We start from the raw sequence: 102,766 nt of genomic DNA, 5'->3' as shown, positions 1-102,766 counted from the left end.
TGTTGGGTGTTGGGTGTTGGGTGTTGGGTGTTGGGTGTTGGGTGTTGGGTGTTGGGTGTTGGGTGTTGGGTGTTGGGGTATATTTGAAGCTTGTTTATTTTTTTGACGTCTTGCGTTTTGAGGTATGCATCGGCCAATGGAAGAACTGGCGGTATTCGCTCGCTTTGAGGAAGTATCCGACCGAATGTGGGAAATTGTGCAGGGCTGGCGAATGCTGGCGCAGGACACGATTGGCAAGCAGGTTATTCGGTCGGCCGACAGCGTTGGAGCGAATCTGGTAGAAGGGGATGGGCGCTACAGCAAGGCCGATGCGTTGCACTTCTTCATCATCGCCCGGGGCTCGGCCCGCGAAACGACGTTGTGGGTGAAGCGGGCACATAAGCGAAAACTCATCACTACTGTGGAAGCCACAGAATTGCTGCGGCTGCTAACCGAAGGTTGTCAGATGCTCAATAACCTCATCACCTATCGGAGAAACCTGCCAAATTCCAACCCGCAACCATCCAAGTAGTCGTACGCCACCTAACACCTAACACCTAACACCTAACACCTAACACCTAACACCTAACACCTAACACCTAACACCTAACACCAAAAACCTACTTCACCACTCCCAACCCCACATAAGGAAAAAACACCCGCCTCAACAAAGTGAAACCCCAATCCTGCATCGCCCCCGTGACAAGGATAATTAGTTGTATTGCAACCACCCCATCCAGATGCAGATACCGGTTCTGCTTATACAGCAGCAGCCCAATCCCGCCCTCGCCCTGGTACAGCGTTTCCACCAGCGTAATCATCGTCCAGATGATGGCGAAGTTCTGGCGCACCACTTCGAGCATGGCGGCCAGCTTGCCGCGCACCACCACTTCCCAGAAGCTGCGCCACTCGCCCAGGCCCAGGCTGCGGGCGTGGTCCATTTCCTCCTGCGTGGTGCCCAGCATCACGCTGGTCATGCCCGTCACGAGGTACACTGTGGCCCCGAACACCAGCACCGACAGCTTCACCTGCTGTCCCGAGCTGGCCAGCAGCGCCATAAAAAACGTGAGCCCGGTGAGCGTGAGGTAGCGCATCTTGGAGGCCGCGTAGGCCAGCGGCCGGAAGAACGGCAGCGCCGTGAGGTAGGAGATGAGTAAGGCTAGCACCGTGGCCGCGCCTAGGGCCTGCAGGGCGGTGGTCATGCTGGCCCACAGCTCCTGGATGAGATTTTGGCTGGTGATGAGTTCGCGCAGGGCGATGAGCACGTTGCCGAGGCTGGGGAAGATTTGGAGGGGGTAGAATAACCAGAGCATCAGCAGCACCAGGGCCTGGGCGGCGATTAGGAATAGGAGGGTGGCGCGGGGTGGCTGGGCGTTGGGGGTGAAGAGAGAGGTCATGGTGAATGGGAGGAAAAGGTGTAAATCAGAACGTCATCCTGAGGCGAACGCAGTGAGCCGAAAGGACCTCGCCCGCTTCGTTGTGGTGGTAATTCCAATCGTTCGCGCCGGAAGAAATTACTGCTGCGACCGGCGCGGGCGAGGTCCTTTCGGCTCACTGCGTTCGCCTCAGGATGACGTTCTTTCATTCATGACGTTCTTCTAATTCCCCAGCACAATCCGCCGGCTCACAGGAATAGCGGGCCGCCTTTCGCAAGCAGCGGGATGCCCTACACAAGCAGTCGGACACCTTACTCGCGCAGCTGGGTATCCGACTCGTGCAGCGTGGCATCCGACTCGTGCAGCGTGGCATCCGACTCGTGCAGCGCGGTATCCGACTCGTGCAGCGCGACACCTGACTCGTGCAGCGCGATGCCTGACTCGTGCAGCTCGACGCCCGACTCGTGCAGCGGAGCGTCCGCCCCCAATCCTAATTCCCCAGCACAACCTCCACCCGCCGATTCTGCGCCCGGCCGGCATCCGTCGCATTGGAAGCCACCGGCTCCGCCGCGCCGTGGGCGTACACCTGCACCCGGCCGGCCGGGAAGGCGCTGGCCCCGTGTCCTTCCAGCCAGTGCTGCACGGCCAGGGCGCGGTCTTCGGAGAGCTGCTCGTTGAGCTGCGGGGCGCCGTGGTTGTCAGTATGCCCGTGGATGGCCACCTTCAGCCGGCCCGCCACCACCAGGTCGTCAAACAGCTGGCGGAGCTGGCGCTGGGCGGCCGGCGTGAAGCTGCTCTGGCCGGTGTTGAACTCAATATTCCAGGCCCGGCGGCTCACGCTTTGGCGGATTTCATCATCGGCCGCGAATTGCGGGGCTTCGGCCGGGGCCAGGGTTTTGCCCCGGTATTTTTCCTGCAGCTGGCGCAGGGGCGTCAGGTCGAGCATGTCGGTGAGGGGTACGTAGCTGGGTAGCTCCTTGGGGTAAAGGCGGCTCTGCACGTCGCCGAAGGTCTTGTACACGGCGGCATAGATGTTGGTGCCGCCGGGGTTGAGGCCGAAGAGGGTGAGGTTGTCGCTGAAGTTAAAGGCCTTGCTGCCGCCCAGCTCCACCACTTCGCCGCGGCGGTCGGCCTCGCTCACGCCTTTGTAGTAGCGCAGCCAGTAGGCGCCGGGCTTGTCGGCGTCGCCATACACCTGGGCCGAAATGTCGGCGGCGCGCTGCAGAGCCTCGGGGTGGGCCTTCACTTGGTCGCCGGCCACGGCCAGGGCGGTTATCAGGCCCTCAATTTCTTTCGGGTGGGCATCGTACCAGCGTTTGGTCGTCACCATGATGTTGGGCATCTGGTTGGAATAGTCCCTGGTCGATACAATGTTGACCAGCCCGCCTTTCTGCTTGGCGATGTTCACGTCGCCGGGCGTCCAAGTGGCCACGGCGTCGGCCAGCACATCCACTTTTACGCCGGTATTCTGGCCCTTCACCACCTTCACCCGACTCTCAGGCTTGCCGAGGATGTACTTTTCAGCCGCCACCAAAAAGTCGCTGGCGGCCATGAAATTCACCGCTTCGGGGTCGTAGGTGGTTTCGTCAGGGTTCACCTTCAGGCCGTTGTCGGCGCACCATTTCAGGGCGATATTCTGGTCACCGTCGCGCAGGTAGCAGGCAATGGTGTGGCCGAGGGCGGCTTTGGGATTGTCGAGCCATTCCTTCGGTCCCATCAACTTGTCTTCGCCAAACGATTTGCCGCAGCTGTAAGGAATAATTTGCAGCCCCGTGCCCGCCTTGCGCAATTGCTCCTGCACCGCCGAGAAGCCCGGCAGCCCGTCACCCATAATGCTGACGATGAGCCCCGGGGTGGCCGGATTATTCTGCAGGTCAAGGGCGTTTTTGACGAGGTCGGCCTGCATTTTAGCCACGTCGTCCTGCCGCACGATTTGCAGGTCGAGACCGTTGGCGGCCATGCTGGAACCCTGGGTGCTGCGCGGGCCGCCATTGGCCAGCATGCCGGCCATCTGGCTGTTCCAGGCCATCACCTCCCACACCACGGCCGTGCCGGTTTCGGCGGGCTCGGCGCCGGGCAGCGGAGCCAGCGGCACGGCCAGGGTGGTGCGGGCGCCGGCAGCCGGGGCGGGAAGCTCGATGGAATTGAGCAGGATGGATTCGGTAGCGGCTTTTTTGAAGAGCAGGCCGCTGGCAATTAATTTGTTGATGCCGAAGTAGAGCACGGCTGCCAAGAAGGCAGCGATGACGATTTTACCGCGAGTTGTCATGGTTGAAAAATGGTTTTGAAGATGGCGCGGGACTCTGCCCCGTGCCGGTTATTTGCCGGCCTCTGGCCGGCGCGGGACCGCGCCGCTTGGGTTTATTTCTGGGTATCGCTCTGGCGTTGCGGGCCAGAGGTCCGCGAATAGTCGGCCCGGGGCTGGAGCCCCGCGCCATCAGCCTTTAGTCCAGCAAACTGGCATAAGCGTCATTCGCCGTGCAGGCCGCCACCGGCCCCGGCACCGACTGCAACACCGCATTAAAATCGCCCTGCTGGTATTTCTCAAGCAGCCGCTGCCCCTGCTCGCTCATCACCCCGTTCTGGATGTCCATCTCCTTCACGAACGCCTGTGAGTAGCGCATCGCCTGCTTAATCTGGCCGAGCTGGCGGGCCATTTCTTCGGCCACGCGGTCAGTAGCGAGGTCGAAGAAATACTTCTTGTCGGGGTCGCCACGCAGGATGTTCATGGCGGCCCGCATGCCCGAGCTGGTGCGTTTCACCAGCTCGTACTCGTCTTTCAGCAAGTTGACTTTGAACTTGCTGCCGTCAATCTGGCGTAGGGCGGCTTTCAGAATCTGGCGCATGACCAGCGTCACGTTGGCCGTGGTGGTGGCCATGGGCTGCAGGCGCTGGCTGTAGTCCTGCAGCTGGGCGGCGCGGCTGGCGTAGCTGTCGGCGGCTTCCTTCTCGCCCAGGCGCAGGGCCGAGTCGGCCAGGGCCAGGTACTCCTTCATCTGGGCGGTGTTGGCGGCCAGCTTGCGCTTCAGCAGCTCGTGCGCGCCCTCGATGTGGCCCACTTCGGCGTCCATCTGCCGGGCTTCCTTTTCGGTGTTATGGATGTAGTCTTCCATGATACCGATGGGGTCGGTGTTGACGAAAATGCCCGCCGCCGTGCGCAGAATGCGCTGGCTGGCATACCATAATCCGGCCTTGAGGCGCTTATTGGTCGCCAGCAAAAACAGCGTGAACAACCCGCCCAGGCCGATGCCCAGTTTCACGGTGTCGAACACAATATCAACGAGGTAAGGCACGATTTGCCCCCAGAAGTAGATGCCCGTGCCAACGGAGCCAGCCAGCAGCAGCCAGGCGGCTACTTTCTCGGGCTGCTGCCACTTGGGCAACGTGGTTTCCGAAGACGGAGGTAATAAGGTTTGCATGGCTTAGTGAGTTGAAGGATTGGTAGCAAGGAATGACTGCGCGGCCTGCCGGTGCGCCTGCAGCTCGCCCAGCGCGGCGGCGTGGGCCAGCTCGTAGGAAGCCAGCGAAGCGTCGGCCCGCTGCCGCTCGGCGTGCAACTGTTGCTGCGTGGTTTGGAGCAGCTGGCTTTTGTCAGCCAGCTGCTGGCTGAGTTCGGCGAGGTCGGCCTGCAGCTGCTTTTCCTGACTCAGCAGCTCCATGATGGCGCTGGGCGGGCCAGCGGGGGCGGGGGCTTCGCCCAGCTTCTCGCGGTGGCGCTGCTGCACGCGGGCGCGGTCGGTGGCCAGGGTGTCGGTCAGCTGCTCGGCCGAGGCCAGCAGGGCGGGCAGGTCCTGGCCGGTGAGGGCGGCGAAGGCGTTGAAGGCCGTTTGGTAGAGCAAGGGGCCGGCCATGCCGCTGCCGGCCATGCTGCGCACCATCTTGGTGTAGGCGGCGAAGTCGTGGCCGTCGCCGGCCAGCAGGCTGGCAATGTGGTCGAGGTGGCGCTGCTCGGGCTGGGCGAGGGCTGGCGCGCCCGGCGCGAAGGCCGGCACCGCCGCGAGGGGCAGGGGAGTGGCCCCGGCGGGCACCGGCGAGTGCTCGTCGTCGATAAAAAAGTCCTTCGCCGCTTTGGCGAGGTTGTCCAGAATAGGCATGGCGGCAGCGGTGGTTTTGATGATGGCTGCCTAAGGCCAATACCGGTGCCGAAGCGGAAATAAAAATGATTGTTTTCGTTTAACTGATTTTAAGACAGTCAGTAAAAATTATTTTCCTGACCTTTGTCCTGACTGGCAAATGGCTGTTTTTTTCAAAATGAAAAGCGCTGTTTTTCATTCCGGTAATTTCGAGCCGAAGTAGTGTGCTCATTGCTTCCCTGTTTCCCCTTCGCGCCCTCATTTTTATGAAATCCCTGCTGCTGATGAGCCTGCTCCTGACTGCCACGGCCTGCGTCAGCTCGCGCCCGCCCAAGGGCCTGCCCGACTACGACTCATACCCCACCTACAATGGCCCCGACCTCGGCCTGACCTTCGCCCCGAACGGCGAAGCCACGCTCCGGGTATGGGCGCCCACCGCCAGCGAACTGCGCCTGCGTCTCTACGCCGAGGGTACCGGCGGCATCCCCGTAGCTACCCACGCCATGAAAGCCAGCGACGGCGGCACCTGGACCTACACGCTGCCCACCAGCACACCCGGCCGCTTCTATACCGTGCAGGCCACCATTGGCGGCAAGCAGCTGGCCGAAGTAGCTGACCCCTACGCCCACGCCGTGGGCCTCAACGGCCAGCGCGGGGCCCTGCTCGACCCGCGCAGCGCCAGCCCGGCCGGCTGGAAAGAAGACCTCCGCCCCAAGTTCAAGCTGCCCACGGCCGCCATTATCGGCGAAGTACACGTGCGCGACCTCACGGTGCACCCCGAGTCGGGTGTGCGGCACAAAGGGAAGTACCTGGGCGTGGCCGAAGGCGGCACCCGCGGCCCCAAAGGCGTGCGCACCGGCTTCGACCACTTGCAGGACCTGGGCCTGACCCACGTGCACCTGCTGCCTACCAACGACTTCGCTTCCATTGACGAAGCCCATTCCGAGGGCCGCTACAACTGGGGCTACGACCCCTTGTACTACACCGTGCCCGAGGGCACTTACGCCACCGATGCCGCCGACCCCGCCGTGCGTATCCGCGAGTTTCGGCAGATGGTCCACGGCTTCCACGAGCGCGGCCTGCGGCTGGTGCTCGACGTGGTGTATAACCACACCGCCGACGCGGGCCGCAGCGCCTTCGAGCAGCTGGTACCCGGCTACTATTACCGCCACAACGCCGATGGCAGCCTCTCGAACTCCACCGCCTGCGGCAACGAAGTGGCTTCCGAGCGCAAGATGGTGCGCAAGCTTATCGTGGAATCGGTGGCCTACTGGGCCCGCGAATACCACGTCGACGGCTTCCGCTTCGACCTCATGGGCGTGCTCGACCTTCGCACCATGCGCGAAGTGCGTCAGATACTTGACCAAGTCGACCACACCATCCTGGTGTACGGCGAGGGCTGGACGGCCGGGGCCAGCCCCCTGCCCGAGGCCGAGCGCGCCGTGAAGGCCAACGTGGGCCAGCTCGACCGCATCGCCGCTTTTGGCGACGAGCTGCGCGACGGCGTGAAAGGACACTTTGCCCACCAGCGCGAGCCTGGCTTCGCCAGCGGCCAGCCAGGGCTGGAGGAGAGCGTGAAATTCGGCATCGTGGCCGCCACCCGGCACCCGCAGCTCGACTACGCCAAGGTAAATTACAGCAAAGCCCCCTGGGCCAAATCGCCGGACCAGGCCATCAATTACGTGGCCTGCCACGACGACCGGGTGCTCTGGGACAAGCTGATGGCCTCGGTGCCCGGCGCCACCGAAGACGAGCTGATAAAAATGGACTTGCTCAGCAACACCATCGTTTTCACCTCGCAGGGCATCCCATTTCTGCCCGTCGGCGATGATTTTTTGCGCAGCAAGGACGGCTCCAGCAATTCCTACAACCAGCCCGACAGCGTCAACCAGCTCGACTGGGCCCGCAAGGCGCAGTACCTGCGCATTCACCGCTTCTACCAGCGGCTCATTGCGTTGCGGCGCGGGCACCCGGCCTTCCGGCTCGTCAGCCAGGAGCTGATTGCCAAACACCTGGAATTCCTGCCCGGCCTGCCCGCCAACACCATCGGCTACCAGCTGAAAGAGCACGCCGGCGGCGACCCCTGGCAGAATATCATCCTGCTGTTCAACGGCAACCGCACGCCCACGACGGTGCCGCTGCCCGCCGGGCGCTACCGCGTCGTGCTGCGCGGCGAGCAGATTAACGACCAGGGAATCGAGCAATTAGACCACCCCGCCGGGGCTACGCTCACCCTGCCCGCCAGCACCGCCCTCATCCTCGTGCAGCCCTGAGTCGAACCGAAACGACCTTAGCGCGGTTTGTGGGGAGTTAAAAGTTGAAAGGCAGACCAGCCAGCGTTTTAACTCGCAACTCTTAACTTTCCTCCGTACAACCTTTTCTATTTCCCGCGCGCCATTACATTTGCCCAATGGAAGTATCTAGCCACACCTTCGCCGAAGCCACCCGCAGCGCCCCGTACCTGGACTACGCCATCTGCGTAGACGCCGGCAACCGTCCGTATAACCACGTGGGCGACTGGCCCGAAGAAGGCCAGGTGTACGCCGTGCGCGTGGTCGAAAGCCGTCTCGAAGGTATGCCGCTGCTGCACGTGCTGGCCTTCAATGGCGAGGCCCCGTACTTCAATGCCTTCGCCCCGCACCGGTTCGAGATTGTGCACCGGCTGTACCTGAACTAAATCCTTGTTGCTGAAAGTAGCGCGGACTTTGTAGTCCGCGAGTCAGAACGTTCTGACTCGCGGACTACAAAGTCCGCGCTACTTGTTTTCTTACCTTCGTGCATGCAGAAACGTGAGCAGGAAATAATGCTGAAAGCCGCCGGGCGGCGGCTTTTTCTTTTTTTGATTGTACTGACGGGTGGGTGGTTCGGCTCGATGGCCCAGACCCGCCCCGTTGCCACCGCGCTCGACTCGGTGCAGGAAGAAGACGCTTCCCACCGTATCGAGGGTGCTTACCTGAAAATCGGGCAGATAAACGCCGACATGCGCCGCGTGGCCGACACCGGCGACACCGAAGACGAACTGCCCACGGTGGAGGAAAACCTGGCCGTGGTGGAAGAAAACCTGACGCGGTTCGGCACAGTGGTGAACGTGAAGCAGCTGCAGACCTTCCAGGTGCTGCTGGACGACATGCAGGACCAGCTGAAAATCTGGCGCACCGACCTCGCCCAATCGGAAAAAGGGCTGGGCCAGATGGCCGGGCAGCTCAAACAGCTAGGCCAGAATCTCGCGCTACCCACCGATTCGACGGAGGCCGCGCTGGAGGAAACTATGCAGAAGCTCAATACCAAGCAGCAGCGCATTGCCCGCCGCCTGGCCAAAAACCAGAACAAAATCAACGCCCTCCAAACGCGGGTTTCCAACGGCATCATCCTGAGCTTGGAGCTGCAGGACGAGGTACGAAGCAAGCTGCGCCGCCTAGGCCGCAACGGCTTGGCCGCTGAGCGCAGCGCCCTCTGGGAGGCGCCCGATACCCTGGTGCAGCAATCGGAGAAAGCCCGCGAGCTGGTGCGGCAGTCCTACGCCGGGCAGCGCAAAATAGTGCGCTACTACCTGAGTGAGAACTGGGAACATTGGGTGTGGCTGGCGCTTATCGGGCTCAGCTACTTTGGCTGGGTGTTCTGGAACTATCGTCAGGTGAATGCCGCACCCGAACGCGCCGAGCAGCCGTTCTTCTACCTCAACCCGGCCCCCGTGCTGGGTGCCCTGCTGGTGATGCTCAACCTGGCCCCGTTGTTCGACCTGCAGCCGCCTGCCGCCTACCTCGACCTGCAGCAGCTGGTGCTGATACTGGCCCTCACGGCCATCATCTGGCGCCGCTGGACCAGCGACATGCGACTGTATTGGCTGGGCTTTTTCGTCTTGTTCGTGGCGCTGGCGCTCACCAATGCCGTGAGCGGGCCAGGGCCAATGGTGCGCTGGTGGATGCTGGTGCTCAACCTGGGGGCAGCGGGGTTCGGCTGGCTATTCTGGCAGCGCATCAAGGGGCACCGCTCACTGTCGGCGTTTGTGCGGCCGGTCACGCTGATTTTTGTGTTGCTCAATGTGCTGGCGGCGCTGCTCAATTTTAGCGGTCGGGTAGCAATGAGTAAATTATGCAGCACGACGGCCATTTTCGGCATCACCCAGATTATCGGGCTGTCGGTCTTCATCCGTCTCATCACCGAAGCCTTTCACCTCCAGATGCAGCGTAGCCGGCTGGCGGGCGGGGCGGGGGCGCGGTTCAATTTCCGCGAAATTGAGGTGGAGCTGCGCCGGGTGCTGTCGGTGCTGGTGGCCGGGCTGTGGCTCATGGTCTTCACTTCCAATCTGGGTTGGTACGACCGGCTCTTTCACAGCCTGGGCGAGTTCCTGACCCGGCCGCGGCTGGTGGGCAGCACGGCCTTCACGGTGGGTAATATCCTGCTGTTTTTCGGCATCCTCTACGCCTCCAATCAATTGCAGAAATACGTGGGCTATTTCTTCGGTGAAACCGACGACGACTTCAGCTCCGATTTCAACAAGCGCAGCTCGCGCATGGTGGCCATCCGGCTGGTGGTGCTGGTCACGGGCTTCCTGCTGGCGGTGGCAGCCCTAGGCTTGCCGCTCGATAAAATTGCCCTGGTATTCGGAGCCTTGAGCGTGGGCATTGGCCTGGGTTTGCAAAATGTGGTCAACAACTTGGTTTCGGGCATTATCCTGATTTTTGAGCGGCCGTTTCACGTCGGCGACTTCATTGAAGTGGCCGGTAAGTCGGGCCGCGTCAAGGACATCGGCATTCGTTCCAGCAAGCTTATCACCCTGGCCGGCTCCGAAGTCATCGTGCCCAACGGCGACCTGCTGTCCGGCCACGTCATCAACTGGACCTTGAGCAACAACCATATCCGCGTCGAGTTGACACTGAAAGTGGACCCCGGTGCCGACCTGAGCGCGGTGCGTCAGCTTATCGAGCAGGAAATTAAAGCCAGCACCAATACCTTGCACAATTCACCGCCCGAAATTCTGCTCAACTCCGTCAATACCAAAGTGTACGAGCTGAAAGTGCTGTTCTGGATTACCAACATCCGGCAGGAGCAGATGGTGAAAAGCGAAATCCTGGCCGGCATTCACCAGCGCTTCACGCAGCAGGGCATCGAGCTGCAGTAAGTAGCTGCGATACTGATGACTGTCATCCTTAATTCGTGGTTCCGAAGGCAAGGATGACAGTTCTTTTGTAATCTTACGTCGCTAAACCTTGCTTTTGCATTTTATGAAACACGCCTGTTACTCCCTGCTGGCGGCTGCGCTATTCCTAGCCAGCTGCGGCCAAAATACTGCCACCGAGCAGCCTGCCGCAGCCATTACCCCGGCTCCCGAAGCCCCCGTTGAGCAGCCCGCTGCCCCCGCCGACTCGGCCGCCGCGCCGGCCGACGCCACCGCCACCGAGCCCACGCTGGAGGTTGCCGCTCCGGCCCAAACCATCACCGCAGCGTTCGATTTCAAGCCAGTGAAGGACGCGGACAACCCCAGCGCCAAGCGCAGCAGTGCCCACCTCTTGCTGAGCGGCAAAAAGCCCCAGGACATCGACCTGGGCCGTTTCAACGGCAAGCCCGACGTGGTGAATGCCGAAAAAGCCAAGCTCGCCAACTTCCCGGCCGATATGCTGCTGGGCTTCCGCGCCTACGATGCTAATTCCGGCGTGAGCTCCGACCTGGCGGTGCTCAACGTGGGCGGCCACCACCTGCGCATCGTGCAGCGCCGGGTAAATGAAGAGGCGGTTACGCCCGGCCAGTTCGAAACGGCGCGGGAAATACCAATTCCGGCAGGCACGGCGGTGACCGTGAAGAAGTAAGTATGGAGGTATGAATTAAGAGTTTTGACCTAAAGCCCAAAACTCTTAATTCATACCTAATAATACAACCCGTGAAAACTCCACTTGCCGCGCCCGCTCAGCTCCAGCGCCGGCGCTGGTAAGTGTATGATGCTAAGTATATAAAAGGATGTTTTCAGGAACTTGCTGCGCGTGGGAATGCGCCGCAAATCCACGTCGAACGACAAATAATACTGCCGGTACGGCCGCAGGCCCTGCGCGGCATTCACGCCAGCGTCGTTGTACACAATTTCCTCCGCCCCGTAGCCCACGGCCGGTTGTAGCCAGCGCGGCCAGCGGTTGCCGGGCTTCAGGAAGGCACCTACGTCGGTACACAGCCAGTAGGTCTGGCCGTTATAGTCTTTTAATAAACGCTCGGGGAAATTGCTGCCCAAGGCATTGGGCCGCCGCCGGGCGTAGGGCGAGAGGTGAAACGACACCTTGGGCATGATGCGCACGTCGTGCCAGGCCAGCTGCTGCGCCAGTACCCCGGCCGAGCCTACAAAATTGGCGGCTAAGTCGGTAGCCGAGGCGCCATAAGCCGGGTCGAAGCCGTCAAACAGCTCGATGGGGCTTTGTACCACGAACCCGACGAAGGAGCCGTACCAGATGGACTTTTTCTCGCTCAGGCCGGTCCAGCGGAGCAGGTCTACGGCAGCTCGGCTTTCGTGGAAGGCACCCCAGGCGTGGCCGGCCTTGTCCATCTGTTTCCACTCGGGCCAGTCGTTGAACCAGTGCAGCGGCGCACGCGGACCGGTGTACCAGGCCGTAGCCAGACCAGTGTAAATGAGGCCGTAGCCCAGCGCTGAACCGCCCACCAGCAACCGCAGGCGGTTGGGGCGAAGCAGCGTGTCGGCGAGGGCAGGGGAGGCGGTTGCTGCTGCCGGGCTATTGAGCGGTTGCGCGGCCGCCAGCCGCAGCCCGCAGCTCAGGCCCAAAGCCAAACCCCAGCGGGGAACCAAAAGGGGGAAACGGCGCGTCATGAAACCCGAATAGAACCCCAAAGATACGCCGGGCGCAGGGCCTGCAATCGAATGTGACGGGCGGTAAATTCGTATCTTGCATCCTCAAAATCACTGCAAACGATTGCAGGTAACTGATTCATTTTTTGAATTTAATCGACTTTTAATTTCCCACTTACCCGTTCCCTTCTTACATGAAGCACTTACACTTATTTGCGGCGCTGCTGGCGCTATTGCTGCCGGCCTGGGCGCAGGCGCAGGTGGTGACCACCAACCCGGTTTTCTTCACCGAAAACAGCACGGGCGTTACCATCACCTACAACGCCGCCCTGGGCAACGGCGCGCTCAACAACTTCACCGGTGACGTATACATCTGGACGGGCACCGTTACCAACCTCAGCACCAGCAACACCAACTGGCGCAACGTGAAAAGCCCCAATTTCGGCGCGGCCGACCCGGCGGCCCTGATGACGCGCGTGTCTCCTAATATCTACACCATCACCCTCAGCCCAACGGTGCGCGGATTCTACCCCGTGCCCGCCAACGAAACGGTGCTGCGCCTGGGCATGCTTTTCAAGAACGCTGCGGGTACCGTGGTGGGCCGGGCGGCCAATGGTGGCGATATTTTCGTCGATGTGAACCAGGCCACGCAGGCCGTGCGCATCACGCAGCCGGGCAGCACGGGGGCACCGCAGTTTGTGACGGCCGGCACGTCGGTGGCCATCACGGGCACCAGCGCCCTGGCCGCCAACCTGACCCTGACGCTGAATGGCACCACCGTGACCACGGCCGCCAACGCCACCACCGTCTCGGGCAACGTGACGCCCGTGGCGGGCTACAACCTGGTGAAAGTGACGGCTGGCAGCGGTGCCACCGCCGTTTCCGACTCGCTGGCGCTGGTGGTGCGCCCCGCCGTGACTACGGCCGCCCTACCCGCCGGCGCCAAGCAAGGCATCACCTACCTGGCCGGCGGCACCTCGGTTATCCTGGCCCTCACGGCGCCCAACAAGCAGTTTGTGTACGCCCTGGGCGAGTTTAACAACTTCCAGCCCTTGAACTCGGCTTACATGAACAAAACCCCCGATGGCAACATGTGGTGGGTGCAGCTCAATGGCCTCACGCCGGGCCGCGAGTATGCCTATCAGTACTTTGTGGATGGTACGCTGCACGTGGCCGACCCCTACACCGAGAAAATCCTCGACCCCGGCAACGACCAGTATATTCCGGCCGTCACTTACCCGGGACGCCTGAGCTACCCGGCTGGCCAGTCGGGCATTATGTCCACTTTTCAGACCAACCAGACGCCTTATAACTGGCAGACGACCACCTTTACCCGTCCGGCCAAGAGCAGCCTGGTAGTGTATGAGTTGCACCTGCGCGACTTTATTCAGCGCCACGATTTCCAGACCTTGCAGGACTCGCTGAACTACCTGCAGCGCCTGGGCGTGAACTGCATCGAACTGATGCCGGTGAACGAGTTTGAGGGCAACGACAGCTGGGGCTACAACCCAAGCTTCTACTTCGCCGTCGATAAATACTACGGCACCAAAGATGCGCTGAAAGCGCTCATCGACGAATGCCACCGCCGTGGCATGGCCGTGGTGCTCGACATGGTGCTCAACCACTCCTGCGGCCAGAGCCCGATGGTGCAGCTGTACTTCGACAACGGCAACCCCGCCACCAACAGCCCTTGGTACAACCGCACGGCCACGCACCCCTTCAACGTGTGCTACGACTTTAACCACGAAAGCCAGTTCACCAGAACCTTCTCGAAGAACGTGATGGATTTCTGGGTGAACGAGTTCCGCATCGATGGCTACCGCTTCGACCTCAGCAAGGGCTTTACGCAGCGCAATACCCCGAACGACGTGGGCGCCTGGGGGGCTTACGACCAGTCGCGCATCAATATCTGGAACGACTACAACAACCACATGCAGGCCACCCGCCCCGGCACGTATGTCATTCTGGAGCATTTCGCCGATAACACGGAAGAAATTGCCCTCTCAAACGCCGGCATGATGCTGTGGGGCAACATCCACAGCGCCTACGACCAGCTGAGCCAGGGCCGCAATGCCAACCCCAGCTACGCCTACCATGCCAATCGCAACTGGCAGCAGCCTAACCTGGTGAGCTACATGGAAAGCCACGATGAGGAGCGCAACATGTACGCCGCCCTCACTTACGGCCTTAGTGGCGCGGGGGGCTACAACACTCGTAACCTTGGCACCGCCCTGGCGCGCATGGAAATGAACGCGGCCTTCTTCTTCACCATCCCCGGCCCCAAAATGGTGTGGCAGTTTGGCGAGCTGGGCTACGATGTCAACATCGACTTTAATGGCCGCACCGGTTCCAAGCCCATTCGCTGGAATTACTACCAGGACCCCGCCCGCCGCAAGCTGTACGCCACCTACGCCAACCTTATTGCCCTGCACAAGCAGCCGGCGTTCAGCACGGGCGCCTTCACCTATCAGCTGGGCTCGCAGTCGAAGGTCGTGCACCTCACCGACCCCTCGCTCAATGTGACGGCCGTGGGCAACTTCGGCGTATTTGGCGACCAGATTAACCCGAATTTCCAAAGCACCGGCCGCTGGTACAACTACCTCACCGGTGACAGCATCACGGTAACCAACACCCAGGCGCTACTCACCCTCAACGCTGGTGAGTACGCCGTATATACCAACCGCCGCCTGACCCGCACCGTGCTGGGCACCCGCGCCGCCCAGGCCACCAACGCCTTCCGCCTGGTGGCCGCGCCCAACCCTGCCAGCACCAGCGCTACGCTTCACTACGAGCTGCCGCAGGCGGCCAGTGTGCAGGTATCGGTAAGCAACGTGCTGGGCCAGGCCATCCTGAGCCTGCCCGCCACCCGCGAAAGCCTCGGCCAGCACACCCTCGAGCTGCCGCTCGATAAGTTGGCCGCCGGTGTGTACATGGTGCGCCTGCAATCGGGCAACCTACAGCAAACGACCCGCTTGGTGGTGAGCAAGTAAACGCCCACCACCCGCTAAAACAGAAATCCCCGCCGTGCTACACGGCGGGGATTTCTGTTTCTGGAGCTTTGAATTGGAGTTGAGCCTAGTCAGTGAGAATACCGCCAGCAACTCAAAACTCTTAACTCATACTTCAAAACTAAAGAGCTTTGGCCTGCTCATGGTACGTCACCAGGTCATCGATAGGAGAGCGGATGATTTTACCCACCTGCATGCCGTGGCTGTTGGCCACCTGCGTCAGAATATCACGGAAGTTGTAGCCCACCGAGCCGATGCAGTTGAAGCTGTAATCCTGGTATTTGGGATAGTGCAGCACCAGGTTTTGGAAGAAGGCCTCGAAGCCGATTTGCACGATGTCGCGGCAGTAGCTCACGTTGTTGTGGTCGTAGGCAAACTTGGCGAAGCTGGCCAGGAAGCGGTTGGGCAGCGGGCCGTTGTTGAGGCGGTCCAGAATGTCGTTGCGCGAGCCCAGCGAGTAGGTTTCCTTGAAAATTTCCTGCAGGCCATCGGGCAGCAGGCCGCGCAGGTAGTCCCGCAGCAGGCGCTTGCCGATGAAGGAGCCCGAGCCCTCGTCGCCCAGGAAATAGCCCAGCGAATCGACGTTGTAAGTGATTTGCTGGCCGTCGTAGATGCACGAGTTGGTGCCCGTGCCCAGGATGGCGGCAAAGCCCGGCTCGCGGCCGAGCAGCGCCCGGGCGGCCGCCAGCAGGTCTTCAGTCACCTCTACCTTGGCGTTCGGAAACAGCTGTTTCATGGCATTGCCAATCACGTCGGCCTTGGCCTGCGACGACACGCCCGCGCCGTAAAAATGCACTTCCGTTACCTCATTGCGGGGCAGGGTATCGGGTAGATTCTGCGTCAGCGACGCCACGATGCCAGTCGTGTCGATAAAGTCCGGGTTATACCCTTCGGTATTAAAATAGACGCGACGGTTCGCGTCGTCGAGCTGGCACCAGTTACACTTCGTGGAGCCGCCGTCGGCAATGAGCATCATAAGGCGAGGAAAAATTCGTTTAGAACAGCGAATGTAGGGCGCGGCCGCCAGAAGCGCCACCTCACCGGGCCGCTAATGCTTGCGGTTGCCACCTCAAAGCCAGGGTGCGGCTTGGTTAGCAGTCTGCTAGCCAAAAAACGTTTGTGGACAGGCCCGATTCCAATCTGAAACGTTTGAATTGCGTACGGCGTAAGGTCTTTTTGTGGGAATGGACCCGTCGCAATGACAAGACCATTTTAATCAAATCAATAAATCCCACACCCTTTTTCAAATTCCATGAAAAAAATATCTACCCTTGCTGCCGCCAGCGTACTGGCGGTTGGCAGCCTTAGCGCTCATGCCCAAGTAGTTGTTGATGGTCAGCTCACTACCTCCGAGCTTACAGCCGGCAACTATGTGTTGCTGGGCAAAAGCAACACTTTCACGGGGGACCCAAACACGGGACGTCCTTTTGGTGCGCGGGGACTACTGAGCCTCTACGCGGCCAGCACCGTCGATAAAGTATATCTGTTTCTGGGAGGTACCGTAGACCCAGGTAGCAATGCGTTTCAGATTTTTCTGAATATTCCTGGGGCAGCTGGTGTGCCAGCCGGTACCTTTCTGCCTGCTGGCGCGGGCGGTACCTCATTCGAGAAAATCACGCGTATCAAGCTAGACCAACCTACTAATCTGGCTTTTGCTTTGCGTGGTAATAGTGGTACTACCCCCCAAACCTACCTTGCGGAGGCGGCCTTCTTTACTTCAGCCACGGCAATCGATAGCCGTCAAATTACGACTACCGGGGGCGCAATTGTTGGTGATGGTACCGCCCTCACTATTAGCCCAGCTGTTGCTACAGGTGCGTACGCTCAACTCGCAAATGCCCGCATGGCCTATCGCAACACCACAAATGGTGAAATCGGTACCAATCCTGGCAACACTGTCCCAACTACGGGCGCTACTTACGGAGCAGCAGGTTCTTATGGTTGGGAAATCGAGCTAGACCGGGCAGCCCTGGGGGCAACTGCAGTGGGTGCCGGATTCCTGGTTTTTGCTATCTATAATAACGGCAATGGGGGCTATGCATCTGGTGAATTTATTCCGCAGGCAGAAGGAGCATTTCCAGCTGGCTTACCCAGTCCAAACCTGGGCGGCTTAGATAACGGGGCTACCGGCAACGACGTTGACTTCGCTGCAATTCCGGGCTTGCAAACGGCAAGTTTTGCTCTGGGCGCCAACGGCGTACTAAGTACCAAAGCAACCGCTGCTGCGGCCGCCATGGGCCTCATCGTAGCCCCCAACCCCGTGGCTGGCCGCGCCACCATCAGTTACAGCGTAGCCGCTGGCTCAGAGCAGGTGCGCATCGCCCTCACCGACCTGCTGGGCCGCGAAGTGCGCGTGCTGGAAAACGGCCCCAAAGCCGCCGGCACCCAAACACTAGACCTGAACGCCGCTAACCTGGCCGCTGGCACCTACCTCGTGAAAGTGCAGCAGGGAGCCCGCACCGCTACCCGCAAAGTAGTGCTGCTGTAAGCATGCCGCTTTAGAGTGATGAAAAAGCCCCGGCGCATTACGCGCCGGGGCTTTTTCATTGCCTGATAAGTTTGCACGGTGCCATTGAGCGCGTCACTGACATATCGGCATTAGCCTTCGACAACATGCCGGCAGCGTAGAAATGCCTCTTCTTTCATTTGTTGCGGAGGTGGGTGTCGGGCCTGGTCTGATTCAGCGAAGCCATAATATAAACCCATCGACGGAGTCGGAGTTATACCCTTCGGTGGTGAAGTAGACGCGGTGGTATGCGTTATCGAGCTGGCACTAGTGCCAGCTCGTAGAGCCACCGTTGGAAGAATCATAGACAGAAAAAAAGTTGCGATGAAAAAACGAAAGTAGGGCGTAGTGGGGCGCCGCATGTGGGTAGCTGTTCAATCGCCGGAAGCCGAAAAAGGTATTACCCCCTTCGTCTTAAACAAGAAAGCCCGGTCAATTGACCGGGCTTTCTTGTTCGATTAGCTGCAAAGCTTACTTGATTGTGTATTTATAGGCGTTGGGGGTGTTCAGGTCCAGCGAAACCGTATAAGTTCCGGGGCTGCTGAGGTTGATGTTATCACCATCCTGTTCCAGCAGGTCTGCCGCATCGGTTGCCTTCTTGGTCAAGCCCAGGTTGATGGCCCAAGCGTCATTGGCCCGGAACTTAAACTGATTGTTGCTCCCTGCACCAGGAATGTTACCAGTAAAGGTCCACATTTTGGTCGTATCGTTGTACGTCATCCGCTTCGAAGCATCCCAGCCGGCACCGCTGTTGGTGGTAGCCGAGCCAACCAGGCCCCACACGGTATGCACGGTATCAAGAGCGCCCGTAGCCAGGTTCAGACGCACGCGGTACATACCCTTCTGGCGGAAGGTGATATCGTTGGTACCTCCGCTCACTACGCGGTTGGTAGCATCGGTCCCGAACACAGTGCCCGAAGACGTTTGCGTATTCGAAAGCTTAACGGTAGCACCTGCTTGCGGGAAATAAACGTAACCCTCATACTGCTGTGCCAGGCCGTCGCGCTCCTGAATGTAAGGAGCCGAAGCCAGCGCAAACGCACTGCCGAACAGATACAGCTCGCGCGAGTAAGGCGTAGCCTTTATGGTGGTTACGTTGGAATACAGCGACGCGCTGTTGGCCGCGTATACGGTGCGCAGTCGCACATCTACCGTTCCCTCCACATCAGGAGTCAGACCAGCTTTGATGAGCGCCGTGTTCAAGTCACCAATTGTCAGCGTTTTCCGACCAACCGTGTCAACGGCGATGGTGGTAGGAGCGGCAAAGTTGGTGCCCGTTTTAGCCACCTGCAGCTCGTACTGCATAGGCATTGCTACGGCGGGGCCTGAGGTAGTGCTCGTGAAAGCCGGGAAGGTGTACTTCACAATAGGTTTAGCGGCGTTGGCGCTGGTCAGCACACCGGCTACTGCCGTGCTTGCTGCGAGAGCCGGCGAGTCACCGGGCTGCACTGTTACACGGGTTTCGTCCTTCTCGCACGAGGCCAGCATCGTGACTGCTGCTAAGCCCGCCACTGCTTGGGTAAGCCAGTTTTTCATTGGATAAAGTTGAATTGAATGAGAGGAATAGGGTTCTGGGCAGCAAACTTAACTGACGATTAAAAAGTGCTGTTTTTTTAGAAAAACAAGTACAGCTTAACTTGTCAGCTCAGCTACAGTGCCCATCAGAAGCTTATAGCAACCGTGCGTTAGCAGTGCCAACGCACGGTTGCTGCAAATCTTACAGATACCCGGGGTTCTGAATGAGATTGGAGTTGGCCGTGATGTCCGAGTTCGGAATGGGGAACAGCTTGAAGCGGGCATCAACCCCGCGGCCAGCAGCCGAACCACCTTTCCAGGGCCAAAGGTAGGTATTCTCAGTGAACCTGTTGTAGCGGATGAGGTCGCTGCGGCGCAGGCCCTCCCAGTGCAGCTCACGCGCCCGTTCATCAAGGATGAAGTCCGACGTCATCTGGGCATCGGAAATATCCGACGGCACGTAGGCAGCAGTCAGGTCGGTGCGGCCGAAGGCACGGCGACGAATCTGATTGACGTAGTCCAGGGCCGTGGCGCGGTTGGCGTTGCCGCGGGTAGCAGCTTCGGCGTAGATGAGCATCATGTCGGCCACGCGCAGCATCGGGAAGTCGACGCTGGAGAAGTTGTTCGAGCCTTCTACTACCGAGCCGTCCGAGTTGATGTTGCGGTATTTAAATACGCCCAAGCCTTGGGTAAACTGTAGCTGGTCCGCGATTTCGAGCGACTGGCCCGGCTTCCAGAAGCGGCCCCGACGGTCAACCGCCGTGTCGCCCAGGATGAAGAACTTGTCGACTAAGGCGCGGGTAGCGCGCATGCCGCCCCAGCCAGTCGACTGCCCGACGGCTTTCTGCCAGTTGGCATCGGCGCCGTTAACGGCACCATTCACGAGGAAGGTAGTGCCACCGTAGGTCTGGGCGCGCGTGCCGTCAAACAGTACCGGCCAGATAATCTCGTCTTTTGCCGGGCTCGTATTGTTGTCGGCCAGGAAGAGACGTCCGTAGCTCGATACAATGGTGCGGCCGGCGGCGTTGGTGCTGGGGTCTTTAGCCAGCGCGTAGCCATTGATGGCCAGCTGCGCCTGCTCAGCAGCTTTGTTGTACTGGTCGGTGCCAGTGTACACGCCAGCGTTCAGATACAGACGGGCCAGCATGCCGTGGGCGGCCGACTGGTCCACCCGGCCGTACTCATTTTCGCGAGATTTTTTCAGGCCGGCGTCGGTAGCCAGTTCCAGCAGTTCCTTCTCTACAAAAGTGAAAAGCTGCTGACGAGTGTTATAGGGCGGTTTCGCTACCCCAACCTCATTGGCTTCGGTCACAAACGGACCGCCTCCGAACAGGTCGATAACGTGCATATACGATACGGCCCGCAGGAAACGCGCCTCGGCACGGAAGCGCTGGGCTTCGGCCACATCGGTAGCCGGCAGGCGGCGGGTCAGCCGGTCTTCCGACGACTCCCGGATGAACTCGTTGCAGATGCTGATTTCGTAGTACGCCCGGTTGTAGAGGCCGCGCAACAGAGGGTTGTTGGCGTCCCAGTTCATGTTGTGCCAGTCCTGAATGCCAGGGTCGTTCCAGGCCACCACGGCCTCATCGGTGGTCAGCTCCTGGGCGCTCCACAGCTGGCGCAGGTAGTTGCCCGTGCCGCCGTCAATGCCCTTGATGTCGCTGTCGCCGCCGGCACCGCCCAGGCTGGTGAGGGCAAAGCCTCCGTAAATCTTGCCCAGCACGCCTTTGTAGGCGGCCAGACTGGTATATACCCGGTCAGGCGTAGGCTCATACTTGGGCGCCTGGTCGAGGTCTTTGTTACAGGAAGTAGTCAGGCTAGCCAGGGCCGTACCCAGCGCCAGCGCGGCTACCCCATTGAAGAGAGTCTTTTTCATGGAAGGGGGAGGGAATTAAATGCCAAGAGTGATGCCCAGCGTGTAGGTGCGGGCCACGGGATAGAAGTTGCGGTCGATACCACCAAAGATTTCGGGCTCCACACCTTTGTATTTGGTGATGAGGAAGGGGTTCTGCACGTTGCCGGTGATGCGCAGCGTCGAAACGCCCATTACCTTGCCCACGTTGTAGCCCAGCGAGATGTTCTGGCAGCGCAGGAACGAGGCGTTCTGCACGTAGTAGTCCGAGAAAAGCTGTTGGGCGGTGAAACCCGTATTGCGCACGTCGGGCGAGAGGTTGTTTACAAACAGCGTCGAGCCTTTGGCGTTGGCGTAGTTGCCGCGGTCGGCATCGTTGGCATTGTACACGTAGTTGCCGAGGTTGCTACGCAGCGTGAAGGCAAAAAACAGCTTCTTGTAGCTCAGGTTCGAGCTGAAGCCCAGCGTCACGAGCGGGGCCGGCTGCTTGTAGCGGTAATAGTCGTCGGTCGACGAGCCATTGCCGTTGCGGTCCACATAAGCACCCTGCAGCGGGCGGCCGTCGGGGCCGTAGGCTTGCTGGAACACGTAGAAAGAGCTGGGAGCGTAACCCACGCTGTTGATTTGAATCTGGTTGCCGGTGCCGCCGCCAATGTCGCCAAGCTGCTGGCCGGGGAAGCCGGCGTCCTGCAGGCCCAGGTCGGTGATTTCGTTAACATTGTAGGCGCCGTTCACGTTCACATCCCAGTTCAAATCGGTTGAACGCAGTACGCCGTAGTTGAGGCCCAGCTCAATACCGCGGTTGCGCAGCGAGCCCACATTGGCGTTGAGGCGGTTCACGAGGTTCGAGCCAGCCGGCACGTTCACTTCCTGCAGCAGGTCGCTGGCCGTGCGCTGGTACACATCGATAGTGGCCGTGAGGCGGTTGTCGGCGAAGCCTAGGTCCAGGCCGGCGTTGTAGGTGCTGGTCGTTTCCCAGGTCAGGGCTGCGTTGTAGCCCAGCGGGCCGGTGATGAAGCCGGTACCATTATTCCCGAACAGGTATTGCGACTGGGCATTGCCGTAAGCGTAGCGCGGCTGCGTGTCGTAGGCGCCCCCGATGTCCTGCTGGCCAGTGCGGCCGTAGCCGACGCGCAGCTTCAGTTCCGAGATGGTGGTGTTGTCTTTCAGGAAGTCTTCCCCTTTGATGCGCCAGGCCAGACCCAGGGCCGGGAACCAGCCGCTGTTGTAGCCGTCGCGGAAGCGCGAAGTGCGGTCGTTACGCAGCGTAGCCGTCAGCAGGTATTTGTCGCTCACGTTCACGGTAGCCCGGCCGAAGTACGACAGCAGCACGTACTGGCTGTAGAAGCCCGGCACCGTCAGGGTGTCGTCGGGGTTGATTTGCGTGGTACGGTCTGAGCGATAAGTCAGGAAGTTCGGGCCCTGGTCTTTAAACGTCTGGTAGGCATAGCCCGCCTGCACATCGAGCTTGGCGGCGCCCAGCTGCTTGCCATACGCCATGTAGGCTTCCAGCAGGTTCATGTCCTTGTCCTGGGAATACTGGTTGTAAGAGCCGTTTTTGCCCGGGTCATTGGGAAAGTCCTTGTTGTAGTTGCCGAAGTCGCCGGGAGCATAGCTTTTGGAGCCTCTGCCGCGGGCAATGTCGAGGCCCAGGTTGAGGTTAGCCCGCAGGCCTTCCACGCCGTGCACTTTGTAATCGAATTGCACGTTACCGATGAGGCGCTTCACCGTACTCACGTCCTCCAGGTTGTTGATGGCTGCTACCGGGTTGCCGGGCGCATTGCCCAGCGGCGCAAAGGTGGGGCCGGACGACAGGAACTGGTAGTAGCCACCGTAGCGGCCATACTGCCCTTCGGTAGAGCGAACAGGCTGCGTGGGGTCGTAGAATGCCGCGCCAGCAATCTGGCCGTAGTCAGCAAACCGGTTGTCGATAACGCTGCCTTTCGCGTTGACATCAATGCGCAGATGCTCATCGAGCAGGGTGGGGCTCAGGCTAATCGAACCCGAATTACGCTTCAGCTTGTTGGTGATGACGATACCCTCCTGGTAGAGGTTGCCGTACGACACGCGGAAGGGCACTTTCTTGGCAATGCTGCCAATCAGACTCACCGTGTTGTCGTAGGTAGCGCCCGTGCGGAATATTTCATTCTGCCAGTCGGTGTTGGCGGTACCCAGCGTGGCCACCTGCGTAGCCGGCGCATTGGCCGTCACCAGTTCCCGGAACTCACCAGCCGACAGCGTTTCGTAGCGACGCGCCACCGTGGAGATGCCGGTTTGCGAGTTCAGCTCCACGCGCAGCTTTTCGCCTTGCAAGCCTTTCTTGGTCGTGATGAGGATTACCCCACCCGAAGCCCGGTTGCCATAAATGGCTGTGGCGGAGGCATCCTTCAGCACCGTGAAGGTTTCGATGTCGCTGGGGTTGATGAGCGAGAGCGGGTTGGAAGCACCGTTGATGCCGCCTTTATCCACGGGCACCCCGTCGATAACGTACAGCGGGTCGCTGTTGGCATTCAGCGACGAGTTGCCGCGAATACGGATGGTGGAAGGAGCACCTGGGGCCCCACCGCCCGTCGTGATGCTCACGCCGGCCACTTTGCCCTGAATCAACTGCTCGGGGTTGGTTACCTGACCTTGCACAAACTGCTTGGAATCGACCTGCGCTACGGCGCCGGTGATGTCCTGCCGGCGCTGCGTGCCGTAGCCGATAACTACGGCCTCGCTCAGCGCGGTCGCGTTTTCAGTTAGGCCCGCCGACACTTCAGTGTTGGCACCGGCCACTACCGTCACCGGGCGGCGCACGGTGTTGTAGCCTACGTACGAAATAACCAGCGTTTGCGGGCCAGCAGGCACATTCTGAATGCTGTACGTGCCATCCATGTTGGAAGAGCCGCCGAACGTGGTGCCGTCGATGATGACGGTAGCGCCCGGAACGCCTTCATTTTTTTCATCCGTGATGCGTCCGCTCACGGAACCAGTGGTCTGTGCCCAGGCACCCGTGACGGCGCCAAAGCTTAGGAATAGTAGCAGAAACAAGAGTTTCGCTAGGTAGGGGTGTTTCATAAAGGAAACAGGGGTTAGTTAAAAAAAAAGTGAATGGTGGGAAACAGAAAAACGCCGGATAGGCGAAAAAAACATGTGTGGTAAGCGACGGAAACCGAAAAATTCCCCGCTCGGACAGTAACTGATTGTCTTGTCGTTTAGAAGTGAAAAACGTTCCCGCAAACGATGCCGAATTGTGAATTAACCGCGCAATTTACCGCTTTTAAATGGGTGTGGCCGACTAAACACCGGCCAGTGAAGCCTTTTCCTCGGTCAATGATGTGTCTCGTTCGACCAGTCTGCGCTGCTAGTTCTCCTCTCGGCCTTCAACATAGTTGGGTTTCTGTGGGACGAATGTATCGGTTTTTCTCAACAATCAAGAGGCCGGACAAATGACTTTTTCCGGGAATCCCGTTTTCGGCATTTTGTCCATTATCGGACAAAAAAGCCGCTTCTTTTTGGGACAGAAACACTAGCGCATCATAAAGCGCTGCAATCGTTTGCAGGCAATATTGGCCCGAAATTGGCCTTCGCTGGCTGTTGTACCCGAATCATGTCCGCAAATTGGACCGCTACAAGGCTAGGAACACTTGTTTTTTGCCGTGAAACTCCTAAAATTGCAGGCCTGTACTGTATTTAATAAGGGGAGCGGGGTGGCGGGCTGGGTTCTACTGCCTAATTTTGACTTTTCGCATGTTCATGAAAAAGCACCTACTGCTCGTAGCGCTGTTCTTCGCAGCTTCTTTCTCTGAAGTCCTGGCCCAGGACCAGCCTGGCTTTACGATGCCTTCGAAATCGAAAACCAAATCGAAAACGGCGGCCGGCGCGAAATCAAAAAGCAAGACCAACGCCCCCATCGTCATCAAGAAGGGTGACCCCGACGACGACGTGCCGCCCATCATCGTGAGCCGGCTACGGATGAAAAATCCTATCATCGTGTACTATGAGCAGGCGCCTCCCGGCAAGGCCGTGCAGCAGCTCATCATGGAGGAAGACCATCTGGCCCTGCTACGCTACCTCTCGCCCGACCAGCTGGTGTCGCGCCGCGAAGTTTACGTGGATGGCGTGGGCAACCTGGGCCTGCCCGGCACCGACGAAAAAAAGTACCGCCTGCTCGGCACCAACCTCATTGCCGACCCCGAGCGCAAGCCCGCCGGCGACGGCCGTAGCACCTATTCAAAGCTGAAAATTCCGTCCCCCGGCGAGCTGTTTGTGGTGCGCGAGTCGGCCGAGGAATACCGGCATTTCGTGAAAGGCCCGCAGAAACAAGGCGCTTTGCTTGATTTTCAAGTGAATGCACTGCCCGGTGTCGATTCGGTGCGGGCCGTTTACACCCTGCGCCGGATGGATTCGGCCGAGCGGGGCGCCGGCAGCGGCTCCACCATTCGCTAACGCTTCAGGTTGATGTGGTGCCACCCGTTGCGGAAAGGCCGCTGGCTGCTGGCAGTGCTCACCCTTGGGTGCGCGCTACCCAGCCCGGCGCAGGTGGTGCTGAAAATAACCCGCCTGCCCGCCGACACGCCGCCAACCGATACGGTATTCGTAGCCGGCTCCTTTAATAGCTGGAACCCCCACAACCTGGCCTACGCCCTGCGCCGCAATGCCGATGGCTCCCTTCAGCTGGCCTTGCCGGCCGGTCTGGGGGCGCTGGAGTACAAATTCACGCTGGGCAGCTGGGGCCGGGCCGAGCTGGATGCCCAGCGCCAGCCCGTGGCTAACCGGCAGGCCCCGGCCGGGCAGCGCGGTGAACTGCTGCACGAAGTGCTGAACTGGGACAACCAAGCTTCTATTGCACCTCCGAAGTCCACCGCCTCGCCCCAGGTGCGGGTGCTGGCCGAAAATTTCACGATGCCGCAGCTGGGCAACCGGCAGCGCCGGGTCTGGATTTACCTGCCCGCCGACTACGCCCGGCAGCCCCGGCGGCGCTATCCCGTGCTCTACCTGCACGACGGCCAGAACATGTTCGACGCCGCCATCAGCTTCAGCGGCGAATGGGGCGTGGATGAAACCCTCGACCGCCTGCGCGCCACCGGGCAGGACCCCGCTGGCTGCATCGTGGTAGCCGTGGACAACGGCGGCGAGCTACGTACCGACGAATACATCCCCTGGCCCAACGCTGAGCTGAAAAGAGGCGGCCAGGGTGGCGCCTACGTCGATTTCCTGGCCCAGACGCTGAAGCCATACATCGATGCATACTACCGCACGCGACCCGAGGCTGCCAGCACGGGCGTGGCGGGTTCCAGCCTGGGCGGGCTCATTTCGTTTTATGCGGCCCTGCGGTATCCCAAAGCATTCGGGCGGGTAGGGGTATTTTCACCGGCCTTCTGGGTTTGCAACGACTCGCTGAAAACGTATTTCGCCGCGCACCCGGCTGCGCCGACTACGCGATTCTACTTTGTGTGCGGCCCTCAGGAATCGGAAACGATGCTGCCGCTGATGGCAGCCTGGCGCGATGCGCTGCGTGCCGGGGGGGTGCCGGCTAGGCACCTGCGGTTGCAGGCGCCCGCCGACGGGCAGCACCGTGAATGGTTTTGGAAGCGGGAATTTCCGGCGGCTTACCAATGGCTGTTTCGAGTAAAGTAAGCTATTGCTTAAGTTTTTGAGAGCGGAAAAGGCAGCGTTGCCAAGAGCGGTGCGCAAAAATAATTTGCTGGAAAACTTGCTTTTCCAAAAAATAGGCTGATATTCGCTTCGTCATGCGCCAGCTATACGTCAATTGCCAAGCCACCGCCACCCGCTTTAAACATAGCGGGGTCGGGCCGCGTTTGGCATTACGGAAGCAGAAAGCATGAAAACTCTCTTTCGCTAATTCTCCAAGCAAAAGCCCGATTCCTTTCAGGAAGTCGGGCTTTTTTTTCGCCCTGTTGCTATGTTCAAACTGCCCCACAACCCCGCCACCGCCTACTCGGCCCAGGACCAGTTGGTCTGGAAAATTCTGTTCGACCGCCAGACGGCGCTGCTGCACCGGCGGGCCGCCCCGGTGTTCAGCGAGGGGCTGGCCCGGCTGGGGCTCCGGCGCGACGCAATACCGGAAATCCGGGCGCTGAGCGAACAGGTGCAGGTTCTGAGCGGCTGGCAGTTGGTGCCATTCGGGCAGCAGGTCGATTTGACGACCTTCTTCGGGCTGCTGGCCGAACGCAAGTTTCCGGTAGTGACGCGCTTGCGCCTCATGCGCGACTTCGACTTCACTTCCGCTCCCGATTTGTTCCACGACCTGTTCGGGCATGTCCCCATGCTGCTCGATGCGGCCTTTGCCAACTTCCTGCACGAGTTGGGGCAGGCCGCCCAGGTGCTGCCCGCCGCCGACACCGTTACGCGCCGCCAGCTGTGGGCGCTGTATTTCTTCACGGCCGAGTTTGGCCTGGTGCGGCACGATAACAAGCTGCGCCTCTACGGCGCGGGCCTGCTGTCGTCGGCCGGTGAAATTCACCACTGCATGGATGAGGAAACGCCGCGCTCGGACTTCGACCTGAGCACGGTCCTCAGCACGCCCGTACTCGACACGCGCTTTCAAAACCAATACTTTGTGCTGCCCGACTGGGAGCAGCTGGCCAGCTACGCCGCCGAACTGACCGGCCTGCTGGCCACCGACTGGCGGCAGGCTGCCTAGAGTGATTCTGAGCTGGAAAACAAGCAGAAAGGGGCTGCCGGAAGTTTTTCCGGCAGCCCCTTTCTGCTTATTAATTGTCAACTCAACTTTTGAGCTTGAAGCGCCCGCGCAGATAAGCCAGTGATTTGGCGTGCGCCTGGGCGGCAAACTCCTTGTTAAACTTAGGGTTGGACGGGTTGGCAAAGGCGTGGTCGGCGGCGTAGCTGTATACGGTGAGCTTTTTGCCGGCGGCGGCCATGTCTTTTTTAAACTGGGCCACTACTGCGGGGCTGATGTGCTTGTCCTGGTCGGCAAAGATGCCCAGCACGTCGGTGCGAAGGGTTTTGAGGCGGGCCACGTCTTTTTCGGGCATGCCGTAATACATAACGCAGCCAGTGGTTTGCTTACTGCCGAGCAGGGCGGCTTGCAGGCTCCAGCCGCCGCCGAAGCACCAGCCGATGGTGGCTAGCTGCGCTTTGGGGCCGGCGTAGGCGATGGCGCCTTTGATGATGGCCTGGGCGCGCTCGGTTTTTACGGCCTGCATGAGCTGGCTGGCTTCGTCGGCGGTGGTGGCCACTTTGCCGTCGTAGAGGTCGAGGGCCAGCACGTTTACGCCGGGCATTTCGGCGGCGTAGGTGGCGGCTTCTTTCTTGATGTAATCGTTGAGGCCCCACCACTCCTGGAATACCAGCAGGTATTTAGTGGACGGCGTGGCGCTTTTGATTTCGAAGCCGCGGCCGCTGCTGCCGTCGGGCGTTTTGAATTCGATTTCCTGGCCCGCGCCCTGGTATTCGTAGGGCAGCGGCGCATCGTGGCCACTCACAAATTCGGGGTTAGTAGCCAGCATGGCAAATACTTCGGTAGCAGCGGGGCGGCTGCAGCAGCTGGCTACGTGTTGGGCCTGGGCCGATGAGAAACCGGCCAGTAGCAGGCCAAGAAGGAAGAGCTTTTTCATTTGAAATGTTGGAGAATAAGGGAGAGTTTAATGAGCATTTGCTTGGGCAAGCTGTTGCAGAACAGGTATTGAAGCCGCCGCCCGCGACCGCAGCGCCGGCGAAGCATAAGGTAGCTGCGGCTCCAGTACCATCAGCACTTCGGTAGCCAGGTCGGGGTGCAAGCGGGCCAGGTTAGTGAGCACCGTCAGCAGAGAGGCTTTTACGGCAACCGCTTCGGAAGCGCTGCCCAGCAACTCCAGGCTGCGGTCGAATGTTTCGGCCTGTAAGTCATTCGGCACGGGCACGAACTGTAGCGCTCGCGCAATGCCCCGGCGCACGGCTACGTGATGGCCGGTAGGGCCTAACAATAGCAATAGCCGAGGCAGATGCGGCAGTAGCCGCTTCGGCTGCTGCTCGGCGCACCAGCCCAGTATTTCAGCGGCCAGCTGGCTCACCCGGCCGGGCGGCCCCGTCACGAGGTCAACCAGTTCGACCAGATGGCTGGTTCGGGCATTTGCGTAACGCACGAGGCGCTGAGTCTGGCGGGCGGAGTGCTCGCGCAGCAGTTCGGCAGCTAAATCCATGCCCCAAGAACGGGAAAAACGACAGCTTTTCAGGCAGCGGTTTGCACTTCGGCCCCCAACTCCGTGAGCAGGGCAAACAGCCCGACGTAGGTGCGGTTGAGGTAAATGAAGTGCTCGGAGCCGCGCGGCTCGCGCTGGCGACGCAGCTCGGGGTCTTGCATGAGGTTGTCGCCCAGTTGATAGAGCTCCTGCATGTAAGCCGGGTCGCCGAAGTTGAAGTGCGGCTGGCGGAAAGGGCGGCCCACCAGCTCCAGCGAGTGGCGCATGGTGCGCAGGTACAGCGCTCGCAGGGCGGGTGGGTCGTCGGGGCGCAGTACGCCGGCCTGGGTGAGTAGCTCACTCAGGCGGGTTTCGTCGGCATAGGTTTCAGGCGCCAGCAGGGCCGTGAACAACGTGTACACCTCAGCCGGCACCGTTTTCACGCAGCCGAAATCGAGCACGCCCACGGTGCCGCCCTGCGTGGCTTGCAGCAGGAAATTGCCGGGGTGCGGGTCGGCATGCACCTGGTGTAAGGTGTTGAGCTGAAATTGGTAAAAATCCCACAGCGCCTGCCCCAGCTGATTACGCACCGCCTGCGAGGGCTGGGTAGCCAGGAACTCCTTGAGATGCTGGCCCGACAGCCAGTCCATAGTCAGGATGCGGGCACCCGACATGTCGGGGTAGTAGCGCGGAAACTCCAGATGCGGCAGGTGGGCGCAAGCGGCCGCAATTTCCTGGCCCCGGCGCAGCTCCAGCGCGTAGTCGGTTTCTTCGAGCAGGCGGGTTTCGACTTCGGCCAGATAGGGGCGCACTTGCGCCTCATTAAAACCTAATACCCGCAGAGCCACCGGTTTCACCAGCCGGATATCGGACTGAATGCTGGCCGCCACGCCGGGATATTGCACCTTCACCGCCAGAGCTTTACCATCCTTGCGGGCGCGATGCACCTGCCCGATGCTCGCCGCCTGCCGGGCCGTGGGCTCAAACTCATCAAACACCTCAAACGGCGACTTACCGAAAGCATCCCGGAACGCTTTCACCACCAGCGGCCCCGACAGCGGCGGCGTCTGGTACTGCGCTTGGGCAAACTGCTCGGCGTAGGCCGTGGGCAGCAGGTTTTTCTCCATCGCCAGCATCTGGGCCACTTTCAGCACCGAACCCTTCATCTCGCTCAGGGTGCCGTAGAGCTCGGCGGCGTTGGCGGCGTGCAGCGCTTCGGTCGAGGTTTCGGCACCTACGGCTTTTTTGGCATAGTGCTTTATGTAGTTGGTGCCCACGTTGAAGCCAGTTTTGGCGAAGCGGGCGGCGCGGGCTACCTTGCTGGTAGGCAGCGACTCCTGGGGTTGGTCGGCCATGAGACTACTTGCCTACCAGAAATCGCACGAAATCAACGGCCGAATCCAGCGTATTGCGGCCCACCAGGTCGAAGCTCAGCGTCACGGCTTTTTCCACGGCGGCGTCGGTGCGCTCGAAGTTCACGGTGTCGTCTTTGGCAAAAAAGCCCAGCACGAACAGTGCCTGCTGCCAGAACAGGCGCGGGTAGCTGTCCTGCACCAGCGCTCGGCTGGCTATTTCGCCGCTGCTACGACCATCGTGCAGCAAGCCAGCCACAAACTCCTCAAACTCCTGCCGGAAATCATCGAGTACCCGGGGCGTAAAGCTCGGCACTTTCGACAGCGAGCGGCGCAGGCTTTGCAGGGCGTAGCTGCGGTTTTGCTTCAGAATTTCGAGCAGCGTGTAGTAGAACGCCAGCAGCTTTTCGCGGCTGCCGTAGTCGGCCCACACGGGCTCGGTGGCGGCCGTCTGCCGCGCCTGGCGGCCAAAATCAGCCCACAACTTCCGGTCGATGGCCTCGAAATTGGCATAGTGGCGGTAGAATTCGGCCTCAGGCAGTTCCAGCTGCTGCATCAGCTTATACACGGAGGCGGGGGGCTGGCCTTCGTTGCGCACGAAGTCGAGGTAGGCTTGTTTGATGCGGTCCTTTTCCATGTGATAATAACCGGTTTGATAGGGGTAGGGTTCGGCTGCGGCCGGTTATTTCAGTCGGCCCAGGCCACCATCCACGGCGATTACCTGCCCGGTGGTAAACGAACTGTGGCTGGACAGCAGGAAGGCGGCGGTATAAGCCAAATCCTCGGGCTGGCCGATGCGCTGCAGCGGGTGCCGCCGGGCGCCGGCCTCCGCCTTTTCAGGCGAATTGAGCAGGGCCGCCGCCAAGGGCGTATTGGTGAGCGACGGCGCAATGCAGTTGACGCGTACGCCGCTGGCCGCGTACTCGGCCGCCAGCGCCCGCGTGAGGCCTTCCACCGCCGCCTTGGCCGTGGCAATGCTGGTGTGGAAGCTCATCCCCGTGTCGGCCGCTACCGTGCTGAATAAGACGACCGAAGCGCCGCCCTCCGCCTTTTTCAGCCGCTTCATCACGGCTTGCAGCACTCGCACGGCCCCCAGTACATTCAGGTCGAAATCAGCCTGAAAATCCTCGGCCGGAATGCGCTCGAAGGGGCGCAGCTTGATGCTGCCGGGGCAGTACACCACGCCGTGCAGCACCTCGGGTAACTGGTCGAAGGCCGCGCCTACGGGCTGCGTGGCATCGTAGGGCAGATAATTGGTTTGCAGGGCTTCCAGCTCAGGGGAGAGATGCCGGGAAGCCGTGAATAAAGTGGCCCCGAGCCCATGCAGCAGCGTGGCCGTGGCCAGGCCGATACCCGATGAAGCCCCGATTAGCAGAATGTTTTTGCCGGTAAATTGCATTGCCTGTGAGTTGAAAGCAGCGTGAGGTTGTGCAGCCCTAACGTATAAGGCAGCGCGGTTGGCTGAAACGTACGGGAATAGGTACGCAATTATCAAACTCCCATCCGGCTGACGCTTTATATTGCGCAGCGCAGCAGCCAAAAGCCCAAAAGCTGCGTATTCGGGGCTGTGCCGGGGCATTTCCTGCTGTCGATTTATGAAAATAACCAAACTCCTTGTCGCCAACCGGGGCGAAATTGCCATTCGCGTATTGCGCGCGGCCACCGAAATGGCCATCCCCACGGTGGCCGTGTACACCTACGAAGACCGTTACTCGCTGCACCGCTACAAGGCCGATGAGGCCTACCAGATTGGCCGCGACGACGAGCCCCTCAAGCCCTACCTCGACATCGAAGGCCTGCTGCGCGTGGCTAAAGAAAACCGGGTCAACGCTATCCACCCCGGCTACGGCTTCCTGAGTGAAAACGCCCAGCTGGCCCGCCGCTGCCGCGAGGAAGGCCTCATCTTCGTCGGCCCCCGGCCCGAGGTGATGGAAGCCCTCGGCGACAAAGTGCGGGCCAAGCAGGTGGCCCGCGAGCAGCAGGTCCCCCAGATTGAAAGCAGCGAGGCCGACCTCGTTGATTTTGAAACGGCCAAAACCGAAGCCAACCGTATCGGCTACCCCGTGATGCTAAAGGCAGCTTCGGGTGGCGGCGGCCGCGGCATGCGCATTATCCGCGACGATGAGCAACTGGAGAAAGGCTTTTTCGAGGCCCGCAACGAGGCGCTGAATGCTTTCGGCGACGACACTGTGTTCCTGGAAAAATTCGTGGAGCGCCCCAAACACATTGAGGTGCAGCTGGTGGGCGACCAGCACGGCAACCTTGTACACCTCTACGAGCGCGACTGCTCGGTGCAGCGCCGCTTCCAGAAAGTGGTGGAAGTGGCGCCGTCCGTGGGCTTGGCCGATGAGTTGCGCGAGCAGCTTTACGACTATGCCTTGCGCATCGGCCGGGCCGTGGGCTACGACAACGTGGGCACGGTGGAATTTCTGGTAAACCCCGAGCACAACCGGATTTACTTCATCGAAGTCAACCCGCGCATCCAGGTCGAACACACCGTCACCGAGATGATTACGGGTGTGGACTTGATTAAGACCCAGCTCTACATCGCCGCTGGCTACAAGCTCGGCGACCCCGAAATCGGCCTCGGCGCCGATGTAACGCCGCTGAAAGTGGGCTTCGCCATGCAGTGCCGCATCACCACCGAAGACCCCGCCAACGACTTTAAGCCGGACTACGGCACCGTGGTGGCCTATCGCTCGGCCGGCGGCTTCGGCATCCGGCTCGACCAGGGCTCGGTGTACCAGGGCGCAATCGTGTCGCCGTTTTTCGATTCGCTGTTGGTGAAAGTATCGGCCCAGGCGCCCACGCTCACCGCAGCGGCCCAGAAAATGCGCCGGGCCCTAGCTGAATTCCGCATCCGCGGCGTCAAAACCAACATTCCCTTCCTCGACAACATCGTGGCCAATCCCGAATTCCGGGCCGGCCACGCCACTGTCGATTTCATCAAGGACCATCCCGAACTCTTTGAGTTCAAGCTGCGTCAGGACCGCGCCACGCGCCTGCTGGCCTACGTCGGCGATGTGGTGGTGAACGGCAACCCCGACGTCAAGGACCACCTTGACCCGCGCCGCCAGCCCCGCCGCCCGCACCTGCCGGCCTTCGACGCTACCGCTACGCCCGCCCCCGGCACCAAACAAAAGCTGCAGGAGCTGGGCCCCGAAGGCTTTGCCCAATGGCTGCGCGACGAGCCGCTTATTCACTACACCGACACTACCCTGCGCGACGCCCACCAAAGCCTGCTGGCCACCCGCATGCGCAGCTGGGACATGCTGAAAGTGGCCGGCGCCTACGCCCAGCAGCACCCGCAAACCTTCTCCCTCGAAGTGTGGGGCGGTGCCACCTTCGACGTAGCCCTGCGCTTTCTGCATGAAGACCCCTGGGAGCGGCTGGCCAAGCTGCGCGCTGCCGTGCCCAACATTCTGTTGCAGATGCTTATCCGCGGCGCCAACGGCGTGGGCTACAAAGCTTATCCCGACAACCTCATTGAAAAATTCGTGGAGCAGGCTGGCGAAACCGGCATTGACGTGTTCCGCATTTTCGACTCGCTGAACTGGCTCAAGGGCATGGAGTCCTGCATCGGTTTTGTGCGCAACAAAACCCAGAGCCTGGCCGAAGCCTGCATCTGCTACACCGGCGACATCATGGACCCGAAACGCAGTAAGTATAGCCTCGACTACTACCTCCGGCTGGCCAAGCAGCTCGAAGATGCCGGCGCCCACATTCTCTGCATCAAGGATATGGCCGGGCTGCTCAAACCCTACGCCGCCGGCGAACTCATTGCCGGCCTGCGCGACGCGGTGAAACTGCCCATTCACCTGCACACCCACGACACTTCTTCGCTGCAGGCTGCCACTTATATGAAGGCCGTAGAAGCCGGCGCCAACGTCATCGACGTGGCCATCGGGTCGCTGTCGGGTCTCACCTCACAGCCCAACTTCAACTCGGTGGTGGAAATGCTGCGCCACACCCCGCGCCACCACGAGTTCGACCAGCACTCGCTCAACGAGTTCAGTAATTACTGGGAAGCCGTGCGCGAAATGTATTATCCCTTCGAGTCGGGCCTGCTGGCGGGCACTTCGGAGGTTTTTCAGCACGAAATTCCCGGCGGGCAGTACTCCAACCTGCGCCCGCAGGCGGCCTCGCTGGGCTTGCTCGATAAGTTTGAGGAAGTCAAGCAACGCTTTGCCGACGTCAACCAATTATTTGGTGACATCGTGAAGGTGACACCCAGCAGCAAAGTGGTGGGCGACATGGCCTTGTTCATGGTGTCGAACAGCCTCACACCGCAGGACGTGCTGGACAAGGGCGAAACCCTGAGCTTCCCCGAGTCGGTGCGCGAGCTGTTTCGCGGCGACATCGGCCAGCCCGAGGGCGGCTGGCCCGCCGAGCTGCAAAAGCTGATTCTCAAAAACGAGGAGCCCTTCACCACCCGGCCCGGTGAGCATTTGCCACCCATTGATTTCGAGCAGGACTGGCCTGCGTTCCAGGAGAAATTCCCCGGCGGCAAGTTCACTGATTTGCTTTCGTATCTGCTTTACCCCAAGGTATTCGAGGACTACTGGAAATTCCGCCAGCAGTTCGGCGAAGTCAGCCAGATTCCCACCAAAGTATTCTTTTACGGCCTCGAAGAAGGGGAGGAGACGCTCATCGAAATTGCCCGCGGCAAGTCGGTCATCGTGCGGCTGCAGTCCGTCGGCCATGTCAATGAAGAGGGCTGCCGCACCGTCTTTTTCACCCTCAACGGCCAAACCCGCAATCTTGACGTGCGCGACAACTCCGTGGCCGTCACCAAAACCAGCAACGCCAAGGCCGATAAGGCCAACTCCCAGCACGTAGCCGCGCCGCTGCAAGGCATGCTCAGCAAAGTGCTGGTGCAGCCCGGCCAGCAGGTCACGAAAAACACCCCGCTGTTCGTCATCGAGGCCATGAAGATGGAAACCACCATCACCGCCCCGCAAGACTTGACGATTGACGCTGTGAGCCTAACGGAAGGTACCCGCGTGCAAGCAGACGACTTGGTGCTGACCACTAAGTAGCACAGCAGGAAGCTAAAAAACGGAGGATTAAAAATCAGCGCCGAATAACCTGGTGCTGATTTCTAACCCTCCGTTTTTTAGCCTCTATTTTGACCTGCGTTTGCTACTGCAGGTACACCGCCTCCAGCCGCGTCAGAAGCCCGTTGCTGGCATCGTAGAGCCGCAGCGTGTCGCCGCTGATGCGGTAGTGGCGCGTTTGCTCCAGTGCTTTGGTGAATGCGGTTTCGGTGGCCAGGGCGGGGCAGGCCATGCGGGTAGTCAGCAGCGCCCCAAAGCGTAAGCCATCGCCGCCTTCGGCCGTGGCCTCGCCGCGAAAGCGGTTGCAGCCGGCATTGCCCTCGGCCGAGCCTTCGGGGCGTAGCAGCAGGTAGGGCTCTTGGGTATTGTCAGGAATTGAAACCGGCTGGCTGCCAATCTCACGCGGCACCCAGCGGGTGTTGCGGAGCGGCGCAGCGGGCCAGGCGGGCACAGTGGAGGCTTCTTGAGTGGGCTTGGTCTGGCAGGCCGTTGCGGCCAGGGCCAGCAGCAGGAAATAGCGCATGAGCAGGAGTGAGGAGAAAAAGAAAAATGGCCCGTAGCGCAAGCTACGGGCCATTTTATACGAGCCGCAGGGCTCAAAGACTATTCGCGCACCAGTTTCAGCAGGGTGTGCTGCTTGCCTTGGTTCACTTTCAGGAAGTAAGCGCCGGTAGCCAGCTTGGCAGCTTCGGCCAGTTTCACTTCGTTGAGGCCTACCAGGAGTTGGGTTTTGACGCCCATCAGCAGGCGGCCGGTGGCATCGTACACGGCCAGCTCGGCGGGGCCGGCTTCGGCGGTGCGAATTTGCACCGTGGTGCCGTTTTGGGCCATCGGGTTGGGGAAGGCAAAGGCCGTGAAGCCGGCCACTTCCACGCGCAGGACGCGCACCGGCGAGAACGACTCTTTGCCGTCCTTATCCACCTGCTTCAGGCGGTAGTACACCTGGTCGACGTGGTAGCTGAGCAGCTTGGGGTCGGTGGTGGTATAATCGGTTGGCATTGCTTTCGTGCCTTGGCCGGCCACTACGGCAAACTTCGTGAAGCTGCGACCGTCGGTGCTCACTTCCACATCGAAGTGGTCGTTGTTTTTTTCCGAAGCCGTGCGCCAGTTCAGCAGGGCGCCGTCGCCTTCGCGCACGGCCGTGAAGCTGAGCAGCTCCACCGGTAGCGGGGCCGCTTCGTTGCTCACCGTGAAACGCGACAGCGAGTTGGCTGCGCCCGAGATGCTGCGGCTGTTGGCGTTTACGTAGGGCCCCACGGCAATCCAGGAGCTAGCCCCCGAGCTTTGCCAGATGCGCGCCTGCGTAAAGCTGGCTAGGCCGTTGTCGTTGTCCGACAGCCAGCTGAAGGCCACCGTGGCGGGTGAGCCACCGGCCGGCTGCGTTGCCGGCGCAATGGTCCAAATCTGGTCGATGCCTTTTTTGTTGTTGTCGGTCGGGTTTACGCCGTAGCTCACGTTGGCCGTGTTCAGGCCGGCGGTGCGGGTTACTACCACGTTGCCCAGGTTGTTGTTCGGGGTGATGCTGGCGCCGTTGGCAAAGCTGACCGGCGAGGCACCGCTCACCGAGTTGCGGGTCACCTCCAGGTTGCCGGCTACGTAGCGGCCGCTTTGCTCGCCCGTGACGGTGGCGCCATTGGGCAGGGCTACTTTGGTGGCGGCGGTGGTGCGTACCATGCCATTGGTAAGGGTCAGCTGGTTGTTTACCGTCACGTTGGTGGTCACGTTTACCGCCGTTGGCGTGGCCGAGTTGTTCACCGTAAGGTTATACAACTGGCCGTTGTTGGTGCTCAGGGTCTGGGCGGCGGTGCCGGTGAGCTGCAGCGTGCCGGTGCCGGGCGTGATGGTGGCCGTGTTGGTCACGTTGCCTTTCACTTCCCAGGTGCCGGCGGCGCCCAGGTTCATGTTGGCCGAGTTCTGATTTACGACGTTGCCGCCCACCTGAATGGTACTGCCATTCGTGGTGATGTTGCCGCTGTTGTCGTTGGTCAGGTTGCCCGGAATGTAGATGGAAGCTCCGCCGGTCAGCGTGATAGCGGCGCCGTTATTGTAAAAGTCCTGGGCCTGGACTTTGTAGCCGCCCAGCAGCAGGCCCAGCAGGGCCATCGCAGAGGAAAGGTGTTTCATAACTGGAGTCGAAAAAATGACGGGCGAAGCAGGTTAAATGAAGAATCGTACAAAAGTACGGCGGGCAAACGGGGGATGGTATAGCATAAACATGTCATATTCGACGGCCCCGGCCACGCGACATAACACAAACATACAAAAAAGCAAAGTCTGAGTGGCGTAAAAAGTACGCCAACGGCAGAAAAAGAAGGGCCAACGACCAAAAAACGGCTACCGGAAACCTTCTGACAGCATTGCCAGCTCCAAAAATAATGTGCGAAAAAGAGCGGCCATGCACAAAGGCACGGCCGCTCTTCAACACTCAGGACACGAAAATAAGCGGGCGGCAACAGGGAGCGATTTAGTGATTCCCCGGCGGGCTACTGCTTGCTAGTATTGCCCCGCAGCCACTACTTGCCTATTTTGAATACCAGCCCGGCTCCCACGGTGCTGCTGCCGGCGGCGGGGCCGCCGAGCACGCGGCCGGCATTCACGTCGAGGCGCACGGCGGGCACGGGGCGGAAGTACAGGCCGGCGGTAGTACCAGTGGTGAGGTCGGTGCGGCCCGCGCCGTAGGCCTCCACGAAGAAGCCGGTTTTCTGGCCGATAGCGCCGTTGAGGGCCAGGGAACCGAGGTACTGGCCCTTCTTAATGTCAGCAGTAGTGAGGCCGCGCTGGCCGAAGCCGAAGTTGCCTTCGAGCCCGAACCGCTCGCCAAGCTGCTGGCTGAGCAGCAGGCGGGCGCTGGGGGTGAAAGTGCCAGCCCGCAGGGCCGGGCTGCCGGTGCCCGGTACCTCCGTTTCGGCCAGAATAGCGGCCTGGAAACGGGTGTCGTAATTGGATGAAATCATGAACTTGGCGCCCACGATGGCCGGGGCCCAGCCGCCGACTTGCTGGAGCGCCCCTTCGGCGGTCGTGACCGTACGGCGGCTGAAGTAAGGTTGCGACACGCGCAGCTCCATACTGTTGAAAAAGCCAATTCGGAGCAGCGCGCCGCTGCTGCTGATGCCCGCGCCGCTGGCGGGCGAGAGGCGTTGCGTGCCCAGCTCCAGCTGCAGGCGGCCGGGGCGCAGCACCTGCGCCGTAATGGTCTGCCCGGGGCGGTCAGCGCGGATACTGCGCACGAACGGAGCCTCAACGTTGGGATTGTTTTCTTCCGGCGTGTTCTGAGCCAGGGTGGTGCCGGTGCTGCCAACGAAGGCGGCGAGGGCAATCAGAGTGGTCATTCGCATGACTAACCAGACGCCAGCTGGTGCGGAATAGTTCAATTTTGGGAGTGCTGGGATAATAGGGCTGGCCCTATGGATGCACGGGGGCGGGAGTCAGTAGTTTAGCGCCCGACTTGCGAGGTTAATTGTGAAGATGGCGCCGGCCTGGGGTTAAAATTAATAGGATTATCGCTGGAATTAATCCGAAGGAACGGGTTTGGCCTACGTGCTTCGCTGGTGGGGCTAGTAGCTTTGTCGTCTTCACCTCAAGATTAGCTTTATGCAAACCCTGCTCATTGCCTTCGGCCTGCTGGCGATGCTGGCCGGCCCGGCGCTGGCCCAGGCGCCGGAGGTGCCGCTCTATCCCGGCCCGGTCCCTAATTCCAAGCCCAATAAGGTGGTGGAAACCCGATTGCCGCAGCCGGGTGGCCGGGTGCACCTGTCGCAGGTGACGAAGCCCACGCTCACCATCTACCAAGCGCCAAAGGCTACGGCTACCGGCACGGCTGTCGTCATCTGCCCTGGCGGGGGCTACGGCATTCTGGCGATGGACCACGAGGGGCACGACGTGGCCCGGCGCTTCAACGAGATGGGCGTGACGGCCTTCGTGCTGAAGTACCGCCTGCCCAACCCCGCCGCCCAGCCCGACCCCAGCACCGCCCCGCTGCGCGATGCCCAGCAGGCCCTGCGCCTGGTGCGCCAGCGCGCCGCCGAGTGGGGTGTGAACCCCGAGCGTATCGGCATCATGGGCTTCTCGGCCGGGGGGCACCTGGCGGCCACGGCGGGCACCTTGTTTGCCCAGCCGGTGGGGGAGCAGCCGGGGGCCGAGTCGGTGCGGCCGGCGTTTCTGATGCTCATTTACCCGGTTATCAGCTTTGCAGATAGCATTACGCACACCGGCTCGCGCCAGAACCTGCTGGGCGACCAGCGCACGGCGGCGCAGGAAATCCGCTACTCGGCCGACCGCCAGGTGAGCCGCCAGACGCCGCCCACCTTCCTCGTGCATACCCAGGACGACGACCTCGTGCCGGTACAAAACAGTCTGGCCTTTTACCAGGCCTGCCTCCAGCACAAGGTGCCCGCCGAGATGCACCTTTACCCGAAAGGCGGCCACGGTTTCGGGATGAATAACCCCAGCACGAAAGACCTCTGGATGGACCGCCTGCAAAACTGGCTGGCCGTCAACGGCTGGCTCACGAAATAGCCCAGGCCCTACGCGCAAACAAGCCCCACCGGCACTGTGCCGACGGGGCTTGTTACTACGCTAAACTACCAACTCAATAACTCACTTTCCGAAAGCCCCAGGCCCGCAGCTCGGCGGCGTAGATGTCCGGGAAATTGGCGCGCAGGGCATACACTACCGCCTGCAGCACCCGGCGCAACTCCTTCTTCGCTTCGTCTTTTTTACTCACCGATTTCGTCACCGTGCCGGCCAGGCCGTCGGCGTTTTCGAGCAGGGTTTTGTATTCGTCGTAGCGGGTTTGCCAGAAATCGGTGCCGTAGGGGCGGTTTTTGAAGGCCGCCTTTTTCACGGCCGGCAGCAGCAGGTCGCGCAGGGCATCGCGGCGCTCGTCGCGGTCAATGTCGAGCCCCAGGCCGCCGCCTTTGCGCGGCACCAGCCCGAAGCCGGGCAGGCGGGCATCGGTTTTGGCTTTGTTGTAGCCGTTTTCTTCCTCCACATACTTCTTCAAAAACCGCAGGCCCTCGTCCATCTCATCGTCCAGCTCCTGCAGGCGCTGGCTTTGCGGGGTGCGCGAGGTAGCGGCGCTGCGCTTGTCGGTGATGCTTTGCGCCAGCGTAGTGTAGAGGGCGGCAAATTCGGCCTGCGTTTTCCAGCGCAGGGTAAACCACGTTTCCAGCCCCCAGGTCTCCATCACGAGGCGGGCCACTTCGAGCAGGGCGCCGTCGTTTTTGGGAATTAGCAGCTTTGGATTGATGGGTTTTTCGTCGCTGCCATCGGTGGCAGCCGGGGTGGAATTAGGCTGGTCGGCCATGTGATAAAGGGTTAAGGGTGAAGATGCCATCTACCACTTGGGAGCGGCAGCGCCAAGTTGCACAAAAAATAGCAAATAGCCAAATTCCCCCGTACTGCAACCGCCCAATACAGCACTCCCCGCATTAGACTCTAATGTGGCCTCGGCACGAGGTGACACGAGCACATTAGGGTCTAATGTGTACCCGGCATGAGGTGACACGAGCACATTAGAGCCTAATGTGCTCCCGGCGCGAGGTGACACGAGCACATTAGACTCTAAGGTGGCCCCGGCGCGAGGTGACACGAGCACCTTAGACTTTTATGGCTCGGCGCCACCGGTCATCATCCGCACCCTACCAGTGCTGGCGCCAAGTTAGCGGTTGCTCCTAAAAAAGCGAACCCTCGACGCTGTGGCGACATCGAGGGGGTTCAGAAGCAGGGTTTGTTGTAAAATCTTACTTCAATTCAATAAAACAGGAGCACGCGAATAATTAGACTACAGGTGGAATCGGATAAGTATCCCAAATATACCTTAGACATTCTTCCACATCAGCTAAAAATAAAGGTGCGGGGAATTCTGGAGGATGCATGAGAAGCAGCACACTCCTAAGCCCATCACTGACTCCACAGAATAAGGGATTATTCTCTCGGTTTTTAGATTCATTATGAAGCATTAAAAGCTCATTGCCAAATACGTTAAATGCTTCCCAGTCCTGGCAGTTGAAGATTATATACGTAAGCTCGCTAGCCCGTCCATTGTGGTACAGTTCCATGATTTCTGCCATGTCTACCAACTCGTAATAGCCGCTGATTGCAACAACTGCTGTATTGCCGGCAATAGTAATGTTTACACTCATTACGCAGGGATTATTTATAAAATAAACTGCTTATCACACCTCCACCACCTCATCCGAGCCGAAATAATAAATAATTCCGCGCACCTCGGCATACCCTAATTGCTCAAACAGCGTGGCATAATTGCGTAGTTGGCGGCGGTGCTGCTCCTGCGGCGGGGGCAATTTAAAATCTAATAGCGTCACGCGGCCGCCCATGCGGTGGTGTTCTTCGAGGGAGGGTTCGAGCACGATGCGGTCAGGCTTGTAGGTGCGCAGGCGCACGCCACCCACCAGGATTTCGCGCTCCGTTTCCACGCTCAGGTGCTCGGCAAAGTAGGGCGCCAGGCGCGGGTCGGTAGCCACCGCCGTGAGGGCGTCAATCAGCTCCACCCGCTCGCGCTGCCCGATGATGCCCTCGGCCACCAGCTGCCCGGCCACCCGGCTGGCATCGGCCGCCGTGAGCAGGCGGCGCAGGCCGTAGTGCAGCTTGCGGTTCCACTCGTTCAGGCGCTTCTGCTCGTCAAAATCGAAGAGCGTGGTGGCGTGGCGGCGCAGCTTGAGCCGGTCGTCCCAGGGCGCGGCCTGCAGGTTGGTGAGTTGATAGGTGTTGGGGGTTAGGTGTTGGGTATTGAGTGTTTGAGTGGCTGGGCTGCCTTGCGAGATGACGAACGAAACCTGTTCCTCCTGCCACTGGCCTTGGGCCTGGAGGTAGCCCATAAGGAGGTCGGCCACGTTGCGGGCGGCGGGTTGGGGGGGGGCAGGGTTTTCGGTTTTGGGTGTTGGGTATTGGGTGTTGGGTATTTGGTTTTCGGTGTTGGGTTTTGGAGTAGAATTATTTTCCAAAGCCCCAACACCCAATACCGAAGACCTAACACCTAACACCGCCGCCCCGACTTTTTCCATTGGTGACTTGCTAATCACATACAGCCGGTGCCGGGGCCGCGTAAACGCCACGTACAGCGTGTTCAAGCCTTCCAGGAAAGTCTTCTCCCGCTCCTCGTCATACTGCGCGGCCAGGGGCGTCTGCTGCATGGCCTTGCTGAGGCTCACCACCGCCACCTCCGGCATTTGTGGGAAGGGTTTTTCCTCGGCCGCCAGGTGCCCCCAGAGCAGCGTGCCCCGGTAGGGCTCCAGGCTCCAGTCGGCAAAGGGCACGATAACCACCCCGTAGGCCAGGCCCTTGGCCTTGTGTACCGTGGTAATGGTAATGGCCTCGCGCCCGCCCGGCGCATTGATGCTGATGCGGCCCTTGCGCTCGTCCCAGAAAGTGAGAAAATTGCCCAGGTTATTCCCGAATTTCAGGCTGTACTCCAGCGTCAAATCGAGGAAGCGAAACAGGTATTCGCTCTCCCCGTTGCGCCCCAGCAGCCCAAACAGCGTGAGCAGCCGCTCGGCTAGCTCGTAGAGGCCCAGGTTGCCGGTGTCTTCCTCCTGCACGTCGTAGCCCAGCGCCCGCAGCTCGTCGAAAAACGGCCCCGCGAGCTTGTCATTGGCCAGCTCCGCAATGTGCCGGGCCCGGGCCGGCGTCGGCGATAAATGACGCACCACCTTATCCAGCAGCAGCAGTGCCTCGGCCCGGGCCAGCGTGTCGGCCGGCTGGTGCAGCACCCGGAAAATGCTGACCACCAGATTCACCACCTCCGCAAATTCCAGCGCCAGCGAGTCGGCCGAAATAATTTCGTAGCCCCGCTCTTTCAGGAATTTGGCCAGCGTTTTACTGGCGCCGCGCGTGCGGCAGAGAATGGCAATGTCGGCCAGTTTATAGCCGTCGTGCAGCGCCTGCTCAATTAATTGCAGCGCCAGGTAGCAGGTGCTTTCGTCGTAGGTCAGTAGCGCCTCAGGCAGGTGCCCGGGCAGCGGCTCGCTGGTGTAAGTGCCCGCCGCCGCGTCGTAGCGCAACGCCGGCGCATCCTTCTGGGTAAATAACACCTCGACGTGCCCCTGCTGTGCCGTAGATTGCTCCGCCGGTACCTCCTGCCCGAAATGCGCGTCGTAAATCCCCCGCACCAGTTCCAGCTCGGCGTGCCGCTCGCTGAGCTGCGTGAAAAAAGCGTTGTTGAAATTAATTATTTCCCGCGCCGAGCGGTAATTAATTTGCAACGCCTTCGGCTCCAGCGCATGCTCCAGTGCCTCGTAGCGCCCACGCAATAATTCCCGCATTTCCGGTTCCCGCGTGCGCTGCACCAGCGCCTCGGTATTGCGCTGGTGCAGCCGCAGAATCTGCTCCATCTCGCCCCCCCGCCAACGGTAGATGGCCTGCTTGGCATCGCCCACCGCTAGGCTGGAGTGGCCGTTGGCAATGGTATTTTCCACCAACGGCAGCAAATTGTTCCACTGCAGCACCGAGGTGTCCTGAAACTCGTCAATCAGCAAGTGCTGGAATTTCTCCCCCAGCCGCTCATAAATAAACGGAACCGGCTCAGTCAGCACAATGCTGGCAATGCGCCGGTTAAATTCCGAAATCAGCACCACGTTCCGCTCACGACTGATTTGCTCTACAACCTTATTTAATTCGCTCAGCAGCGAGGCGTGAAATAAATACGGCTGCATGGCGCTGAGCAGAATATAATCAGCCCCATAAGTGGCGCGCAGTTTATCCAGCGTTTCCACGAGGTCGCGTAGCGGCGCGGCCACCGCATCTACCCGCGCCTTGTCGGCGGGCGTTTTTATTTTGCCGCCGTACCATTTATCCTCGTCCAGCGTTTTGCGCACGTAGCTGTTCGGCCCCGCGTCGGGCTGCAATAAAGCCACCCCCTTCTGCACGTAATTCCCGATGCCACTCTTACCGTAATACAAGTCATCAACGCTCACGCCCGCGTCTTCCAGAATGCTTGTCCCCAGCTCCTTCGCCTGCACAAAAGCCGTCTCAATCTCCGCCCGTCGCGCCCGGATTTCCTTGTCCAGCCGCCGGAAATCGGCCAGCGACAATAGTCCCAATTGCGTCACCGCTTCCTGCACCGTCTCATTAAACAAGGCACGCCCGAAACCCGCCAGCTCCTCCGGCAGCCGGCTCCAGCTTTTGCCCTCGTCGGCCTGCCCCAGCGCATACTCCGCCAGCGTTTGCGACAGCAGCACGCTGTTCGGGTCGCGGTTCACCTTGTCGAGCAGCGCCGCCACGGCCGTTTGCAGCACGCTATCCGTATCCAGCTCCACCTCAAACGTGGCCGGCAGCCCCAATTCCCGCGTGAACGCCGTCACAATCCGCTGCACAAACGAGTCAATCGTACTCACCGCAAAATCAGCATAGTGATACAGCAGCAGCCGGAACGTGGCCGCCGCTCGCCGCCGCACTTCCCCGGCGCTCAGGCCCAACTCTACGGCTACTTCGTTGAGCAGCGCATCCGGTTTAGCGTTTTCTTCAGAGTAGGCAAAGCGCCGCAATGAATCAACGATGCGATGCTTCATTTCCCCCGCCGCATCGTTGGTAAACGTGATGGCCAGGATGCGCTTGAAATATGCTGGGTCGTCGGAGCCGAGGGCCAGAAGGAGGTATTCCTTTGTCAGCTGGTAGGTTTTGCCCGAGCCGGCGGAGGATGAGTAGATGCGGAAGGAAGGAGGCATAAGAAATTAGAGCCGGCGAATACGAATTTTCTGAACTCCGACGGTGGTGAAAGCACCGAATAAATCGGGCTGCCGAGTACGTAGTAGTTCCAGCAGGGTAGCAATTAATAAATCGGTATCACGAAAATCATAGCGTAGAAAAACAACGCTAATATCGCGAATGCCGTGCGCGAATACCCACTCGCCAAAATCCTTGTCTTCGGTCAGAATTAATTGCGGCGGGTTGCGTGAGCGTATAATTACTGCATCATCACTTATTCCCCGGGCTGTTTCGTAAATGGAATTAACCGCATAGCCTGCCGAGCGTAGTGCTTCAATCAGGCTCTGGCCAATATTCTCATCGGCTAGAATCATGCAGCTAGCTTTATTATCTCCTCATCCGCCAACAATGCCGTAGCGTATGCCAGGGCTGCCTGCACATCTTCGGTCGCTAGCTGCGGATACATCAGTAGCAAATCAGCAGTCGTAGCACCTTGCGACAACTTGCGCAGCAGTAATTCTACCGTAATACGGGTGCCACGGATGACAGGCTTACCTAGCATCACTTCGTGGCTAGCAGTAATACGCTCGGGAAAAGCAGGCATGAGTAATGGAGAAAATGACGTGAACTCAGGGAAATTTACAGCTTTTTCCGCAGCTACCCCAGCACCTCCGCCTCCACCCGCACCGGCCGCCCACTCCTGGGGTCGAGCAGCACCCAGGTGGTTTCGGCCTCGCACAGTAGCACCCCATCGGCAGCGCGGGTGAGGTGGGTGTGGCGCATCGAAGTGGCCCCGTGGGTGTCGCCCACCCAAGTGGTAGCCCGCAGCAATTCGCCCGCGTAAGCCGAGTGCCGGTACTTAATATGGTGCTCCCGCACCACCCAGACGTACTTTTCGCACTCATCCGGCGGGCACACGTTGGCCCAGTGCGCGCCGGCCACATCCTGCACCCAGCGCAGGTATTCCACGTTGTTGGCGTGGCCCAGCGCATCGATGGCGGCTTCAGGCACCGTGAATTCGTGGCTGTAGGAAAAAGCAGGGTCAGCGGGTGCAGGCATGGCAGTAGGAGAGGAGGAAAGCAAAGGGCGGCAGCCGAAAAAAAAGACGTTTGACTTTGTCGTTTGGAAATTATGCCTATCTTTGACGCAACCTAGGGAAGCAAGCCGCGGTGGCCCATAAGCTTAGGGAAATTCCACAACCAACCATCATGGCTACCGGAAAGGTAAAATTCTTTAATGAAACCAAAGGTTTTGGCTTCATCAAAAACGACGAAACTGGCGAAGACATTTTCGTTCACATCAGCGATTTGCAAGTGAGCTCCGTTCGTGAAAACGACCGCGTGCAATACGAAGTAGCACAGGGCAAAAAAGGCCCGAATGCTGTAAAAGTGACGCTGATTTAGTATCTGCCTTGCTTTCAAGACAAAGGCCTGCCGGTTTCGGCGGGCTTTTTTTGTGCCGTTTGGGGAAATAAAAAGAAGGTCATCCTGAGCATTCCGCGCATCAAGCGGAATGCTCAGGATGACGTTCTTTAATAGGTCGCTTTGCTTTTGCAATATAATTTCCGTACCTTTGCACCCGCGTTTGAGAATGGCCACGTAGTCACCCTTAGAAAAAGGAAGTACTAACACGTTGGCCGCGTAGTTTGTCCGGTAGTTGCCCGGTTGTTTTTTCCCGCCTGTTTGTCGAAGGTAGAAGGTGGGGAAACGTCGCTGATTCGGCTGTTTTCAGAGCGTAGTCTCTTTCCCCATTCCTATTCCACATTCATGGAAGCTGAAAAAATTGTGGTTCGTTTCGACGAGCTGAACCTCTCCGAGGAAGTACAACGCGCCATCACCGAGATGGGCTACGAAGAAGCCTCGGCCATTCAGGCCGCCGCTATTCCGGCTCTGCTCGCTGGCAAAGACGTTATTGGTCAGGCCCAAACGGGTACCGGTAAAACCGCTGCCTTCTCCATTCCCGCCATCGAAGGCGTGGACGGTGACAGCCGCGACGTACAGGTACTGGTGCTCTGCCCCACCCGCGAGCTGGCGGTGCAGGTATCCGGTGAAATCCAGAAACTGGGCAAATACAAGCGTGGTCTGGCCGTAGTGCCGATTTACGGCGGCAGCAGCTACGACCGGCAGTTTCGCGCCCTGGAGCGCGGCGTACAAATCGTTATCGGCACCCCCGGCCGGGTGATGGACCATATCGAGCGCGGCACGCTGAAGCTCGATAAAACCACCAAAATCATCCTCGACGAAGCCGACGAAATGCTCGACATGGGCTTCCGTGAGGACATCGAGTACGTGCTCAGCAAGATGCCCGAAGACCGCCAGACGGTGTTCTTCTCGGCCACGATGAGCAAGCCCATCATGGAGCTCACCAAGCGCTTCCAGCGCGACCCGCAAGTGGTGAAGGTGAACCACCAGGCCATGACGGTGAACAACATCGAGCAGAGCTACTTCGAGGTGCGCGGTCCGCAGAAAAAGGACGTGCTCACTCGCGTGCTCGACATGTACAACCTGAAATCGACCTTCGTTTTCGCCAACACCAAGCGGATGGTGGACGAAATTGTAGCCGACCTGCAAGCCAAAGGCTACTTCGCCGAAGGCCTGCACGGCGACATGGGCCAGCAGCAGCGCCAGAACACGCTCGATAAGTTCCGCAAAGGCACGCTGGAAGTGCTGGTAGCTACCGACGTAGCCGCCCGTGGTATCGACGTAGACAACGTGGAAGCCGTGTTCAACTACGACCTGCCGGCCGACGAGGAATATTACGTGCACCGCATCGGCCGCACGGGCCGCGCCGGCAAGAGTGGCCGCGCCTTCACCTTCGTGAGCGGCCGCGACATTTATAAGCTGCGCGACATCATGCGCTTCACCAAGGCCCAGATTAAGCTGGAGCAGGTGCCGTCGTTTGCCGATGTATCGGAAGTGAAAACCACGCTGTTCCTGAATCAAATCAAGGAAATTGTGGAGAAGGGCAACCTGGAGAAATACGTAGGCCGCGTGCAGCGCCTGCTCGACCAGGGCGACGAAATCACCTCACTCGACATCGCCGCAGCTTTGCTGAAAATGACGATGAAAGAGGAGAAAAGCGCCCAGCAGAGCCTCGACGCCAGCAAAGCGGCCGGCACGGCCCGCGCTGGTTTCACCCGCTTGTTCGTGACCATGGGCAAGAAGGACCGGGTGCATCCCCGCGACATCGTGGACCTGATTTCGGAATCGACCAACCTGCAAGGCGCCAAAGTGGGCGACATCGCGCTCTACGACAAGTTTAGCTTCGTAGAAGTGCCTTCGGAATTTGCCGAAGAAATTGTAGCTCAGCTAGGTCGTACTAGCATCCAGGGCCGGCCGGTAAGCTTCAGCATCGCCACGCCGGTACAGGAAGGCGAGGCCAAAGCCGAAGGTTTCAACCGCGGTGGCGGTGGCCCGGGCGGCTTCGGCGGCGACCGGGGCGGCGAGCGTCGCTCGTTCGGCGGTGACCGTCGCGAAGGTGGCTACGGCGGCGGCTACAAAGGTGGCCGCGAGGGCGGTGGCGGCTTCAACCGTGGCGGTGGCAGCAGCTACGGCGGCGGCTACAAAGGCAACCGCGACGGTGGCAGCAGCTACGGCAACAAACCCAGCTATGGTGGCGGCAACCGCGAAGGCGGCTATGGCGGCGGCAAACCCAGCTATGGCAGCAAGCCTAGCTACGGTAGCAAGCCCTACGGCAACAAAGGCGGCTACGGCGGCGCCCGTGACAACGATGCTCCCCGTCCGGCTCGCGAGAACTTCGACGAATAGGACCGCAGATTTAACGGATTTTAACGGATGGAACGGATTTTTTGTGGGTCTGCTCGTTGAGTCTCTGCTGTGAAAACTAACCTGCTATTTTATTTTTGTGAATGCTAGTTAAAAACAAAAAGGCCACCAAATAGGGTGGCCTTTTTGTTTAATGTTAACTTCGATTAATGGGTGGAACCACAAAAAATCCGTTCCATCCGTTAAAATCCGTTGAATCTGCGGTCCTTAGTTGGACGAGTCGCGCAGGGCTTTGATTTGGTCGTGGGCTTGCTGCACGCCTTGGTACTGCTTTTCGATGACCGATTTTACACCGCTGGGCAGGTCCTGAGCTGCGAGGGCCGTTTGGTAAGCCTTCTTGGCGTAGTCTTCGCCGCGCTCGCACTCGGCGAGGATGCTGTGGCGGTCGTGGCCCGTCACGGCCGATTTCAGGTCAATCCAGGCGCGGTGTACGGCACCAGTGATAGAACCTTTGGCGCCTTCGTTGGTATCGACTTTGAGGTCGAGTTTGAACATCTGGTCTTCCAGTTCGTTGAGGTAGCTCGAACGCTGGGCGGCCAGGTCTTTGAAAGTGCTTTTCAAGTCGGCGTCTTTTACGTCGACCATGGCTTCGGCATAGCCTTTTTGACCATCTTTGAGGGTTTCTACCAGCTCGTTGAGCAGGGCTTGGGTGGCTTTGGCTTCCATTGTGGAAAGAGGAATGTAGGTGTGAAAAGGAAATCCAATGTGGATTGTCCTTTTACTGCCTGCCGCTGCCGGGGGTTGCACTTTTCAGATGAAGACTTGGTGATTATAAGTTGCTGGCGGTGGCCATGGCCCGGCCTGCCAGGAAGCCGGTCGTCCAGGCTGCCTGAAAGTTGAAGCCGCCGGTGATGCCGTCAATGTCAAGGACTTCGCCAGCGAAATGCAGGCCGGGCACCAGTCGGCTTTGCATGGTTTTGAAATCAACTTCAGCCAGCGAAATGCCGCCGCAGGTCACGAATTCTTCCTTGTAAGTGGTTTTGCCGCGCACAGCTAGTGGGGTGCGGAGCAGGAATTCCAACAGGCGGTTCTGGAGCTTGGCGGGCAAGTCGCTCCAGCGCATTTCGGCCGGAATGCCCGCCTGCTCGGTGAGGGTGCGCCAGAGGCGCTGAGGCAGGCCAAATTGCTGGTTGACAGCGATGACTTTCTTGCCGTTATCCTGTCGGAACTGCTGGAGCCAACCCCGCAATGTTTCTTCCGTGTGCGTAGGTACCCAACTGACCAGCGCGGTACCTGTATAATTGAGCTCGCTCAGGCGGCGGGCCCCCCAGGCTGAGAGCTTGAGCACGGCTGGGCCACTCACGCCCCAATGCGTAACCAGCAGAGGGCCTTCGTATTGGAGCTTTTCGCCGGCCAGCACGACGCGGGCATGGGGCACGCTCACGCCGGGCAGCTCGCGTAAGGGCGAGTCGGGGACGTTGAATGTGAAAAGCGAAGGAACGGGCTCGGCGATGTGATGACCGAGGCGACGCAGCCAGTCGTAGCCCGTGCTTTTGGGGTTGCCGCCCGTAGCTATCAGGAGGCGTGATGCTTGTAAATTAGTGCCTAAGTTACTGGCCCCATTGCCACTTAATTGCATGCGGAAGCCGCCTTCAGTCAGCGGTTCAATAGCATCAGCCTGCACGTTTTGATAAATGCGGACGCCAGCCTTACGGGCGGCATCTTCCAGCGCCTGGGCAATGGTTTCGCTGGAATTGGTGCTGGGGAACATACGGCCGTCGGCTTCGGTTTTGAGCGTTACGCCGCGCCGGGCAAACCAGGCAATGGTGTCGGCTACGCCGAATTGCTGAAAGCCTGACTTGAGCTGTTTATTGCTTCTTGGGTAGTGGGTTACGAGCTGGGCGGCGGTGTCGCAGGCGTGCGTCACATTGCAGCGGCCGCCGCCCGAGATGCGCACTTTGCTCAGGAGCTTGCCGGTTTTTTCCAGTAATAGAACTGGTACTTCAGGGTTGGCCTCGGCGCAGGCGATGGCGCCGAAAAAGCCCGCTGCGCCGCCGCCAAGCACGACTATCGGGGCCGAATGAAATTCAGTACTCACCCAACAAAGGTACGACAGCCAGCAGGCCCTGATTTAGCAGTACGGTAGGGCCGCCAGCACGTCGTCGTGCTGAAACTGGTAGGGTACGGTGGCGCGCACCAGGCTGCTGTCGATGGTTTTACCGGTGATGCCGGTTTCGGCGCGGAAGGTGGGCGAATCCAGCTTGAGGTACTGTGCAGCGGCGGGGTAGAATTCACGGCGCGAAGGATGGTTGGCGGCACACACGTTGAAGGTGTGCCCCCATACTTCGTGCTCGATGATGGCGGTAATAACGCCCACGACATCAGTAAGATGTACGAGGTTGACGGGCGCATTGCCCTGGGGCAAATCGCGCCGGCCGGCCAGGAAGCGGCCGGGGGCGCGGTCGGGGCCGATGAGGCCGCCCAGCCGCACTACCGTACTGCGCCACTGGCCGTAGCGCGGCACGAAGTGGCCTTCGGCCCGGAGGATGTCGGAGGCCGCGTCGCGGGTGCTGACGGCGTCGGTTTCGCGCATCACGCGGGGCTCGTCGGGATAAACGCTGGTGGAGCTGACGAACAGCACACTCCGAATACCGGCGGCGGCCACCGCCCGGTGCACGGGGCGCAGCAGCGCAGGGTAGGCACCGGCAGCAGCGGCACGGGGCGGCACGTTGAGTACCAGCACATCGGCAGTACGCAACAGCTGAGCTAGCAGGGCTTCGTCGGGGCTCGAAAAATCGGCTCCCAGTCGCAATAAATGGGCTTCAATGCGGGCGTCGCGCAGCACGGTCAACTGCTCGGGCGTGGTAGTAGTGCCCAATACCCGACTGCCCCTGGCTACCAGTTCGCGGGCCAGCGCCATACCCAACCAACCGCATCCCAGCACCAATACTACTGGTTTTTCGGGCCTGACCTGGTCGGATGAGCTACTACCGGAATGGGAAGGACTCATGATGTAAACTCAACAATGAAACACAAAAGTACTACGAAAAAGTTAACAAAGTACTAAATACTATATTTTGGCTTGGCAAATAGATGTTTAGTGCTTCCAACGGTTGTAACGCGGCCAGACTTCATTCGTTTCTGGCGGCAGCTAGTACCTTCGGGGGCCGGGCTGTGCCGGCTTCATCCCACCCTTTTCCTTATGAACGCACCATTCTCGCAACCTATGCTGCGCGACAACGCCCTGCAGGGCAAAACCATCATCGTGACGGGCGGTGGCACCGGTCTGGGCCGCGCCATGACCACTTACTTCCTGCAACTCGGCGCCAACGTCACCATTACGAGCCGCAAGCTCGATGTGCTCGAAAAAACCGCCGAAGAGCTGCGCCAGCAAACCGGCGGCCGCGTGCTGCCCATCGCCTGCGACGTGCGCAAGTACAACGAAGTGGAGGATATGCTGGAGCGCACCATCCAAGAGTTCGGCGGCGTGGACGTGCTGCTGAACAACGCCGCCGGCAACTTTATTAGCCCTACGGAGCGCCTGTCGCACAAGGCCTTCGATGTGATTGTGGACATCGTGCTGCGCGGTTCCTACAACTGCACCCTGGCCGTGGGCAAGCGCTGGATTGCCGACAAAAAGCCCGGCACCGTCCTCAACATCGTCACCACTTACGCCTCGGTAGGCTCTGCTTTCGTGGTGCCATCGGCCGCCGCCAAGGCCGGTGTGCTGGCCATGACCCGCTCGCTGGCCGTGGAGTGGGCCAAATACGGCATCCGCTCCAACGCCATCGCGCCCGGCCCTTTCCCCACGGAGGGCGCCTGGAGCCGCCTCTTCCCCGAGCCCCTGGCCAGCAAGCTCGACCCGGCCGCCAGCGTACCGCTGAAACGCGTGGGCCAGTACCAGGAGCTGGCTAACCTGGCCGCCTACTTAGTGTCTGATTTCTCGGCCTATGTGAACGGTGAAGTCGTAACCATCGACGGCGGTGAGTGGCTGAACGGCGCCGGTGAATTCAACAAACTGGAGCTGCTGACCCCTGAAATGTGGGACCAGATTGAGAAAACCATGCGCCGCTAGGACCGCAGATTCAAACGGATTTAGCGGATGAAACGGATACGCCCGCTAAATCCGTTTGAATCTGCGGTTTTGAGATGAGGTCAGATTTTATAGCTTGGATAGTCCTTTGAGAATTCCTCCAGCGGAATGTTCTGGTTGGGCACCACATCGGTAAACTCGAATTTCTCGAATAAGCCCTTATCGTCGTGTACCTGCACCATAGTGGGCAGAAAGGTCTTGGTATCGACGCTGAGGATGGTGCGACGGCCGTAGGAGTTAGGTACTTGTAGTATTTTGCCTTCGGGGATTTTTTCGTCGGCGTCGAGGTTGTTGCGCTCCATCACGCGGTATTCGCCGCAGCCGAAACGCTCGGCTACGGTGCTCAGGGTTTCGTTTTTACCTGCCTTGTAGCTCACGTAGCGAAATTGTGGGTAATCGGAGCGCAGGATGTGGGCCGGGCGGCCCTGCACGGTGCTGTCGCCCACGTAGCGGAACGAGCGGCTGAAAGCAGCGTCCTGCCGCAGGCCGGTGGTGCGCAGCAGCTCGGAAATAGTACCGAAACCCGCCTGTAATACCGTGTGGTGCTGGCCACTACGCATTAGCTTGCCGCGCGGGTCGAGGCTGAGCGTAACGTAAGGAAAAGACGCCGGGTACACCCAGGCATCGCCGTCGTTCTGGCCGGTCACCCAGAGTACTTCCACGCCCTTCTGGTTTTTGACATACACCCGGAAAGGCTTGAAGGTCATTTTCATCAGGCTGCGGGCGGGCACGATTTTACCGGCAATGCGCTCCTGGGCTTTCACCGTGCAGCGGAGGGAGCGCAAGCCTTCGATGGCGGTGCTCATGCGGCTGGTGAGTTGTTCTGTGGTGATGCTCGGCGCCTGGGGGTACCTGGCTGGACCGGCGCTCAACAGCGCCAGCGAAGCCAGCGGTAATGCTGCCAAGCCGGCGGCGGTAATGGTTTGACGAATAGGGAAGAGGGGCATAATGACGAGGATAAGACTGGCAAGAGGTATGAGCTGCCCGCCAGCGACTTAGTTTAAGCTGATAAGTGGAAAACGCGAGGCGGTGCTGTCAAAAATAAACAACTCATCAATTTCCACGCCATGCAGGTAGTGGTAGAGCGGAAACTGCTCCACCACGGCCTGCACGGCGGCCTCGTCGTCGCCGTTGATGGTGACCCAGCCGCGGCTGCGGTCGGCACTGATGGCGTAGGTTTCGATGACTTTCTCGGACAGCAGCCGGTTGATAACCGCCCGGTGGCGCGGAATCAGCGCGATAAAGTCCTCATCAAAAGCATCGGGCAGACGCAGCGAAACAACAAAAGTGGGCATAAAGCAAAATTCGGGAGCCGACTAAACGCCGGGCGCTGGCCGAAAGTTAATTTTTTTTAGCTGCGCCGTAGCAACTTTTCGTTCGCGCTGCCCGAAAACCAGGCTATGCACTTTGCCATCATCACGCCCACGCACCAGCGCCGGGCCCTGCTACCCGAGGCGGTAGCCAGCGTGCGGGCCACCGTCAGCGCTCCTTCTGACTTCTCTTTCGAGCACCTGCTCTACGACAACGGCTCGCGCGACGGCACAACTGCCTACCTGCGCGAAGCCGCCGCCCAGGATGGCCCGCCGTTGCGCTACTGGCACTCGGCCAGCAAGATGCTGGCCGGCCCCGCCCGCAACGCCCTTATCCGCGAAACCACGCCCGAGGCCTGGGTAGTGCCGCTCGACGACGACGATATTCTGTTGCAGCGCACCCTGCACAACTACGCTGCCCAAATCGAAACCCACCCCGGCCAGCCCTGGCTGGTAGCCGATTTCCTGCGCGTGAACGAAGATGGGCGATACCTGCCCGGCGAAGATTATTACGCATGGCGCTTCAACTCGCCTACCGAAATGCTGCAAGCCATTTTCCGGGCCGAGCATTTCATCCAGGGCAACGTGTGCTACAGCCGGGCGCTATTCGAGGAAGTAGGCGGCTACGATGAAGAGTTGAAAATGGCCGAGGACCTAGACCTATACGTGCGCTTTCTGCTGGCGGGGCATCTGCCGGTTCTGTGCCCGCACATCAGTCATTTACACCGCTTTCACACGAAAAACGTTAGCATTGGCGTTGATGCCGAGAAGCATAATGCTGACTTACGGGCTATTTATGACAAATATGCCGGGCAGCTAGAAAAGCTGGGCATTGCGCGGCCGTAATATTCTCAATCGTCCTATCTACGCAGTGAAGCATCCTCTCTCGCCAGAACCAATCGTTCGAACGTGAAAGGATGCTTCACTGCGTGACTGCCGGATGAGGCAGGGCAACCGCGCTTATTTCTGCTTGATTTTCACTTTGCCGTCCAGCGCCTTGCCTTTGCCATCCACCAGCGTCATTTCCTTTACGAGGTGCCCGGCGCCGGCAAATTTATCCACCACAAAGAGCATGTAGCGCACATCAAGCGCAATGTTGCGCACGCGGTCGGGGTCGTACATAATGTCCGACATGGTTCCTTCCCAGTCGCGGTCGAAGTTGGTGCCAATCAGCTCGCCCCGGCCGTTGATAACCGGCGAGCCCGAGTTGCCGCCCGTGGTGTGGTTGGTGGCTGTGAAGGCCACCGGCACCGTGCCATTCACGGCGTAGGGGCCATAGTCTTTCTTCTGGTATAGCTCCATCAGGCGGGGCGAAACCTCGAACTCCGGATTGTTCGGGTCGGCCTTTTGCATGATGCCGTCGAGGGTCGTGTAGTAGTCGTAATGCACACCGTCGGCGGGTTGGTAGCCAGCCACCTGGCCGTAGGCCACGCGCAGAGTAGAATTGGCATCAGGGTAGAACTTGCGCGTGGTCTGCCACTGGCGCAGACCTGCTACGTAAGTGCGCTGCAGCAGCGTAATGTTGTCAGCCGCCGTCTGGTACGTAGGCTGAATTTTAGTGCGCAGGGTGGTTTGGATAGCGCTGGCCAGCTGGTAAGCCGGGTCGGTAGTGAGCAGGGCCGTGTTGCCGGTCGCTACTTCGTCCAGCATTTTCTGGGCGTTGGCTTCGGTAGCAAGGCGGGTTTTGGCAAACAGTTCGTTGGCAAAATTCTGCCAGGCGGTGGGCGTTGTATTCTGGGCCTTCAGTGTTTTCACGTACTCGGGCAGCAGGGCGGCCGGCGTTTCTTCGGCATAAATCCGCAGTAGTGCGCCCGCTACTTTCTGGTCGGTCGGGGCGTTGTAGTTGCGGAAGAAATTGGAGATACCAGTTCGCGTTTTGTCGGCCTGTGTCTTAATATCGGTAGCTGAAGCTTTGCTGGCCACCATATCGAGCAGTGGAGCATATGTGTTAGCAAAGCGTAGTAATTCAACGCCAAAAGCTGCCTCGGTGACGTAGGCGCGGGCCAGCACGTAGTCGCGTTCCTGCGCGTAATTGGCTTGCAGCTGTGGGAGCAGGTTGCCATACGTGCTTTGCCGGGTAGCATCGGCCGCTACCCATTTCGTGAACTCAACTTCCTGATTGCGCTTGCGCTGCACGGCGTCCAGCTTTTTGAGGCCGCGCATTTCGCCCTGCCATTTCTTCCAGTAGTTGGCAATGCTGGCATACTTGGCGGCGTACTGAATCCGCACTTTATCGGAGGCCAGCATGTCCTCGTTCCAGATTTTAAGCAGCGCCGTCCGCACTTTCACCCGCGCCGGGTCGTCGACGGAATACACCTCATCCACGCCCCAGGAAGTCAGGTACTCATTGGTGCGGCCGGGGAAGCCGAAAACCAGCGTAAAATCGCCCGGCTTGATGCCCGCCAGCGAAATTGGCAGGTGGTGACGCGGCTTAAACGGCACGTTCTGCGCCGAATAGGGCGCCGGCTTGTTGTCCGGCCCCGCGTAGATGCGGAAAATGCTGAAGTCGCCGGTGTGGCGCGGCCAGGCCCAGTTGTCAGTGTCGCCGCCAAACTTGCCGATGCTGCTCGGCGGTGCGCCCACCAGCCGCACATCCTGGAATACTTCCGTCACAAACAGATAGTATTCGTTGCCGCCAAACATCGACCGCACAAAAGCCTGGTAGTGCGTACCCTGCGTAGCGGCCTGCGCTACTTTTTGCCCGTTGGCCTGCACCTGTTTCTCGCGCTCGGCCTCGGCCGTGCCCGGTGCAATGCCCGCCAGCACCTGGTTGGTCACGTCCTCCATCCGCACGATGAAGGTGGCCGTCAGGCCGGGATTGGGCAGCTCCTCGGCGCGGGTCATGGCCCAGTAGCCCTTCGTAAGGTAGTCTTTTTCTACGGACGAGTGCTGCTGAATCTGGCCGTAGCCGCAGTGGTGGTTGGTCAGCAGCAGGCCCTGGTCCGAGATGATTTCGCCGGTGCAGCCGCCGCCAAACTGCACCACGGCATCCTTCAGGCTGCCTTTGTTGATGCTGTAAATGTCTTCGGCCTTCAGCTTGAGACCTTTTTTCTGCATGTCGGCCTCATTCAGCTGCTTCAGCAGCAAGGGAAGCCACATGCCTTCATCGGCAAATACGGCAGTGGGAAGTAACAGGAGAGAGGCCGCCAGAAAAGCTGCCGAACGCAGGAAATGAAACATGGAAAAGGTCAGGGTGGAGGAATTTCTCAAAATTACGGCTGGAAAAGGCTTATCTGCCAGCATTAGGCCAACGACAGCAAAAAGCCCCGGCAGTTGCCGGGGCTTTCGTGCATTAAAGTCAGTTTTTTAATCAGACACTCAGGAATGTCCCAATTGCGCCACGCTCGGCTGGGCCAGGTCGCCTTGCGCCGGTGCATTGGCCTGAGCAGCTGCTGGTAACGTCGCCGCTGCATCCTGCTCCCATTTGCGAAAGCGCGAAATTTCGTCACTAAACTTGCCCACAAACCAGCTAATCAAACTCAAGTCATCCAGAAAGCCCAGCACCGGAATAAAATCCGGTACCAAGTCAATGGGCGACAGTACATAGAGCAGCACCGCCAGCCCCGACACAATCGTGCCCGTGCGCACCTCGCGGTATTCCCCGCTTACGAAGCGGCGCACCAGCCGCACCAGCGTCAGCGCCGTGTCGAGCAGTTGCTTGAATTTGTTGTCCTTACTTTCTTCAGAAGTCAGCTTGTCAGCAACCTCATTCAGTACCGTAACTATCTTAAACGGCTTACCCAGTAGCTTGGTAGCCCGATTGATGAAGACGTTAAACACTGCGTTTTTGGAAAGGCGCAGACCTTTTTCAGAGAGCGTTGACATAAGCCGGAAGTTTAAAGCAAGGCTTACGCGAGCAGGGTAAAGTGGGTTCGTCGCTATCCTTTCTCAAACAGCGGCGCCGTACCGCCCACCCAGTCTTTGTCCTTGTTAAAAGCCACGCCAATCATCTCACCCCGGCTCATGCGCCCCAGGCCCGTCAGCAGCCGGGGCTGCGCCGCACCGGGATGCCACACGTAGAGCAGTCGGATTTCGCATTTCACGCCGCCCACCGGGGTTTCAATTACCGGCTCGTACGTGACTTTGCGCTGCAACAAGTAATTGTGCTTGTCGGGCAGCGCATCCAAATCGGCCGCCGTGATGTGCAGCCTTACCCCAGCGCCAGCGAACGAAAACAAGGGTTTCAGGACGTAGTTTTCCAGGTCGGCAGGATAGGTGGTCAAATCCTGTAAATAATAGCTGGGCGGCGAATACTGGCTATCAATCAGCGGTAAAGTAAATTTGCTAATGCGGAAAAACCAGTTCGGATGGCCCACCCAGGTCATTTCAACATCATCAGTGAGATGGTATTCGGTTTGCAGGTCCGGATAGCGGTCCAGCTCATCAAAAATAATTCGGTTGTAGATGCGCTTAATCTGGATTTCGCGTCCGTCTTTCTCGTAAAATAATTGTCGGCCCCGCTTGCGAATTTTCGTTAAGCAAACTGCCTCAATACCCCAGAATTGTTTAGTGAGCGCAAAGTCAATGCGCGTCTTTTGCTTTTCAGGAAATAATTCCAGCAAAATGACTTCCTCCGGTTGCGCATCGCCAAGCAGAACCTGACGCATTTCGGCCTCATATTCTGCATGATTACTCACCTCAAAATAAGGAGTAACCGAATCCGGAATTTCAAACTGCCGCGCATAAGAGCCTGGCTGCCAGGTTTGGAAAGCATAAAGTGATGGGAAGCCTTGCATTTCAATTAGCTGTGGCTCCAACTCACCCTGCGCATCGCGGCAAATGGCAAAGTCAAACGTGAGGAAAGTGGGATGAGCGTCCTCATTGGGCACTCGCTGTTTCGCAGGAATAGCCGCCTCCGTCAATTCTTTAAAATCGGGCCGCTGAATAACGCGGATAATATCCTGGCCGGCCTGAATTAATTTATCACGCAACGCCGCCGGTACAAAAATCGGAGTTTCTGCCAATCTGAATTCCAGCTGTCCAGGCAGTCTTGCCTCTACATCGGCGAGCATGGCCTGGTACTTTTCAGTCGTAAATGCGGCATTATAGGCTTGGCGAACAGCAGGAATCATGATTGAAGGAAGACGGGTGAAAATAAATTCCAGCGTTGAGCAATGAGAAGCAGATACTAATTAGCAACCACTCTGATTGAGCTAATTATTAAAAGGGTTAATTTAATTGCCGTCAGGCTACCAACTCACGAACCTGCGCAATAGCCCGCCGCAAAAAAGTTGGAACAATAACTGATTCCGTGTATTCAATGGTACTGGCGTCAGAAAGCAACTGTACCATTTCGTGGTACTTAGCCTCGCCGTGCTCATCAATTACCTGCTGCTTGCGCACATCAGTCAGCATATGGCGCAACATTCCTTCACCATCGGCCTCAGGATGAAATTGAGTGCCAATGATTTCGTCGGTAAAGCGCACTGCCATCACTGCCCGGGCCAGTGGAATATGCGGGCGTTCCTTCTCGAGACAAAGCACCGTTGCGCCTAATTCCTCCAACCGGTTCATGTCCACGTTTACCAATTGGTAATCGCGTGAATCAACGGCGTAAAAAGGATTGGTCAAGTGTTGCAAAACGGGCTCCTGCAAACCGTCGGCAGTGAGGTGAACCGGCAGCACACCAAAGGAAGTGGACTTGCGTTTCGAAACAGTGCCAATGCCTAAGTGGCGGCTAACCAACTGGAACGAGTGACAAATCAACAGCAAATGTTTCTTTTGCTCGCTAATTTTGTTGTGCTGCAACAGCTTGTCGATGAAAGCAAAGTACCGGCTTTCCCACAAATCGTCGGTAGCCAGTGGGCTACCTGGCCCACCAGTTGAGATGTAAAAATCGTAATCCAAACCGGGTACTTCGTCGGTTACCCGCACGTTATATATATCGGTTTGAAAGGTCACGCCATTATCAAGCTGGGCGCGGTCTAATAGTTGACGAATACAGCGCATTCCCTCATTGGGGAAATTATTGTACATATCCAGAATGGCGACCCGAATCAGGCTCATAGGATGTAATTGATAAAATGTATTTCAACAGCTAAAAGGGGATGCTGCTAAACCACATGGTTAAGAAAAAACAGAAACGCCAACCAATGGCTGGCGTTTCTGGGGGAAGTTAAGGAACAGCTACAAACCCTGCGCAGTTTCCGAAATGATGTAATCGACTACTTTCGTGAGGTCGCCGGTTTCGCGGAATACGCGTAGCTGACGGTCGGCACCGGTGCCCATCTCCATCATTTTCAGTACGTATTCTACCTCATGGCGGCTGCCGAGGTCGTCGAGCACGTCGTCCACAAAATCGAGAAGCTCCAGAATCAGGTTGCGGGTCGGCTTCTCCTCCTGCGAGCCGAAATCAATCATTTGGCCGTCAATCCCGTAGCGAGCAGCCCGCCACTTGTTTTCCTTGATGAGGGCACTACGGTAGACGCGAAAGTTCAGGTTCTGAAGCTTGAGCTTGTAAATCTTCGCTACCAGTGCCTGCATGATGGCGGCCACGGCAATCGTTTCATCGGTACGCATCATCTGGTCGCAGATGCGGTATTCGATGGTGTCGAAGAAAGGGTGGAGACGAATATCCCACCAGATTTTCTTGCCGTTGTCGATGCAGCCGGTTTTAATCAGCAGCGCAATAAACTCGTCGTAGTCGCTGGCGCTGTGGAAGAAACCCGGAATACCCGTGCGCGGGAAACGCTCGAACACCTTGGTGCGGAATGACTTATAGCCGGTTTCGCGGCCTTCCCAGAAGGGCGAGTTGGTGCTCAGGGCAAACAAGTGCGGCAGGAAATACCGCAATGCATTCATCATATACACACCCACGTCGCGGTTTTCGATGCCTACGTGCACGTGCATGCCAAAAACCAGGTTGGAGCGAGCGGCCTCCTGCAGCTCCTCCACGATTTTATCGTAGCGGGCGTCGGGTGTGATGGTCTGTTCCTGCCAGCGCGAGAAAGGGTGAGTGCCACCAGCGCCAATTTTAAGCCCCACATTATCAGCAAGCTCAATTACCTTGCGGCGTAGGTGAATAACATCGGTGCGGGCTTCGTCGATATTCTTGCAAATATTGGTGCCGACTTCGACCACGGCTTCGTGCATCTCGGCTTTCACCTGCTCATGCAGGGTGATTTTGCCATCCTCCACGATTTTCGACATGTGCGACCGCAGTTCCCGCGTCACCGGGTCAATGGTCTGAAATTCTTCCTCGATTCCGAGGGTAAACGTGGGCATAGCCATGAGTCAACGGGGAAATACGGGCGCACCAGTTACACCCGCGCCGCGTGGTAAAGTCCACCGCAGCGCGGGCGTAGTTGCTGATTGAAAATTATTTGGTTTTCGGAGCAGCTTTGGCTTTCGGGGCTGCCGGGGCCTTGGGGGCAGCAGCGGCTTTCGGAGCTGCCGGGGCCTTGGGGGCTGCTGGTTTTGGAGCTGCGGCAGCCTTGGGAGCAGCGTCGGGCTTAGCGGCGGCCGGGGCTTTGGGGGCAGCGGCAGCTTTCGGGGCTGCAGTCGTAGCCGGGGCAGCCGGCTTAGCGGCGGCCGGCGCCTTAGGAGCAGCGGGTTTTTTGGCGGCCGGGGCAATGGGTTCACCCATTTCGATGGACACTCTGCCGGCAGCGGCGCGGTGCGGATGCACGAAGGTGCCCCAGGTCAGGTTGTCCTGGCCCGGCACCTGGGCTTTGGCGCGCTCAATGGCCATATTGGCAGCGGCTTCCACTACCCACTCGAAATTGTGCTGGCCTACCGAATTCACGTCGGCGTCGGGAGCAGGGTTGCCGAAGTCGATGGCCATCGGGATACCATCGCGCACGGCAAATTCTACGGTGTTGAAGTCGTAGCCGAGGCCAGCGTTGAGCTTCAGCACGTAGTCTTTCATCGTGGCGAGCAGCTTTTTGCCCGCGTCGCCGGTGGTTTTCATTTCGGTGGCGTAGCGCAGGTGCGGCTCATTGCGCGGCTCGTAGGGCATGATGAGAACTTCCTTGCCACCAATGCAGTAGCAGCGGAAATAATCGGTGAAGTCCACCGATTCCTGGAAGAGCATTACCAGCTGGCCGGTTTCGTCGTAGGCGCGGAAGAAGTCTTCGGGCGAGTGCAGCTTGTACACGCTTTTCCAGCCACCGCCGGAGTGGGGCTTCATGTAGGCCGGGAAACCGATGTGGTGGAAGGCCTTCTCCCAGTCCATCATCGCCAGGTTGCGGAAGGAATTTTCGCTGGTATCGGTCGGGCGCTCCTTGCTGGGCAGCAGCAGCGTTTTGGGCACCGGCACGCCGAGGCGCACAGCCAGGGCGTTGTTGAAAAACTTCTCGTCGGCGCTCCACCAAAAGGGGTTATTAATCACCGCCGTACCCATGAGAGCGGCATTCTTGAGGAAGGCGCGGTAGAAGGGTACGTCCTGCGAAATGCGGTCGATAATAACGGCGTAGTCGCTGGCAACGTGCTGCTCTACCTGGTCAATCTGGACGAACTCGGCGCGAATATCGGCCGGTGCTTTTTCGTTCACGCGGTCGACAAAGGCCTGGGGGAAAGTGTTTTCCTGGCCGAAGAGGATGCCAATTTTTTTCATGGTCGGGTGTTGTTGCTTAGTGAAAGGAAAGCGAGAGTGATGGGAAAGTTACGGACTGCGAGGCGCTTTAGCTATTTGAAAAAGCAGTTAAACCTCTAAATAGTATTCAGGTACTGTGGGAACATCTCGCGCCACACCGGCCAGTCGTGGTTGCCGAAGGGCTTGATATCCAGAATGTGATTGATGCCTTTATGGCTCAGGATATGCGACATGTGTACGGTCGAATCCTTACAAAAGTCGTACTCGGCCGTGCCCAGGATGATGTTCATCCAATGGAAATGCTCGCTGTTGGCGTTGGGCATAAATTCCACGGGGTTGTTGTAGTACACGTTATCGTCGTGATACCCATCCACAAACTGCCGGATATCGAAGGCTGCGCCCATCGTGAAGCAGTGCGCTACCTGGTTGGGATGCTTCAGGGCAAAATTGAGCGCCTGGTAGCCACCGAAGCTGCAGCCCGCCACGCCGATTTTATCGACATTGCACTCGCGCTGCAGCATAGGCACCAGCTCGTCGCTCAGAAACTGGTCGTAGAGCGTGTGATTATACACCCGGGTGCCGGGGTGCAAATGCTTGGCATACCACGAATACCGGTCGATACTGTCGATGCAGAAAAGCTTGACGCGCCCGGCTTCAATCAGCGGCCGGGCCGATTCGATGAGCTTGAAGTCGCGGGCCTCGTTGTCGCGGCCGCCCGAAGTCGGGAAGATGACGATGGGGTAGCCCCAGGTGCCAAACACCAGCATGTCAATGTCCTGGCCCAGGTGATGCGAATAGAAACGGCGGTGTTGTTCTTGCAAAACAGTATGGAAAAAGGGTGGAGGCAGCCGCCACAGGGTGAAGCGGCGCGGCAAACTAGTAAAAAATGCGGCGCGCACCTAATCTTGAAAAGAAAAAAATCAGAGATTCTACTAAATGCCGCTTGCTGCGTTACTTTGTTCGATGTTATCTACCCCCACTAATGAGCCGCTGGCCGCTGCCGTTGAGCTTCGTCAGGAATTTTTAGTTTCCAGCCACTTAGGCCGCGAAGTTGAGCTAAGTATTCTGCTGCCCGCTGGCTGGCCCAGCGCGTCGGCAGCCGCGTATCCGGTTTTGTATCTGAACGATGGCCAGGATTTGCCGCGCCTGCACTTGGTGCAAACCTTAGACCGGCTTTTTTCCCGGCACATTCTGCAGCCCTTCGTGCTGGTAGCCATTCACGCCAACGAAGAGCGGATGTACGAATATGGCATCGCCGCGCAGGCTGATTATAACGACCGGGGCAACAAGGCGGCCGCCTACACGCGCTTCGTGGTGGATGAGCTGCTGCCATTCGTGCAGCATACTTATAAGGTATCGGCCAACCCAGCCGAAGCCGTATTTGCCGGCTTCTCGCTGGGCGGCCTCACGGCGTTCGATTTGGTGTGGCATCACCCGGAGCTATTTGCGCGGGCCGGGGTGTTTTCGGGCTCGTTCTGGTGGCGCAGCCGGGGCCTTGATGACGGCTACACGCCTGCCGACCGCATCATCCATGGCTTGGTAGGGGCCAAGCAGCCGCATGCCACGCACCAGTTCTGGCTGCAAACGGGCACGCTCGACGAGCGCGGCGACCGCAACGGCAACGGCGTTATCGATGCTATTGATGACTGCCTCGACTTAATTGAACTGCTTGTCCAGCAGGGACTTGAGCCGGCACGGCAACTGCGCTACGTGCAGCTTGAGGGTGGCCATCATCATCCCGATACCTGGGGGCGTATTATGCCGGATTTTCTGCAATGGGCTTTCGGCGCAGCTACTGCCCAGCCCCTGGCTCGGCCGCTGCCGGTAGTGCGCGCGCAGCTCGACCAGATGGCCGAGTTGGAGCCCGAGCTTGTTGCGGTGCCCGCCGCGGCCGAAACTGCGGCGCACCTGTTAGCCGTGGAAGCGGCAGTATCAACTGAAATACTGAATATTATCGCCGAGCCAGCCCTTGAAGACGAGTGCCCGGAAGCGTTGCCAGTTCTTCCCATCCAACCCATGAGCATCACCCGCCCCACCGATGGCGACTATCTGCCCTACTACGCCACCTACATCGACCTGGTGCCAGCCGATGTGGACCCGCGCCAGCTATTGCACGAGCAAATAGCAGAAATCCAGGCCGCTTTTGGCAACCTGACAGACGAGCAGGCTTTGCAGGTGTACGCGCCCGGCAAGTGGACCAGCAAGCAAATGCTGTTGCACATTATTGATACCGAGCGGGTTTTTGCTTATCGGGCGCTGCGCTTCGCCCGGGGCGATGCCCAGGCGTTGGCAGGCTTCGACGAAAACGACTACGCCGACAATGGCGGGGCGAATGTGCGTTCGATGAGTGACTTGCTGGCTGAATATGCGGCCGTGCGCGCCGCCACGCTGGCGCTGGTCAATAGCTTCACGCCGCAGCAATTGCAGCAACGCGGCACGGCTAACAATGCCGGGGTGACGGTGAATGCCTTGCTCTACATTCTGCCCGGTCACGAGCGGCACCACCTCAATGTGTTCCGCGAACGGTATTTGCCCGTGCTGGGAGTTGCGTAAAATACATACCTTCGCCCTGCACAACATAACCAACCAGCGTTACGTTGGAGACTTGTTTTTACCGAACCTTCACCCTTAACCACCTTTCAATTATGGCAAAAGCGCAAGACGCCCGCAAGGAAAAGAAGAAAGAGCCGACCAAATCCCTGAAGGAGAAGAAGGCCGAAAAAGACGAGAAAAAAGCTGCTCGCGCCCGCAAGCAGGATTAAGACCACGGATTATCCGGATTTCACGAACGATTTTCCAAACAAGAAAGCCCGCTACGTAGCGGGCTTTCTTGTTTTTATCGACACTTACTTTCAAGATTACAGATGGGAAAGCCGTCCGCAAAATCCGAAAAATCCGTGGTTCAGACGGTATAGTAAGGCTCCTTTTCCTTATCGTGATGCTTCAAATAGCCGTGTAGCACCAGCTTTATCAGCGTCTGGTAAGCCCGGCGCTTGCCGAAATTCACCAGCTTCATAAACTGCGGCAGCGTGATGCGCGGGTGGGTTTTCAGGTAGTCCAGCACGCTTAATTCCTGGCGGTTGAGCGGCAGCTTCTCGAAGCGGGCGGCGGGCTGCTGGCGCTTCAGCACCTTCTCGGTGAGGCCGCTGGTTTGCACACTTTCGTCGCGCACGCGCACGTAGCCGCGCCAGTCGCCGGGGGCCACCAGGGCCCGGTGCGGCTTGTTGAAGCTCTCGGGCACGGTCACAATGAGAATACTGCGGCCTTCGTCTTCTATTTCTTTGAATTGCAAGGTGGTGAGCGGGGGCTCGATGTAGTGCTCGGCGGCGTCACGCAGCACGAATAGTTCTTCTTCCACGTCGCGCACACCTATAATTCGGCCGTCATCATCAATGCCGACCAGCACCTGGCCGCCACGCGTGTTGGCCAGCGAAGCCAAGGTGCGCGAAATGCGGTGCGGATGCGTTGTTTTCTTCTTGAATTCCAGGTCCTCGCCCTCGCCCCGGGCAATTAATTCTCTCAGGTTCATAACCGTTATACGTAGTTTGGAACGCAAACGTGCCGCCCCCGAAAGCTCGGAGGCGGCACGTTGCGCGTGAGGAGGGCCTCACTTCGTCCAATCAATACAAAAAGACCGGTCGTTTTACGAAAATCAGGGCGACGCCCGCCTGCTTAGAAGGGCAGGTCGTTGTCGTCGTCGCTAGCGATGGGAGCCGCCGAAGGCTGGGCACGCAGGCTAGGGTTTTGGTTCTGGGCCGCGGGGCGGGGGGCCGCTTGCTGACCGCCGCCGTAGTTGCCACCAGCAGCAGCACCACCCGTAGCCGGCTCAATGCGCCAAGCTTCGAGGTTGGTGAAGTAAATCATCTGGCCGTTTTTGTTGAAGCCACGGCCCCGCAGGTTGAAGGTAATTTTCACCTCGTCGCCCATTTTGTAGGGGTCGATGAGGCTCGTCTTATCTTGTACCAGTTGGAACTTAATGTGCTCAGGATATTGGCCATCCTGAACTTCGAGCACGAATTCCCGCTTGCGGAATTTCTCGCTTACTTGCTGTTCGTCAAAAATTTCGTGCAGCCGGCCGGTTACGTCGTATGCCATAAAAAGAGGGTGTTTTGGAAATTGTAAATCCTACCCTCAAACGTACGAAAAAAAAACCTAGTTCACGCGGCCGGTTGGTTTATTCGGTGTTTTTATTGGTGCAAAAATAACGCAGATTGCAATTTTTCGCCCAGCGGAGTCGTGGTTTTCAGCTTCTCAAAGGTGCTGAGCTGCGAGGGGGTCAAAATTTCGGTGATGCTGCGCTCGAACGACGAAATGGTGCCGGGGGCGGGGGCAGTGCCTTGCTCGGGGCGGGCTTGCAGGGCGGTGAAGGCCCGGAGCTCGCGGGCGATGGAGCGGTGCAGGATGGCTTCCTGGTGCGGCTGCAGCAGCAGTGCGGTGGTAAGCTGGCGCGAAACGTCGTCGAGCTCTACTTTGGCCTGCTCCAGGTTGAGGGCCATCGGGTTCGTAGGGTCGGCTTGGGCGGTGGCGGCTACGAGGAGCAAAAAGAAGAAGCAGCTGGTCAGGAACGATTTCATGATTCAAACTTACGTAATGACTTGAGCGAAGGCTATCTAAATTCGTTTAGAACCGATATTCGGTCGGTAAACGGCATTTTGTGCTCTGTGGTTGGTTAGGGTGAGGAAACATTACCTTTGCCGGACCGTATGCCGCGCTGAAAAAAGCGTTGCCAAAGGCGTTTCACTCCTTATTATATAGTATGCTCGCCCTGGCCCTCCACGGTGGGGCCGGCACCATTGCCCGGGCCTCGCTTTCAGCCGAAGCCGAATTGCAATACCGCGCCGCCCTGCAAGCTGCCCTCGACACCGGCTACGGCATTCTGGAGCGCGGCGGCGCGGCCCTCGACGCCGTGGAGGCTACCGTACGCAGCCTCGAAGACTGCCCGCTGTTCAACGCCGGGCGCGGGGCAGTGTTTACCCACGAAGCCCACCACGAGATGGATGCGGCCCTCATGGTGGGACATACCCGGCTGGCGGGCGCGGTGGCAGGCGTGCGTCAGGTGCAAAATCCCATCCGGGCCGCGCGCCTCGTGATGGAAAAAACGGAGCACGTGCTGCTGGCCTACCCAGGTGCCGACCAGCTAGCCATCGAACACGGCCTGCCGGTGCAGCCGCCGGAATATTTTTTCACCCAGCACCGCTACGACCAGCTGCAGGAAGCCCTGCGCGAAGGCCGCATGCGCCTCGACCATAGCCAGGCGCTGGCCGACGAAGCGCCGCTGGAAGAACCACAAGCTTTCCCCAACCCCGACCCGAACTGGAAAAAAGGCACGGTAGGAGCGGTGGCCTGCGACGTTCACGGCCACCTGGCTGCCGCCACCAGCACCGGCGGCATGACCAACAAGCGCTACGCCCGCATCGGCGACACGCCGCTCATCGGGGCTGGCACCTGGGCCGACGAGCGCTGCGCCATCAGCTGCACGGGGCACGGCGAGTATTTCATCCGGGCGGTGGCGGCTTACGATGTGGCCTGTTTGATGGAGTATAAAAATCTGAGCCTGGAGGAGGCCTGCCGCGTGGTGGTGCAGGATAAGCTGGCGCCGGCGGGCGGCGAGGGCGGGCTTATCGGGGTGGACGCCTTGGGCAACGTGACGCTGCCGTTCAACTCCGAAGGCATGTACCGGGCCAGTCGCACGGCCGCTACGGCGGCGCTGGTAGAAATTTATAAGTAGGGTAGAAGGATGAAAAACAGAACGTCATGCTGACGAAGGAAGCATCCTCTCACGCACGGATTGGTCTGGCGTGAGAGGATGCTTCCTTCGTCAGCATGACGTTCTGTTTTTTAGCTTAATCTATAAAGCGGTGCTGGTGATAGCCGCAGAATGCTGCTCGGTACCCGTGAGGGCTTCTTTGCTGACGTAGAACTTGCGCTCGGTCACGTTGTACACGTTTCCTTTGGCTAGCACATGCATTTTAATGTTTTCGATGCTGAGTGTGGTGCCTTTCTTGGCTGACGCAGCGTTGTTATGGTGGATGTCGTGACCATCAAGAATGATAACCAGGTTGGAACCAATGGTTTCAATGAGGCTGCCCTCAGTGATGAGCACGCCGGTGTCTTCGCCCAGGCCGATGCCGATGAGCTTGGGGTTCAGGCTGACGGCTTCGATGAGGCGGCCGAAGCGGCCGCGTTTCACGAAGTGCGAGTCGATGACGGTGGCGGCGTTCAAACCCAGGCCGACGCCCATTTTTACGGCCCCTTTCAGCAGCGCATCGGGCACGGAGCCGCCCTTAATCATGCGCTCCGACATGGCCATGGCCCCGGCGCTGGTGCCGGCGATGATGAAATTAGGCTGGGTGTAGTAGCGCTCGGTCATGCGGTCGAGGAATTCGGACTCGCCGAACATTTCGCGCAGGCGCGACTGATTGCCGCCGGAGAACATGATGACGTCGGCGGCCAGCAGGCGCTCGAGGTACTCGGGCTGGCGGGCATCTTCGGGCGTGCGAATATCCATGACGCCCACGTTCAGGCAGTTGAGCATGGCGAACGACGACACGTAAATCGGGCCGACTTCCTGCGGAATCATGGAAGCGGTGGTAATTACCTCGATGCGCGGGTCGGATTTGCCCGATTCGACCACAATGCGCTTGAGAATTCCTAGTTCGAAGAAATTCAGGTAGTACTGGCGCTTACTGCGCACGGAGGGGTAGGTGCCCTTGTCTTCGTTGCCACCTACGGCGATGAGCTTACCCAGAGGAATGCGAGTCTTCAACGGAAATAGACGGGATGGTAAAGCGCGAAAGATAAAACACAACCGTAGAAACTGGACGGTTGGGGAGGAGAAATTTGGCAAAAAAACTGTCATGCTAAATGGAGTGAAGCATCCTCTCGTGCAGAAACGGGGCGGTAGCTCAATCGTTCTGCCTTGAGAGGATGCTTCACTGCGTTCAGCATGACGTTCTTTTTGACCTGGTCACTACTCCTGCAACAGCGCATCCAGCGTGCCGGTTGCGACGGAATGATAATTTGCCCGCGCCGCAGCATAGATTTTTCGGGCGCGCTCGTGTCCGTCGGGCACCGCCAGCAGCGCCTTGTACAGCGGCACAATAAATTTCCGCCGCCCCACGTGGAGCAGAAATTTCTCCAGCGCCGCATCGGCTCCCGCGTAGCCGGCCCGGATGGTGTGCGGAAACCAGGCCGCCAGCATCTCGGCATTGCTGGAGGCGCTGAAGTGGAACGTGGCGTCGAGGGCCGCGAGCTGGTCGGTGGTGAGGGTGGGAGAGAGGCCGTGCAGAAAATACACCCACTCGTGGCTGCTCCACTCCTTAGTAATAGGGGTGAGCTCGGCGGGGGCGCTGGTGGCGGCAAGCAGGGCTAGGGCGGCGTCTACTTTTTCGAAGCGGGCTGAGTGAATGGCCGGCGCGTTGTCGGGCAGTCCGGGGCCATCGACCCATTCGGCGAGACGAAGCTGGGCGGCGAGGCCGGGCTGCTGGTCGAGCAGTTCGGTGTGGAGGTAGCGCAGGAAGGTGGCCGTGTCCATGGCCTGGAAGCTGAACCGGGCGAAGTACTCCTTAATAAAGGTGTCGAGGCGGGCGCGGCCGACGAGGTTTTCGATAGTCAGCAGGAGGTAGCAGCCCTTCTCGTAGGCAATTTCGGTGAGGCCGTCGTCGGGGTCGCGGCCGGCGAGGTGCAGGCGCAGGTGGGTGTCGGGGCTGGTCGGGCCGATGTCCTGAATGGTGTGGAGCAGGCCGTCGCGGCCCAGCACCTGGAGCATGTCGGCGTAGTCGCGGCCGTACAAATGTTCCATGATGCGGCGCTCGAAATAGACCGTGAAGCCCTCATTCAGCCAGAAATCATTCCATGTTCCATTTGTAACGAGGTTGCCGGACCAAGAATGCGCCAACTCGTGCGCCACCAGGCTGGTCAAACTGCGGTCACCGGCCAGAATAGTAGGTGTTACAAATGTTAACCGGGGATTTTCCATGCCCCCGAAGGGGAAACTGGGCGGCAGCACCAGCAAATCGTACTGCTCCCAGCGGTAGGGGCCGTAGAGCTGCTCGGCGGCGGCCACCATTTTTTCGAGGTCGGCGAATTCGTAGGTGGCGGCGGGTAGCGTGGCCGGCTCGGCGTAGATGCCGGTGCGATGGCTGAGCTGGGCAAACTCCAGCTCGCCCACGGCCAGGGCCATCAGGTAGGCCGGGATGGGCTGGGCCATGCGGAACTGGTAGCGGCCGCTGGCGTTGCGCTGCTGCGGGTTCTCGGCGCTCATCAAAGCCAGCAGCTGGGGCGGCACCTGCACCGTGGCCTCATAGGTGAAGCGGATGCCGGGCGAGTCCTGGCAGGGCAGCCAGGTGCGCGCCAGAATGGCCTGCGACTGGGTGAAGAGGAAGGGCTGGGTGCCGGCCGTCTGGGCAGGCTCAAGCCACTGCAGGGCGGCGGCGCAAGGGGTAGTGCGGTAGGTAATGCGCACGGCTGGGGTGGCGTTGGGCAGCTCGATGTGTAGGGCCTGACCGAGCAGCGGATTGGCGTCGCTCAGGTGGTAGGCGGCCGGGGTGGCGGTGCCGTCGGCGACGAGGGCTTCTACCCGCTCGATGTGGAGGTCGCGGGTGTCGAGCACGAGGGTGCCCGCTGCGCCGGGGTTGGCCAGCTGCCAGGTGGCGCTGCCGCTCAGGGTGCGGCTGGCGAAGTCCACGGTGAGGTCGAGGGCGAGGTGCTGCACCCGGAGCGGGCTGGCCCCGGCGTAGCTGTGCGGGTCGGTGACGGAAACTGAAAAGTCGGTGGTCATATGCAAGGAAAAAAGCAATTGGATAGTTTGTGAGAAAGGGCGGCTGGCAGGTTGGGATTGGGGTTGGGGTGGGTCTGGCTGGCAAAAGCTGCCCGGCTGGCGCTGGCTGGGCCGCGCAAATGTAGCCCCAGCGTCGGTGCCCGAGGTGGGGAGGCAAGGCGATTTTATCCGCCCAAAACGGGCCGCGCACGGCCGCTGACGTATCTTGCGCGCTGGCCGTGGCTACCTGCCCGGCCGCAACCCCTAAGCAAGCTAAACAGTACACCCAAGCGGCCCCGGTCGCCCCGGGAGCTTTGTTCTGTTCAGTATTGTTTGTTTTCTATGACTTTTTTCCTTCGATACCTCACCCTCGTTTGCCTGGTGCTGGTCGGCTTTGCCGGCTTGCCAATGCTGCTTTCCTGCGGCTCCAGTGAGGGTGACTCTACCACCGGCAACGGGGCTGCGGCCGCCGCTGCCACCAAAGCCGAAGCTGGCCCCCAGCCCACGCTCGACAGTACCTACGTCATCAAACTGATGCGGGCGCAGGCCAAGTTTAAGGACCACGAGCTCGCGGCCCGGCGCTTCTACCGCGACCGGCAGTTTAGCCTGGGCTGGTTTAAGAACCATCAGGTGGTGAGCCGTGCTCAAGACTTGCTCAATATCATCGCCAAAGCCGAAGACGAGGGTCTGAATCCGAAAGACTATCAGCTGATTGACTTCAAGAAGCTATACAACGACCTGGAGCAGGCGCGGTCCGATACGGCGCGGCGCAATGCACTGGAACGGGAAATTGACGTGAATCTGACGGGGACTTACCTCGATTGGGCGTCCGACTATTACCGGGGCATTGCGAATCCGCGCGATGTGAAGGGCAGCGCGTGGAAAGTAAAACCCAACAAAATCAAGCTCCATAAGGCCCTGCTGACCTTCCTGGGCGAGCGGCAGAGCACGCGCTACAACTACTACGAATTCGCCCCGCTGCACCCCGAATACGACCAGCTGAAAAAAGCCCTGGCCGCCTACCGCGCCCAGGAGCAGGCCGGCGGCTGGCCCACGCTACCCGCCACGCTGACCCTGAAACCGGGCCAGACTTCGGCCGCTGTGCCGGCCCTGCGGCAGCGCCTGCTGGGTGGCGCCGGCAGCCCCGGCGGCGGCCAGGCCTCGGCCCCCGCGGCCACGTCTGCCAGCACCAAAACCGGCGTCGGCGGCGCGGGCGACGTAGCCGCAGCGGCCACCGCCGACCCCGCCCAGGTGTACGACCCGACCCTGGTAGCGGCCGTCAAAACCTTCCAGACCGATGCCGGGCTGAAGTCCGATGGCGTGGTTGCGGGAGCAACTTTGAAGCAGCTCAACGTGCCCATCAGCCAGCGCATCGACCAGCTTATCCTGAACATGGAGCGCTGGCGCTGGCTGCCCAAACGCTTCGAGGACGACTACCTTTTGGTGAACATTCCGGAGTATAAGCTGCACGTGGTGGAAGGGGGCAAGGAGGCATTCAACATGCGCGTCATCGTGGGCAAGGCGCTTAACGCAACTCCGATTTTCAGCGACAAGATGGAGTACGTAGTGCTGGCTCCGTACTGGAACGTGCCCTATAGCATCATCGACAAAGAGCTTCGCTCGAAGCTCATCAATAACCCCAATTACCTCGACCGGCTCGACATGGAAGTGGTGAAAGGCTACGGCCGCAAAGCTACCCGCGTCGACCCTTCGTCCATCAACTGGGCGGGCGTGACGCAGGACAACTTCAAGTACACCCTGCGCCGCCGCCCGGGCCCGAAAAACGACCTCGGCGACGTGAAGTTTATCTTCCCGAACTCGAACGACGTGTACCTGCACGACACGCCCCACAACGAGCTTTTCTCGCAGTCGCAGCGCAGCTTCAGCCACGGCTGCGTGCGGGTAGAGGAGCCCATCAAGCTGGCCACTTACCTGCTCCGCAACCAGCCCACCTGGACCAAGCAAACCATCCAGGACACCATTGCGCGGCGCAAGGAAAAGTACGTTACGATGAAAGAGAAGCTGCCCGTGTACCTGGTTTATTTCACGGCCTGGGCCGATGCCGACGGCCACCCGCACTTCCGCGACGACATCTACGGCCACGACAAAACGCTGGCGAAAGAGTATTTCAACTAAGCGGTAGCCGGGCCGTTCGCCCACTCCGATTCTCATTGTCTAAGCCCGGTTGCCTGTCAGGCGGCCGGGCTTTTTGTTGGGCAAAACAAAGGGCAGAAGCTACGGTAATGGCTTGCTGTGGAGATGAGCACTGGGCAGCCTGGAATTACAATTGTAATTACAAATCTAAACAGGAAGTTGGGCAGGTGGGTGACAGATAACATTTATAATAGAAATGTAAACACCAAGTATTACCACGCTGTGCCCTACATTTGTAAACCAACCAGGCCATTATGGTAGACCGGATTCGTCAATTGTTGCAGGATAAGCAGCTTACTCCCACCCAATTTGCCGATGCTATTGGCATTGCGCGGCCGATTGTCAGCCATATTCTGTCGGGCCGTAATAAGCCCAGCCTGGAGGTGGTCCAGAAAATTCTGGCGGCCTTCGCCGATTTATCGATACCCTGGCTGCTCAATGGCAGCGAGCCGATGTGGACGACTGCGCCCATCGCTGCCGGCGCTCCAGCAGCTTCCGTAGCGCCAGCAGCGCCAATGCCGCCAGCACCAACTGAAGCGTCGGCTACGACCCAAAAGGCTGCTGAAAACAGTCTGGGGAACGTCGTTGTACCTCCGGCAGAAGAAACCCGCCCCTCCGAGGCGCGTCGTCAGCCCCACCGGCGGCCCGGCGGCGAGCCAATAACCAACACTGCGGCCTACCAAACGCCTCTAGCAGCCATATTGCCCCGGCCACGCCGGTTTCAAGCTACTGCGCCGGGCAGAACCAGCCCTTCTACGGTAGCGGCCTCCCCCGCAGGGCCACAAAGCAGCCCGGAAGCAATTGCTACGTCGGAGCCTGCAGCTGCCCCATTACCGGCTTCTGCTCCGTTGCCGGCCCCGGCAGCACCAAGTGGTGCGCCTGTTCCAGCAGTTGCCAATGATGCAGCGGCGGCCTTTTTGCTGCAGCCGGGCAAGGCTATTCGGCGCATTGTTATTTTTTATCAGGACGGCTCATTTGCCGATTACCAGCCTGAGCAATAAGAAGGCTCTTTTAGCCTGCCGTAATAGCTTTGATTACGAATGTAACTGCCGAGAAAGGGGCTGTTGGCGTACGCTGACAGCCCCCTTTTTGTGCTCATTTTTTTGGCGGTAGCAGCGCTGTGAACAGCCAGGTAAGGTGGGATGCTATTGGCGAACGGTTCTGCTTGTATTGAACTGACGAATTACTGCCGACTCATGTGGCAAGCTTATTAAGTGCAATTTGTCAGGTGCTTTTTTTAGCTACTATTCTACGTGGTTTAATGGTTTTTTAAAACCAAAATACTTGGATGGCAGGAGCGAAGTGTAAGCCCGGCAGTGCTAATTTTTGTGGGCGGAAGTCAGTAGAATAGGATTCGATAAAATATTTCTTATAAACACTTGTTTTTCAATAGAAAAAATGATGCTAATCAAAGCTTAGCTTCGGGCTTAGGTAGTGGGCGGGAAGCGTTGGATAGGCCTGATTTAGTAGACGAAAATTGAGGCAGCACGCTTGCCTTACAGGCGTCTTTAGCTGCTGCGATGAGGTTGCTGATGACAGATGCCTGCCAAAAATATTGTCTTTGCGATAAGGCGGAAAAGTGTAATTTTGGCCTTGCCCCCATATTCTAAATGCTAATTTCCTTAAGCAGGGCAGTAAGGCGGGAAGGATGCCGGAAGGGTGTTGCCAGTCTCCTTCCGAGCTACCTGCGCCGGGTAGTGTCCGAACTGTAGCTGAAGCCTCACTCAGCAACCGGCCGACGCTCCGGCTTCGGGGCTGGCGGGCATGCAATTTTAGGCTTATTGGGTTGCCAATTGTTAACTGTGCTGACCAGGCCAGCTCCAAATCTGGCTTGTTAAAACCCGGTCGGAGGCGACCAAAAACCACCTGGTAATAGAGCGTCTGTTGAGCGAGGTATTTGCCGGTTCGCCCGGCGGTGGCTACCTTCGCGGCATGAAATCCATCCGTGTGAATCTCGTGCTGGCCGCCGTGGCGGCTCTGTTCCTGACGGCCGCTTGCTCTGTAGCGCCCGATGCCAAAGAAGACCCCAACGCCGACGCGGCCTACAAGCGGGAACACCGCTCCGAAGGCTACCGCGAAGCGCAGAGCAGCCAGCCCCGCAAAGACTAAAAGACTAACTGCTGAACGCAGCACCTCGCTGCCGGAAGCTAGTATTATTACATCGCAAAAGCCCCTGCCGTTCGGACGGCAGGGGCTTTTACTGTTTGGGTAGGGCTGGCTTAGTGCGCAGCTAGTGCCGCAGCGCGGGTTGGCTCGAAATCGGGTAGCCGAATGTCGGCCAGCAACTGCTGCTCCAGCAGGTCGGCCCAGGTGCGGAGGTAAAGCACCACGTCGTCGCGCTGGTTGTGGCGCAGGGCCTCGCGGCGCTCGAAGGGCAGGGCGGCCCGCACGGCGGGCGAAGCCAGACGTTCGAGGTGCGCCAGGTCCTGGCGGGAGAAGCCGAGGGCCAGTATCTCATCGATGGTTTCGTCCATGGGCAGGCCGCTGGTAGGGCAGTAGTCGGTGAGCTGCCGCTCCCAGTCGCCGGAGCGCTGCATGGCGCGGGCGTGGATTTCGCCCTTCGTGAGCTTGGTGATGGTTTGGGCGAGGTGGCCGCAGTTGCAGCTGCCCATGTGGCCCCACTGGTAGGGAGCCTCAGTGGCGAGGCGCTGGGCGGTGCTGCGTAGGGCCTGGATGAGCGGAAGCGTGGGAATAGCCATGGTCGGGGATGGGAAGCGTTGCACTCTCCCGGAAAAGAGAAACGGGCCGGAAAAAGTTTTCCGGCCCGTTTCGGGAGTGTTTTTTATTCAGTCAGCCTTAAAAGGAACTGCGCCGGGGGCCACCGCCGCCCTCGCCGCCGCGCGACGGCCGCCGGCCGCCACTGCGACCACCGCCACCGCTATTACCGCCACCAGTGCCGCCCTCAGGCCGCACACGCGCCCCGCCGCTGCCGAAGCGGCGGTTGGTATCGGCCGAAGCGCCGTTGGAAGCGGCGGCCGGACGGCTACCACCCTCGCGCCCGCCGGAGCGGCCGCCTTCACGGCTGCCGCCGCCGCTGCGGCCACCGCCTCCACCACCGTCGCGGCCGGGGCGGGCCGGGCGACCAGCCGGGCCCTTGGGCCGGATGATGCGCTCGTTGCCGTGCAGCGACACGGGTCGCACGGAGTTGGTTACGTAAGGATGCTCGGTATCAACGTCAATCTGCCGGCTGATGAGCTTTTGAATATCCTGCAAATAAGCACGTTCCTCTTCCTCCACGAAGGAGAAGGCGGTGCCGAAGGCCCCAGCCCGGCCGGTGCGGCCGATGCGGTGCACGTAGGTTTCGGGCTCGTTTGGGATTTCGTAGTTGATGACGTGCGTGAGCTCGTCCACGTCGATGCCGCGGGCGGCAATGTCGGTGGCGACGAGCACGCGGGTGCTGCCGGCCTTGAAGTTGGCCAGAGCGCGCTGGCGGTGGTTCTGGCTCTTGTTGCCGTGGATGGCTTCGGCCGTGATTTTGGCTTTCTCCAGCGTTTCGGTCACTTTGTTGGCGCCGTGCTTGGTGCGGGTGAATACCAGCACCCGTTTGATGGCCTTGTCTTCGAGGACGTGGCGCAGCAGGGCGGGCTTGTCGTTCTTATCAACCAGAAATACCGACTGCGTCACCGTTTCGGCGGTGCTGCTGACGGGCGTCACGGCCACGCGCACGGGGTTGGGGCGCAGGATGGTACCAGCCAGCTCCTGAATCTGCCCCGGCATGGTGGCCGAGAAAAACAGGGTCTGGCGCTTGGCGGGCAGTTTGGGCAGGATGCGCTTGATGTCGTGGATGAAGCCCATGTCGAGCATGCGGTCGGCTTCGTCGAGCACGAATACTTCGAGCTGGCGCAGGTCGACGTAGCCCTGGTTCATGAGGTCGAGCAGGCGGCCGGGGGTGGCGATGAGCACCTCTACGCCGCGCTGCAGGGCCTGTACCTGCGGGTTCTGGCCCACGCCGCCGAAAATTACGCTGTGGCGAATCTGGCTCAGGTGGCGGCCATAGGCGCCGAAGCTCTCATTAATCTGGATGGCCAGCTCGCGGGTGGGGGTGAGCACGAGGCAGCGAATGCGGCGCGGAGCCTGCTTTTCGAGCTGCATGTTGCGCTGCAATACTTGCAAAATCGGCACCGTGAACGCGGCCGTTTTGCCGGTGCCGGTCTGGGCTACGCCGAGCAGGTCTTTGCCTTCCAGCACGTGCGGAATAGCTTGCTGCTGGATGGGAGTGGGGGTGGTGTAGCCTTCCTCTTCAAGGGCTTTGAGGATGGGGTCAATCAGGTTTAAATCGTTAAACGTCATTCGGGTTGGGTAACAGGAAATAGTGGGGTTGAGAAGCCCCGGCTGCGGCCCGGAAGAGCGGCGGCGGGGCGGGCCCGGCGGGTGCGCACAGGCGGCATGGCCACCCCGCAGCAAGGCTGGGCGTGGGCGGGTTCGGCGGCTCGTCGGAGGCCGGCGGATTCCCTCAAAAGAGAAAATTGGGATGAAGTACGCTTACTTCGCGGAGAACAGCCGAGGCGCGGGGCTTTGCCCGGCGCGGCCGGGCAGCGGGCTGCTCCGACGGCGGCCCTGATTTCAACAAAGATACTACCCAAACCCCCATCCCATGCAGATAGTGCAACGCACCCGCGTTTTCGACGGCCATTATAAAGTCAGCCAGCTCATTGTGCAGGACGGCGACGAGCAGCTCCGGCGCGAGCGGTTCGAGCCCGGCCACGCCGTGGCGGCCCTCGTGTTCGACACCAAAAAGCAGCAGTACCTGCTGGCCCGCCAGTACCGCATCGGCCCCGAAAAGGAAATCCTGGAGCTCTGCGCGGGCATGATTGACGGCGACGAAGCCCCGGAAACGGCCATCCGCCGCGAAATCCACGAGGAGCTGGGCTACGACGTGGACCAGCTGGAGCACATCGTGACGATGTGGCCCTCGCCCGGCACCAGCGCCGAGAGCATCGCCGTGTTCTACGCCGAGGTCAGCCACCAGAGCGGCCGGGGCGGCGGGCTGGCCGAGGAAAACGAGAAGATTGAAACGGTAGGTTTTAGCCTGGAGCAACTGGTGGCTGAGAAGCTACAGGATGCCAAGACGGTGATTGCCGTGCAGTGGGCGCAGCTGCGGAAGTAAATTTTAAAAGTAGATAGTATTGGTGTTGAGTGCCCAATACTTATTCTTGCTATTCTTGTTTTTGCGCAGGTACGTGACTATTTCGTCTTTCGTTTGAAGCTTGCCTTTTACGGAACCGGTCCAGAAGTCTGTAATCTGGTGTTCATTTAGTTTAAAAATTAGAACACGCTCGGATAATCCGAATCCTCCTAATTCGTAGGCCAGCAAAACGATATCATCCGCGACACCAAGGTACATCAGGCGACGTCGGGGTAAATTACCGGTCATGATATCAGTTGACTGAAAATCTTCTTCAGGATTGACAATAGCAAAGTCCTCGACTTTCTCGTGCAAAAAGTTATTGACCACTGAAGGTAAATTACTCACAGCTTTCTGAGGCAATAGATTTGCAGATTGGACGTCCGCGAGAAGTGCATCCAACCTTATGTTTTTTAGAATTGCTGCGGTGTCGATAGAGTAGGAAGTAATGGCTTCCTGTGATGTTGGTTCATCTAAAACCTTTGCTGGATCAGAAGAAATACGTTCACTTTGTGATTCCTGACAGGCAATTAGCAGAGCTAATAAGATAATGGCTGATGCTTTCAAGAGAGACATAAAGAGTTCGGCTTACTGAATGACTGAAGATTTACGCCACGGCGTCATCGTCTCGGCGTGCAACACCAGCGCCTCGGCCATCGGGCTCACCGGCAAATCCACGAACCGCACGCCGTAGTGCAGGGCATCATCAGCTTCGATTTCGCGGCCGCCGATGCTGATGACGCGGCGCAGGCGCTGGGCGTTGCGGAAGTCACGCATAGCCACGGCGTTGCTGAAGGCGAAGGCGTTGGCCGGGATGCTGAAGCCCAGCACCAGCGGTCCGCTGTCCACGTCGCCGATGTCGGTGGTGTAGTCGCCGGCGCGCTCGCGGTAGAGGCGCAGCACGCCGAAATTGGTGCTACAATGCTGCTGGTAGAGCTGATATTGCTCGGCAGCGAAGGTGGGGGCGAAACGGTAGAGGAAGGCGATGCTCCAGCCCAGGTGCGAGCCGCGGGGCTCCTCGGCAGCCTGGTGGCGGTTGGCGGGTTTGGAGAGCAGCAGGCCGGTTGCGGGGTCGCAGAGATGCTGGCGGGCGTAGCTGAACCACTGCTGGCAGAAGGCGCGGTAGGGGCTGCCCGTCAGCTCGCTGTGCAGGTGAAGGGAGGCCAGGGCCACGGTATTATCGGGCACCCAGGTGCCGCCATCGTACGATTCGAGGCAGTGGCCGGGCACGGCGGCCAGCCGCCGGTGCAGACTGGCGGACAGCGAATCGTGCAGCGTCCGGTAGGGCGAAACCGGATTGAGCAGGCGATGGCAGCCCAGCATCAGATTCAGATGGCCGAGGTAGAGCACCGAGGTGATGGAATCGGTGAAGGGTGCGGCGTCGATATCCTGAAACGACTGCGGGATGCGGCCGGTGCGCGCTTTTTCGATGGCCAATTGCACGTACTTGGCCGCTTCGGGGCGGAAGGTGCTGTCCAGCTGCGCCATGTTGGTGAAAGCGTAGGCGGCGTAGGATAGCGAGAACAGGCCCCATTCCGGGTTTAGCTGCTCTAGTCTGGTCAGGTCGGAGGGTTGGTTGGAGCGGGCGCTTAGCTGCTGCTCCAGGTAGCGGGCTTTGCGGTGCAGCTCGTCGGGGGCGGGATAGTGGTAGTGGGGGAAGCTGAAAGTAGCCCAGAGCGCGGTCAGGAGGGCTAGCAGGCTCAGGGTAGCTTTCCTTTTCATTGAAATTGTGAGGGATATAGAGACGCAAAATATTGCGTCTCGTCGTTCGCGCCGCTGCAATGATTTTGTTCAACCGAAGGTCTGCTAAGCTAACGACGAGACGCAAAATATTGCGTCTCTACATCGTTCTGCATGACAGGCTACCTACTGCGCCGCTGGCACCGTCACCACGTACTCAAACGTCTGGTACAGTTTGGCGTCGCGGATGCTTACGTTCAGCGTCTGGGGCTCGATTTTGGGGAAGGGAATGAGGCGCTGGGCCTGGTAGAGGTCGCGGCCGAAGAAGCGGCCGGGGGTGGCGGGCAGCGCCTGGTTGAACACTGGGTTGCCGTCTTTGCTGGTGGCGGTGAGGGTGAGGTATTCGAGGTTAGCGTATTTGGCGCCCTGGCGGTGAATGGTGACCAGCAGGGCCCCGCCGGGCGGCAGGGCGGCCAGGCGGCGCTGGAAGGTGGTATCAGCCCAGTTGTGAATGCGCTTGAGCTCAGTAATTTCAGCCAACATGTCGGCGTAAGGGCGGTAGCCGAGGCGGGTGAAGCTGCCGTCTACGTCCTGGTCTTCTTCGGTGTTTTTGGTCACGTTCTGCACGTAGGCCGATTCAGCGTCCTTTTGCGGGAACATGTATTTCTTGCGGCCCTGGGCGGCTTTGCCGGTGGGCTGGGCCAGGGTGGCGAAGGACGTGAGCAGGGCCAGGCCGAGCAAGGGGAGCAGGCGGGTAGGGGTGGTTGTCATGGGGGATGGGGGAGTGGGGCGGCAATTTAAGGCATTCCCTCCGTCTCTGTCATGCTGAACGCCGGTTCTGTCATGCTGAGCGCAGCGAAGCATCTTGTCAGGTCCGAACGATTAGGTTACTGCCTCGTTTCGGCGCGAGAGGATGCTTCGCTGCGCTCAGCATGACAGAACCGGCGTTCAGCATGACATGACACAAGCATAACCCGCCCGTAACCACCGCTTCACAGGCCACTACGAATTTTGGGGAACTGATTTTTTCCACTTTTCCAGCTCGCGCTATGTACTTCCCGGCTTTGTTTTCGTGGCTGCGCCGCTTGGGGCGCTGGCTCGTGTATGAGTTGTTTCAAATGGCTTTGTGGCTGGCGTTTGTGCTGCACACGTTGGGTAGCTTGCGTTCGGCCTTCGGGGGCGGGGGCGAGAATGCGGCCCGCTGGCTGAGCCGCCGGGCCAAGGCCGTGCGACCGCGGCGGCCCGAGGCGAGGCGGCGTGGGGGCTTCACCTATCCGTCGGCAGCATGAGCGTGGTAATCGAAGCGCAAACCCCAGCCGTAACCGTGCCCAAGCCCCGGCGGCCCAAGCGGCGGCGGGTGCAGGTGGCCGTTATTTCCGACGTGCACTTGGGCACCTATGGTTGCCACGCCACTGAGCTGCTGCGCTACCTCAAGAGCATCAAGCCGCAGGTGCTGGTGCTCAACGGCGACATCGTGGACATCTGGCAGTTCTCGAAAAACTACTGGCCGCCCGCCCACATGCGGGTGGTGCGCTACCTCACCGGCCTGGCCGCCAAGGGCGTCAAAATCCACTACCTCACCGGCAACCACGACGAGTTGCTGCGCAAATTTGCGGGCCTGCGGCTGGGCAATTTCCACCTCGACAACAAGCTGGTGCTCGACCTGCCCCACGGCCGCACCTGGCTGTTTCACGGCGACGTATTCGACGTGACCATGCAGCACTCGCGCTGGCTGGCCAAGCTGGGCGGCCACGGCTACGACTTACTCATTTTGATAAACCGCTTCGTCAACTTTCTATTGGACAAGGCTGGGCGCCCACGCGTGGCTTTATCCAAAAAAGTAAAGGAGCGGGTGAAAACGGCCGTGGCCGCCATGAACAATTTCGAAACCACCGCCGCCGCCATCGCCGCCGACGAGGGCTACCGCTACGTGGCCTGCGGCCACATTCACCAGCCCGAAATCAAGCCCATCGTCACGGCCAAAGGCGACATCACCTACCTTAACTCCGGCGACTGGGTCGAAAACCTCACCGCCCTCGAATACACCGCCGAGGCCGGCTGGCAGCTCTACCGCTACCACGACGACCCGCGCATGGCCCGGGCCGCCGAAGCCGCTGATGAAGCGGATGTGGCCGCCGATGCCGATGTGGCGACGCTGCTGGAGGGGCTGCTGGTGGAGTTTAAGATAAAGGGCTGATGGAACGAAACTCCCCTTCTTGGAAAGGAGGGGATGTGAGCTGCGCTAAGCAGCGAACGGGGGTGGTTGAAACGCCAGAACGACACCCGAACGATTTGTAAGAAAGATTTTTAAGAACACCCCAACGACAACCTGACGGCGCGACCGGGCGAACCACCCCCGTTTTCGCTGCGCGAAAACATCCCCTCCTTTCCAAGGAGGGGAGCTTGACGTTCTAAACTATGCGCATCCTTTACGCCATCCAGGGCACCGGCAACGGCCACCTCAGCCGCGCCCTCGATATTGTTCCTTTACTACAAGCTCGTTGCGAGCAGCTCGACATCCTGGTGAGCGGCCCGCCCGCCGATATTCAGCTGCCCTTCGAGGTGAAATACCGGGCGCGGGGCATGGGCTTCATCTTCGGCAAGAAAGGCGGCATCAACTTCGTGAAGACCTTCTGGCAGTTCAACTCGGCCAAATTTCTGCGCGAGGTGCGCCACCTGCCGGCAGAAAGCTACGATTTGGTCATCAGCGACTTCGAGCCGGTGAGTAGCTGGGCCTGCAAGCTGCGCGAGGTGCCCTGCGTGGCCCTGAGCCACCAGAGTGCCGTGCTGCACCCGGATGCGCCGCTGCCCAGGGAGGAGGACTACGCCGGCCGGGCCGTGCTGCGGCACTACGCGCCCAGTACGGCGCAGTATGGCTTTCACTTTCAGCAGTATTCGCCGGAAATATTCACTCCCGTCATTCGCCGGCAGGTGCGCGAGCTCGCGCCCACCAACGAGGGGCACTATACTGTCTATCTGCCGGCTTTTGATGAGGAAACGCTGGTGGAGCGCCTGCGCTACCTCAGCCACAGCACGCGCTGGGAGGTGTTCAGCAAGCACAGCACCCAGCCATCGAAACACGGCAATGTGCAGGTGTGGCCGGTGAGCGGCAGCGCCTTTCTCGACAGCCTGGCCCGCTCGGCCGGCGTGCTCTGCGGCGCGGGCTTCGAAACGCCGGCCGAGGCTTTACATTTGGGCAAAAAGCTGCTGGTGCTGCCCATGAAACAACAGTATGAGCAGCAGTGCAATGCCGCCGCGCTGGCGGGTATGGGCGTGCCGGTTATCAAGAGCCTCAAGGATAAGCACCTGGCCGTGGTGGATGACTGGCTGCACCGCGATGACACAATTGCCGTAAACTACCCCGACCAGACGGCCGCCATTATCGACCAGCTGCTGCGGGAACAACTGGCGGCGGTAGCGGTGTAGGGGCGGGGCTTGCCCCCGCCCGCCATTTGAAAGACACCATCAGAACGACAAAAAAGAACGTGTCATGCTGAGCGCAGCGAAGCATCCTCTCACGTTGGAACGATTGAGTTACTGCCTCGTTATGGCGTGAGAGGATGCTTCGCTACGCTCAGCATGACACGGTCTCAATTACTTTACCAATAAAAACAATGCCCGACCTTCCCGCCGCCTTCTACCCCGCGACCTCTCCCTCGTCCCTGTCCAGCGCCGATTTTGGCCCCGGTTTCCACTGGGGCGCGGCCTCGGCGGCGTACCAGATTGAGGGGGCCTGGCAATGCCAGGGCAAGGGCCCGAGCATCTGGGACGACTTCACGCGGCGCAAAAAGGCCATCCGCAACGGCGAGCACGCCCGCGTAGCCTGCGATTTCTACAACCGTTACGAAACCGACCTCGACCTGGCCCGGGGCCTGGGTTTGACGGACTACCGCTTCTCGGCCGCCTGGTCGCGGGTGCTGCCCGAAGGCACTGGCGCCGTGAACCGCCGGGGCCTCGACTTCTACGACCGGCTGGTGGATGCCTGCTTGGAGCGCGACCTGCGCCCCTGGGTCACGGTGTACCACTGGGACCTGCCCAGCGCCCTGCAGGCCCGCGGCGGCTGGACCAACCGGTCGGTAGTGGGCTGGCTATCCGATTACGCCCAAATCCTGGCCCGCCGCCTCGGCGACCGGGTGCAGAACTGGATGGTGCTCAACGAGCCGATGGTGTTCGTGGGCGCCGGGCACCTGCTGGGCGTGCACGCGCCAGGGCGGCGGCACCTGGGGGCGTTTCTGGCGGCGGCGCACCACGCTACGCTGGCCCAGGCCGAAGGCGGCCGCGCCCTGCGCGCCCTGCTGCCCGATGGCGCGCAGGTGGGCACCACGTTTTCCTGCTCCTACCTCACCCCGCACCGCCCCGGCAACGGCTATGACGAAGCCGCCACCCGCCGCGCCGATGCCCTGCTCAACCGCTTTTTCGTGGAGCCGGTCCTGGGCCTGGGCTACCCCGTGGCCGAGCTGCCCGCCCTGCGCTGGCTGCTGGAGCGCTACCAGAAGCCCGGCGACGAGCAGCGCCTGAAGTTCGATTTCGACTTCTGGGGCATTCAGAACTACACCCGCGAGGTGGTTAAATTCTCGCCCTGGCTGCCGCTGCAGTGGGCCACGCTGGTGCCCGCCAAGCAGCGCGGTGTGCCCTACACCGACATGGGCTGGGAGGTCTACCCCGAGTCGGTTTACCAAATGTTGAAGCAGTACTCGGCTTACCCAAATGCGCCAAAGCTCATCGTAACCGAAAGCGGCTCAGCCTTCCCGGATGTGCAAGCTGGCGGCTTCGTGCACGACCAGCAGCGCCGGGCCTACCTGCAGGCGGCCCTGGGCCAGGTGCTGCGCGCCCGCCGCGAAGGCGTGGACGTGAACGGCTACTTCGCCTGGACGCTCACCGACAACTTCGAGTGGGCCGAGGGCTACGGCCCGCGCTTCGGGCTCATCCACGTCGATTACGAGACGCAGCAGCGCACGGTGAAGGACTCGGGGCTGTGGTATGGGGATTTTTTGAAAGGCAGTAGCGCGGACTCTGTAGTCCGCGATGTTACGTCATCCGTCAGCCGCATTTTGTAGTTCAGATTGCGACCATCCTGTAACGTGGATTCCTAATCTGGCTGATGCCAGCCGTTTACCAGTTCGGTAAACTCGCGCAGCTTGCTTTCTTCAGCGGTGCTACCGCTTTTACAATTATTCAATTGAGCTTTGGCCCAAGCCGCACGGGCGCTTGCTGCGTGGCCTTCATTGCTGATATCGAACTCCATTGCCACGCGTTCGGCCCAATTACCAAAATCCTTTTTCGTTAGAAGCTTCTCTGTGAGGAAATACGCTGCAAACCGACTGGGATGTTGCTCGACAAACTCTTTTGCCATGATGCCAAGCGGTTCGGAGTAAGCGCCGTCGGCTTTGGGCATTGTTCGGGTAAGCGTCAGGAAATAAAAGGGCTGAGTGACGGTATTCTTAGTAAAAATACTGTCCATCAGCGCCAGTGTTTTATCGTCATCGCTAGGCTCGGCATGGCCCAGGTAAAGGTCCTTTGCTACTTGCGGAATCTGGGGATGACGCAGATAAAACAGAATGGAATTACCGCCAAAGCTTTCCTGCTGCAGACGCAGGGTGTCGTAGGGTAAAGCCTTTGAAAGCGCAGCAACTTGGTAGACTTCGGTCGGCGTCACCTTGCTAATGGTAGACTTTTCGGCCCCCGGCTCGCAGGCTGAAACAAAACCAATAAGGAACGACGAGGTCAGCAGGTGAGCCAGCGGTTTCATAAAACACAGTTGTTTTAATGCCGCTTTAAAGCTACCAACCCAATTCCATAACCTCCCCGCAACCTCTACCTAACACCCCGCCGGGACCTTTGCGGCATCATCCATTAATGCTGCAACGATGCGCTTTATTACTCCTTCTTCCTGGCTCCGAACCCTGGGCTTGCTGGGGCTGGCTACGGCTGGCACCACGCTTAACGCCCAGGCCCAGAGCCTCGCCCAAAGTTTTGAAAACAGCGCGGCCGACACCTGGAATTTCGTAGCCACCCCCGCTACCTACAACGTGCCGGCCGATAACGACCAGTGGGCCATCCTGCCCAGCATCGGCACTGGGGCGCTCCAGATTACGCCCTCGGCCGGGGCCAGCCTGTGGGGTGGGCGCGATATGGAAGGCCCGGCCACCAACAGCCAGAGCCTCTGGCATTGCCTCGACTTCGCGCCGGTAGCCATCCAGACGGGCAGCGCGGCGGCTACGGAAATTTCCTTCAAATACTTCAGCAACGCCTTCGACAACCCCGACTCGCTGGCCTACGTGGTGCAGTTCGACAACGGCACGACCTGGCCCGCGCCGCGTACCTACACCCAACTGAACAAAAACACCGGCGCCTGGACCACCGTGACGGTGCCCGTGCCGGCTGGCAGCACCCACGCCCGCCTGCGCCTGGCCGTGCGCCAGAATGGCAACGATGACTGGGTGGCCTTCGACGAAATCAGCCTGGGCCGCTCGGCCGCGCCCGTGGTGCCCGACCTGGGCTTCACCGGCAGCACGCTGGTGGTGCCGGAAAATGCCGGGACGGTGAGCCTCCCGCTGAGCATCCGCAACGCCAACGCCACGGCCAGCACCGTGGAAGTGGTGGTAGCCCCGCTGGGCACCGCCACGGCGGGCGCCGACTACACCTTCGCCAGCACGCAAACCGTGACCTTCGCGCCGGGCGCCACCACGGCCACGCTCACGCTGCCCATCGCCGACGATGCCACGGCCGAGGCGGCCGAGTACTTCACCGTGCGCCTGCAGAACCCCGGCAACGCCACGCTCACGGCCGGCAGCACCGAGTTTTTGGTGTTCATCAAGGACAATGATACCCAGGCGCCGGCCCGCGACCGCAACTTCAGCCTGAACCTGCTGGGCAGCTACCAGAACGGCGCCAGCGGCACCAACTCGGCTGAAATCGTGGCCCACGACCCCAGCACCGACCGCCTGTACGTGGCCAACTCGATTGGCGGCAAGCTCGATATTCTCAACTTCGCCACGCCCGGCATGATTACCCCGGTGGCGTCGATTTCGATGGCGCCCTACGGCGGTATCAACTCGGTAGTGGTGCGGAATGGCATCGTGGCCTGCGCCATCGAGGATGGCACGACGCTGCAGAACCCCGGCAAAGTGGTGTTCTTCGACCAGAACGGCACCTTCCTGAAACAGGTGACCGTGGGCAGCCTGCCCGACATGATTACCTTCTCGCCCGACGGCCGCTACCTGCTCACGGCCAACGAGGGCGAGCCCAACGCCGCCTACACCAACGACCCCAACGGCTCGGTGTCCATCATCGACCTCAGCGGCATCAGCGGCCCCGGCAGCATCGCCAACCTCACCCAGGCCAACGTGACCACGCTCGACTTCACGGCCTGGAATGGCCAGGAAGCCGCACTGCGCACCGCCGGCATCCGCATTTTCGGCGGCGCCACGGGCGGCGCGCGCAGCTCGGTGGCCCAGGATTTGGAGCCCGAGTACATCACCATCTCGCCCGATTCGCGCACGGCCTACGTGGCCTGCCAGGAAAACAACGCGCTGGCGACCATCGACCTCACCACCCGCACCATCAGCAGCCTGCGCTCGGTGGGCTACCAGGACCACGCCCAGCCTGGCTTCAGCTTCGACGCCTCCGACCAGGGCACCGAGGTGCTCATGGCCAACTGGCCGGTGCGAGGCATGCGCATGCCCGATGCCATTTCGAGCTTCGAACTGCCCGCCGCGCTGGGTGGCGGCCGCTACGTGGTGACGGCCAACGAGGGCGACGCCCGCGAGTACACCGCCTTCGCCGAGGTGACCCGCCTGGGCAACGCCGGCTACGTGCTCGACCCCGCCACCTTCCCGCAGGCCGCGCTGCTGAAAAACAACGCCGCCCTGGGCCGCCTCAACGTGACCACCGCCACCGGCGACACCGACGGCGACGGCGACATCGACGAGATTCACGCCTTCGGCGGCCGTTCGTTCAGCATCCTTAATGCCACCACCGGCGCCACCGTCTTCGACAGCGGCGACCTGCTCGAGCGCCTCACCAGCACCGACGCGGCCTTCGGCGCCATCTTCAACGCCAGCAACACCACCGGCGCGCCAGCCTTCAAAAACCGCTCCGACGACAAGGGCCCCGAGCCCGAGGGCATCACCACCGGCAGCATCCGCGACACTACTTACGCCTTCGTGAGCCTGGAGCGCATCGGCGGCGTGGCCGTGTTCAACGTGAACAACCCCGCCCAGCCCCGCCTCGTCGACTACCTCAACAACCGCAGCCTGACGGCCGGCCCTGCCGACCTCGGCCCCGAGGGCACAGTCTTCATTTCGGCCGCCGACAGCCCCACCGGCCAGCCCCTGCTCATCCTCGCCAACGAGGTCAGCAGCACCGTGGCCGTCTACGGCGTGCAGCTGCGCGGCACCGTGGTGACGTCGGCCACCGCCGGCGCCCGCCCCACCGCGCCGCTCTACTGCTACCCCAACCCCGCCCAGGGCGGCAGCGTGCGCCTGAGCCGCGCCGTGTCGGGCCAGCTGCTCGACGTGCTGGGCCGCCCCGTGCGCCAGCTGCGCGCCGCCGACGCCCTCGAAACGGCTGGCCTGACCGCCGGCGTGTACGTGCTGAAAAGCGAGGACGGCAGCACCGCCCGCCTGGTAGTGAAATAGGGTTCTATTTCTTTCTTTTTTCTGCAAACACGCAAATGCCCCGACCAGATGGTCGGGGCATTTTTTATTTCGTTGGGCGTGCGACATTTTTTGGTGCGACATTTTAAAATGTCGCACCAAAAAATGTCGCACAGTCTTCAGTCCCCGATATCTTCCCAACCACCTGCCTGTGGGTCGTATTTGGCAAACTCCCTGGTGTCGGTAAACTCCGAAGCCGTCATGCGGATATCGAATACGTTGTCGAAATCGGCGGTGCCGGCGCTGAAGTAGAGGCCCCGTTCGGTGAGCAGGGCCTGGGCCTGGTGCTCGCCGCTCAGCTGGTAGTCGGTGGCAGCGGGGCGCTGCTGCAGCACCTGGTAGCCGTAGCGCAGCAGCCGCTCGTGCAGGGTCTGGTGCTGGGCGGGCGTGAAGGGGAGGAGCAGTTCGTTGTGGTCGAAAAAATCGTCGCCCTGGTAGTGCTGCTCCTGTTCCCGCACTTCGCGGCGGTAGAGCTGGATGTCGTAACTCATGATTCTCGGGGAAAGCCAGACTCGCAGCCCTACGCCGGGCCCAGCCGGTCGCGCATGCTCATAAACCGCTCAATCATGCGCTCGGGCTGCTGGTCGTCGAACTCATCGAAGCCTAGGATAAAGGCGGGCGAGGGCTGCACGAAACGGATGGCCTGGTTTACGCTTTCCAGGTAGGCCTGCACGAGGCCGGGCTGCTCCTCGCCGGCGGCGAAGGTGGCATCCCAGCGCAGCGGGGTCGTGCCCTTATGCACCAGGAAGGGCAGCACGAAGGGAATGTAGCGGCTGAAAACCGGGTTCTCAACGCTGGTGAGGCGGGTGTCGGGCCACACGTGGAAGTCGGCGAAGGAAGCCGGCGGCGCTATCACGTAGCGCGCCTGCTCGTCGGCGATGGTGCGAAACAGCTCGTCGCGCCCGGGCTGGGCGTAGAGTTGCGCGTAGGCCGCGTACCAGGCCGTCACGCCCTTGGGGTTGACGAGCTGGTAGGGGTGGAAGCTGCTGCTCAGCGCCACCCCGCCGTGCGCGCCGATGACGAGCTCATAGAGCTGCCCGAAGGCGGCCAGGTCGTCGGACTGGCGGTAGGGGTTGTCGGTGAGGCCGTAGAGGTAAAAGCTGGCGAAGTCAGTAAGGGAAGGCATGGCTAAGTTGTTGAAACGACAAAATAAATAACTGTCATGCTGAACGCAGGGAAGCATCCTCTCACGCCGAAACGACCCGACTGGAATCGTTATGGCGTGAGAGGATGCTTCCCTGCGTTCAGCATGACAGTTCTGGAGGCAATGACAGTTATACTACTCCCGCCGCCGCGCCACTACCCGCGCCGGCGCCCCATCAGCCCCTTCAATCAGCAGCGGCAGGCAAATCATATCGTACCAGCCCGCCGCCGCCTCCTGCAGCCGCAGCCCCTCGATGATGCTGATGCCCGCTTCGAGCAGGATTTTATGCGTGTCGGCCGGGCCGACGGACAGATAATCGACCCCCACGCACACGATGCCGCGCTCGCGCAGCCACTCCGCCGCATCGGCCCGCACGCGCACGAACTTCTCATTGAAGGGCTCGCGGGCCCACTCGCGGTGCGAGTTGCGGGTGCGGAAGAGCAGCCGGTCGCCGGGCGAGGTTTCCAGCGGCTCCAGCTCGGCGCGGGTCACGAACTCGGGGTGCTCGATATCGACCACGCGGGCCGGGCCGATGAGCGTGTTGAGGTCGAGGGCCGTCACGTCGGGGCCGTCGGCCAGGAAGTGACGGGCGGCATCGACGTGAGTGGCGGTGTGGGCACTCAGGCTGAGCTCGGTCACGTTGGCCGCGTCCTTCCAGGCCATGCTACGGGTGAGGCGGATGTGAACCGGAGCGTTGTCGGGCCAGTGCACCATCTGGTCGGAGATGGGCGTGGTGAAGTCGAGCCAGGGGGAAGTGGGCATAAGATGTAGCGCGGACTTTGTAGTCCGCGATTGAGGCGAATTAGGGTTACTTACTAACGTTTCAACGTTCAGACTCGCGGACTACAACCGAAGGTCGGCGCAGCCAAAGTCCGCGCTACTGCTTTACTCCGCATCCACGTCCCCCACGGTGAGCAAGTGGTACTCATTCGGCTTGCGCGGCTGCAGTAGCTTCGCGATAAGCCCCGTCCAGCCGGTCTGGTGGCTGGCGCCGAGGCCGGCGCCATCGTCGCCGTTGAAGTATTCGTGGAACAGCAGGTGGTCGCGGAAGTGCGGGTCGGTCTGCATCAGCTCGATGTTGCCGAGGGCCGGGCGGTGGCCGTTTTCGTCGCGCAAAAACAGCTTGGTGAGCCGCCCGGTGAGGGCGTCGGCGATTTGCAGCAGGGTGATGTGCTGGCCCGAGCCGGTGGGGTATTCCACGATGAAGTCGTCGCCGTAGTAGTGGTGGAAGCGCTGCAGCGACTCGATAATCAGGAAGTTCATCGGGAACCACACCGGGCCGCGCCAGTTCGAGTTGCCGCCGTAGAGCGAGGTTTGCGACTCGGCCGGCTCGTAGTGAATAACGTAATCCTCGTCGTCGCCTTCGTACACGTAGGGGTTGTCGAGGTGGAAGCGCGAGAGCGAGCGCACGCCGTAGGGCGAGAGAAATTCGGCCTCGTCCAACATGCGGTGCAGCAGCAGCTTCATGCGGTGGCCGCGCAGCAATGACAGCAGGTGGCGCTTGCCCACGCCCGGCTCGTCCCAGTGCGACACCAACTCGGCCAGCTTGGGCCGGTTTTCCAGAAACCAGTTCATGCGCTTCACGAAGTCCGGCATTTCCTGCATCATCTCCTCGTCGAGCACCTCCACCGCGAACAGCGGCACTAGCCCCACCATCGAGCGCACTTTCAGGCGCTGGGGCTTGTGCTCCTGGGTGTTCAGCACGTCGTAGTAGAAGCCGTCTTCCTCGTCCCACATGTTTTCGCCGGTGGTGCGGGCGCCCGTCATGGCCTCGGCGATGTAGAGGAAGTGCTCGAAAAACTTGCTGGCCATGTCTTGGTACACCGGGTTTTCCTTGCTTAGCTCCAGCGCAATGCGCATCATGTCGAGCGCGTACATGGCCATCCAGCTCGTGCCGTCGGCCTGCTCGATGAAGCTGCCCTCGGGCATGTCGGAGCGGTCGAACACGCCGATGTTATCCAGCCCCAGGAAGCCGCCCTCGAATACGTTGCGGTTTTCGACGTCCTTGCGGTTCACCCACCACGAGAAGTTGAGCATGAGCCGGTGAAAAGATGCCTCCAGAAACTTACGGTCGCCGCGCCCGCCGTGCTGCTTCTGGTCCATCTTATACACCCGCCAGGTGGCCCAGGCGTGCACCGGCGGGTTCACGTCGCTGAACTTCCACTCGTAGGCCGGCAGCTGGCCGTTGGGGTGCATGTAGCGGTCCTGCAGCAGCAAATGCAGCTGCTGCTTGGCAAACGTCGAGTCCACCATGGCCAGCGGCACGGCGTGGAAGGCCAAATCCCAGGCCGCGTACCAAGGGTATTCCCAGGTGTCGGGCATCGAGATGATGTCAGCGTTGTGGAGCTGGCGCCAGGTGTGGTTGCGGCCCTCCTGGCGCTGGGCCGGGGGCGGGGGCAGGCCGGGGTCGCCGTCGAGCCACTCGCGCACGTCGTAGTAGTAGAACTGCTTGCACCAGAGCATGCCGCCCAGGGCCTGGCGCTGCACGTTGCGGGCGTCGGCGCTGGTTATTTCCTCCTGCAAACAGGCGTAAAACTGGTCGGCCTCGTCGCGGCGGGCCTGAAACAGCTCGTCGAAACCCGTAAAGGGCTCGGCTACGTCGGGCGCGGCCAGCCGCAGGCGGATAACCTGGCTTTGCCCCGGCTCCACCAGTAAGGTGTAGTGGGCGGCAACCTTGGTACCCTGGCTTTCGGGGTTCACCGCGTCCTTCTGGCCGTGCAGCAGGTAATTATCAATGCCGTCCTTGAAAAACGGGTGGCCGTGCGCCGGCATCTGCACCAGCTTTTCGTAGTTCGTATCGTTGTCGCAAAACAGCAATTCCGGCGCCGCCTCGTCGTGCGGGGCACAGTACAGGCGCAGGTTGGCCAGCTCGCGGTGGCGCACGGCTACCTGATTGGCATTCACTGCGGCCAGCTCAGGGCGGTAATTGTCGCAGCCCCAGGTCCAGGTGTTCCTGAACCAGAGTTGCGGCAGCACGTGCAGCGGCGCGGCGGCCGGCCCCCGGTTGTCGATAGTCAGGCGAATCAATATGTCCTCCGGCCCGGCCTTGGCGTACTCGATGTTGATGTCGAAGTAGCGGTTGTCCTTGAAAATGCCAGTGTCGAGCAGCTCAAACTCGGGGTCGAGTCGGTCGCGGGCGGCGCTTTCCTCCCGCAGTTCCTCGTACGGGAAAGCGGCCTGCGGATACTTATACAGCATCCGCATGTAGGAGTGCGTGGGCACATTATCAAGGTAATAATACAGCTCCTTCACGTCCTCGGCGTGGTTGCCCTCGGGCCCGTTCAGCCCAAACAGCCGCTCCTTAAGCTGCTCGTCCTGCCCGTTCCAGAAGGCCGGGGCGAAGCACAGCTGCTGCTTATCGTCGCTGATGCCGCCGATGCCCTCCTCGCCCCAGCGGTAGGCGTAGGCGCGGGCCATGTCGTGGGTCACGTAGTTCCAGGCGTTGCCGTCGGGCGAGTAGTCCTCGCGCACGGTGCCCCACTGCCGGTCCGAAAGGTAGGGGCCGAAGCGGCGCCAGGCCGCCGGGTCGTCAGGGTTGTTGGCGGCGCGCAGGCGCTGGTGCTCGGGGGAGTTGGGGGAAGGCATAAGCTAGAAAGCAAGGCGCAAACCTCGCAGAACAATGTAGAGACGCGACCCTTCGTGTCTCGTCGTTGAACGGTTAAAGCCGCGAAGCCCACTGTTCGTCGTTAAATTAAGTAATGACCAGCCGGCGCGGACGCCGAGACGCGAAGGGTCGCGTCTCTACATCACCCATTGCCCACAAACCCCGGGTACAGCAGCATCCCGCCATCGGCAAAGAGCGTCGTCCCCGTCACGTAGTCCGACTCATCCGAAGCCAGCCACACGGCCACCTTCCCAATATCCGCCGCCTCGCCAATGCGGCCATAAGGAATAAGCTTCAGCAAATCCTTTTCTTCGGCGGGCGTGTCCCGCGCCTCCAGATTAATCGGTGTGGCAATGGCCCCCGGCCCGATGCTGTTGATGCGGATTTTCTTGGGCGCCAGCTCCTGGGCCACGCTTTTCATCAGCAGCATCACGCCGCCCTTGCTGGCCGCGTAGTTCACGTGCCCGGCCCAGGGAATAATTTCGTGCACCGAGCTCATGCAGATGATTTTGCCGGCCGCTTTGGAAATTTCCGGCTGCACGCCGCGCTTCACAAACTCGCGGGCCGCCGCCTGCACGCACAGAAACTGCCCGGTCAGGTTCACGTCAATCACGCGCTGCCAGTCTTCCAGCGTCATGTCCAGAAACGCGGCATCCTTCTGAATGCCGGAATTGCTGACGAGAATATGCACCGTACCAAATTTCTCAATCGTGGCGGCAAACAGCCGCTGCACGTCCGCCGCCTTGCTCACGTCGGCCTGCACGGCAATGGCCTCGCTGCCGGCTTTCTCAATGTCGGCCACCACTTCATTAGCGGGGCCTGCTTCGGAGTGATAATTAACCACCACCTTGGCCCCGGCGGCGCCCAGCGCCCGGGCCACGCCGGCCCCGATGCCGGAGCTGCCGCCGGTGACGATGGCAATTTGGGAATGCAGAAGCGGACGAGCGTCGGAACCAGGCATGGGGGAGAAGTTGGGTGAAAATTCCCCGTTAGACTCCTAAACCCGGTGCTAGGTTTCGGGCGCGGTCACGGCCCAGTTTCCCCCAAACGATTGAAATCGGCCCGCCCACCGCTGTTTTCAGGCCGAACACCGCCAGATTTCAAGCTGCCAGCCATAATAACGAAACCAAAACAAGCATTTTCAGCCCGAAATAGAATAAATTCGAGCCGGGTGTAGATAAATTCGGGTCGGACTTAGATAAATTCGAGTCCGGCTTTTAAAAAATCAGCTCGGCCTTTGATAAAATCGGGTCGGGTTATAAAAAAATCAAGTCGGACTTCCGCAAAATCGCCCCCGAATTTGATAAAATCGGGTCCGACTTTAAAGAAATCGAGTCGGAGCAACCCAAAATCAACCCGGAGTCCGGCAAAATCGAGCCGCCCCGCAGGAATAGTGCGCCGCTCGAAGCCCTTACCGCCAGTAGCAGCAGCCAAAACGCGCGCCGCCGTAGCTTTGGCTACCCGACCATCGCCCCTATGCTGCTCACCATCTCCACCACCTACCAGCCCGCCACCGACCTGGGTTACCTGCTCCATAAAAACCCCGCCCGCCTGCAAAGCGTGGAAGTAGCCGGCGGCCAAGCCCACATCTTCTACCCCGAAGCCACCGCCGAGCGCTGCACCGCCGCCCTGCTGCTCGACCTCGACCCCGTGGGCCTCGTGCGCGGCCGCCCCGGCAGCAGCGGCGAAGGCTTCGCCCTCGAGCAGTACGTCAACGACCGCCCCTACGTGGCCTCGTCCTTCCTCAGCGCCGCCCTCAGCAAAGCCTTCAACACGGCCATGAACGGCACCTGCAAAGACAAGCCCGACCTGCCCGTCCAAGCCCTGCCGCTCGAAGTAAAAGTAGCCGTCGTATCGGCCCCCGGCCCCGACTGGCCCCGCCGCCTCTTCGAGCCCCTGGGCTACGACGTCACCATCGAAACCACTCCGCTCGACCCCACCGTGCCCGAGTGGGGCGACAGTCGCTACTACACCCTGCACCTGCGCCACGACGGTCTGCGCCTACAGGACGTGCTCACCCACCTCTACGTGCTGCTGCCCGTGCTCGACAACGACAAGCACTATTACATCGGTGAAAACGAGGCCGAAAAGCTGCTGCATCGCGGCGGCACCTGGCTGCCCCAGCACCCCGAGCGCGGCTTCATCACGCGGCGCTACCTGCGCTACCTGGCCGCCTACGTCAACCCCACGCTGGAGCGGCTGATGGAGGGAGAAACGGCCCCTGAAGAAACCTCACCCCCTGACCCCCTCTCCAAAAAAGAGGGGGCACCGGCTCGTGAGGACGATTCTACTGCTGAATCCGTCAGTGGCATTTCCGGTGCCCCCTCTTTTTTGGAGAGGGGGTCAGGGGGTGAGGTTGCAGCGGAGGGCGACCGAAAGCTCTCCCTCCACGACCAGCGCCTCCAGCAAGTCGCCCACGAAATCTACCAGCTCGCCCCCAAGCGCGTGCTCGACCTGGGCTGCGGCGAAGGCAAGCTCCTGCGCCTGCTCCTGCGCCAGCCCCATATCGAGTACCTCCTCGGGATGGACGTCTCGCACCAGGCCCTGGCCCGTGCCGCCCAGCGCCTGCACCTCGACGAGCTTCCCCCGCGCCAGCGCGCGCGCATCGACCTCATCCAGGGCTCGCTGCTTTACCGCGACGACCGCCTCGCCGGCTTCGATGCCGCCGCCCTGGTCGAAGTCATCGAACACCTCGACCCCAGCCGCCTCGCCGCCCTCGAAGCCGTGGTGTTCGGCCAGGCGCGCCCCGCCCACGTCTTCGTCACCACCCCCAACGCCGACTACAACCAGCTCTACGAAGCCCTCAGCGCCGGCGAGTTCCGCCACGACGACCACCGCTTCGAGTGGTCCCGCGCCGAGTTCGCCGCCTGGGCCGCCGGCGTGGCCGGGCGCCACGGGTATCAGGTGCGGCTGGTGAGTATGGGGGAGGAGGTGGAAGGCGTGGGCGGACCCTCGCAGATGGCCGTGTTTGGGCTAATTGTCTAGCTTTTTGTTGAACCCTAGCTCGATTGTGGCTTTATCCCTGGCACTTGCCGGCTGCCCTTTAAATTCTGAGAAGATGCTATAAGCTTCTTCTAACGAGCGTATTCCTGATTCATTGACGGCGCGGCCCCACTGATATAAGGCCACCTCCGAAGCCGTAGCGTACACGCCGGGCTTTAGCTGCTTGCCATCGTATTCGTGGCCTTTAATGGCGGTGAAAAAATCCAGCTTCCCGCCGGGCTGAGTTTCCTTTAAAATAGTGGCTCTAAGCCCGGCCGGCGTCAGCAGCTGGCTTTGTGAAACCGAACTTGCAGCTGAAGTGCCCGGGGCAACCCGGTGCGAGCAATTGCTATGTAAAGCACCAACAGCAAGCAAGAGGCCGGTTGCGGAGTAACTAAAAGATTTAAGGATTCTCACGTTGGCAGTGCTTTTTAGCGAAGACGCGAAGATATAACCGGCAGTTTAAGCAATTGATTCGCGGGCTATATTTTTAGTGGTTAAGGATATTGCAAAGAAAATCAAGCCCCTACCAATACTAAAGTGCCTCGGCGGGCTTCGCGCCGGGTGCAGGCAACCAGCCGCCGCCTTTTGGAGTCAGTTACTGTTTTTATCTTTGGCGTCGCTCTGCGCTCATGCAGGGTTAATTATCAACCTTTTACTGCAATAAATCAATTGTCCATTAAGTCTACTCTCAAACGCCCCTATTTTCGCAACCTGGACGGCTTGCGCGGCTTGTTTATCATTCTGATTTTCATATCCCACGGCTGTGCTCACCACGCTCCGGAGGTAAACGAGCACTGGCTGGCGCCGCTCATCCACCTGGGCGTGGTGCACAACTCTGCGCTGGTGCTGAGCTTCTTTTTCGTGATGAGCAGCTTTCTCATCACCTCCCTGCTGCTACGTGAGCGCCACCTCGACGGCCGTATCCACATTGGGGCCTTTTACCTGCGGCGCACCCTGCGAATCTGGCCGCTATACTATGCCATTCTCGCTTTTGCTTTTATCGGATACCCGTTTCTGCGCTCATTTGGCAGTCATGGCTATGCTATTGACGTAGAAATCTGGCATTACATCGTCTTTATTCAGAACCTGGACCTGGCCGCCGGCCGGTTTCCGGAGAATATGTCGCTGGCGGTTACCTGGTCCCTGGCAGTGGAGGAGCAATTTTACCTGCTCTGGCCTCTGCTTATGGCCTTCATTCCAGTCCGGCATCTTTTCCCGACGATGCTGGTATTGCTGACCGCGACGCTGTCCTGGCAGTACGTCAATGGTAATAATTACTTTCACACGCTAACCTGCGCCTCTGATTTGATAATCGGGAGCTTACTGGCTATCGGCGTGTTCTATGCGCAGCACTACCGGCATGGCCTGGCCCGGCGCTGGCTGTTGAGTGTGCGCCGCCTGCCCCGAATAGCCGTAGCCGCGCTGTGGCTGTGGTCGCTCTACCTGTACCGGCATGGCCTGAGCGAAGGACCGGTTCAACTCATGCCTTTTGAGCGACTTGTGGTGGACCTGACGGCCGGGCTCGTGCTGATGGAGCAGAACTACGGACGCTATTCCATTTTCAAGCTCGGTAACGTCAAAGGAATGCGCTACCTGGGCCAGCTGGCCTTTGGGATGTACCTGCTGCACGCGCCCATCCTAACGGCTTTGTCGGACATCTACCACTTACTCGGATGGCAGAAAACAGCTTGGGACAGTGTTTTCATCATCCCAATCCTGGCATTCGGCCTCACGGTAGGTACCGCCACGCTTTGCTTTCGCTACTTCGAGCTCCCTTTTCTGCGTCTGTATTCGCGCTTTCTCCCCCGCACCAAGCACCCCGCCGAAAAGCCTGCCAACCAGGAGCAACCCCGGGTTCTATCGGCTTAGCCCGGGTTGCTTTTGGCGGGGCCCCGGCCTGAATTCCCTTGTCCTACATCAGGACAAGGGAACTTTTTTGGTCGCTACGCAAACCATGTGTCGTTTGCAACGAATTAACAAACAAACTTCTATCTCATAAATCCAACTGCTTAAAACTTGTCGTAGGTGGGCTCCATTCCTTCCACGACAACTTTCCTGAATGCCGCTATTTGAGAACGAAGACGAGCTGATTGTGCGCCTGCAGGCCCGCGATGCAGCCGCCATGACACTCTTCTACCGCCAGTATGGCAAACTTTTCTACCCTGTCATTCTGCGCATTGTGCGCAACGTGCCCGCCGCCGAAGATGTGCTGCAGGACTCGATGGTGAAAATCTGGTCGTCGTTTGCCGCCTTCGACCCCGAGAAGGGCTACCTCTTCACCTGGGCCCTGCGCATCTGCCGCAACGCCGCCATCGACCACCTGCGCGACCGGCGCGTGCGCGACGCCCAGCGCACGCAGTCGCTCGACGGCAGCGGGGCGGCGCAGCAGGCGGCCCCGCCCGCGTTTCTGCCCGAGCACGTGGGCGTGCGCGAACTCACGCAGCGCCTGCGGCCCGAGTATCGGCGCCTCATTGACCTGCTGTACTTCGAAGGCCTGACGCAGGTGGAGGCGGCCGAGCGACTGCAAATGCCCCTCGGAACCGTGAAAACGCACTCGCGCCAGGCCATCAAAGAGTTGATAAAGATGCTGAACTGACAGCCGCCTTGCTATTCTGGCCGGGCTGGCCGGTAATTGCGCACGAAGTTCAGCTGCTCGCGGGTTTGGGGCGACACGGGGTGGTATTTCACCTTGGCCACGTGCTGCCATTCGTCGGCGATGCGGGCCAGGGCCTCGTCGCCGCTCAGGCCGTGGTGCTGCACGTAGTGGCAGCCCACCACGGTGCCCGTGCGCCCGATGCCACCCCAGCAATGCACGGCGGCACGGCGGCCGGCGGCGGCGCTATCGGCCAGCGCGTGCATGATTTCGGCGAGGCGCTTGGTGGTGGGCAGGCCCATATCGGGCACCGCAAAGCGGCGGTAGCGCAGGCTTTCGGGCGCAATGCCGAGCCGGGCGGCGCGCTCCCGCAGCTGGGTTTCGTAGGGGCGCAGCTCGCCCTCGTGGGTGAGGTCGTAGAAATCGCGGATGCCGGCCGCCAGCAGGGCATCGAGCTTGGGCGCGGCAGCCGCATCGGTGGGGGCGCCGGGATACTCGCAGGCCAGCAGCAAGGGCGTGGCCCAGTAGGAGTTAGGAATGGGGCGCGGGGTGGGAGTGGTATTCATAAACGGGTGGGATTTGGGGGTGAGAGAATGGGGAAATTTAGTTGTCAGTTGCTCGTTGTCAGTTGTCCGGTAATAATCTATTGCTGCCTGGCGACTTGACAACGAGCAACTGACAACTTATGCTGTCAGGCGGGCAGCAAGGTCTTCAATATCAGCGCGGCGAGCCAGCACCTGCAGCCACTCGGTGGGGATGGCCGCTTCGCCGTAGGCCAGGCCGGCGAGGCCGCCGGCCACGGCGCCGGTCGTGTCGGTGTCGTCGCCGAGGTTGACGGCCGCCAGCACGGTGGCGGCGTAGGTGTCGTAGTGCAGCAGGCACCACAGGGCCGCTTCGAGGGTGTGCACGACATAGCCGGAGGAGGAAATTTTGCTTTCCGGCTGGTTGACCAGCTCACCCGAAAGCACCCACCAGCGGTAATAACGTTCTTCGGCTACGGCCGGAATGCTGCCGTTTTTGAGCCACGGGTTAGCCAAATCCTGCATCTGCTGAAAGGCTGCGGCCGGAGCCTGACCGGCGAGCAAGCCGCGCGCTACCAACAGATACAGAAAGCAACCAAGGGTAGAGCGCGGGTGGCCGTGCGTCACACTCGCTACGGCCTCGGTCAGCGTCCAGGCTGCATCCAAATCAAGCTTTTCCGCTCGCCAGATGTCATGAAACACCAAGGGCAGAATCCGCATCAGGGCGCCGTTGCCGTTATCATATTCCGAGTTGGGCCCTGCTGCTGTGGGCGCTATGCCCCGCTGCAAGCGGTCGATAGCCGTGCGGGTCGCGTTGCCAACGTCGAAGGTGACGTAAGTGGCAGTCCAGTAAGAGTTGTAAAGCCAATTAATGCTGCGCCGGGCAAAATCGGCCAGGTCAGGGGCACCACTCCGGCCCCCGGGGCGGGCTAGGGTTTCGGCCAGGCAGAAGGTCAGGGAAGAGTCGTCGGACCAGGTGCCGGCGGGTTGCGAATGAGTGCCGTAGGCGCGCATATCGGTCACCGGGTCGGCCTGGCGGGCGGCGCGGCCGGCAAACTCGACGGGCACGCCCAGGGCGTCGCCCACGGCCAGGCCCAGCAGCGCGGCGCGGGCGGCCGCAGTAAGGTTGTCTTGCATGGATGCAAGGTAGGGATTTGCGACAATTAGCCGGCTACTTTCGGCGCTGTTCATAAAACTCCTGCCGCAGCTGTCGCAATAACTGCTCAGCCGCCGCCCTATCCGGCGCCGCGGGCAGGGGAGAGGCGGCAAAAGCGACTTCCACCCGCGTCACCAGCGCTTCGGCCTGCGCCACCAAATCGGCATATTCAAACTCGCCGCGCCGGATTTGCAGCAAAAACCCGCGGTTGGGCCGGCGCACCTGCAATTCCCCGGTCAGCGCGATTTCCTCCGCCATCTGCAGCAGCCGGAAGACGTGCAGCATGTTCTTGGCATCGTAGTTTTTACCGTGCTGCACGGTGTTCTCGTAACGCTCCTTGTTGCGCTTCTCCACCCACTCCCAATACTCCCGAAACACGCGGCAGTAGGTGCTGTACCCGTTGCGGTTGAATGACAGGTAGGTCACGGGCTCCTCGCCCTTCGGCACTGCCGACAGCAGCACGTCCTGCGAAGTGTCGGTGTCGCGCACGAGGCCGCGGTAGCCGTGCCGGCGCTCCGGCGTCAGGTCCACGAAGAGGGCGTATAAATCACTCAGGTGCGGCACGTTGGCCAGTCCGCATTGCGCAGCATCGTAGCCGTGGCGGCCCAGCCAGGTGCTCACCGGCTGGGCCCCGGCGCCCACGGTCACGTAGCAGAAGTCCAGCACCGACTTGCGGGCGGGAGGCTCGGGGTGGTTGATTTTCTTATTCAGGCCTTTAGCTTTGCGAATCTGCGCCGCAGCGTACTCGGCAAAGCTCTGGCGGCAGAGCTGCGAGAGAAAATCCCGGGCCTGAAACTGCTCGAATAAGGGGTGTTTATAGATAACGCAGTCGGCCGGCGTGCCCAGCAATTCCAGCACCGTCGGGTTGTTTTTTAGCAGCAATTCCACGAAGCGCCGTAGCTCATAAAACACCTCGTCGTTGGTTTCATTGGCCACCTGCGGCACATAGTCGAGCCCAAAAAACTGGTCTTCGGGCAGCACGAATACGCCCTTCAAATCGGTGTCGGAATGCGGCAGGTTGGTGCCGTAGGCGCGGCTGCCGCTAATGGCTTCGAAGAGAATAAGGCCCTGGCGGCGCAGGTCGGCAATGGTGAGCATGGGGCGAAAGTAGCGCGGACTCTGTAGTCCGCGAGTACGAACGCTCTGACTCGTGGACTACAAAGTCCGCGCTACTGCACAAATGCCTCCGCTAGCAACTCCCGAAACAGCTCATCCAACTCCACCGCCCCGCGCGTCACCGGTAACTCCTCCCGCGCCGCCTGTCCGGCTGCATATTCCTGCGCCAGAAATCCGCGCAACGCCTCAGAAACAGGTGCTACGGCTTTTTCTACTGCCACCGCCTTTTGCGCCAGCAGTTCCTCCACTAAGCCTTGCAACTCCTCCGGCAGCACCGCCCGCAGCGGCGCAAACTCCATCGGCGGCAGCGAGTGGCGC

The 102,766-nt window shown here is 60.1% G+C and carries 88 protein-coding genes and 1 pseudogene (1 of these 89 only partly in view); 31 read left to right on the top strand and 58 right to left on the bottom strand.

Annotated elements, in window-relative coordinates; genetic code table 11:
- The first annotated feature begins 136 nt into the window (after window positions 1-136).
- Window positions 137-511 (top strand): four helix bundle protein, encoded by a 375-nt coding sequence (locus Q5H93_RS15385; RefSeq protein ID WP_305007484.1) that lies wholly within the window; start codon window positions 137-139, stop codon window positions 509-511.
- Window positions 512-599: 88 nt separating this feature from the next.
- On the opposite strand, the gene Q5H93_RS15380 is transcribed toward Q5H93_RS15385, so the two are convergent.
- The 5 genes from Q5H93_RS15380 to Q5H93_RS15360 all read right to left on the bottom strand — a co-directional run bounded on the left by Q5H93_RS15380 (window position 600) and on the right by Q5H93_RS15360 (window position 5,449).
- A complete protein-coding gene (locus Q5H93_RS15380; protein WP_305007483.1) occupies window positions 600-1,376 on the bottom strand; it encodes an ABC transporter permease in 777 nt (258 codons plus the stop codon).
- A gap of 290 nt (window positions 1,377-1,666) precedes the next feature.
- On the bottom strand, window positions 1,667-1,843 hold the full coding sequence (locus tag Q5H93_RS15375) for a hypothetical protein (protein WP_305007482.1): 177 nt from the start codon (window positions 1,841-1,843) through the stop codon (window positions 1,667-1,669).
- A gap of 2 nt (window positions 1,844-1,845) precedes the next feature.
- The gene (locus Q5H93_RS15370) at window positions 1,846-3,624 is read right to left on the bottom strand and encodes an OmpA family protein (RefSeq protein WP_305007481.1); all 1,779 of its coding nucleotides are present in this window, start codon (window positions 3,622-3,624) and stop codon (window positions 1,846-1,848) included.
- A 175-nt stretch (window positions 3,625-3,799) separates the two neighbouring features.
- Complete coding sequence (locus tag Q5H93_RS15365; RefSeq protein ID WP_305007480.1) at window positions 3,800-4,774, bottom strand: hypothetical protein; 975 nt, start codon at window positions 4,772-4,774, stop codon at window positions 3,800-3,802.
- Window positions 4,775-4,777: 3 nt separating this feature from the next.
- Window positions 4,778-5,449: a hypothetical protein gene (locus Q5H93_RS15360; RefSeq protein WP_305007479.1), complete on the bottom strand. Its 672-nt coding sequence runs from the start codon at window positions 5,447-5,449 to the stop codon at window positions 4,778-4,780.
- 245 nt (window positions 5,450-5,694) lie between these two features.
- Here Q5H93_RS15360 and pulA point away from each other — a divergent pair, with 245 nt between their 5' ends.
- The 4 genes from pulA to Q5H93_RS15340 all read left to right on the top strand — a co-directional run bounded on the left by pulA (window position 5,695) and on the right by Q5H93_RS15340 (window position 11,235).
- Window positions 5,695-7,701 (top strand): type I pullulanase, encoded by a 2,007-nt coding sequence (pulA, locus tag Q5H93_RS15355; RefSeq protein ID WP_305007478.1) that lies wholly within the window; start codon window positions 5,695-5,697, stop codon window positions 7,699-7,701.
- Between the two features lie 137 nt (window positions 7,702-7,838).
- Window positions 7,839-8,105, top strand: coding sequence for a hypothetical protein (locus tag Q5H93_RS15350; protein ID WP_305007477.1), 267 nt, complete (start codon window positions 7,839-7,841; stop codon window positions 8,103-8,105).
- A 102-nt stretch (window positions 8,106-8,207) separates the two neighbouring features.
- On the top strand, window positions 8,208-10,550 hold the full coding sequence (locus Q5H93_RS15345; RefSeq protein WP_305007475.1) for a mechanosensitive ion channel domain-containing protein: 2,343 nt from the start codon (window positions 8,208-8,210) through the stop codon (window positions 10,548-10,550).
- 103 nt (window positions 10,551-10,653) lie between these two features.
- A complete protein-coding gene (locus Q5H93_RS15340) occupies window positions 10,654-11,235 on the top strand; it encodes a hypothetical protein (protein ID WP_305007474.1) in 582 nt (193 codons plus the stop codon).
- Window positions 11,236-11,291: 56 nt separating this feature from the next.
- Here Q5H93_RS15340 and Q5H93_RS15335 read toward each other — a convergent pair whose 3' ends face one another.
- Entirely contained in the window at window positions 11,292-12,215 is a 924-nt protein-coding gene (locus Q5H93_RS15335; protein WP_305007473.1) for a DUF2279 domain-containing protein, read from the bottom strand.
- A 194-nt stretch (window positions 12,216-12,409) separates the two neighbouring features.
- Here Q5H93_RS15335 and Q5H93_RS15330 point away from each other — a divergent pair, with 194 nt between their 5' ends.
- Window positions 12,410-15,205: an alpha-amylase family glycosyl hydrolase gene (locus Q5H93_RS15330; RefSeq protein WP_305007472.1), complete on the top strand. Its 2,796-nt coding sequence runs from the start codon at window positions 12,410-12,412 to the stop codon at window positions 15,203-15,205.
- Between the two features lie 139 nt (window positions 15,206-15,344).
- Here the strand turns inward: Q5H93_RS15330 and Q5H93_RS15325 are convergent, their stop codons facing one another.
- Window positions 15,345-16,199 (bottom strand): N-acetylglucosamine kinase, encoded by an 855-nt coding sequence (locus Q5H93_RS15325; protein ID WP_305007471.1) that lies wholly within the window; start codon window positions 16,197-16,199, stop codon window positions 15,345-15,347.
- 1,257 nt (window positions 16,200-17,456) lie between these two features.
- On the opposite strand from Q5H93_RS15325, the gene Q5H93_RS15320 reads away from it, so the two are divergent.
- The gene (locus Q5H93_RS15320) at window positions 17,457-17,711 is read left to right on the top strand and encodes a T9SS type A sorting domain-containing protein (protein WP_305007470.1); all 255 of its coding nucleotides are present in this window, start codon (window positions 17,457-17,459) and stop codon (window positions 17,709-17,711) included.
- Between the two features lie 489 nt (window positions 17,712-18,200).
- Here the strand turns inward: Q5H93_RS15320 and Q5H93_RS15315 are convergent, their stop codons facing one another.
- The 3 genes from Q5H93_RS15315 to Q5H93_RS15305 form a co-directional block, all read right to left on the bottom strand.
- Window positions 18,201-19,265, bottom strand: a complete 1,065-nt coding sequence (locus Q5H93_RS15315; RefSeq protein WP_305007469.1) for a SusE domain-containing protein — start codon at window positions 19,263-19,265, stop codon at window positions 18,201-18,203.
- Window positions 19,266-19,446: 181 nt separating this feature from the next.
- On the bottom strand, window positions 19,447-21,120 hold the full coding sequence (locus tag Q5H93_RS15310) for a RagB/SusD family nutrient uptake outer membrane protein (RefSeq protein WP_305007468.1): 1,674 nt from the start codon (window positions 21,118-21,120) through the stop codon (window positions 19,447-19,449).
- A 15-nt stretch (window positions 21,121-21,135) separates the two neighbouring features.
- Window positions 21,136-24,156 (bottom strand): SusC/RagA family TonB-linked outer membrane protein, encoded by a 3,021-nt coding sequence (locus Q5H93_RS15305; RefSeq protein ID WP_305007467.1) that lies wholly within the window; start codon window positions 24,154-24,156, stop codon window positions 21,136-21,138.
- A 678-nt stretch (window positions 24,157-24,834) separates the two neighbouring features.
- Here Q5H93_RS15305 and Q5H93_RS15300 point away from each other — a divergent pair.
- From Q5H93_RS15300 to Q5H93_RS15290, 3 genes are all read left to right on the top strand, one after another.
- Window positions 24,835-25,527, top strand: coding sequence for a hypothetical protein (locus Q5H93_RS15300; protein WP_305007466.1), 693 nt, complete (start codon window positions 24,835-24,837; stop codon window positions 25,525-25,527).
- Window positions 25,528-25,581: 54 nt separating this feature from the next.
- Complete coding sequence (locus Q5H93_RS15295) at window positions 25,582-26,718, top strand: alpha/beta hydrolase (protein ID WP_305007465.1); 1,137 nt, start codon at window positions 25,582-25,584, stop codon at window positions 26,716-26,718.
- A 286-nt stretch (window positions 26,719-27,004) separates the two neighbouring features.
- Window positions 27,005-27,745: a phenylalanine-4-hydroxylase gene (locus Q5H93_RS15290; RefSeq protein ID WP_305007464.1), complete on the top strand. Its 741-nt coding sequence runs from the start codon at window positions 27,005-27,007 to the stop codon at window positions 27,743-27,745.
- A gap of 82 nt (window positions 27,746-27,827) precedes the next feature.
- Here the strand turns inward: Q5H93_RS15290 and Q5H93_RS15285 are convergent, their stop codons facing one another.
- Genes Q5H93_RS15285 through Q5H93_RS15265 form a run of 5 tightly spaced genes read right to left on the bottom strand, consistent with a single transcriptional unit; the run spans window position 27,828 to window position 31,973 of the window.
- Window positions 27,828-28,679: a dienelactone hydrolase family protein gene (locus Q5H93_RS15285; protein WP_305007463.1), complete on the bottom strand. Its 852-nt coding sequence runs from the start codon at window positions 28,677-28,679 to the stop codon at window positions 27,828-27,830.
- A gap of 27 nt (window positions 28,680-28,706) precedes the next feature.
- Window positions 28,707-29,243 carry a HEAT-like fold family protein gene (locus tag Q5H93_RS15280; protein ID WP_305007462.1) on the bottom strand — a complete coding sequence of 179 codons (537 nt, stop codon included), beginning with the start codon at window positions 29,241-29,243 and terminating at the stop codon, window positions 28,707-28,709.
- 29 nt (window positions 29,244-29,272) lie between these two features.
- A complete protein-coding gene (locus Q5H93_RS15275) occupies window positions 29,273-30,577 on the bottom strand; it encodes an ABC1 kinase family protein (RefSeq protein ID WP_305007461.1) in 1,305 nt (434 codons plus the stop codon).
- Between the two features lie 4 nt (window positions 30,578-30,581).
- Window positions 30,582-31,211, bottom strand: a complete 630-nt coding sequence (locus Q5H93_RS15270) for a TetR/AcrR family transcriptional regulator (protein WP_305007460.1) — start codon at window positions 31,209-31,211, stop codon at window positions 30,582-30,584.
- Between the two features lie 45 nt (window positions 31,212-31,256).
- The gene (locus Q5H93_RS15265; protein WP_305007459.1) at window positions 31,257-31,973 is read right to left on the bottom strand and encodes an SDR family NAD(P)-dependent oxidoreductase; all 717 of its coding nucleotides are present in this window, start codon (window positions 31,971-31,973) and stop codon (window positions 31,257-31,259) included.
- A gap of 196 nt (window positions 31,974-32,169) precedes the next feature.
- On the opposite strand from Q5H93_RS15265, the gene Q5H93_RS15260 reads away from it, so the two are divergent.
- A complete protein-coding gene (locus Q5H93_RS15260) occupies window positions 32,170-35,613 on the top strand; it encodes a pyruvate carboxylase (RefSeq protein ID WP_305007458.1) in 3,444 nt (1,147 codons plus the stop codon).
- Window positions 35,614-35,716: 103 nt separating this feature from the next.
- On the opposite strand, the gene Q5H93_RS15255 is transcribed toward Q5H93_RS15260, so the two are convergent.
- From Q5H93_RS15255 to Q5H93_RS15245, 3 genes are all read right to left on the bottom strand, one after another.
- Window positions 35,717-36,154 (bottom strand): META domain-containing protein, encoded by a 438-nt coding sequence (locus Q5H93_RS15255; RefSeq protein ID WP_305007457.1) that lies wholly within the window; start codon window positions 36,152-36,154, stop codon window positions 35,717-35,719.
- An 80-nt stretch (window positions 36,155-36,234) separates the two neighbouring features.
- Window positions 36,235-37,755: a T9SS type A sorting domain-containing protein gene (locus Q5H93_RS15250; protein ID WP_305007456.1), complete on the bottom strand. Its 1,521-nt coding sequence runs from the start codon at window positions 37,753-37,755 to the stop codon at window positions 36,235-36,237.
- 389 nt (window positions 37,756-38,144) lie between these two features.
- On the bottom strand, window positions 38,145-38,960 hold the full coding sequence (locus Q5H93_RS15245) for a transporter (RefSeq protein WP_305007455.1): 816 nt from the start codon (window positions 38,958-38,960) through the stop codon (window positions 38,145-38,147).
- 262 nt (window positions 38,961-39,222) lie between these two features.
- Between Q5H93_RS15245 and Q5H93_RS15240 the strand changes: the two genes are divergently transcribed.
- Window positions 39,223-40,146: an alpha/beta hydrolase gene (locus tag Q5H93_RS15240; RefSeq protein WP_305007454.1), complete on the top strand. Its 924-nt coding sequence runs from the start codon at window positions 39,223-39,225 to the stop codon at window positions 40,144-40,146.
- A gap of 73 nt (window positions 40,147-40,219) precedes the next feature.
- Here Q5H93_RS15240 and Q5H93_RS15235 read toward each other — a convergent pair whose 3' ends face one another.
- The 6 genes from Q5H93_RS15235 to Q5H93_RS15210 form a co-directional block, all read right to left on the bottom strand.
- On the bottom strand, window positions 40,220-40,936 hold the full coding sequence (locus Q5H93_RS15235; protein WP_305007453.1) for a hypothetical protein: 717 nt from the start codon (window positions 40,934-40,936) through the stop codon (window positions 40,220-40,222).
- A 472-nt stretch (window positions 40,937-41,408) separates the two neighbouring features.
- Entirely contained in the window at window positions 41,409-41,774 is a 366-nt protein-coding gene (locus Q5H93_RS15230) for a hypothetical protein (RefSeq protein ID WP_305007452.1), read from the bottom strand.
- Window positions 41,775-41,807: 33 nt separating this feature from the next.
- Window positions 41,808-45,314, bottom strand: a complete 3,507-nt coding sequence (locus Q5H93_RS15225) for a UvrD-helicase domain-containing protein (RefSeq protein WP_305007451.1) — start codon at window positions 45,312-45,314, stop codon at window positions 41,808-41,810.
- 6 nt (window positions 45,315-45,320) lie between these two features.
- Complete coding sequence (locus tag Q5H93_RS15220; RefSeq protein WP_305007450.1) at window positions 45,321-45,668, bottom strand: DUF5615 family PIN-like protein; 348 nt, start codon at window positions 45,666-45,668, stop codon at window positions 45,321-45,323.
- Window positions 45,665-45,898, bottom strand: coding sequence for a DUF433 domain-containing protein (locus tag Q5H93_RS15215; protein WP_305007449.1), 234 nt, complete (start codon window positions 45,896-45,898; stop codon window positions 45,665-45,667). Before Q5H93_RS15215 ends, Q5H93_RS15220 begins: the two co-directional genes overlap by 4 nt.
- Before the next feature lie 53 nt (window positions 45,899-45,951).
- A complete protein-coding gene (locus Q5H93_RS15210) occupies window positions 45,952-46,353 on the bottom strand; it encodes an acyl-CoA thioesterase (protein ID WP_305007448.1) in 402 nt (133 codons plus the stop codon).
- A 149-nt stretch (window positions 46,354-46,502) separates the two neighbouring features.
- Here Q5H93_RS15210 and Q5H93_RS15205 point away from each other — a divergent pair, with 149 nt between their 5' ends.
- Together Q5H93_RS15205 and Q5H93_RS15200 are read left to right on the top strand one after the other, a co-directional pair.
- Window positions 46,503-46,697, top strand: a complete 195-nt coding sequence (locus Q5H93_RS15205) for a cold-shock protein (RefSeq protein WP_305007447.1) — start codon at window positions 46,503-46,505, stop codon at window positions 46,695-46,697.
- Window positions 46,698-47,060: 363 nt separating this feature from the next.
- Window positions 47,061-49,061, top strand: coding sequence for a DEAD/DEAH box helicase (locus Q5H93_RS15200; protein ID WP_305007446.1), 2,001 nt, complete (start codon window positions 47,061-47,063; stop codon window positions 49,059-49,061).
- Window positions 49,062-49,286: 225 nt separating this feature from the next.
- Here the strand turns inward: Q5H93_RS15200 and Q5H93_RS15195 are convergent, their stop codons facing one another.
- The 3 genes from Q5H93_RS15195 to Q5H93_RS15185 form a co-directional block, all read right to left on the bottom strand.
- Window positions 49,287-49,745 carry a PA2169 family four-helix-bundle protein gene (locus tag Q5H93_RS15195; protein ID WP_305007444.1) on the bottom strand — a complete coding sequence of 153 codons (459 nt, stop codon included), beginning with the start codon at window positions 49,743-49,745 and terminating at the stop codon, window positions 49,287-49,289.
- 103 nt (window positions 49,746-49,848) lie between these two features.
- Window positions 49,849-51,117, bottom strand: coding sequence for a BaiN/RdsA family NAD(P)/FAD-dependent oxidoreductase (locus tag Q5H93_RS15190; RefSeq protein ID WP_305007442.1), 1,269 nt, complete (start codon window positions 51,115-51,117; stop codon window positions 49,849-49,851).
- A 33-nt stretch (window positions 51,118-51,150) separates the two neighbouring features.
- Window positions 51,151-52,029 carry an NAD(P)-binding domain-containing protein gene (locus Q5H93_RS15185; protein ID WP_305007441.1) on the bottom strand — a complete coding sequence of 293 codons (879 nt, stop codon included), beginning with the start codon at window positions 52,027-52,029 and terminating at the stop codon, window positions 51,151-51,153.
- Window positions 52,030-52,221: 192 nt separating this feature from the next.
- Here Q5H93_RS15185 and Q5H93_RS15180 point away from each other — a divergent pair, with 192 nt between their 5' ends.
- Entirely contained in the window at window positions 52,222-53,094 is an 873-nt protein-coding gene (locus Q5H93_RS15180; RefSeq protein ID WP_305007440.1) for an SDR family oxidoreductase, read from the top strand.
- A gap of 80 nt (window positions 53,095-53,174) precedes the next feature.
- Here Q5H93_RS15180 and Q5H93_RS15175 read toward each other — a convergent pair whose 3' ends face one another.
- Window positions 53,175-54,059, bottom strand: a complete 885-nt coding sequence (locus Q5H93_RS15175) for a LysM peptidoglycan-binding domain-containing protein (RefSeq protein ID WP_305007439.1) — start codon at window positions 54,057-54,059, stop codon at window positions 53,175-53,177.
- A gap of 48 nt (window positions 54,060-54,107) precedes the next feature.
- Window positions 54,108-54,407 (bottom strand): hypothetical protein, encoded by a 300-nt coding sequence (locus tag Q5H93_RS15170; RefSeq protein WP_305007437.1) that lies wholly within the window; start codon window positions 54,405-54,407, stop codon window positions 54,108-54,110.
- A 105-nt stretch (window positions 54,408-54,512) separates the two neighbouring features.
- Here Q5H93_RS15170 and Q5H93_RS15165 point away from each other — a divergent pair, with 105 nt between their 5' ends.
- Complete coding sequence (locus tag Q5H93_RS15165) at window positions 54,513-55,268, top strand: glycosyltransferase family 2 protein (protein WP_305007436.1); 756 nt, start codon at window positions 54,513-54,515, stop codon at window positions 55,266-55,268.
- Between the two features lie 114 nt (window positions 55,269-55,382).
- Here Q5H93_RS15165 and Q5H93_RS15160 read toward each other — a convergent pair whose 3' ends face one another.
- The 7 genes from Q5H93_RS15160 to Q5H93_RS15130 form a co-directional block, all read right to left on the bottom strand.
- Window positions 55,383-57,602, bottom strand: a complete 2,220-nt coding sequence (locus Q5H93_RS15160) for a S46 family peptidase (protein ID WP_305007434.1) — start codon at window positions 57,600-57,602, stop codon at window positions 55,383-55,385.
- Window positions 57,603-57,740: 138 nt separating this feature from the next.
- A complete protein-coding gene (locus Q5H93_RS24220) occupies window positions 57,741-58,247 on the bottom strand; it encodes a YkvA family protein (RefSeq protein ID WP_369811036.1) in 507 nt (168 codons plus the stop codon).
- Window positions 58,248-58,300: 53 nt separating this feature from the next.
- Entirely contained in the window at window positions 58,301-59,494 is a 1,194-nt protein-coding gene (locus Q5H93_RS15150) for a hypothetical protein (protein ID WP_305007433.1), read from the bottom strand.
- A gap of 112 nt (window positions 59,495-59,606) precedes the next feature.
- Complete coding sequence (locus Q5H93_RS15145; protein WP_305007432.1) at window positions 59,607-60,428, bottom strand: type 1 glutamine amidotransferase; 822 nt, start codon at window positions 60,426-60,428, stop codon at window positions 59,607-59,609.
- A gap of 120 nt (window positions 60,429-60,548) precedes the next feature.
- A complete protein-coding gene (locus tag Q5H93_RS15140; RefSeq protein WP_305007431.1) occupies window positions 60,549-61,646 on the bottom strand; it encodes a carboxylate-amine ligase in 1,098 nt (365 codons plus the stop codon).
- Between the two features lie 94 nt (window positions 61,647-61,740).
- Window positions 61,741-62,976, bottom strand: coding sequence for an ATP-grasp domain-containing protein (locus Q5H93_RS15135; protein ID WP_305007429.1), 1,236 nt, complete (start codon window positions 62,974-62,976; stop codon window positions 61,741-61,743).
- 95 nt (window positions 62,977-63,071) lie between these two features.
- A complete protein-coding gene (locus tag Q5H93_RS15130; protein ID WP_305007428.1) occupies window positions 63,072-63,776 on the bottom strand; it encodes an alpha/beta fold hydrolase in 705 nt (234 codons plus the stop codon).
- A gap of 115 nt (window positions 63,777-63,891) precedes the next feature.
- Between Q5H93_RS15130 and Q5H93_RS24215 the strand changes: the two are divergent.
- A pseudogene (locus Q5H93_RS24215) lies at window positions 63,892-64,677 on the top strand (alpha/beta hydrolase); the annotation flags it as partial.
- A 294-nt stretch (window positions 64,678-64,971) separates the two neighbouring features.
- The gene (locus tag Q5H93_RS24210; protein WP_369811043.1) at window positions 64,972-65,508 is read left to right on the top strand and encodes a DinB family protein; all 537 of its coding nucleotides are present in this window, start codon (window positions 64,972-64,974) and stop codon (window positions 65,506-65,508) included.
- Window positions 65,509-65,857: 349 nt separating this feature from the next.
- On the opposite strand, the gene Q5H93_RS15120 is transcribed toward Q5H93_RS24210, so the two are convergent.
- From Q5H93_RS15120 to Q5H93_RS15110, 3 genes are all read right to left on the bottom strand, one after another.
- Complete coding sequence (locus tag Q5H93_RS15120) at window positions 65,858-66,484, bottom strand: AlbA family DNA-binding domain-containing protein (protein WP_305007425.1); 627 nt, start codon at window positions 66,482-66,484, stop codon at window positions 65,858-65,860.
- Window positions 66,485-66,627: 143 nt separating this feature from the next.
- A complete protein-coding gene (locus Q5H93_RS15115; RefSeq protein WP_305007424.1) occupies window positions 66,628-67,050 on the bottom strand; it encodes a DUF3127 domain-containing protein in 423 nt (140 codons plus the stop codon).
- A gap of 92 nt (window positions 67,051-67,142) precedes the next feature.
- The gene (locus Q5H93_RS15110) at window positions 67,143-67,529 is read right to left on the bottom strand and encodes a hypothetical protein (protein WP_305007422.1); all 387 of its coding nucleotides are present in this window, start codon (window positions 67,527-67,529) and stop codon (window positions 67,143-67,145) included.
- A 182-nt stretch (window positions 67,530-67,711) separates the two neighbouring features.
- Here Q5H93_RS15110 and Q5H93_RS15105 point away from each other — a divergent pair, with 182 nt between their 5' ends.
- Window positions 67,712-68,683: an isoaspartyl peptidase/L-asparaginase family protein gene (locus Q5H93_RS15105; protein ID WP_305007420.1), complete on the top strand. Its 972-nt coding sequence runs from the start codon at window positions 67,712-67,714 to the stop codon at window positions 68,681-68,683.
- Window positions 68,684-68,803: 120 nt separating this feature from the next.
- Here the strand turns inward: Q5H93_RS15105 and Q5H93_RS15100 are convergent, their stop codons facing one another.
- On the bottom strand, window positions 68,804-69,721 hold the full coding sequence (locus Q5H93_RS15100) for a cyanophycinase (RefSeq protein WP_305007419.1): 918 nt from the start codon (window positions 69,719-69,721) through the stop codon (window positions 68,804-68,806).
- Between the two features lie 204 nt (window positions 69,722-69,925).
- Window positions 69,926-71,734 carry a M1 family metallopeptidase gene (locus Q5H93_RS15095; protein ID WP_305007417.1) on the bottom strand — a complete coding sequence of 603 codons (1,809 nt, stop codon included), beginning with the start codon at window positions 71,732-71,734 and terminating at the stop codon, window positions 69,926-69,928.
- Window positions 71,735-72,055: 321 nt separating this feature from the next.
- On the opposite strand from Q5H93_RS15095, the gene Q5H93_RS15090 reads away from it, so the two are divergent.
- The 3 genes from Q5H93_RS15090 to Q5H93_RS15080 all read left to right on the top strand — a co-directional run bounded on the left by Q5H93_RS15090 (window position 72,056) and on the right by Q5H93_RS15080 (window position 75,976).
- Window positions 72,056-73,849: a L,D-transpeptidase family protein gene (locus tag Q5H93_RS15090; protein WP_305007416.1), complete on the top strand. Its 1,794-nt coding sequence runs from the start codon at window positions 72,056-72,058 to the stop codon at window positions 73,847-73,849.
- Between the two features lie 272 nt (window positions 73,850-74,121).
- Window positions 74,122-74,868, top strand: a complete 747-nt coding sequence (locus tag Q5H93_RS15085) for a helix-turn-helix domain-containing protein (RefSeq protein ID WP_305007415.1) — start codon at window positions 74,122-74,124, stop codon at window positions 74,866-74,868.
- A 931-nt stretch (window positions 74,869-75,799) separates the two neighbouring features.
- Window positions 75,800-75,976 carry a hypothetical protein gene (locus Q5H93_RS15080; RefSeq protein ID WP_305007413.1) on the top strand — a complete coding sequence of 59 codons (177 nt, stop codon included), beginning with the start codon at window positions 75,800-75,802 and terminating at the stop codon, window positions 75,974-75,976.
- 110 nt (window positions 75,977-76,086) lie between these two features.
- Here the strand turns inward: Q5H93_RS15080 and Q5H93_RS15075 are convergent, their stop codons facing one another.
- A complete protein-coding gene (locus Q5H93_RS15075) occupies window positions 76,087-76,566 on the bottom strand; it encodes a hypothetical protein (protein ID WP_305007412.1) in 480 nt (159 codons plus the stop codon).
- Between the two features lie 97 nt (window positions 76,567-76,663).
- Complete coding sequence (locus Q5H93_RS15070) at window positions 76,664-78,157, bottom strand: DEAD/DEAH box helicase (protein ID WP_305007411.1); 1,494 nt, start codon at window positions 78,155-78,157, stop codon at window positions 76,664-76,666.
- Window positions 78,158-78,461: 304 nt separating this feature from the next.
- Between Q5H93_RS15070 and Q5H93_RS15065 the strand changes: the two genes are divergently transcribed.
- A complete protein-coding gene (locus Q5H93_RS15065) occupies window positions 78,462-78,974 on the top strand; it encodes an NUDIX domain-containing protein (RefSeq protein WP_305007410.1) in 513 nt (170 codons plus the stop codon).
- A 3-nt stretch (window positions 78,975-78,977) separates the two neighbouring features.
- Here Q5H93_RS15065 and Q5H93_RS15060 read toward each other — a convergent pair whose 3' ends face one another.
- The 3 genes from Q5H93_RS15060 to Q5H93_RS15050 form a co-directional block, all read right to left on the bottom strand.
- The gene (locus tag Q5H93_RS15060) at window positions 78,978-79,568 is read right to left on the bottom strand and encodes a hypothetical protein (RefSeq protein ID WP_305007409.1); all 591 of its coding nucleotides are present in this window, start codon (window positions 79,566-79,568) and stop codon (window positions 78,978-78,980) included.
- A gap of 12 nt (window positions 79,569-79,580) precedes the next feature.
- A complete protein-coding gene (locus Q5H93_RS15055; RefSeq protein ID WP_305007408.1) occupies window positions 79,581-80,714 on the bottom strand; it encodes a hypothetical protein in 1,134 nt (377 codons plus the stop codon).
- A gap of 144 nt (window positions 80,715-80,858) precedes the next feature.
- Window positions 80,859-81,443, bottom strand: a complete 585-nt coding sequence (locus Q5H93_RS15050; RefSeq protein WP_305007407.1) for a hypothetical protein — start codon at window positions 81,441-81,443, stop codon at window positions 80,859-80,861.
- A 278-nt stretch (window positions 81,444-81,721) separates the two neighbouring features.
- On the opposite strand from Q5H93_RS15050, the gene Q5H93_RS15045 reads away from it, so the two are divergent.
- From Q5H93_RS15045 to Q5H93_RS15030, 4 genes are all read left to right on the top strand, one after another.
- Window positions 81,722-81,961: a hypothetical protein gene (locus tag Q5H93_RS15045; RefSeq protein ID WP_305007406.1), complete on the top strand. Its 240-nt coding sequence runs from the start codon at window positions 81,722-81,724 to the stop codon at window positions 81,959-81,961.
- Entirely contained in the window at window positions 81,958-82,869 is a 912-nt protein-coding gene (locus Q5H93_RS15040) for a UDP-2,3-diacylglucosamine diphosphatase (RefSeq protein WP_305007405.1), read from the top strand. Before Q5H93_RS15045 ends, Q5H93_RS15040 begins: the two co-directional genes overlap by 4 nt.
- Window positions 82,870-83,090: 221 nt before the next feature.
- The gene (locus Q5H93_RS15035; RefSeq protein ID WP_305007404.1) at window positions 83,091-84,098 is read left to right on the top strand and encodes a glycosyltransferase family protein; all 1,008 of its coding nucleotides are present in this window, start codon (window positions 83,091-83,093) and stop codon (window positions 84,096-84,098) included.
- Window positions 84,099-84,286: 188 nt separating this feature from the next.
- Complete coding sequence (locus Q5H93_RS15030; RefSeq protein ID WP_305007403.1) at window positions 84,287-85,729, top strand: GH1 family beta-glucosidase; 1,443 nt, start codon at window positions 84,287-84,289, stop codon at window positions 85,727-85,729.
- Window positions 85,730-85,761: 32 nt separating this feature from the next.
- Here the strand turns inward: Q5H93_RS15030 and Q5H93_RS15025 are convergent, their stop codons facing one another.
- Window positions 85,762-86,421: a hypothetical protein gene (locus Q5H93_RS15025; protein WP_305007402.1), complete on the bottom strand. Its 660-nt coding sequence runs from the start codon at window positions 86,419-86,421 to the stop codon at window positions 85,762-85,764.
- A gap of 118 nt (window positions 86,422-86,539) precedes the next feature.
- Between Q5H93_RS15025 and Q5H93_RS15020 the strand changes: the two genes are divergently transcribed.
- Entirely contained in the window at window positions 86,540-89,311 is a 2,772-nt protein-coding gene (locus Q5H93_RS15020; protein WP_305007401.1) for a choice-of-anchor I family protein, read from the top strand.
- 137 nt (window positions 89,312-89,448) lie between these two features.
- On the opposite strand, the gene Q5H93_RS15015 is transcribed toward Q5H93_RS15020, so the two are convergent.
- The 6 genes from Q5H93_RS15015 to Q5H93_RS14990 form a co-directional block, all read right to left on the bottom strand.
- Window positions 89,449-89,820 (bottom strand): hypothetical protein, encoded by a 372-nt coding sequence (locus Q5H93_RS15015; RefSeq protein WP_305007400.1) that lies wholly within the window; start codon window positions 89,818-89,820, stop codon window positions 89,449-89,451.
- Between the two features lie 29 nt (window positions 89,821-89,849).
- A complete protein-coding gene (locus Q5H93_RS15010) occupies window positions 89,850-90,455 on the bottom strand; it encodes a hypothetical protein (RefSeq protein ID WP_305007399.1) in 606 nt (201 codons plus the stop codon).
- Between the two features lie 153 nt (window positions 90,456-90,608).
- Window positions 90,609-91,235, bottom strand: coding sequence for a cyclase family protein (locus tag Q5H93_RS15005; protein WP_305007398.1), 627 nt, complete (start codon window positions 91,233-91,235; stop codon window positions 90,609-90,611).
- Between the two features lie 123 nt (window positions 91,236-91,358).
- Window positions 91,359-94,058 (bottom strand): MGH1-like glycoside hydrolase domain-containing protein, encoded by a 2,700-nt coding sequence (locus Q5H93_RS15000; protein ID WP_305007397.1) that lies wholly within the window; start codon window positions 94,056-94,058, stop codon window positions 91,359-91,361.
- A gap of 161 nt (window positions 94,059-94,219) precedes the next feature.
- Window positions 94,220-95,038 carry an SDR family oxidoreductase gene (locus Q5H93_RS14995; RefSeq protein WP_305007396.1) on the bottom strand — a complete coding sequence of 273 codons (819 nt, stop codon included), beginning with the start codon at window positions 95,036-95,038 and terminating at the stop codon, window positions 94,220-94,222.
- A gap of 233 nt (window positions 95,039-95,271) precedes the next feature.
- A complete protein-coding gene (locus tag Q5H93_RS14990; RefSeq protein ID WP_305007395.1) occupies window positions 95,272-95,511 on the bottom strand; it encodes a hypothetical protein in 240 nt (79 codons plus the stop codon).
- 42 nt (window positions 95,512-95,553) lie between these two features.
- Between Q5H93_RS14990 and Q5H93_RS14985 the strand changes: the two genes are divergently transcribed.
- Window positions 95,554-97,062: a 3' terminal RNA ribose 2'-O-methyltransferase Hen1 gene (locus Q5H93_RS14985; RefSeq protein WP_305007394.1), complete on the top strand. Its 1,509-nt coding sequence runs from the start codon at window positions 95,554-95,556 to the stop codon at window positions 97,060-97,062.
- Here the strand turns inward: Q5H93_RS14985 and Q5H93_RS14980 are convergent.
- Window positions 97,051-97,476, bottom strand: a complete 426-nt coding sequence (locus Q5H93_RS14980; protein ID WP_305007393.1) for a hypothetical protein — start codon at window positions 97,474-97,476, stop codon at window positions 97,051-97,053. The two genes, Q5H93_RS14985 and Q5H93_RS14980, sit on opposite strands and share 12 nt — an antisense overlap.
- 255 nt (window positions 97,477-97,731) lie before the next feature.
- On the opposite strand from Q5H93_RS14980, the gene Q5H93_RS14975 reads away from it, so the two are divergent.
- Both Q5H93_RS14975 and Q5H93_RS14970 read left to right on the top strand, forming a co-directional pair.
- Window positions 97,732-98,931 carry an acyltransferase family protein gene (locus tag Q5H93_RS14975; RefSeq protein ID WP_305007391.1) on the top strand — a complete coding sequence of 400 codons (1,200 nt, stop codon included), beginning with the start codon at window positions 97,732-97,734 and terminating at the stop codon, window positions 98,929-98,931.
- A 190-nt stretch (window positions 98,932-99,121) separates the two neighbouring features.
- A complete protein-coding gene (locus Q5H93_RS14970) occupies window positions 99,122-99,658 on the top strand; it encodes an RNA polymerase sigma factor (RefSeq protein ID WP_305007390.1) in 537 nt (178 codons plus the stop codon).
- Between the two features lie 11 nt (window positions 99,659-99,669).
- Here Q5H93_RS14970 and Q5H93_RS14965 read toward each other — a convergent pair whose 3' ends face one another.
- The 4 genes from Q5H93_RS14965 to Q5H93_RS14950 form a co-directional block, all read right to left on the bottom strand.
- Window positions 99,670-100,221: a protein-tyrosine phosphatase family protein gene (locus Q5H93_RS14965; RefSeq protein ID WP_305007389.1), complete on the bottom strand. Its 552-nt coding sequence runs from the start codon at window positions 100,219-100,221 to the stop codon at window positions 99,670-99,672.
- A 117-nt stretch (window positions 100,222-100,338) separates the two neighbouring features.
- The gene (locus Q5H93_RS14960) at window positions 100,339-101,313 is read right to left on the bottom strand and encodes an ADP-ribosylglycohydrolase family protein (protein ID WP_305007388.1); all 975 of its coding nucleotides are present in this window, start codon (window positions 101,311-101,313) and stop codon (window positions 100,339-100,341) included.
- 34 nt (window positions 101,314-101,347) lie between these two features.
- On the bottom strand, window positions 101,348-102,430 hold the full coding sequence (locus Q5H93_RS14955) for a DNA polymerase beta superfamily protein (RefSeq protein ID WP_305007387.1): 1,083 nt from the start codon (window positions 102,428-102,430) through the stop codon (window positions 101,348-101,350).
- A 71-nt stretch (window positions 102,431-102,501) separates the two neighbouring features.
- Window positions 102,502-102,766, bottom strand: partial view of a nucleotidyltransferase domain-containing protein gene (locus tag Q5H93_RS14950; protein ID WP_305007386.1) — the 3' portion only. It continues 497 nt past the right edge of the window; the window shows 265 of its 762 coding nt (coding positions 498-762); its start codon lies off the right edge, out of view; its stop codon occupies window positions 102,502-102,504.

The sequence above is a fragment of the Hymenobacter aranciens genome (assembly GCF_030580865.1).
GTDB classification, from domain to species: domain Bacteria; phylum Bacteroidota; class Bacteroidia; order Cytophagales; family Hymenobacteraceae; genus Hymenobacter; species Hymenobacter aranciens.
The sequence above is the reverse complement of the archived record's forward strand: the minus strand, read 5'-3'. Positions and strand labels throughout refer to the sequence as shown.

Excerpts from the sequence above, each read along its gene's own strand:
- Q5H93_RS15165 (WP_305007436.1), top strand. The coding sequence starts at position 54,513 with ATGCACTTTGCCATCATCACGCCCACGCACCAGCGCCGGGCCCTGCTA.
- Q5H93_RS15040 (WP_305007405.1), top strand. The coding sequence starts at position 81,958 with ATGAGCGTGGTAATCGAAGCGCAAACCCCAGCCGTAACCGTGCCCAAG.
- Q5H93_RS15210 (WP_305007448.1), bottom strand. The coding sequence starts at position 46,353 with ATGCCTGCACCCGCTGACCCTGCTTTTTCCTACAGCCACGAATTCACG.
- Q5H93_RS15135 (WP_305007429.1), bottom strand. The coding sequence starts at position 62,976 with ATGAAAAAAATTGGCATCCTCTTCGGCCAGGAAAACACTTTCCCCCAG.
- Q5H93_RS15025 (WP_305007402.1), bottom strand. The coding sequence starts at position 86,421 with ATGAAACCGCTGGCTCACCTGCTGACCTCGTCGTTCCTTATTGGTTTT.
- Q5H93_RS15010 (WP_305007399.1), bottom strand. The coding sequence starts at position 90,455 with ATGCCTTCCCTTACTGACTTCGCCAGCTTTTACCTCTACGGCCTCACC.
- Q5H93_RS15005 (WP_305007398.1), bottom strand. The coding sequence starts at position 91,235 with ATGCCCACTTCCCCCTGGCTCGACTTCACCACGCCCATCTCCGACCAG.
- Q5H93_RS15310 (WP_305007468.1), bottom strand. The coding sequence starts at position 21,120 with ATGAAAAAGACTCTCTTCAATGGGGTAGCCGCGCTGGCGCTGGGTACG.
- Q5H93_RS15245 (WP_305007455.1), bottom strand. The coding sequence starts at position 38,960 with ATGACCACTCTGATTGCCCTCGCCGCCTTCGTTGGCAGCACCGGCACC.
- Q5H93_RS14955 (WP_305007387.1), bottom strand. The coding sequence starts at position 102,430 with ATGCTCACCATTGCCGACCTGCGCCGCCAGGGCCTTATTCTCTTCGAA.
- Q5H93_RS14995 (WP_305007396.1), bottom strand. The coding sequence starts at position 95,038 with ATGCCTGGTTCCGACGCTCGTCCGCTTCTGCATTCCCAAATTGCCATC.
- Q5H93_RS15225 (WP_305007451.1), bottom strand. The coding sequence starts at position 45,314 with ATGCCTCCTTCCTTCCGCATCTACTCATCCTCCGCCGGCTCGGGCAAA.
- Q5H93_RS14965 (WP_305007389.1), bottom strand. The coding sequence starts at position 100,221 with ATGAATACCACTCCCACCCCGCGCCCCATTCCTAACTCCTACTGGGCC.
- Q5H93_RS15385 (WP_305007484.1), top strand. The coding sequence starts at position 137 with ATGGAAGAACTGGCGGTATTCGCTCGCTTTGAGGAAGTATCCGACCGA.
- Q5H93_RS15380 (WP_305007483.1), bottom strand. The coding sequence starts at position 1,376 with ATGACCTCTCTCTTCACCCCCAACGCCCAGCCACCCCGCGCCACCCTC.
- Q5H93_RS15175 (WP_305007439.1), bottom strand. The coding sequence starts at position 54,059 with ATGCCCCTCTTCCCTATTCGTCAAACCATTACCGCCGCCGGCTTGGCA.
- Q5H93_RS15065 (WP_305007410.1), top strand. The coding sequence starts at position 78,462 with ATGCAGATAGTGCAACGCACCCGCGTTTTCGACGGCCATTATAAAGTC.
- Q5H93_RS15170 (WP_305007437.1), bottom strand. The coding sequence starts at position 54,407 with ATGCCCACTTTTGTTGTTTCGCTGCGTCTGCCCGATGCTTTTGATGAG.
- Q5H93_RS15320 (WP_305007470.1), top strand. The coding sequence starts at position 17,457 with ATGGGCCTCATCGTAGCCCCCAACCCCGTGGCTGGCCGCGCCACCATC.
- Q5H93_RS15340 (WP_305007474.1), top strand. The coding sequence starts at position 10,654 with ATGAAACACGCCTGTTACTCCCTGCTGGCGGCTGCGCTATTCCTAGCC.
- Q5H93_RS15090 (WP_305007416.1), top strand. The coding sequence starts at position 72,056 with ATGACTTTTTTCCTTCGATACCTCACCCTCGTTTGCCTGGTGCTGGTC.
- Q5H93_RS24210 (WP_369811043.1), top strand. The coding sequence starts at position 64,972 with ATGAGCATCACCCGCCCCACCGATGGCGACTATCTGCCCTACTACGCC.
- Q5H93_RS15080 (WP_305007413.1), top strand. The coding sequence starts at position 75,800 with ATGAAATCCATCCGTGTGAATCTCGTGCTGGCCGCCGTGGCGGCTCTG.
- Q5H93_RS15220 (WP_305007450.1), bottom strand. The coding sequence starts at position 45,668 with ATGATTCTAGCCGATGAGAATATTGGCCAGAGCCTGATTGAAGCACTA.
- Q5H93_RS15365 (WP_305007480.1), bottom strand. The coding sequence starts at position 4,774 with ATGCAAACCTTATTACCTCCGTCTTCGGAAACCACGTTGCCCAAGTGG.
- Q5H93_RS15015 (WP_305007400.1), bottom strand. The coding sequence starts at position 89,820 with ATGAGTTACGACATCCAGCTCTACCGCCGCGAAGTGCGGGAACAGGAG.
- Q5H93_RS15315 (WP_305007469.1), bottom strand. The coding sequence starts at position 19,265 with ATGAAAAACTGGCTTACCCAAGCAGTGGCGGGCTTAGCAGCAGTCACG.
- Q5H93_RS15120 (WP_305007425.1), bottom strand. The coding sequence starts at position 66,484 with ATGAACCTGAGAGAATTAATTGCCCGGGGCGAGGGCGAGGACCTGGAA.
- Q5H93_RS15180 (WP_305007440.1), top strand. The coding sequence starts at position 52,222 with ATGAACGCACCATTCTCGCAACCTATGCTGCGCGACAACGCCCTGCAG.
- Q5H93_RS14985 (WP_305007394.1), top strand. The coding sequence starts at position 95,554 with ATGCTGCTCACCATCTCCACCACCTACCAGCCCGCCACCGACCTGGGT.
- Q5H93_RS15070 (WP_305007411.1), bottom strand. The coding sequence starts at position 78,157 with ATGACGTTTAACGATTTAAACCTGATTGACCCCATCCTCAAAGCCCTT.
- Q5H93_RS15265 (WP_305007459.1), bottom strand. The coding sequence starts at position 31,973 with ATGCAATTTACCGGCAAAAACATTCTGCTAATCGGGGCTTCATCGGGT.
- Q5H93_RS15235 (WP_305007453.1), bottom strand. The coding sequence starts at position 40,936 with ATGGCCGACCAGCCTAATTCCACCCCGGCTGCCACCGATGGCAGCGAC.
- Q5H93_RS15345 (WP_305007475.1), top strand. The coding sequence starts at position 8,208 with ATGCAGAAACGTGAGCAGGAAATAATGCTGAAAGCCGCCGGGCGGCGG.
- pulA (WP_305007478.1), top strand. The coding sequence starts at position 5,695 with ATGAAATCCCTGCTGCTGATGAGCCTGCTCCTGACTGCCACGGCCTGC.
- Q5H93_RS15145 (WP_305007432.1), bottom strand. The coding sequence starts at position 60,428 with ATGAGCCTGATTCGGGTCGCCATTCTGGATATGTACAATAATTTCCCC.
- Q5H93_RS24220 (WP_369811036.1), bottom strand. The coding sequence starts at position 58,247 with ATGTCAACGCTCTCTGAAAAAGGTCTGCGCCTTTCCAAAAACGCAGTG.
- Q5H93_RS15290 (WP_305007464.1), top strand. The coding sequence starts at position 27,005 with ATGTTCAAACTGCCCCACAACCCCGCCACCGCCTACTCGGCCCAGGAC.
- Q5H93_RS15330 (WP_305007472.1), top strand. The coding sequence starts at position 12,410 with ATGAAGCACTTACACTTATTTGCGGCGCTGCTGGCGCTATTGCTGCCG.
- Q5H93_RS15030 (WP_305007403.1), top strand. The coding sequence starts at position 84,287 with ATGCCCGACCTTCCCGCCGCCTTCTACCCCGCGACCTCTCCCTCGTCC.
- Q5H93_RS15000 (WP_305007397.1), bottom strand. The coding sequence starts at position 94,058 with ATGCCTTCCCCCAACTCCCCCGAGCACCAGCGCCTGCGCGCCGCCAAC.
- Q5H93_RS15255 (WP_305007457.1), bottom strand. The coding sequence starts at position 36,154 with ATGCGCTATTTCCTGCTGCTGGCCCTGGCCGCAACGGCCTGCCAGACC.
- Q5H93_RS15150 (WP_305007433.1), bottom strand. The coding sequence starts at position 59,494 with ATGATTCCTGCTGTTCGCCAAGCCTATAATGCCGCATTTACGACTGAA.
- Q5H93_RS15200 (WP_305007446.1), top strand. The coding sequence starts at position 47,061 with ATGGAAGCTGAAAAAATTGTGGTTCGTTTCGACGAGCTGAACCTCTCC.
- Q5H93_RS15275 (WP_305007461.1), bottom strand. The coding sequence starts at position 30,577 with ATGGCCGACCAACCCCAGGAGTCGCTGCCTACCAGCAAGGTAGCCCGC.
- Q5H93_RS14970 (WP_305007390.1), top strand. The coding sequence starts at position 99,122 with ATGCCGCTATTTGAGAACGAAGACGAGCTGATTGTGCGCCTGCAGGCC.
- Q5H93_RS15045 (WP_305007406.1), top strand. The coding sequence starts at position 81,722 with ATGTACTTCCCGGCTTTGTTTTCGTGGCTGCGCCGCTTGGGGCGCTGG.
- Q5H93_RS15105 (WP_305007420.1), top strand. The coding sequence starts at position 67,712 with ATGCTCGCCCTGGCCCTCCACGGTGGGGCCGGCACCATTGCCCGGGCC.
- Q5H93_RS15230 (WP_305007452.1), bottom strand. The coding sequence starts at position 41,774 with ATGAGTGTAAACATTACTATTGCCGGCAATACAGCAGTTGTTGCAATC.
- Q5H93_RS15260 (WP_305007458.1), top strand. The coding sequence starts at position 32,170 with ATGAAAATAACCAAACTCCTTGTCGCCAACCGGGGCGAAATTGCCATT.
- Q5H93_RS15140 (WP_305007431.1), bottom strand. The coding sequence starts at position 61,646 with ATGCCCACGTTTACCCTCGGAATCGAGGAAGAATTTCAGACCATTGAC.
- Q5H93_RS15115 (WP_305007424.1), bottom strand. The coding sequence starts at position 67,050 with ATGGCATACGACGTAACCGGCCGGCTGCACGAAATTTTTGACGAACAG.
- Q5H93_RS15280 (WP_305007462.1), bottom strand. The coding sequence starts at position 29,243 with ATGGATTTAGCTGCCGAACTGCTGCGCGAGCACTCCGCCCGCCAGACT.
- Q5H93_RS14960 (WP_305007388.1), bottom strand. The coding sequence starts at position 101,313 with ATGCAAGACAACCTTACTGCGGCCGCCCGCGCCGCGCTGCTGGGCCTG.
- Q5H93_RS15325 (WP_305007471.1), bottom strand. The coding sequence starts at position 16,199 with ATGATGCTCATTGCCGACGGCGGCTCCACGAAGTGTAACTGGTGCCAG.
- Q5H93_RS15360 (WP_305007479.1), bottom strand. The coding sequence starts at position 5,449 with ATGCCTATTCTGGACAACCTCGCCAAAGCGGCGAAGGACTTTTTTATC.
- Q5H93_RS15095 (WP_305007417.1), bottom strand. The coding sequence starts at position 71,734 with ATGACCACCGACTTTTCAGTTTCCGTCACCGACCCGCACAGCTACGCC.
- Q5H93_RS15020 (WP_305007401.1), top strand. The coding sequence starts at position 86,540 with ATGCGCTTTATTACTCCTTCTTCCTGGCTCCGAACCCTGGGCTTGCTG.
- Q5H93_RS15205 (WP_305007447.1), top strand. The coding sequence starts at position 46,503 with ATGGCTACCGGAAAGGTAAAATTCTTTAATGAAACCAAAGGTTTTGGC.
- Q5H93_RS15270 (WP_305007460.1), bottom strand. The coding sequence starts at position 31,211 with ATGGAAAAGGACCGCATCAAACAAGCCTACCTCGACTTCGTGCGCAAC.
- Q5H93_RS15050 (WP_305007407.1), bottom strand. The coding sequence starts at position 81,443 with ATGACAACCACCCCTACCCGCCTGCTCCCCTTGCTCGGCCTGGCCCTG.
- Q5H93_RS15240 (WP_305007454.1), top strand. The coding sequence starts at position 39,223 with ATGCAAACCCTGCTCATTGCCTTCGGCCTGCTGGCGATGCTGGCCGGC.
- Q5H93_RS15110 (WP_305007422.1), bottom strand. The coding sequence starts at position 67,529 with ATGAAATCGTTCCTGACCAGCTGCTTCTTCTTTTTGCTCCTCGTAGCC.
- Q5H93_RS15075 (WP_305007412.1), bottom strand. The coding sequence starts at position 76,566 with ATGGCTATTCCCACGCTTCCGCTCATCCAGGCCCTACGCAGCACCGCC.
- Q5H93_RS15350 (WP_305007477.1), top strand. The coding sequence starts at position 7,839 with ATGGAAGTATCTAGCCACACCTTCGCCGAAGCCACCCGCAGCGCCCCG.
- Q5H93_RS15085 (WP_305007415.1), top strand. The coding sequence starts at position 74,122 with ATGGTAGACCGGATTCGTCAATTGTTGCAGGATAAGCAGCTTACTCCC.
- Q5H93_RS15055 (WP_305007408.1), bottom strand. The coding sequence starts at position 80,714 with ATGAAAAGGAAAGCTACCCTGAGCCTGCTAGCCCTCCTGACCGCGCTC.
- Q5H93_RS15185 (WP_305007441.1), bottom strand. The coding sequence starts at position 52,029 with ATGAGTCCTTCCCATTCCGGTAGTAGCTCATCCGACCAGGTCAGGCCC.
- Q5H93_RS15035 (WP_305007404.1), top strand. The coding sequence starts at position 83,091 with ATGCGCATCCTTTACGCCATCCAGGGCACCGGCAACGGCCACCTCAGC.
- Q5H93_RS15370 (WP_305007481.1), bottom strand. The coding sequence starts at position 3,624 with ATGACAACTCGCGGTAAAATCGTCATCGCTGCCTTCTTGGCAGCCGTG.
- Q5H93_RS15060 (WP_305007409.1), bottom strand. The coding sequence starts at position 79,568 with ATGTCTCTCTTGAAAGCATCAGCCATTATCTTATTAGCTCTGCTAATT.
- Q5H93_RS15215 (WP_305007449.1), bottom strand. The coding sequence starts at position 45,898 with ATGCCTGCTTTTCCCGAGCGTATTACTGCTAGCCACGAAGTGATGCTA.
- Q5H93_RS15300 (WP_305007466.1), top strand. The coding sequence starts at position 24,835 with ATGAAAAAGCACCTACTGCTCGTAGCGCTGTTCTTCGCAGCTTCTTTC.
- Q5H93_RS15160 (WP_305007434.1), bottom strand. The coding sequence starts at position 57,602 with ATGTTTCATTTCCTGCGTTCGGCAGCTTTTCTGGCGGCCTCTCTCCTG.
- Q5H93_RS15285 (WP_305007463.1), bottom strand. The coding sequence starts at position 28,679 with ATGAAAAAGCTCTTCCTTCTTGGCCTGCTACTGGCCGGTTTCTCATCG.
- Q5H93_RS15195 (WP_305007444.1), bottom strand. The coding sequence starts at position 49,745 with ATGGAAGCCAAAGCCACCCAAGCCCTGCTCAACGAGCTGGTAGAAACC.
- Q5H93_RS15305 (WP_305007467.1), bottom strand. The coding sequence starts at position 24,156 with ATGAAACACCCCTACCTAGCGAAACTCTTGTTTCTGCTACTATTCCTA.
- Q5H93_RS15250 (WP_305007456.1), bottom strand. The coding sequence starts at position 37,755 with ATGAAACACCTTTCCTCTGCGATGGCCCTGCTGGGCCTGCTGCTGGGC.